The organism is Neptunomonas marina (genome assembly GCF_004005935.1).
In the GTDB taxonomy this organism is placed as follows: domain Bacteria; phylum Pseudomonadota; class Gammaproteobacteria; order Pseudomonadales; family Balneatricaceae; genus Neptunomonas; species Neptunomonas marina.
Window position 1 is genome coordinate 1 of record NZ_SACQ01000004.1, and the last position, 115,343, is coordinate 115,343.

Sequence of the window (115,343 nt, forward strand, 5' to 3'; positions counted from 1 at the left end):
AGGGTATGGACGCCGACCCTTGCCCGCTTTTGGGTAGAACGGTTCAATTTGAGCTTCAAGTTGCTGCCATGGGATCAGTTCATTCATCCGACCAAGGAAAAGCTCTTTGCGGGTTTTACGGCGTTTGCTGGTAAACTCGCTATCAGAGAAAGACAGTTGCTGGCTCATGAGATGATGGCTTCCAATGGGAATGAGGGGGTTATTGTCTCATGCTAGGGACTTAATCGCATGTTCCTTAAGCGACTTGCTCAAATCACGTGTCGATCTCCCGTTCGTGCGTGATTCGTTACCGTGCTAGTTGATTACAGCACTAATCGATTACAACAATGCTTCGTTAGAGTTGCTTGGCACTTCCAAACCAAACGATGCCACGCTGCTATCGGCGTTGTAGGTTGGCGCGCTGTCCACTTGAGCAGATAGGTGACCTTCTGTTGACGCACCCAGTTGTGTCAGTGGGCTGACTGCCGCTTCAAAACCTTGCTCTGTTGCGACGGTGTGTGTCGCTAGGTTGCTCTCAACCGAGTTAGCACCAAATTGGCTGAGGTCATTCACCGCAAACGCTGACGTTGCGAAAAGAGCGGATGTGATGATGGCTGTGTTAAGTAGTGTTTTCATGATCGTTTACCTTTTTTGATTCTGTCGGTGGCTCACCTGGTGGGTGGCCTTCATAGCTTGTTTCGATGAGTTAAATGTATATGACGAATCTGAAACGAAACTGAAAAAACCTGAAAACTTTTATTTATTTTTCGCTAAAAACACGTAGCAAAAACTGATTAAACCTCTTGTTAAAACCTTTTAAACCTAAGGTTATAAACAGAGAAAAACCGTAGCCCCCTTATCTTTTTATCACCGTAAAAAAATCGTAAATAGCAGACATAAAAAAAGGGAGCCGAAGCTCCCAACGTGTGTACTGTAAACCTGAGAATAGAGGGGGTGGAACAGTGATGAAAAAAGCGGAGTATTACAATGCTGCTTCGCTGGATACGCTCGGTACATCCAAGCCGTAAGAGGCAACCAATACCGCACCCTGTGCATTCGCATCAGCAACGCGTGTCTCAGATGCTAGATGCGCTTCTTTAGAATTACCTAGTTCAGACAAGGGGTTAGCGGTGTTAAATCCGGTTGCTGTGCTGCTGTGGCCCACGGCTAGGTTTGCTTGCACTGAGTGATCAGAGAACTGGCTGAGGTCGTTAGCAGCGAAGGCAGAAGAGCTAGCCAGTACGGCGAAAAGTGTAGAAGCGATAACTGTTTTCATGGTGATGATCCTTTTAATCGGTTGTTGGCGGTGATGCGTGATCAGCGCCTTGAATGTCGTTTTGATGGGTGTAGATTAAAAGATCAATCTGAAATGAAACTGAAAAGATAAAATAAATTTAAAAATAATCGCCAGTCTATTTAGTGAATTATTCTTTAATTTACCTAAGCCTTGCTGTTAAAAATAGAAACCCTCAAAAAAATCACGCAAAAAGACTCTGCAAAGAAAAGTCCCCCCTTGCCTCCCCTAGATAAGAAAGGTCTACCTTAAATTGCACAACGGCCATTCTCAGCTAACCTCAAAAGGATGCTTTTGATCAAAACAAGGAGCAAGCTCATGTATCTAGTTCGCCTCATTTACACTAGCCGTGTAACACGCGAGAACGACGCTTTCGGACCCGAAGAGATTAGCAGCATACTCGAAACCTCAAAACGGAATAATCAAAAGCACCATATTACCGGCCTGCTTTGCTTTAACCGTAAGTACTTTCTGCAATCTATAGAGGGCTCACGCCACGAGGTGAATAAAGCTTACGAGCGCATCATGCGCGATAGCCGACACCACGATGCCGTCATTCTCGGCTATGAAGAGATCAGTGAAAGAGCCTTTAGCAATTGGCACATGGGCTTTATTCCCGAGTCCTCGGTAACGAAAGAGTTGATCACCCAGTTTGGCCTGACCGACGAGTTTGAGCCCTATAAAATGAACGCCGAAAGCGCATTAGGTATGCTAAAAGCACTGAAAAGCCTGATTGAATAACAAGCACCGGCAGGTGGCCGCAGCATCAGCGGCCCCTGAGTAACAACTGAAACCTCCTCAAGTTTAGATGCAAATATGTCACTGTTCCCCGCGGCTATCAGCTTCTAGTATCTACCCTCAAAGACTCTGGAGCCCAATATGAACGAAGACAGAAAACTCGCTGACGCCACCCTAGTCTGCACCTGCAATGATCTCTATATCTGCGATATCGTTGAAGCGATAGATACCGGAGAGGTTGATTACCGGGAGATCTTAGCCCTGCATGGCCTGCAGCCACGCTGTGGCGAATGCCGCCCGCATGTTGAAGCACTCGTAAGCGAGCATTGAACTACCGCCGCCTCCGCTAAAAGCGCAAACATTATCAAGCGCTGCTCGCCTACTATGGTGTCGAAAGGAGACGTTATGAAGCCATCAACAAGCCATCAGTATCGCCAACGCTTACATAAAGTGCTGGACTATATCTACGCTCATCAGCAAGCGCCGTTAGATGTAAACACGCTAGCAGATGTCGCAGCGATGTCACCCTACCACTTCCACCGTATCTATCGGCAGATGAGCGGGGAAAACATCAATGCGACGATTCGCAGAGTACGCCTCCAATATGCCGCAGCGGAACTGATTCGTACCGAAAAACCTCTGCCCAAGATTGCTAACCAAGCGTGCTACACCAGCCTCGAAGCCTTTAGCCGCGCCTTTAGTAAACAATACGGTATTGCCCCCAGCGTGTACCGAGAAGGTAAGCAACGAGCAGCCGACGATATCAAATCCCTGCGTACAGAACTGCCACCAATAAAGGATGTTAGTCATATGTTTGAGGTTGAAATTAGCCAATTCCCAGGCTTAGAACTCATAGGCTATGAGCACAAAGGGGACTACATGGGTATCGGGCAATCTTTTGAAAAGCTCTTTATTTATGCCGGTAGCAAAGGACTTTTGAATCAATCTACCCGCTCTTTTGGTATTTACTATCACGACCCGGGCTCTGTTGAGAGCGATGAGTTGCGCTCCCACGCCTGTATCACCAGTAACAGCCCAACCGATACAGATAACGATGCGCCAACGCCGCTTACCTTACCGGCAGGCACCTGTGTGAATTTACTATTTAAAGGATCATATGCGGAGCTTGAAAAGCCTTATGCTTGGCTATTTGGGAACTGGTTTCCCCAAAGTGGTTATGAGCCAGGGGACTTTCCCTGCTTTGAAGAGTATTTGAACGATCCGAAAACTACGCCACCAGATGAACTGCTCACCCGCATCTACTGTTTGCTACGCTAAACAAACGCAAAAAAGGAGGCCAAGGCCTCCTTCTGCTTTAAGCGACTTGCTCAAATCACGTGTCGATCTCCCGTTCGTGCGTGATTCGTTACCGTGCTAGTTGATTACAGCACTAATCGATTACAACAGCGCTTCGTTAGAGTTGGCCGGTACTTCCAAACCAAACGATGCCACGCTGCTATCAGCGCTGTACGTTGGCGCGCTATCCACTTGAGCAGATAGGTGACCTTCTGTTGACGCACCCAGTTGTGTCAGTGGGCTGACTGCCGCTTCAAAACCTTGCTCTGTTGCGACGGTGTGTGCCGCTAGGTTGCTCTCAACGGAGTTTGCACCAAACTGGCTGAGGTCATTCACAGCAAACGCTGACGTTGCGAAAAGAGCGGATGTGATGATGGCTGTGTTAAGTAGTGTTTTCATGATCGTTTACCTTTTTTGATTCTGTCGGTGGCTCACCTTGTTGGTGGCCTTCATAGCTTGTTTCGATGGGTTAAATGTATATAACGAATCTGAAACGAAACTGAAAAAACCCGAAAAGTTTTATTTATTTTTAGCTAAAAACACGTAGAAAAAACCGATTAAACCTCTCGTTAAAACCTTTTAAACCCCAGGTTATAAACAGAGAAAAACCATAGATATATTATGTTTTTATCACTGCAAAAAATCGCAAATAGCAGCCATAAAAAAAGGGAGCCGAAGCTCCCAACGTGTGTACTGTAAACCTGAGGATAGAGGGGATGGAACAGTGATGAAAAAAGCGGGGTATTACAGTGTCGCTTCGCTGGATACGCTCGGTACATCAAGGCCGTAAGAGGCAACCAGTACCGCACCGTGTGCATTCGCATCGGCAACGCGTGTCTCAGATGCTAGATGCGCTTCTTTAGAATTACCTAGCTCAGACAATGGGTTAGCGGTGTTAAAGCCGGTTGCCGTGCTGCTGTGGCCCACGGCTAGGTTAGCTTGCACTGAGTGATCAGAGAACTGGCTGAGGTCGTTCGCAGCGAAGGCAGAAGAGCTAGCAAGTACGGCGAAAAGTGTAGAAGCGATAACTGTTTTCATGATGATGATCCTTTTAATCTGTTGTCGGCGGTGATGCGTGATCAGCGCCTTGAATGTCGTTTTGATGGGTGTAGATTAAAAGATCAATCTGAAACGAAACTGAAAAGTAAAAATAAAATCCAAAAAGATGAGTAATAACCTTATTCAATAAAATCGGTACATATTGATCACCCATTTGAAATAGAGAAACCGATAGCATAAAAGATGACCGTCCATGCTATCGATATTATCTCAGATAGTTTTACCTAAACACTTTTACGTTACTGGCTAACCGCCATATCAACAGCGTCAGCATGCAACTCTTGCAACGGGCCAAAAAATTCGTAATGAACCTGCGTTTCAGGAATTTTCAGTTCTCTCACAAAGCCACTTACCGCCTGCATGAATGGCTTAGGGCCAAGAAAATAGAGCTCCACATCGCGATTCTCTGGTAACCATTGCGCCAATAGCTCCGCGCTCAGGTAGCCTTTGGCATCGGGGGTGTCACCGCTCAGTGCTTGATCATAAATAGTAAACGATTTCAGGTTGTCATAACGCGTGCTCAGTTCTGCCACATGGTCCCTAAAGGCGTGTACTTGGCTATTGAGTGCAGCGTGAATAAATATAATCTCCCGACCACTGGTAACACAGGCATTCAGCATACTCATCGTCGGCGTAATCCCAACGCCACCACTTAAGAGTACCAACGGGCGTTGGCTATCGTCGAGCACGAAATCACCACATGGCGCTGTTACGGCAATTTCATCCCCTACAACAAAGTGTTCATGTAAGTAATTCGAGACAACTCCATCAGGCTCACGCTTCACACTAATCCGGATGCCATGCTTGTCAGGCGCGTCAGACAAACTGTAATTGCGGCGTATCTCTTCACCATGAATGTGCAACACTACACCCACATACTGACCCGGCAAGAAGCTGACCAGTGGATCACCATCGACTGGGTGTAAATAGTAGGATGTGATCAGTGTGCTCTCTTCTACTCTATCGACTAAGCGAAACGCTCGCTCACCGCGCCAACCACCCAAGCGCTGCTGATTCTGCTCATAAATTGTCTCTTCAACGCCGATCAAAATAGCGGCTAACTGCTCATATGCGGCTCCCCACGCAGACAGTACCTCCTCGGTTGCAGCATCACCCAACACGTCGGAGATCGCAGCGAGCAAACACTCCCCAACAATGGGGTAATGCTCCGGTAAAATGCCCAAAGAGCAATGTTTATGGGCGATAAGGCTAACCGCGTCTCCTAATGCTTCTAGGCGCTCAATATTTCCGGCATAAGCGATAACCGCATTGGCTAAAGCTTCACGCTGTGTTCCTTGTATTTGGTTGGTGTGGTTAAAGTACCTCTTTACTTCTGGATAACGAGCAAACATCAACGGATAGAAACAGTTAGTAATATCCCGCGCATGTGCCTTAACAGCGGGCACAGTGGCATTAATGATGGCAATCTGATCTTGATTCAGCATAAGAACTCCATAGATAACACCCCGTGGGACGTCTTAGTGGCATACCCCACACAGTGGTAAAAAATTTAGGCAATACTTATCGCACCAACCGGGTTGGCGGCGGCAAATGTTCAAGGCGAGCACTGCACCGCCCTATGACATTGCTTCCCTTCATCACATCAGCAGCTACCCATATCGAGCTGACATAGAGCACCACCAAAGCAGTGCTAATACCACGTGCAATACGCAATATATCGATGCCCTTAACGTAGATGTGAAGATGTTGTACCGTGCGATCAACACACCTAATACAAAGTACATGCCAATTTTTATCTTATTGATTTTAAATGAGATAAATAAAAAGCGGTCTTTATGACACGCATCAAAAGTTGTCAAAAAAACAACATCGATGTACTTTTGACAGCATGACCATTGAAACCTATATCGATGTAATCGAAGACATCACTCGCGACATATCCAGCACCGAGAGATACCAGCGCTTACTGACGGCAATCCAAACAGCCATTCCCTGTGATGCTATCGCACTGCTGAAAATTTCCGGCGCCTACTTAGAGCCTTTAGTGTTCAAGGGGCTCAACCCCGAGACCCAAGGTCGACGCTTTAAGCTGGGGCAACACCCAAGGCTGGATCGAATTTTGAACAGCCGCCAAGTGGTGCGCTTTGACAGCCACGCAGACATTCCCGACCCCTATGATGGATTAGTGAATACGCCCGATGGCGAGCTGCACGTGCACGATTGCATGGGAATATCCATTTATATCGACGAACAGCCCTGGGGAGTTATCACACTAGATGCGATGCGCCCCGGGCAATTTGATGATGTTGCCCCAGCCCAGCAGCATGCGGCCATTACACTGACACGTGCAGTGATCACCGCTGCACAGCGAATTGCATTACTCGAACGCCAGGTCAGCCACGGCCATGAGGTCACCGCCGAGCTCAACCGAGAGCAAGGGCCTACTGATATTGTCGGCAATAGCGCTGCATTGGGGCAGTTACTAAAGGATGTCGATACCGTGGCGGGCACGCCGCTCACCGTGCTACTGCAAGGCGAAACGGGTGTGGGAAAAGAGATGATTGCACGCCGGTTGCACTTGCAGTCAACGCGCTTTGACCAACCACTCGTACAGCTTAACTGTGCAGCACTGCCCGAGACACTCGCTGAAGCAGAGTTATTCGGACATACCCAAGGGGCGTTCACAGGCGCAACTCAAGCACGCAGCGGGCGTTTCGAGCTGGCCGATGGGGGCACGCTCTTTTTAGATGAGATTGGGGAGATCCCACTTCCGTTACAAGCCAAGCTGCTGCGCGTGCTGCAGGAGGGCGAAGTGCAGCGTATGGGTAGCGATCACACTAAGCGGGTAGATGTGCGTATCATCGCAGCCACTAACCGCAACCTAAGTGATGAGGTGAAAGCGGGTCGCTTTCGAGCGGATCTTTATCACCGGCTTAGCGTGTTTCCGATCACGATCCCTCCTCTGCGAGAACGTGGCAGCGATGTCTTGCAGCTGGCAGAGCACTTTCTGGAGCGCGACCAGTACCGCCTGAATATCCAGAAACTACTGCTTACCGCCGAAGCAAAACAGCTTCTGCTACATTATCATTGGCCCGGCAACGTGAGGGAGCTAAAGCACCTTATTAGCCGCGCTGCGCTTAAGGCTCGTAGCCAGCAACAACAGCAAAAGATGGTGCACATTACACCGGCCAATTTAGGGATCGAACCAAGCCAACCGATGTTAACCGAGACACCGCCACCCCCCACTGCTGAGGTCCCAAGCCACCTTTCATTGAAAGATGCCCTCGATAGCTTTCAACAGCAGCTCATCGCCCGCACACTCGCCGAGCACCACTACAATGTGGCGGCTACCGCCAGAGCGCTTAAGGTGGACCGCAGTAACCTATTGCGCCTCATTAAACGCCTTGAGATTCCGCGCAGACAGCAGCCATAAGCGTGCTCTTTTCAGAGCATAGAGTGGATATGCTAAGGGCTAAGAACAGCACCGCTGATCTTTCTGCAGCGTTTTTTGTGTCACTGGGCGTCTATTTGAGCGTGCGCTCTATTTAGCATTGCCCCATTAACTCAGTTGCTGATGTTTTCTTGGCAATATGATTTTAAAAAAAGCCCCTCATCAAGAGGGGCACAGAAGAGCTTCTGGTGACAGAAGGAAATACAAAAGGGCTGTTGAATCGTGCAAAAACAACGCCAGAGGAAAAGATCGCCCCGCTCACACGGGGCAAATAGAGGACTTCACAAACATGATGTATAACACTTCGGTATACGCATGCAGTGTGGGTTTAGATCCTTACTTATTGATATTGATAACCTGTGCTGAGGTGTACTCAAGCAGGCCTTCTTGACCAAACTCAACGCCAAAGCCAGACATCTTACAGCCGCCAAACGGCGCGTATGGCAGCAGCTCTGCGTGTCCGTTCACCCATGCGGTGCCGCACTCAAGGCGCTGAGCAAGTTGCGCCGCTTTAGCTGGATCAGAAGACCACACAGAGCCACCCAGCCCTACATCCGATGCATTCGCAAGGCGCAGCGCCTCTTCAACATCGCTGTAGCGAATCACCGGCAATACAGGCCCAAACTGCTCCTCATCAACGATCCGCGAACCATTGGTGACATCGGCGACAATCGTCGGAGGATAGAAGTAGCCGTTACCTTCCATCGGTTGGCCACCGCAAAGGATACGGGCACCGTTAGCACGTGCGTCTTCCACCAGCTCACTCACTAGCTCAAGCTGCTCTTTATTCTGTACAGGGCCAAATGTAACGCCCTCTTCCAAGCCGTTACCCACGCGCTGCTGAGCAGCTACATCAGCCAGCTTTTCACACATCTCTTCATAGATCGTGTCATGAACATACAAGCGTTTCAGTGCCGCACAGGTTTGGCCCATATTTAAGAAAGCGGTCTGGAACACGCCTTCTGCAATGGCACTAGGGTCTGCATCAGGCAAGACGATACCAGCATCGTTACCACCTAACTCAAGCGTGAGACGCTTCAGGTTATCTGCTGCGCCACGCATGATCGTTTGGCCTGTTGGTGTTGAGCCAGTGAACACAATCTTGCGAATTCCGGGGTGCTTAGTAATACCACTACCGATGCCGCTCTCACCCGTCACACTGTTAACAAGACCCGCTGGCGCAACATCGTTGATCAATTCAACAAGGCGTAGTGTATTGAGTGGCGTTAAACCAGAGGGCTTAGACACCACCGTGTTACCCGAACGGATCGCTGGCATGATATGCCACACGGCAATCATCAGCGGCCAGTTCCAAGGTGTAATCGAACCAACAACGCCCAGTGGCTTACGGTGAACCTCAACGCGCTTGTTCTCAGAATCTTCAAGCACATCAACGGGTAGTTCAAGCTCTGCTGTTGCACGTGTCCATGCGATTGCGCCGCCCACCTCCATTTGTGCCAGAAACATCGGCTTGCCCTGCTCTTCAACCACAATTTGCGCAAGTTCAGCGGCATTTTCTTCAATTTTATCGGCAATTTTATGCAACAGCGCTTTACGGTCTGCATCGCTAGAGTACTGCCACGTCTCATAGCACGCTTGTGCCGCCGCAACCGCTTCATCTAGCTGAGCAACGCTCGCCTGTGGGCATTGTGCAACGACCTCTTCAGTCGCTGGATTCAGCACTGCAAACGCTCCGTTGGCTCCCGCTACGCGCTTACCATCAATGAACATTGCAAACTCTTTCATCTGTGTTTCCCTCTCTGCAGAAGCGCCGAGCTGCTATTCACAGCTCGGCTTTTTTAATAATTATCGTGTTACTTAATTAGAACGGTACAATCGCTAGCAACTGGAAGTATGTGTTGTTGTCGTTGCTGTTTTGCGTTTGGTTATCACTATCAGGCGAGTAGATACCCACCAGAGGGCTGATGATCAGGTGGTCATTAACCACCCACTCCGCATAGATATCTAGCTCTTGACCATCCGAATTTGCACCAAAGGTGCTGGAGTTATTGAAGTCAAAGAAGAGCGCACCCAATGCCAGTGTCTCAGTTGGCGCAACTTTGATACCGATATGGTGGATATCTGCATCGCTACCAAATGGGCCGGCGTAGTTTGCAGCCACTTCACCTTGATACCACGTACCGTAACCACGGCTAAAGCCGAAGAATAGCGGGTCGTACCCTTCGTCATAACGAGTAAAACGGTAGTTAACTGTTGGGCTCCATGGCAGGTCACTGAATGTCCAGCCAGCCTCAGCGGTCCATGCATCAGAATCGGCGCCACTGCCATTTTCCTGCATCACGTATTCAGCATTCAGGAACAGCTGCTCAACACCCATATTGCCTTGGAAGCGTAGGCTCAACGTATCCATGCCATCGCGGTCATGGCCCATACCTAGTACGTCGTTTTGATCAAGGCCTTGCAGGTACATCGCACCGATAGTGCCCTGTGGCATCACATGCTCAACGTTGATACCTGCCATTTCAACATTTGACTGGCCATTGTTATCCGACTCAAACCAGAAAATATCTGAGCGCCATGGGCCTTCGCCGCCCACTTTTACCCATAAACTTTTATCAAACGCTTTGCGCGCAGCCAGCCAATAAGCGCCACCGCGATCGGATAGATCACCGGCAAAATCACCTAGGTTGAGTGAATCACCATTGACCAGAAAGCCATCGCCCAAAGAGATGTTTTGGCGACCAAATGAGAACTCTAAGCCGTTTTCGCCCAGCCCTGGTAGCATGTTGCCGGAGCGCCAGCCTACATAAGCATCTTCGATATCGAACTCACGCTCGTTACCCGTTGTGTTACCACCAGCATCGCCATCTCCGAAGGTGCCCGATGCCAGCACATTAAACGCGCCAAACACCGCTGCGCCCTGCTCTCCATATAGACGATGACCACTAAGGCCAGCTTTAATGTAGGCTTCCTGCCAATCTGAACCATTACCTGGCTTACCAAAGTAGTTTTCTTGGCTGCTGAATGTGCCAGCAATCGCTTCCACATCCAGATTCAGCTCTGACTGGTCATCGCTGTGCAGGTTATAGGCTGAAGCGGGTAATGCTAGCCCTGCCGTTACTGCCGCAATCGCTGCTGTGAGCAACGTGCCGGACGCTCGTCCACCTATTGTTTTCATCGTCAAATATCCTCCGCGTGTTCCGCGTCATTCTTCTTATTACTGATATGAGGGTGTGCAGCAGCAACGAGCGGTGAGCGCATCAGCGCTACTCTCGGAAGGGGGTCAAGCCACTCAAGATGCTATTTAACACCCCACAAGACTAACCAACGGGTGTAAACCAGATAGCACCGAGTTGTAGCAAGATGTGGAAAACTTGTAACAAGATGTAACAAGAACGATGTAAACCAAAACAAGCACAGCAGAGACAACAGTTGTAACTTTCGCCTATATGCTGCTAAATTTCCTATAGGAAACTTACTCACTTTCTCGTGGCGATTGCTGCCCACAACCGAGGTCGTTGCTGTATGAAAAAGACGGATATCGAAATTGCTCGCCAAGCACCTATCGAACCAATCCAGCACATTGCAGATAAGTTGAACATTCCCGCCTCAGCCATTGAGCCCTACGGTAAATACAAAGCTAAGGTTGATCTGGACTACTTGAGCACATTGGAATCCAAACCAGACGGTAAGCTCATTCTTGTCTCAGCGATCTCACCCACCCCGGCAGGTGAGGGTAAAACCACCACCAGCGTTGGCCTAACTGATGGCCTTAACCGCATCGGTAAACAGGCAACCGCATGTTTGCGTGAGCCAAGCCTTGGCCCCTGTTTTGGGATGAAAGGCGGCGCGGCGGGTGGCGGCTATGCGCAAGTGATACCGATGGAAGATATCAACCTGCACTTCACCGGTGATTTCCACGCCATTGGTGCCGCCAACAACTTGCTTGCCGCGCTCATCGATAACCATATTCATTGGGAAAACACCTTAAAACTCGACTTACGCCGCATCACATGGAAGCGCGTGGTTGATATGAATGACCGCGCCCTACGGGAAATCAACTGCTCTCTCGGCGGCCCCGGTAATGGCTTTCCTCGCGAAGATGGCTTTGATATCACCGTAGCCTCTGAGGTGATGGCGATCTTCTGTATGGCCAAAGATTTAGCGGACCTGCGCGAGCGGTTAGCCAAAATTGTCGTGGGCTATACCCGCGATAAGCAGCCTATTACCGCACAACAGCTCAGTGCTGACGGCCCGATGTCGGTGTTGCTAAAAGACGCATTGGCACCCAACTTGGTACAAACACTCGAGCACAATCCCGCCTTTATCCACGGCGGGCCGTTTGCCAATATTGCCCACGGTTGCAACTCCGTCATTGCTACTCGCGCCGCGCTCAAGCTCAGTGACTACGTGGTGACCGAAGCGGGCTTTGGAGCTGATCTAGGCGCTGAGAAGTTCTTCGATATTAAATGCCCTGATGCGGGAATCACTCCCAGCGCTGCGGTGGTGGTTGCCACCGTTAAAGCGTTGAAATTACACGGCGGTGTCGCTCAAGACCAGCTCGCAGAGTGTGATGTGGCTGCAGTAACCCGCGGATGCAGCAACCTACGCCGCCACCTAGAGAATATCGCTAAATTTGGCGTACCAGCCTTGGTAGCGATCAACCCATTTGACTCCGACAGCCCTGAAGAGATCGATGCGATTAAAGATGCAGTCGGAGATCTTGGCGTTGAAGTGGTGGTGAGTACCCATTGGGCAGAAGGCGGCAAGGGTGCGGAGTATCTCGCCAAAGAGGTCATTAAACTGATCGATACCAAACCCGCCCAGTTTACCCCACTCTACTCGCGCGACCTTAAGCTTTGGAGTAAAGCTAAAAAGATCGCGACCGAGCTATATGGCGCGGACGACATCATCGCCGATCAAAAGGTACGTGATCAAATTGCACAACTCGAGCACGATGGCTACGGGCACTTGCCCGTCTGTATTGCGAAAACACAGTACAGCTTCTCAACAGATCCTGCATTGAAAGGCGCGCCGAGCGGCCATGTCGTACCAATTCGCGAAGTGCGTTTAAGTGCAGGGGCAGGTTTTGTGGTGGTCATTTGCGGCAACATTATGACCATGCCTGGCCTACCCCGTGTTCCTGCTGCAAACCGTATCCGCATTAATGACGATGGTGTCATTGAAGGGCTGTTCTAACGCAGCTGTACTTATCTCGCTATGCGGTACGCCCACCATAGGCGCACCGCAAGCGGGTATTACAGACCGCCTTGAGTCAGCTTTTCGGGGTTGAGTAGCTGTTCTAACTCAGCACGGCTCAGCTCGGTATTTTCCTCAGCCACATCAATAATGGGCCGCTGCTCACGATAAGCCTGCTTAGCGATCTCTGCAGCTTTCAAGTAGCCAATCTTAGGGTTTAATGCTGTTACTAGGATCGGGTTCTTATGTAGCGCATCGTCAAGCCGCTCTTGGTTCACTTCAAACGTCGCAATCGCTTTATCCGCTAACAACACGGCACTGTTACTCAGCAGCTCCAAACTATCGAGTAGATTGGCAGCGATCACCGGCAGCATTACATTCAGTTCGAAGTTACCCGACTGCCCACCGATAGTGATCGTCGCATCGTTACCGATCACCTGTGCGGCGGCCATCGCAGCGGCTTCTGGAATCACGGGGTTCACCTTACCCGGCATAATGGATGAACCCGGCTGCAGCGCTTCTAGCGAAATTTCGCCCAAACCTGCCAGTGGGCCAGAGTTCATCCAGCGCAGATCGTTTGCGATCTTCATCATCGCCACCGCAACGGTTTTCAGCTGCCCAGATAGCGCCACCGCGGTGTCTTGAGAACCGATACGGGCAAAGAAGTTATCCGCAGGTGTAAAGGCCACACCAGAGAGGGTGGAGAGTTCTTGGCTAACAAGCGCGGCAAACTCGGGGTGCGCGTTGATACCCGTACCCACCGCAGTTCCCCCTTGTGCCAACGCTTGTAACTCTGGCTGCAACGCCTCGAGCTGCTGAATAGTTTGGCGAATCTGTGCCGCCCAACCCAAAAGCGGTTGATCAAAGCGCACCGGCATTGCATCCATCAAGTGGGTGCGGCCTGTTTTACAGTACTGAGCCACTGCGGCGGCTTTCTTCTCGGTCACCTCTGCAAGGTGCCTAAGTGCTGGCAGCAGCTGCTTCTCTAACGCAATCGCCGCACTCACATGAATCGCTGTGGGGATAATATCGTTACTGCTTTGGCCAAAATTGACATGATCATTCGGACTAACAGGCTCACCTAACGCTCTGCTTGCCAGTGTTGCGATCACCTCATTCGCATTCATATTCGAGCTGGTACCAGACCCCGTTTGGAAAATATCGACCGGAAAGTGCTGCATCAACGCCGGGTCTTCTTGAAGCTGAGCACATACCGTGACAATCGCGTCAGCTTGCGCTTGGTTCAGGCACTCAAGCTTCACATTGGCTTGCGCCGCGGCCGACTTAATCAGCAACAGCGCCTTGATAAATGCCTCGGGCATGGGGCGCCCACTGATCGGAAAGTTGTTGATCGCGCGCTGGGTTTGAGCGGCGTAGAGCGCCTCTGCCGGTACCTCTAGCTCTCCCATGCTGTCTTTCTCGATACGAATCGTGCTCATACTAACTCCTCTGCCACTGCTGCATTGATGCGGCGGGTTGATCGGTAGCAAATTCATGCCCCGTAGCTAAAAAATATTGGCCTAATGTGTATACCTCGCGCTTCATTCGCAAAAGTTGCTGACGCTGATGTTGGCTACAATTCAGCATCACCAGCGCATTCAAAGGCCGGTAAATGTTATCCAAACATAGCTGGCGCCACTGGTGCGCCACGCAACTATCGCAAATGGTGTCCAGCAAGGTGCGATAGCTACGCAACTGCACACAGCGCTGCTCATTACGACAACAGCACTGGGTAGATTGCTCGATAGCCGCTAGATACTGATAAAGAACACTCGGCGTATCTGGCAAAGCTCCTTGGCGCACGCACTGTTCCAGTTGGTTTAGCTCGACAATGGATAGCTGCATTAGACACCTTAAATAAAAATGATAATGATTACTATTTATATCAATTTAAACTTAGGTGATCAATAGACTCTGCTACTCAGAACCGATCAACTTAGAACTGATCAATACGGCGGCAGCATCGACCTTGCCGCAGCAGAAGCCCTACTCCAACAGGGCGGCATGACCTTAAAAGTACACCCAAAAATGTGTTCCTCGAACTAGCACGCATCAACCCAACCGGAAAAGCGATTGCCAGCTTAAATGTTACAATATAACATTACACAAACTTTCTTAGATTGACTAAAGGCTTCAATACGTTATGCGCCATACCCCGCTCTACAACCGCCAAAGCAAAGCAAAAAAGACCGCCGCTGTAAGCACTCTCAACCCTCTTGCCCTAGCGGCGGCATTGGTTGCAATACCAGCAACACAAGCGGCTGCTCAAACCGATGTTAGTTTGATTCTGGACGCCTATCACAAGTCTGATCAAACGGCATTAGGTGGGCGTAGCGAAGGCTTTGGCCTGAGCCATTCGGAGCTATCCATCACGCAAAGCATGGGCGAGCACCTACGCGGTAAGCTCACTGCTGTTGCTGATATCAACGAAGATGATTCCGAGTTTGAGCTTGAAGAGGCCTACCTGCAAACCCTAACGCTACCCGCCGGCCTTACCGTTAAAGCAGGCCGTTTTCTAGCGGATATCGGCTACCTCAATAGCCAGCACAGCCATAGCGACAGCTTCACAGAGCGCCCGCTGGCGTACCGCGGCTTCTTGGGTGGCCACTACTTTGATGATGGCTTGGGGCTAAGCATTACTCTGCCAACGCAGCTGTACTGGCAAGTCAACGCCGGTATTTTCACAGGTGATGAGTTCGCAGATCGAAACAGCGACAACTCCCTTGGAATTTGGACATTATCGAGCAAAATCGGCGGAGATATCGGCACGGAGCATAGCTGGCAGGCAGGCTTTAGCTACGTACGCAACCGCACCATCGACGACGCTCATGACGAGCATCACCACAATGATCATGACGAAGAGCATGAAGAGGATCATGACGAAGAACACGATGATCACAGTGATGAGCACGACGCCGATCACGACGACCATGGCCATGACGATCATGATGATGGCGGACACCACGGCCACAGCCATGGCGCAGAGTACACGGGCAAGAATATCTACATTGCCGACGTTGTTTGGAAATGGGCACCACAGGGTAACAACCGCCAGCAGCAACTGAAACTGGCCGGTGAGTATATTCGCGTTACCGACATCAACGAATACGCCGGCAGCAGTGACTACCACAGTGGTTACTACCTATCTGCGGTTTATCGCTTCCTGCCGGAGTGGTCGGTAGGCGTTCGCCACGGCGAGCTAGATGTAAAAAACCCACACGGTGACCACTTCCACGCTGCCGATATCAGCGAAACCAGTGTGATGGTCGCTTGGAACCCAACACACACCCAAACCGTGCGCCTGCAATACACCGAACAGGATGGCAACGGCTTTGAAGATGACGACAACGCGATCACTCTGCAATACCAGATCGGGTTTGGTAGCCATGCCGCACATGGTTTCTAAGCCAGTCTATTGGTTGCTGGGTACACTGGGGTCGCTACTAGCGACCCCGGTTTACAGCTTAACCATCTTCGCCTGCGAACCAGAATGGGCCTTGCTAGCGAAAGAGCTTGCACCGCAAGCAAAGGTGATTCAAGCCACCCATGCCTACCAAGACCCACACTACATCGAGGCTCGCCCGAGCTTGATCTCGGCGTTTCGCCGCGCTGATCTGGCGATCTGTACCGGAGCTGAGATGGAAATTGGCTGGCTACCCGCGCTACAGCAGCGTGCTGGCAATGCACGCCTGCGCGATGGGCAGCCCGCAATGATCTACGCGGCAGATGCTGTTGAAACGATCGATAAGCAAGAGACACACTTCTTGCAAACGGGCCACATCCACGCACAAGGCAACCCGCACTTCCAACTCGATCCAACACGTTTCGTGCCTGTAGCTGCGTTGATTAGCCAGCGGTTGATAGCGCTAGATCCAGACAACGCCGCTAACCATCTACGCCAACATCGCGCTTGGCATAGCCAGTGGCTGGATCACATCGCACGCTGGGAAAACAGCAGCCAAGTACTCAAGGGTAAGCGGGTCGTTGTGCAGCACAGTATCTTCGATTATCTAATACGCTTTACCGCTATGGAGAAAGTCGCCGATCTCGAACCAGAACCCGGTGTACCGCCCACCATCTCCCACTTGCAAAAAGTACAGCAACAGGTCAGTGCTGCGCCGCCAGATGGCATTTTACGCGCTTGGTATCAAGACGAAAAAAGCAGCCAATGGTTGGCCAAACGCATCGACCGCCCAGTGCTGGATCTACCGGCAAGCCCAGATCCCAATCAAGCACAGATGTCGAGCTTGGCGGGCTGGTTTGATCTAATTTTCAGCCGTTTGCACGCACTCAATTAATGATGAGTTGGGACCTTATTCTGCTACCGCTGGCAGCGGGCGTTCTGGTATTGCTGAGCCATATTCCCCTTGGCGTACAGGTGCTAGGGCGTGGCGTTGTGTTTTTAGATCTCGCGATGGCGCAGTTGGCAGCGCTCGGCGGCCAGATCACAAGCTTATACTTCCCCGATAAGCTTTGGATCGCCGCTGGGGGCGTCAGCCTCGCGCTATGCGGTGCAGCATGGGTGGCACTCATTAGCCGCCACTACGCCCACCACCGCGAAGCGATGATCGGCTGCCTCTACGTGGCGTGTGTTTGCATCGGTTTGATTTTGGATAGCCAATCCCATGGCGCATTTGCGCATAAGTCCAGCCATGGCGATATCCTTTGGGTCAATCCAGAGCAGCTTATCCCCCTCTTTGCCGTTGCGCTGTTAGTGATAGCTACCCGCTGGAGCCATACCCAACTCGCCAGCGGCCTACTCTTTTATCCGCTCTTCGCCTTAAGCGTAACCCTATCTGTAGACCTGTTGGGGGTATATCTGGTGTTTGCCAGCTTAATTGTTCCCGCTTTGCTGATACGCGTTTGCAGCTGCCCGTTATGGGTGGGCTACTTTGCGGGTATCGGCGGTTACGCCGCAGGCTGCCTACTGGCGCTATGGCAAGACTGGCCTGCAGGCGCAAGTATCGTCGTGATGTTGATGCTCACCGCTATTGTCGCCGCACTGAGCTTTAGCGGAGTTAGGCGGTTAGCGCTCTTTAGTTAAGATCCGAAGAGATTGGGCGCCACTAGAGCCTCCCACAATACGCCCGAGCCGCTGACCACCTGCTCGGGCGTATCCGGCAGGTTCCGTTACGTTTTTTTAGCACTCTCAATAGACTGGGTTAGCTGCGCTAACACTCTCTCGATATCACTTGCTTTGGTGTGTAGAGTCATTTGTGCTCCACCTACACCAATCACCTCCAGTGACGCCTTACGCGCTAGAAAGCCTAGCAACAACACTGCGGCACCTATAACGTAAAGCATAGGTATGGTTAACTGGTATCCCGCTGCACAAACAACCATACCCATACCATAAAGCCAAAAATGTTTAGTTGAAGCGACTTTGCTGAACTCTGAAATCCGAGCTGGATTGACCGAAAACTGCATATCCAAAAAGATGTTACGCCCTTGGTATGTAACAAGCGCACTTTCATCCAAAGCGGTGTGATAGCGCTGGCTCACTGCCTCCATATCCTCTTTAATCGGCGTTACATTACCCGTGCTAGCAATAACGCCTTCATCAACAGCCAAGAAACCCAATACCACTAATCCCACTACCGTAACACCAGCAGCAAACGGCCAATCCAGTCGCATCCACGCAAAAACGACCGCAACAATGACAGGCAAACCAATAACAAGCCAAACCCAATTACGTGTTTTCACTGAAGAAACGGCTGCAATTTCATTTAGCACAAAGTTCGAGCTACCCGCTTTGAATAACTCAGAGCGCTCCTCCACCTGCTTGGGTTGAGACGCTACAACTGTTTGCTCTGGCTGCATCGGATGACCACACGAGGGGCAGGAAACAGCAGCATCAGACACCTGATTATTGCACTCAGGACAGGATACTAAAGCCATAAATATTCCTTAAAAGAGAGTTAATCCGTAATTTTTATAAGACATAAATCGGCGCAGAGGCTAGCAACTTGTGCAGCGCAAAACAATATATAATTAACATTTAATATACGTTGTTGGCTCAGCTCATGAGAGTCGCAATGACTGACGACGAAAAAGCCCATATGGCGAACAGCACCAGATCATTTTGATCAGTTTTCTGTGGTTTGTGGCACTAAGCAGCTACTCGTTACCTTTATGTTGAAACCTGTAACAATCAATGCTTTTTGTTCGGTAATATAACCGGAACCCTGTATCGCACCGCCTTATGTTATAGTGCTTTTTTGCGAAGTTGTTAAAGCAACAAGGATGTTCAGCATGGACAAAAAACAACTCACTGAAACGGACATCATTACTAAGTTTGTCTTGCCCGCGATTGATAAAGCCGGCTGGAATTCGATGACTCAAGTTCGTCAGGAAGTTAAGCTGCGCGATGGTAAAGTCGTTGTGCGAGGTCAGTTAGGTGTACGTAAAACGGTAAAGTCTGCGGATATTGTCCTATACCATAAACCGAATATGCCGCTGGCTGTTATCGAAGCCAAAGCCAACAAACATGAAGTCGGCAAAGGTATTCAACAAGGTTTAGATTACGCCCGTTTACTGGATGTCCCTTTTATCTTCGCCACCAATGGCGACGGCTTTGTTTTCCACGATAAAACTAACCCTAGCGCACTAGAAACAGAGATCCGCTTAGAAGACTTCCCAACACCCGAGCAGCTTTGGGATAAATACTGTGTTTGGAAAAGCTATACAGCAGCACAGCTGCCAATTATTACCCAAGACTACTACGATGACGGGAGTGGCAAAGCGCCACGTTATTACCAGCTACAAGCCATTAACAAAACCATAGAAGCGGTTTCCTCAGGCCAAAATCGAGTTTTGTTGGTGATGGCAACAGGCACAGGTAAAACCTATACCGCGTTTCAGATCATTTGGCGTTTATGGAAAGCGCGCCAAAAAAAGCGCATCCTGTTTTTAGCTGATCGCAACATTCTGGTCGATCAAACCCGCTTAAACGACTTTCAGCCCTTTGGCCAAGCAATGACCAAAATCACAGGCCGTACAGTCGACCCCGCCTACGAGATACACTTAGCCTTATACCAAGCGCTAACAGGGCCAGAAGAGCACCAAAAAGCCTATAAACAAGTCGACAGAGACTTCTTTGATCTTATCGTCATTGACGAGTGCCACCGCGGCAGCGCCGCAGAAGACAGTGCATGGCGCGAGATACTGGAATACTTTAGCCAAGCCACTCAGATCGGCTTAACCGCGACCCCGAAAGAAACCGACACCATATCCAATACCGATTACTTTGGTGACTCGGTCTACACCTACTCGCTCAAAGAAGGGATCGAAGATGGCTTCCTTGCGCCGTACAAAGTCGTACGTGTAGATATAGACATCGACCTACAAGGCTGGCGACCCACCAAAGGGCAAGTCGATCAAAATGGCGAGCTCATTCAAGACCGCATATACAACGTGAAAGACTTTGACCGCACAATCGTCATAGACGAACGCACCCAGTTGGTAGCCGAAACCATTACCGCGTACCTGAAGCGCACCGACCCCATGGCAAAAACGATCGTCTTCTGCAATGACATCGACCACGCCGAACGGATGCGCCGCGCATTAGTGAACCTGAATCCAGAGCAAGTCGCTAAAAACGAAAAATACGTGATGAAGATCACCGGTGACGATGAATTAGGTAAAGCGCAGCTGGATAACTTTATTAACCCCAAAAAAGCCTACCCTGTGATCGCCACCACCTCGGAGTTAATGACCACCGGTGTGGATGCCAAAACCTGTAAGCTAGTGGTGCTAGATCAGAACATCCAATCCATGACCAAGTTCAAACAGATCATAGGCCGTGGTACGCGCATTGACGACCGTTACAACAAGCTCTGGTTCACGATTCTCGACTTCAAAAAAGCCACTGAACTTTTTGCAGATGAACGCTTTGATGGCACGCCCGAAAAAGTCATGGTAGTAGCGCCTGATGACATAACCGACGAAGCAAACGAAGATTTCCTCAACGAGCTCAACAACGAAACCTCCATCAGCACAACGGTCGCAGAAGAGACGCCGTTAAGCATTCAAGACGGTCAAGGCGAATACAAAGCAGACACATGGCAAGAGGGAGAGATAGATACCGGTGAACCCGCCCCTTACATTAAATATCGCGTATCCGGTGTCACGGTTAAAAAGCTCGCCGAGCGCGTTCAGTATTACGATACCGATGGCAAACTGGTAACCGAGTCTTTCAAAGACTATACCCGCAAAGCCGTGATGGGGCAGTTTGCATCACTGGACGAGTTTGTACGCAAATGGCAGGACGCCGAACGCAAACAAGCCATCATCAACGAGCTGGCCGAAGCGGGCGTTATTTGGGATGCGTTAGTAGACGAAGCTGGCAGCAATCTCGACCCATTCGATCTGATCTGCCATGTCGCCTTCGACCAACCCCCGCTCACCCGCCAAGAGCGCGCTAACAATGTTAAAAAGCGCAACTACTTTACCAAGTACTCTGAAACCGCCCAAACCGTGTTAGACGCGCTGCTCGATAAATATGCTGACGTTGGCATTCAAGAGATCGAAAGCTTAAATGTGCTCAAGGTGAAGCCACTGGACCAACTGGGGAACTCAATGCAGATCATTAAAAGCGGATTTGGAGGCAAACCCCAGTATGAGCAAGCGCTCACCGAGCTAGAAGCCGAGCTCTACCGGGAAGACAACCCCCGCTCTGCCTAACCCGCCAGCCTAAGGTACAATCCCCCCCTTATTATTACCGGGCAGCCCTAACGCTGCCCATGAGTTAAAGAGAGAGTTATGTCGATCAGTTCTGTAATCAAATCCATTCAAGATATCATGCGCAAAGATGCCGGCGTCGATGGTGATGCGCAGCGCCTTGGCCAATTATCATGGCTACTGTTTCTGAAAGTGTTTGATGCCCAAGAAGAGCTACTGGAGTTTGAGCAAGACAACTACCAAGCCCCGATTCCTGCAAAATACCTATGGCGCAACTGGGCAGCCGATGAACAAGGCATTACCGGTGATGAACTGCTCGATTTTGTGAATGATGACCTCTTCCCCGATCTTAAAAACCTAGTCGCACCGATTGATAAAAACCCGCGCGGCTTTGTGGCCAAAGAAGCCTTTAGCGATGCCTTCAACTACATGAAGAACGGCACCCTACTGCGCCAAGTGATCAACAAACTCAACGAGATCGACTTTACCGACTCGAACGAGCGCCACCTGTTTGGCGATATCTACGAACAAATACTGCGCGATCTACAAAGCGCCGGCAATGCCGGCGAGTTTTACACCCCGCGCGCCGTTACCCGTTTTATCGTACAGATGATCGACCCACAGCTAGGCGAATCTATCTTTGACCCCGCCTGCGGCACCGGTGGCTTTTTGGCCTGTTCCTTCGACCACGTAAAAGAGCACTATGTATCAACCGGCAGCGACCACCAAACCCTACAACAACAGATACGCGGTGTAGAAAAGAAGCAACTGCCGCACCTACTCTGTACCACCAATATGCTGTTACACGGGATTGAAGTACCGGTACAAATTCGCCACGCCAACACCCTGAACAAACCACTTTCAAGCTGGGAAGTGGAAGATCAGGTGGATGTGATTGTCACCAATCCACCCTTTGGCGGCACCGAAGAGGACGGGATTGAAAAGAACTTCCCATCGGAATACCAAACCCGCGAAACTGCCGACCTGTTTTTACAGCTGATTATCGAGGTACTCAAAACCAAAGGCCGCGCCGCCGTGGTGCTGCCCGATGGCACCCTGTTTGGTGAAGGTGTTAAAACCAAAATCAAAAAACTGTTATTGGATGAGTGTAACCTTCACACCATTGTGCGCTTACCCAACTCCGTGTTTGCGCCCTACACCAGCATTAAAACCAACATCCTGTTTTTTGAAAAAGGCGAACCCACCCAAGAGGTTTGGTACTACGAGCTACCGCTACCAGAAGGCGTAAAAGCCTTTAACAAAACCAAACCGATGAAGCTAGAACACCTAGATAACTGCCGCGATTGGTGGGGCGCAGGCGACACCCTAGCCGAGAAACGCCACCGCCTAAACCGCGAAGAAAACGAGCAAGCATGGAAAGTCAGCCTTGATGAGATTATCCAGCGCAACTACAACTTGGATATTAAAAACCCCCATCAGGTCGAACAGGTGGTTCACGACCCCGAGCAACTGTTAGCCGACTACCACCAGCAGCAAGCCGAGATAGGCCAGCTACGCAGCCAGATCAAAGAGATTCTAGCCGCCGCGTTTAACCGCAACGCAGGGGAATAAACGCCATGTCCCTTAATGTACAGCACCTACTGACTGACCATATCGACCTGTGGACAAGCGCTATTGAAAACAAAAGTAGCGCAGGCCGAGGCAGCAGCCGCAAGCAAACTCTATATGGCATTAAAAAACTGCGCGAGCTGATATTAGAACTGGCCGTGCGCGGCAAGCTCGTACCCCAAGACCTCAATGATGAACCCGCTTCGCAACTGCTCAAACGTATCGCAGCTGAGCGAGATCAGCTGGTAAAAGAGGGCAAGATCAAAAAACCGAAAAAACTGCCTGAGATCAGTGACGAGGAAAAGCCGTTTGAACTGCCGGAGGGATGGGAGTGGGTTAGTTTAAGTCACCTCGGATTTTTCACCGGAGGAAAAACACCAAGTAAATCGAATAGTAGATTTTGGGGTGGTGAAATTCCTTGGGTCACTCCAAAAGACATGAAAGCCGATTACATTTCTGGCGCACAAGATCATGTAACTGCCGAAGCCTTAGGCACCGGCTTATCCGAAATACCTCCTAGAGCCTTATTATTTGTTGTCCGTAGTGGAATTTTAAGACGAAAATTCCCAGTAGCCATTACTAAATGTCATTGCACAATAAACCAAGATCTCAAAGTATTGAGTCTCTATGATAGCTCTATTTGTGAGTACATATTGCTAATGATGCAAGGGTTTCAAAGTCATATTTTAAGCAATCTAACCAAAACCGGTACAACCGTAGAAAGTATTCAGTTCGAAAAATTTTCTAGTTATTACTTTATGTTCCCTCCAAAGCAAGAACAACACCGCATTGTCGCCAAAGTCGATGAACTGATGGCGCTTTGCGACCAGCTAGAGCAACAAACCGAGCAACAACTCGATGCCCACCAACAGCTGGTGGACACCCTGCTCGACACCCTCACCCAAAGCCAAAACGCCGACGAACTCGCCGATAACTGGGCGCGCTTAAGTGAACACTTCGACACCCTATTCACCACCGAAGCCAGCATCGACCAGCTAAAACAAACCATCTTGGAACTGGCCGTCATGGGCAAACTCGTCCCCCAAAACCCCAACGACGAACCCGCCAGCGAACTGCTCAAACGCATCGCCGCCGAAAAAGCCCAACTCATCAAAGACGGCAAGATCAAAAAACAGAAACCACTACCGCCGATTAGCGAAGAAGAAAAACCGTTTGAACTGCCGAAGGGATGGGAGTGGTGTCGGTTGCAGGAACTTCTACCGCAATTCCAAAATGGAGCGTCTAGTCGAGGAGATAAAACAGGCAGCGAGGTGGTCGTTTTAAGACTCGCAGATATTAAGAATTGGAAAGTGTCTCTAGCTGATACACGCAGCTTAGTTATATCAAGTGAATCTATAGCCAAATACTCATTACTCAGTGGTGATGTTTTGATCATCAGGGTAAATGGAAGCGCAGATATTGTGGGGCGTTTCATCACCTGTGGGCAGGACTTTGACGCTATCTATTGTGATCACTTCATTAGGATGCGCTTTCCTATTGAATGCTTGTCATCATCCTATTTATCACTACTTGGTTCATCTAGTCTTGTGCGTCAAAGAATTGCTGATATGTTCGTAAGTACAGCTGGGCAAAAAACCGTAAACCAGACTCACATCGGATCACTTTGTATTTCTTTACCTCCGATGAAGGAGCAGCACCGAATCGTCGCCAAAATCGACCAACTGATCACCCTCTGCGATCAACTCAAAGAGCGCCTAGCTGAAAGACAACACACCCAACTACAGCTTACCGATACACTGGTTACAGAGGCGCTTAACGGATGAGCCAACAGTCGCAAACAAATAAAGTTCCAACCGCCGAGATTCTCTCCGTTAAATCGTTGTTTAGTCGCGCTTTAACAATTCCTGAGTATCAACGCCCTTACAAATGGCAAGAACAGCACGTTAACCAACTTCTGGACGATCTGATCTATCACCAGAATAAAAACACCTACCGTTTAGGTACAGTTGTGCTCCACCAACATAGTACACATAACGATGAACGCCATGTTGTTGATGGTCAGCAGCGTCTAGTTACCTTGGCTATTATTTGCCACCTGCTCAAGGTTGAGGAGTTCGCCCCCACATTCCTCAATCAGATGTTTAGCGCTTCCATTACGCAACAAAATGTGAAACACAACGCCGCTGTTATTAACAGCAGGCTGGCGTCAAACGATACTAACAGAGCCGCTTTAAAAGAGTTCATTTGGGAGAAGTGCCAATTCGTTTGTGTTACCCTCCACGATCTAAGCGAAGCTTTTCAGTTTTTTGATTCTCAAAACTCGCGTGGCAAGGCCCTTGAACCACACGACCTCCTCAAGGCATACCACCTACGTGAGATACCCGATAGCGCAGAAGCTATCAAATTAAAATGTGTTGAGGATTGGGAAGCCGATATCAGCCCCTCTAAAGAAGGCATATTACCCCTGCACAATATCATGGCGGACTACCTCTTCCGCATTCGCCAGTGGTCAATAGGTGAGTCGGGCATTAAATTTGATAAAGAAAAAATCGACGTTTTCAAAGGCGTGAATATAGATAGTGTCACCTATCCTTGGGCCGAGTCGCTTAAAGCAACCGATTGTATGGTTGCTCATTACAACGCTGAAATCTCTCGTCGCTGGGACAGAGCACAACGTAAATACCCTTTTCAGCTGACCCAACCTATGATCAACGGGCAGCGCTTTTTCGAGTATGTTCAGCATTATATACACCTCTGGACCGACCTATTTATTACGCCACATCCTCAGTTAGAAGATATCCTTAACCAGATCACCGGCCCTAATGCCTATGCGGGACATTATCGCGTTGGGGACCATTACATAAAAAATCTGTTTTTCTGTGCCGTGATGTTTTATTACGACAAATTTGCCGATGCCGAACTCGCAAAAGCCGCCCAGCTTTGCCTACGTTGGGCCTATAAAGAACGTATTGAAAAACAGCGTATTTCATTAGCAAGCGCTGACAACTTAGCGACAGATACCAATAGCCTGTTTCGTCGTATACAACGGGCTCAGCACCCCCATGAAGTGCTGTCGGCCTATATAGAGCCACCGCACCGCTTTGACGCCTCAAAAATGGAAAAGCTAATGGCATACGACCCTTTTTTTGCGAAACCAGAAGGTAAGAACAACGATGAATAACCCTTCAAACGCTACGTTTTTATCTATTGGTGAGCTATTTGAAAACGGCGAATACATAATCCCCATTTACCAACGTAACTACGCGTGGGGCGCACCTGAAATAGAGCAGCTGCTTCAAGATATTTGGGATATGGCCAGCGAGAGCCGTGGTCAACCTTACTACTTGGGTAGCCTGGTCGTTCATAAACGAAAAGACGGTAAATTTGAAACCATTGATGGGCAACAACGCCATACCACACTAAGCATCATCTTAGCGGTGCTTAAATCTTTATCGATTCAAAAGACAATTGTTACACCCAACCTAGCATTTGAGTGCCGAGACCGATCAAAAGATACATTAGCGTATTTATTCTCAACAGAAGGTGAGCCGAAAACTAATGCCGAGCTTGAGCCCGCGATGCAAGCTGCAAAAGAGGTCACCCAAAGATTCTTAAATAGTAAAGAAATCACCAAAGCGGTACTACTGAGTCAGTACCTCTTAAAAGACGTGAAAATATTACGTGTTGTAGTGCCCGAAGATACTGACCTTAACCACTACTTTGAAATCATGAACAACCGTGGCGAGCAACTCGAAAAGCATGAAGTGCTCAAAGCTCGGATGATGGGGATACTTCAAAACCAAGAAACTGACAACAAAGGCGGCGAAATGAGTACATTCTCAAAAATCTGGGATGCTTGTGCAGAAATGGACCGTTACTTTGTTATGAGTTTTACGCCTGACGTTAGGAAAAAGCTTTTCACTGATGCGCTCTACTGTACACACCGCACCTTCGAAGACCTCTGTAACGTGCTGTCTTCTTTACAGGAAAATGCTTCCTTTAAAACGCTGGAGGAGCTGATCAAGGATGCAACCCTTGCTCCGATAGGCAAGAGCGAATCTAGTAATGAATATGAAGGGGCGTACGCAGGCATCATCAACTTCCCTAACTTCCTTTTACACGTGTTACGTATTAAAGCACCCCAAGCTTCATTAGATGATAAGAAACTGCTAACTACTTTTGAAGAATACATCAAAACGGCTGACGATGTTAAGGGCTTTGCTCGTGATCTATTTACCTGTCGCCAGCTTTTAGACCGTTATATTATCAAGCGCTACAACGATGAAAAATGGAGTTTAAGAGCTTTAAAGCTAAGTAGCGATGGCTCGTCGGTGGTTCCTGAAAACAGCTTTGAAGAGCTTAATGAGTCGTTGATCATGCTAATTTCAATGTTCCATGTCTCCTATCCAAACCAGTCGCGTAAGTACTGGCTGTCTGGCGCTCTGAGCTACCTCTATAAAGCCAGTAAGAACAGTACGCTAGTTGATAAGGGTGAATACTTAGGGTTCTTAGAACAGCTAAGTGACCGCTTTTTCTTTGGCCGCTTTTACACCAATAAAGCATTAGAGTATGACGACATACTTCTTCTTGAGAAATCTGTTCCTTACTCAGCGGAGTCCAAAAAGCTGAATGATGACTACTTACATAGAGGTACCAGCACACCTAACTTTATCTTCAACCGACTGGATTACCTATTATGGAAAAGACTAAAGGCTGACGAAAGCACTAAAAGCGGTAATCCGAACTATATCAAAGCAAGACTAGCTAATTTCAGCTTTACAACCCGAAGCTCCGTTGAACACTACTACCCCCAAGACCCAGTAGGCGATAGTGATCGCTTTGAGAGCGATAATCAGGCCGAGAGCGTTGACCGCTTCGGCAACCTATGTCTGATCAGCGCAAGCCGAAACTCAAAATTAAGCAACCATCTTCCTCATGCTAAAAAAGAGTATTACGCAAACTCAAACATAGTCGAAAGCTTAAAACAGGTATTCATGATGAGCTATGACGAATGGGGACCCAAGCATCTACACAGCTTGGATGAGCATGAGAAAATGATCATTGAAGTTCTGCTTACGCGTTGTAAATAAGCAACACTACTGTGACTCACATCAGCATGATTTGTTAAGGAAAACCAATGCATGTATTAAACAAAAAATATGAAAATCCCTGAACCATGAGTGTCTAACTGGCCTACTACTCATGGATTTGGCGTGGAAAGCATATTGCTTTTCATACACAGCGCTTCACCGCTTCAACTGTACTGAAGCTTCGTCAGGTATTAGCGCTCTGAATGGTTAAGTGGATATGCTCCATGGCAGTGACACTACTGATGTAAAATAGAGATCTATCAAACTTCAGCCACCTAGCAGCTAAATCATCTCTGTGCGGAATAGCCCTTCCTACAAACCTAACAGCATTAATGATAAATCAATCAAACGCTACTTTTGACACCTAAAGTGAGCAGTTTCCAACTGTTCAGTAACAATATAACTGCATGTAATACAAAGACTTTACAGAAATGACACTGACATTTTCACCTCAGCAAAATGTACAGACTGTTCAAAAGTGCAGAACCGTAGGTGATACAGCCTTAATTTCCCAACAAAAAAGCAATGCCATTTGCTGACATATTGCTAACACAGGAAAGCAGATACAAAAACAGCCGCTCGGCGTTACCCGTAAGCGGCTGTTTTTGTGAAGAATTCTGGTAGGACTAGGCAGATTCGAACTGCCGACCTCTACCATGTCAAGGTAGCGCTCTAACCAACTGAGCTATAGTCCTAAAGCGTGGTGCGTATTATAGAGATGCGCGGTTGCAGCGCAACCGTTTTTTCACACTTTTTTGGCAGTCTAATCAATTATTCCGTGCTCTATCGCAAACTTGGTAAGGCCTGCGGCTGTGTGGATATTGAGCTTCTGCTTAATGTTCTGGCGGTGGGTCTCTACGGTACGTACCGAGATATCTAAACTGCGGGCGATCTCTTTGTTACTGCCGCCCTCGGCTAGCAGGCGCAGCACCATCTCTTCACGCTTGGTGAGCTGATCGCGGCGGCCATTGGTTGGTTGCGTTTTGGTTTGAGTTTCATCGAGTAGCGTTTCGGTGGCTTTGGGGCAGAAGTAACTGCCGCCTTGGTAGACTAGCTCAATGGCTTTGATCAACTCATCAGAAGACACATCTTTCAGCACATACCCCGCCGCGCCTGATTGCATGAGCTGCATAATGTATTCACGGTTTTCGTGCATCGATAAGATCAGGATTTTCATAGCCGGGAAGCGTAAACGCAGCTCTTTAGAGGCCTCTAGACCGCTCATGACCGGCATAGAGACATCCATCAACACCACATCAGGTTGCTCACTTTCGGCAACGGATAGGGCTTCGAGCCCGTTAGAGGCTTGGCCAATCACGTTAATCGACGGGTGGTCACTTAAGCAGGCATTGATTCCGTCGCGTACTAACGGGTGGTCATCAACTAACAACACGTCGATCATGCTCTCTCCCCAAATACTGTTCGAGTGGCAGCCGGACTAAAATAGTCGTCCCATTGCCCTGTTCTGATTTAATAGTAAGCTCTCCGCTCAGCAGTTCAATGCGGTCGGTCATATTTAGTAGCCCAATACCGCACTCCTCTGCTACGGGCGTGATGAAACCGCACCCATTGTCAGCCACGCAGGTGTAGATATCGCCCTCTTTCTCCCAAATACGCAGGTTCACCGCTGTCGCTTCAGCGTGTTTCTCTGCATTGTGCAGCGCTTCTTGAATCGTGCGATACAAGGTAATCTCGATATCTTCGGGCAGGCGCTCATCCGGTAGCTGCATATTCGTTTTGATCACCCAGCCGGTGCGCTCTCGATACTCAAGCAGCAAGCTATTAAGCGCTGATGCTAGCCCCATATCATCCAGTAGGCTTGGCCGCAGATCGTGGGATACTCGGCGTACCTCTTGAATTGCGAGATTAAGTATCTCAAGCGCTTTGTCGATCTCTTGGTGCGCGGGGTTTGCTGCTTGGCCCAGCTTGCGCATGGCAAGCTCCATCCGAAACTTAGCCGATACCATGAGCTGGTTGATGCCATCGTGCAGTTCCCGCGCAAAGTGGCGGCGCTGATTCACCTGAAATTGTACGGACTTGTGAGCCAGTTGACGGATGCGACGGCTCGCAATCCGACTCTCGTGCAGGTTAAACGCAACCCCAACCGTGACGATAATAACAATGGATAACGCGGCCACTAGAATGACAGAGAAGAAAGCGCTGTGGATATTGTGCGTTACCTCTTCGCGCGCTTTGGTCACATCTGCGGCGATATCGTCAACATATAGCCCAGTGCCAATCATCCACCCCCAGCGCGGCAACGTGACCACAAACGCCAGTTTATCTACCGCCCCGCCATCAGTGGGTTTGTGCCACATATAACGATGATAACCGCCCTCTTTCGCCACACTGAGTAGATCGCGGATAACATAATCACCGGCGACATCACGCAGGTTATAGAGGGCTTTGCCTTCAAGCTCGGGAAGTGTCGGATGCATGAGGTTGACGCCTTGAGCGTCGTAGACAAAAAAGTAGCCGTTATCACCAAATGTAAGGCCACGCAGGATACGCAGCACCTCTTGCTGGGCTTCTAATTCGTGCATCCAGGTTGCTGAAAGCACTGGCGATAGCGATGTCATCGCCAAGTCCATATAGTTTTGCAGTTCGGAACGCTTTGATGCGAGCAGGTTCTCTTCAAAGGTTTGAATCTGCGTTGCTGCCAGCTCTCTGGCTTGCTTAAGGTTGACGTATGTTATCGTCGCTGTGACAAAGATCAGCGGGATGATAGCCATCGCTAATACTTTGATTTTTAGCGGCATTTGAGGGTCTCTCAGTTAGCTATACGATGCGATATGGCGCAGGGGTAAAGCGCAACTCACACACCGAGGATTTATCAGTGCACCCACTCTCGCCTATCGGCGTTCTAACTTCAACGTTTGATTTGATAAATCTATAACTAAAGTTGTTTGCAGTCTGCGCCGATTAAGCTTATAAGTACGCTGTGTAAAACGTAACCAATCGATTGTTCTGTAGTTCGCCACACCCGCTATACTGTGGTTAGGGTTACAGATTAGGTAACTAGGCATGAATGCGGGTCTCACCCAAGGCTATATACGGCACCCCCAGCAGATTCCAGCTGACGTATCAGCATCTGCCGCCCCAGCTATCACCTCAAAAGAAGCGCTTGCCGATAACCATGTAGGCATCAGCTTCACCACCCAACGCTTCTACGCATCGGGCAAACACCTCAAAGTGTGCATCAAGGTCAGCCAGCCCTATTTTAGCGCCGTGGGGAAAGTTGCATGGTGTATTCCAGAGCCTGATGGGAGCTTCACAACCGGCATCGTGTTTGATGGTGATGAGATCGCTTACTCGGCACGAATGGCCGAGCAGATCTGCCATATCGAGCAGTACCGACGTGATATCGAATGCAATGAGGGCCGCAAACTATCTGCAGAAGCGGCCGCTGCAGAATGGATTGTTTTGTACGCGCACGACTTTCCGGGTCTTAACTCCATTACCCACCGTTAAGCCGCACGCTTTAAAACTTGCGAGTTTATGTGGCAGCGTGCTTTAAGCGCTCTAGCTCATCACGGTACTTGGCAGCCAGTTCAAACTCTAAGTTCTTCGCTGCTTCATACATTTTGTCTTCCAGCTGGCTCATCGCCTTCATCAACTCTTTGGTCGATAGCGTTGCCGCATCCACTTGATAATCGCCCGCTTTATCCGCCGCTTTCTTAGCGGTACGTGCCGCCTTACGTCCAGGTACCGTTGTAGCCCCTTCCATAATATCGGCAATCGATTTGACGATACCTTTTGGCGTGATGCCATGCTTTTCATTGTGCGCCATCTGCTTCTCACGGCGGCGCTCGGTCTCGTCAAGGGCGCGTTGCATCGAACCCGTAACACGATCCGCGTAAAGAATCGCTCGACCATTCACGTTTCGTGCGGCGCGGCCAATGGTCTGGATCAGTGAGGTTTCAGAACGCAGGAAGCCCTCTTTGTCGGCGTCTAGGATAGCCACCAGCCCCACTTCTGGCATATCGATACCCTCACGCAGCAGGTTGATACCTACCAGCACATCGAACTCACCAATACGCAAGTCACGAATAATCTCAACGCGCTCAACGGTATCGATATCTGAGTGCAGATAGCGCACTTTAACGCCATGTTCGGCGAGGTACTCGGTTAAATCTTCAGCCATCCGTTTGGTCAACACCGTCACCACGGTGCGCAGTTTCTTGCTTACCATATCTTGGATTTCTGTGAGCAGATCATCCACTTGGGTGGAGGCAGGTTTAATATCCACCACCGGATCAAGCAAACCTGTCGGGCGTACAACCTGTTCGACCACCTGCCCAGCGTTCGCCGCTTCATACTTACTGGGCGTTGCCGAAACAAAGATCATCTGCGGTGCGAGTGCTTCCCATTCCTCAAACTTTAAAGGGCGGTTATCGAGTGCAGATGGCAGGCGGAAGCCATACTCCACTAGCGTCTCTTTACGGGAGCGGTCGCCTTTATACATGGCACCTAATTGAGGAATCGTCACATGAGATTCATCGATCACAACCAATGCATCGTCAGGCAGATAATCGAAGAGCGTTGGTGGTGCATCGCCGGAGTCGCGGCCAGAGAGATACCGCGAGTAGTTCTCGATCCCAGAGCAGTAGCCTAGCTCCATGATCATCTCCATGTCATACATGGTGCGCTGTTCAAGCCGCTGTAGCTCCACGAGTTTATTGGCTTTTTTAAGCTGTTCTAATCGCTCTGCCAGCTCAACTTTGATTTTATCAACCGCACCCACCAGTATATCCCGCGGGGTAACATAGTGCGTTTTAGGATAGATCGTGGTGCGTGGCACTTGGCGCAGCACCTCGCCGGTTAGCGGATCAAAATAGCTGAGGTTTTCCACTTCGTCATCGAACAGCTCAATACGTACTGCCTCGCGCTCAGATTCGGCCGGGAAGACATCAATCACATCGCCGCGCACACGATAGGTACCACGATGGAGTTCAATATCGTTGCGGGTGTACTGCAGCTCAGCCAGACGACGCAGAATCTGGCGCTGATCAGTCTCTTCACCACGATCAAGGTGCAACATCATCGACAGATAGGATTGCGGATCACCCAAACCATAGATCGCTGACACTGTCGCAACAATAATCGCATCATCGCGCTCTAGCAGCGCTTTGGTCGCCGAGAGTCGCATCTGCTCGATGTGGTCGTTGATGGAGGCGTCTTTCTCGATAAAGGTATCCGAAGCAGGAACATAAGCTTCCGGCTGGTAGTAATCATAGTAGGAGACAAAATACTCCACCGCGTTATCGGGAAAGAACTCCCGAAACTCGCCATAAAGCTGCGCCGCCAGCGTCTTATTGTGGGCCAGGATAATCGTTGGGCGCTGCGCTGCAGCAATCACATTCGCTATCGTAAAGGTCTTGCCCGAGCCAGTCACACCGAGCAAGGTTTGCGCGGCTAAACCCGCATCAATGCCCTCTACCAAGCCTTTTATTGCCGTGGGCTGATCACCTGCGGGGGCAAACGGCGAGTTAACCTTGAAACGCTGCTTCATATCTGCTGACTACCTCAATGATCGCGGAAGAATCGAACAGTATAACGATGATGACTCCGCGCTGACCACTTAACCTGTTGATGGCGGTGGTATGTTGATAACTAAGTCTTGGCCCGCTCCGCCAATAGTGGCAGGGCAAAATACGTCATCGCTGTGTAGAACAAAGCGAACGTAAAGCCGGTTAGTGGCTGCATTCTCTAGTAATCAAGCAGATACAACAGCTCATTCACGACGTAAAACGCGCCCAAATTACTCAAAAAACACATCAGGTTGGCTTTTATGCCGTGGCGTTTACGCAACCACGCTAAATTCTTTTCCCATGTCGAACGCGGCACGCGCGCACTTGATGCAAGTCGATTCATTAATCCATCTTATGGGTGTTGTGACGCACCCTCTACTTTTGGTTACAAGCACAGCCACACTCAGGCAGCTCAAAACATGAGAATTATAATTATTTCCAACAACATATAATAGTTGCCGCACCTCTTGCATAAAAAACAACTGCGATTCTGCGGTGCAGCAGTCATATCTTTTCTGTATAATTGGCCAGCTTAAAGAGACAACCTTTCCTGTTCGCTGTCACGGACACTCTTTGGTCTTTAAGCGCCTACGCAATCCATTCTTTTATGAGGATTTAGACTTGGACGTTCAACTTTCAGACCGTGTTAACCGTATCAAACCATCGCCAACGCTTGCTGTAACAAACCGTGCAGCAGAACTTCGTGCGGCTGGTAACGATATTATTGGCCTCGGCGCTGGCGAACCCGATTTCGACACGCCGGAACACATCAAGGACGCTGCCGTAAACGCCATTGATAATGGCATGACCAAATACACCGCAGTCGATGGCACCCCCGGTCTGAAAAAAGCGATTATTAACAAGTTCCAAACTGAAAATAATCTCTCATACGAAGCGAACCAAATTTTGGTTTCTAGCGGCGGCAAGCAGAGCTTTTTCAATCTTGCGCTGGCGCTACTCAATGAAGGCGACGAGGTCATCATCCCTGCGCCATTTTGGGTGTCTTACCCCGATATGGTACTCGTAGCCGATGGCAAGCCAGTCATTATTACCACCACCCAAGCTAGCCGCTTCAAGATCACACCTGAACAACTTGAAGAAGCGATCACACACCGTACGCGCTTAGTTGTGCTTAATAGCCCATCTAACCCAACGGGTGTGGCTTACACGCATGAAGAGCTAGCAGCGTTAGGTGAAGTACTGCAGCGCTTCCCAAATGTTTTGGTGGCCAGCGATGATATGTATGAGCATATCCGCTTTACTGACCAGCCGTTTTGTAACATTCTTAATGCGTGCCCAGAGCTCTACGACCGCACGATCGTGTTGAATGGTGTTTCTAAAGCCTACTCAATGACAGGCTGGCGTATCGGCTACGCGGCCGGGCCTGCAAAGCTGATTGGTGCGATGAAAAAAGTGCAATCTCAGAGCACATCCAACCCATCATCTATCTCGCAAGCAGCGGCACAAGCTGCGCTTGAGGGCGGTTTAGAGTGCGTGGAGAAGATGGTGGTCTCGTTCAAAGAGCGCCACGAGTTTGTCGTCAACGCACTGAATGATATTGAAGGTGTGGAGTGCATCCCCGCCGACGGTACTTTCTACGCTTTCCCAAGCTTCGCAGCGGTGATCGAGAACGATTCGCGCTTCAATGACGATATTGAACTGGCCGAGTTTCTACTCAACGAAGCAGGTGTCGCCCTTGTACCGGGTTCAGCTTTTGGTGCACCGGGCAACATGCGTCTTTCCTTTGCCACGGGCCTAAGCACCCTCGAAGATGCGATCAGCCGCATCAAGAGCGCCCTCGCGTAACGCTACCTCGCCAAACAAGCCGAGCACATGCTCGGCTTTTTATTGCTGTTTCTGCTCCGAACACCGCTGCTCTACGTAGGTTAATAACTGAACTAGGGCAACCTCTCGTTCAACTCTATTCGTGATGACACTTCTCCATCACGTAACAAATCTTTACGTAATAGCTATTGCTCAAAAAAGGCACACATTACTATAATGCTCTTTTTTAGCACGACCGGTCTAGTTAAAATGGTACAAGGCAGAAAAGCTGCACATAGCCGCGAGGATATCCTCGCAAAAGGCTTCGACTTATTTAGCCGTCAGGGTTATCACGCCACAGGCTTAGCCACCATTCTCAAAGAGTGTCAGGTATCGAAAGGCTCGTTCTACAACTTCTTCGGCAGTAAAGAGCAGTTTGCTATCGAAATCCTCGACCACTACCACCAAGCCGAGTGGGAGAAATGGGAGCAAGAGTTTAATCGCATAGAGGGTCGTATCTTTGCCAAGATGCGCATCATCTTGGAGCAAAAAGTCCAGATGCGTGAGCAAAATACTGACCACTACGGCTGCCTGCTCGCCAACCTCACAGGTGAACTGGGGGATTGCGATTCTAGCTTTAACGCAACCATTCGTACCTATATTCAACAGATACTCGATGCCATCACCGGCGACTTCGAAGAAGCACAGCGCGATGGCGATATTCGATCGGATATCGATGCCAGAACGCTGGCGTGCGCTTTTTGGGATAGCTGGCAAGGTGCACTTCTGCGCGTGAAGGTTGAAAACACCGCAACCCCAATGCGTGAGACCATCGAGCTCTATTGGAATCATATTTTACCGCCCAAACAACAGGAGACAGCGGATGAAAGCCCGTCATAATCGTTTTATCAAAGCAGGGATCGCCGCTTTGATGATCAGTTCAAGTTCCATGATGGCGGCCGCTGAAGGCAAGCCCCAAGGACTGCCAGCTGAAGTCATCAAGGTTGCGCAAAGCACATTAACCAGCGAGCTACGCGCTGTCGGCAAGCTTGAAGCGTGGGAGAGTGCAGTCATTCGTCCAGAGCAAAATGGCGTGATCGAAAAGGTGCTCTTTGAGGAGAGCCAATCAGTTAAAGCGGGCGACACCCTCTTTGAACTGGAAGCGTCAACCTATCGTGCAGCGGTGGCCGAAGCACGCGCACGCGTTAGCCTCAGCCAAAGCGAGTACAAACGCGCTGACCAACTCCTCAAAAAACGTGTTGGCTCTGCAACCGAACGTGATACCGCACTGGCTCAACTACGCGTGAATGAAGCGCAGTTGCAAGTTGCCCAAACACAGCTGGCCAAAATGCGCATCAAAGCCCCCTTTGACGGCGTCATCGCGCTGCGCAGCGTGTCCCCCGGTGATTATGTGACCGCAGGCCAAGATCTCGTTGAGTTAGCTGATATCAGCAAGATGAAGGTAGAGTTTAGTTTGCCGGAGATCGCGCTGAGCCAGATTAGCAGAGGCCAGCAGATCAATTTGCAAATACCTGCCTATCCCAATGAAACGTTTAGCGGCGAAATCTATACGATCTCACCACTGATCGACCCACGTAGCCACAGCATTAAAGTGAAGGCACGCATTGAGAACAGCAGCGGTAAATTACGCCCCGGCCTATTCAGCAAGATCAAAGTACTGCTAGGAACCGATGATCAAGCACTTCTCGTACCTGAGGAGGCGATCATTCCCAACAACAACACTTTCTTGGTGATGAAGGTAGATGAGAACAACACTGTGGGCATGGTGCCGGTGCAGCTCGGTGTCCGTAAAGACGCCAAAGTGCAAGTGATCTCAGGGTTGAATACAGATGATGTCATCGTCACAGCAGGCCATATCAAATTGCGCCCGGGTATGCCGATCACCCCTATTTTTCCACAGCCGGCTAAACAGGAAGGCTAATCGCTATGGTTTTGTCTGATATCAGTGTTAAGCGCCCTGTCCTTGCGACCGTCATGAGCCTTATGCTCTTGCTGGTCGGGATAATCGCTTATGACCGTCTCACGGTACGGGAATATCCAAAGATCGACGTTCCCGTCATCACCGTAGAGACCAACTACCCAGGCGCCAGCGCCAGTATTATAGAAACCCAAGTTACGCAGATCATCGAGGACTCCCTTTCAGGTATCGAAGGGATCGACTTTATGACCTCCATTAGTCGCTCGGAGAGCAGCCAGATCACGATCAACTTTAAGCTCGATCGCGACCCTGACTCCGCGGCCAGTGACGTGCGTGACCGTGTGGGCCGAGTACGTGGTGCTCTGCCAGATGACATCGATGAACCTATCGTCGCCAAATCTGAAGCCGACGCGCAACCGATTATCTGGCTCGCCTTCTCTTCCGATCGCCACTCCCCCATGGAAGTCTCTGCGTTTGCGGACAAGCGCGTAAAAGATCCGCTGCAAACCGTATCTGGCGTTGCTAGCGTCTTTGTTGCCGGTGAGCGCCGCTACTCGATGCGCATCTGGCTTGATCCAGACCGTCTAACCTCCTACGAGATCACGCCCAGCGATGTGGAAGCCGCACTGCGCGCGCAGAACTTGGAGGTACCCGCTGGCCGTATCGAAAGCACCCAGCGTGAGTTTAGCGTGCTGACCAACAGCGACCTTAACGATGTTGCTGAGTTCGAAAACGTGATTGTTCGCAACGATGCTAACTATCCTATTCGTATCCGCGATATTGCACGCGTGGAGATAGCTCCTGAATCCGAGCGTGTCATCGGCCGCTTCAACGGCGAAACTGCGGTGGCTTTGGGTGTTGTTAAACAATCAACAGCCAACCCTCTTGATGTCTCTAATGGCGTCAAAGAGGAGATGAAGCGCATTGAGAGCATTCTTCCAGAGGGGATGCGTGTTGCCATTGCCTACGACTCATCGATTTTTATCCAAGCATCTATCGACTCGGTATTTAAAACACTGATCGAAGCCGGGATTCTGGTGGTCGTGGTGATCTTTTTCTTCCTACGTAACCTGCGTGCAACACTGATTCCGGTGGTGACGATTCCGTTATCCTTGGTCGGTGCCTTTGCAATCATGTACGTGTTGGATTACTCCGTTAACACGCTAACACTGTTAGCGATGGTGCTCGCTATCGGATTGGTGGTCGACGACGCCATCGTTATGCTAGAGAACATCTATCGCCATGTTGAAGAGGGATTATCTCCGGTAAAAGCCGCCTTTATCGGCAGCCGCGAAGTGGGCTTTGCGATTATCGCAACAACATTAACTTTGGTTGCGGTGTATGTCCCCGTGGCACTGACACCCGGGCGCACCGGCAAGCTCTTCACCGAATTTGCTATTACACTGGCAGGCGCGGTGCTGATTTCAGGTTTTGTCGCTCTCACCTTATCGCCGATGATGAGCTCTAAGATGCTCAAGCATGAGAAGAAGCATTCCGCGATCTTCAACATGATTGAGGCGCTCCTCAACGCCATCACCAACGGCTACCGCTTCCTACTTGAGAAGGTACTGCGTAGCGCCCTGCTGGCGATTCTGATTATGGGCGCAAGCTCCTATGGTGTCTGGTTCTACTACCAGCAGCTGCCACAAGAGCTGGCGCCAACAGAAGATCGCGGCACGATTATGTCGTTCTCTATCAACCCAGACGGTTCGTCTGTTGACTATGTTGACCGCTACTCGAAAGCCGTTGAGGGCGTCGTATCGCAACTGGAGGAGAAAGACCGCTTCTTCACCGTGGTGGGCTTCCCTTCTGAGACAAACTCACTCACCTTTATTGGCCTAAAAGACTGGGCCGAACGTGAGCGCAGACAGCAAGAAATTACCGCCGGTTTAACACCACAGTTGTTTGGTGGAGTCACGGGAAATATGACGTTTGCAATGGATCTTCCATCGCTCGGCCAGAGTATTATCTCTCGCCCGGTGGAGTTCATTATCAAGTCAAATGGCACCTATGATGATCTTAAGGCCATTCAAGACAAGGTGATGGCTAAGGTTTACCAAAACCCGATGTTTGTTCAACCTGATACGGATTTAAAGCTCAACAAGCCGGAGCTACAGATCGATATTGACCGTAACAAAGCGTCCGAGGTGGGGGTACCTGTTGAGCGTATTGGCCGTACACTGGAAAGCTATATCGCAGGTCGTGATGTCACTCGCTTTAAAAAGGAGGGGGATCAGTACGATGTGATCGTGCAGGTTGATGCGCAAGAGCGGAACAACCCAAGCGATCTATCAAGCCTCTATGTGCGCAGTGATTCGGGCGACATGATCCAGCTGTCTAACCTGACCACTGTACGTGAAACCGTAGCACCGCGTGAGCTGAACCACTTTGATAAGGTGAAGGCAGTGAAGATCCAAGCGATGATTGCACCGGGCTATAGCTTGGGTGAAGCGCTGGATTTCTTAGATCAGACCCTAACCGAAGTAGCGCCAGAAGCCACTGCAGACTACGGTGGCCAGTCACGTGAGTTTAAAGATTCAACATCGAGCCTGCAGCTCACCTTCACGATGGCACTGATCTTTATCTTCCTTGTTTTGGCAGCTCAGTTCGAGAGCTTCAAAGCACCGTTTATTATCTTGCTCTCGGTACCACCGGCGGTTTTGGGCGCGCTCTTTGCACTGCAAAGTACAGGCGGCAGTATCAGTATCTACAGCCAAATTGGTATCATCACGCTCATCGGCTTGATTGCAAAACATGGTATTCTGATTGTGGAGTTTGCGAACCAGCTACAGGAGCAAGGACGTTCACACTTCGAGGCGATTACCGAAGCTGCAACACTGCGTTTACGCCCTATTCTGATGACCACAGGTGCAACGGTACTTGGCGCGCTGCCACTTGCGCTAGCAGCAGGGGCCGGTGCTGAATCACGCCAGCAGATCGGCTGGGTTATCGTCGGCGGTATGCTGTTTGGTACGCTGATTACACTGTTTGTCATCCCAACGGTGTATAGTTTCTTGGGTAAACGCCGCCCCAACACGATCGAACAAGAATACGCGGAAACACTTAAGTAAGGACTAGATTGATGAAATTGATCTCACACGCAATACGTGTTGCGCTGGTTGCAGGGCTATGCAGCTCTGCCGCTGTTCAAGCGGGCTCTCTTGAAGAGATCTACCGCAAGGCGCTCAATAATGATCCGCAATTAAAAGCGGCCCAAGCAAACTACCGCGCTGACAAGGAAGCTCTGCCGCAAGCGAAAGCTGGCCTGCTACCAAGCGTCAACGCTCAAGCACAAACCGGCCATGTCGACTCAGACACCGCCAGTGGTGATTCCTCTTACAATACAAATGGTTACACGGTCAGTTTAGTTCAGCCGGTTTTCTCGGCAGCTAAGTGGCAAACTTATCAACAGGGCAAGGTGCTGGACGAGCAGGCTCAGCTACGCCTTGATCAAGCCCAGCAAGCGTTGATTTTGCGCACCATCGAGAGTTATCTAAATGTACTTCGCGCACAAAGCAACTTGGATACCGCCCAAGCGCAAGTGCGTGCAATCAAACGCCGCCTTGACCAGGTTAACGCGCAGTTTGACGTGGGTTTAATCGCCATCACAGATGTCCATGAAGCGCAGGCATCATATGATAATGCACGCGTTTCACAGATCGAAGCAGAGGGTGCTTTAGACAACAGCTATGAAGCACTGGAACGCCTCATTGGTGAGCCGGTTGATAACCTTGATCAGCTAGCAGCGGACTATCCGATACAAGCACTGAGCCCAGCAGAGCCGCAACCATGGCTCAAGAAAGCGCTACAGGATAACCTCTCATTGCGTGTTGCCGCATCAAACGTGGAGGTTGCGCGCCGCAGCGCGAAGATCGCTAAAGCGGGGCACCTACCGACGGTTGATCTCAATGCATCTCACGGCGAAACCAACGCACTTAACGATGTTAAAACGAGCCAGATTGGTTTAACGCTTAGCGTACCTCTCTACCAAGGAGGAGCGATTAGCTCACGCTCCCGGCAGAACTACGCGCTGCTAGATGCCAGCATGCAAACTCAAGAGGATACGCTGCGTGCAGTGCGTCAAACAACACGCAGCCTGCTACGCGACCTTAAAACAAATGTTTTGAGCGTAGCTGCGCGCCAACAAAGTATCGTCTCCAGCGAAGCCGCTTTAAAAGCGACCAGTGAAGGCTTTAACGTTGGCACACGTAACGTGGTTGACGTGCTACAAGCCGAGCAAGCGCTTTATGCGGCACAACGTGATTACGCCAGCGCGCGCTTTGATTACGTGCTTAACTTGTTTACCTTCAAGCAGCAGATTGGCACCTTGAATCCAGACGACATCTACGCACTGGATGAGTGGCTTATCGCCAACTAGCGCGCATTAACTTGTACGAAAAGCCCGCCATTGAGCGGGCTTTTTTTGTGCTCAGACAAGACCGACTTAATCCCTCGTTGACCACCCTGCGTACAGATAAGAGAATACTAATATTGAGACTTATCGTTGGAGAATAACCTGTGATCACACTCGAGCAGCGTCAGCGTCAAATAGAGGAACACCACGGCGGAAACGGTGAAAAAGCAGCACAGCGTACACTTGATAACTTCGCTCGGCACCACAACGAAGACTTTTGGACTTTCTGGCAGCAAGCGGTATTACAGCGCTTACCCGCCTCTCCCAAGCGACTACTTGATCTTGGCTGCGGAACTGCGCAGTTTCTTCAAGCGATCTCGCAGCAGTTACCCCGCGTAAAGTTGACCGGTATTGAGTGCGCGCCCTACATGTTGGCTAAACAAGTTTCGTTGCCGACCGATAGCACCCTACTCGTAGACGATTTGAACGCCCCCGAACGCGAATGTATCGAACCGAGCTCCCAGCATATCATCATGGCAAATATGCTACTGCACGAACTAGAACAACCGATCTCAGCGCTACTCGCCTGCCATCACTGGCTTGCTGATGATGGGTTACTGGTCGTTATCGATATGGTGCGCCAACCGCTCGCGTCCTACCTGCCCCATGCCCTTCGCGATACCGCCGTCGCAGCGCTATCAGATACCGAGCGAGCGTTTCACTTTCGCCAGTTTCAAGAGCACAACCGTTACACAGCGGACGATCTAGCTTGGCTGTTAACCGAGTGCGGCTTTGAGATCTGCCATCGCGATGCCATTCGTAGCGGCCGAGCAGCGCGCTTCGTGGTGAGAAAAGCACCCCACTAAACTAAAAAACCCAGCACTGTTACGATGCTGGGTTTTCGTTTAATGAGATGCTTTTTGCCTTAGTGGATAACTGGGCTATCTTCATCGCCCTCTGGCATGATCATATGCCCAACCCCATCCCGAGCCAGCGCACCATGCTCTTCGGCAACCTCCAATAGCTGATCCAACAGAATATTAGTTAGGTGGCCGCTGATAATCATGCCGGCCGGCGGATCACCAGAAAACAGCTCCTCATCCACCAGACCATCTGGACGAAGCCCAAGCAATAATGGGTTTTCTTTCACAAGGGGTGCAATATCGTCCGGCGCAAAAACCGAGTAGGAGCTGGATACTTCAAGCGCTAACTGATAAGCATCGTGCGCTTCGGTTTCCAGCTTTTGTAAGAAGCTCTCTTCCGCCGCTCGAAAGCGTGCTGTCAGTAATCCCACACCGGGTTTGCTCAAATTGCTCGTTGCTTGCTGTGAGAGGCTGTAATCTGCCAGCATTGGATAGCTACGTGTGGGGTCGAGCTCTTTCTCATCGACCATCACGTTACCCTCCTCATCAAGCCGAAGCCAGTCATTCTCGACCGCCACTGCCAGCAAGTTCTCTAGCGCAACCATGACCAAATTACTGGCGATGATCGCACCCACCGATGGGTTACCACGCTCTTTAGGGTCGGCTATCAGATCGCTCGCACGGGAAGCGAGCAACGAGGGCTCCTCCTCAACAAGCTCGGCCATACGGTCGGTATCGAGGTAGAGCATTTCATGACAAAGGCGCTCAGCGGTCATAAAAGGAAGCGCGGCATCCTGCACCATCCGCTGTTTGTATTCGTCCCTTACACCTTCAAGGATACTTGAAAGAATTTGACTCATGGGTTTATCTCATCAATAGGGGCAAAAGCAACAGAATACCCAGTGAATAATCAGAAGGCGCTACGAACGTCGGCACCTTGCTACATAGTTTAGACCCATTTAATGGATTTTGATCCCTATCGGCTCCACACCATGCTTCATACCATCAAAGCAATCGCGCAGTTCACTCAGCGGTGATAAGCCGTAATCAACCGGATCAACCGGCAACTCAATCCAATCAAGCGACCAAATGCGGGTCATCAACTCATACTCACCGATGAGCGCATCAAGGAAGATCATAACGGCTTCAGTGCGCGGATCCATCTCGAGTACTTTCGGAACATCATGCATATACACGGCAAGGTGTAGCTTGTTATCAATTGTGCGCAGGGAGTACCAATAGTCATTGAGTTCACAGATCTCATCGGCCACATTGATGTGACTAGGGATCGGATCGTAACGATGGTTAAAGGCCTTAAATTGAATACCCGCAAGACTCGGCGCAGCGCCAACTAAGCTCAGTACCGAGTGGATCGACTCAGGATAGCCATCGCAGCCGAAAATCATCTCAATCGCGCCATCTTCAGCGTCTTTTTCGAAGTGGAACGTTAAATTGCGATCAATTTTTTGCAGCGTTTCACGATAACCACTTAGTAATGCATCCGCATCAAACTGGTTTTCACTACGGCTGGTTAGCAGTTGATCGATGGTGTGCTCGACATGCGTCCAGAAATCTTCGATGTTTTTACGCGACTGCATCATTACGTACGTGGTACCACTACACCCGTTTGGCCTTGATACTTGCCCTGACGATCAAGATAGGAGGTTTCACACACCTCATCCGCACCAAGGAATAGCATCTGTGCAACCCCTTCATTCGCATAGATCTTCGCAGGCAAGGGTGTCGTGTTGGAGAACTCCAGCGTCACGTGGCCTTCCCACTCTGGCTCAAGCGGTGTCACGTTGACGATAATGCCGCAACGGGCGTAGGTGCTCTTCCCTAGACAGATCGTTAGGACATCACGGGGAATATGGAAATACTCTACCGTCCGCGCGAGCGCGAAGGAGTTTGGCGGGATAATGCAAACATCCGACTGCACATCCACGAAACTGCCTTCGTCAAAATCTTTCGGATCTACAACAGAGGAGTTGATGTTCGTAAAAATTTTGAACTCATCAGCACAGCGCACATCGTAGCCATAACTAGAGGTTCCATAAGAGATCATTGCACCCCGTTCGCTTGAGCGCACTTGGTTTGGCTCAAAAGGAGAGATCATCTTATGTTCTTGCGCCATGCGGCGAATCCAGCTATCCGATTTAATGCCCATTAAATGTCCTGCAACTGACGGTTAGTAAAGCGCGCGATTATAGCCTTTTTGGCAAAAAAAATCCGCATTTAAATAGCAATAAATGCGGATCTTTTCGCGTGAAAAGCTAATAAGCGTTAGTCATCAACCACATGGATCTGTGGCATGGCAGGTGCCGCCTCAGCTGCGCTATCTAGTGCGCTAACAACTTCGCGGGCGATCGCTAAGTAATGCCCTGCTAACGCACCTTGTGGATCGGCAACCACCGTCGGCTTTCCGCTATCAGCTTGCTCACGGATGGCAAGCGATAGAGGCAACGCACCCAGCTGACGAGTGTCGTATTCACGGGCGATACGCTCGCCACCACCAGCGCCAAAAATATGCTCCTCATGGCCACAGGCGGAGCAAATATGAGTACTCATATTTTCCACCACACCAATCACAGGAATATTTACTTTACGGAACATTTCAATACCTTTCTTGGCATCAAGCAGCGCGATATCCTGCGGCGTAGTCACCACCACAGCACCCGACAGCGCGACCTTTTGCGACAAGGTTAGCTGAATATCGCCAGTACCCGGCGGCATATCGATGAGCAAGTAATCCAGCTCGCCCCAAACCGTTTGAGTGATTAGCTGCTGCAGCGCTCCGCTCGCCATTGGACCACGCCATACCATGGCGGTCTTCTCATCCACCAGCAAGCTGATCGACATGACCTTCAAGCCGTGAGCCTCCACTGGCATCATGCTGTTTTCGCTGATCTGCTCAGGACGAGTGCCCTCAGTAATACCGAGCATCATCCCCATACTCGGGCCGTAGATGTCAGCATCTAAAACCCCAACTCGATACCCTTGTGCGGCAAGAGCCAGCGCTAAGTTCGCCGTTGTCGTGGATTTGCCAACACCGCCCTTACCGGAAGCGACTGCAACAACATGTTTTACTCCGGCCAAGCCGGGCGCTGAAGATTGCATCTTTTCTCTCCTAATCAGATAAACACGCCTCTCTTAGTGAGATAGCCCGTTTACCAAATGACCAAATACCTGAGTAATTATATCAACTATTAGTTAGCTCTGGCTATCATCTAGAAACAGAAAGCCATCGGCATCTAAATAACCTGCTCGTCGCGTTCGGAACCAGCGCACTCCCTGCTCAATAAATATCGCGTCATCAGCGTTGCAGTAAGGGCTCACCTGCGCACCACCGACGATGATTTCACCCACCTCTTCAGGCAGCGCCAGTTGACCATCAGGTTTTTCGATACGCACAGCCGTGCCAGGCAGCGCCATGCCCACCGAGCCTACCAGCGTGCCGCGCTGAACGCTCCACCAGCGCGTGCTCAGATAATCGGGGATATTCACCGTTGCCACCGCAGCGACCTCTGCGCACCCAAACCCCTCTAACACGGGCTTGTGGAATCTTGCTAGAAACGCATCTTGTGCGGCGCCATCAAGCTTACCGCCGCCACAGACAACCAAACGTAGCGATGACAACATGGCAGGATGAACAGCCTCAGTGCCCAGCAAAGCTTTGGTAATATCTGGCGTCATAAAGAACAAACTAGCGCGATGACGGGCAATGGTTTTAGCTATGGCCAGACTCTCGTGCGATTTCGTTTGATAGACAACGGATAACGGTTCCAGCCAGGGCAGAAACAGATGGGTGAGCAACCCGTAAGCCGTTGAGAACGGCAACACACCGGCGAGCCGCTCATCTTCACGCCGATTAAGAAGGTCAAACAGCTGACGAACATTCGCCACGATATTTTGCTGGCTTAAACCAATAGATCGCCACTGACCGTCAGCACGTTGAGTGAGCGTAATAGCCGCAAGCGCTTGCGTATCAGTGGCGCTGCCAAACCAACGCACCAGCAGCTTAGTAGGCAACAAGGCCGCACCCAACATACCTATCGAGCGCCCCAACCAACCAGCTTGATCACGCACTGATTCTAGTGCCACAACAGGCAGAGCATTAAGCTGCACGGCATTCAGCCCAAGCAGTTTTAACGTGTAGTCCGACGTGATAACGCCCTCGGCGCCGCTAACAGTGATCTGCTTTTTCAACTCATCTAGGTCAGCTGTTGGATTTAGATTAGCAACCACTTTTCCCGCAAGCAGCGCCGCCATGTTAGCCAGCGCAGCCGAAACGCCTGCCGGCAGCACAATAGCTATGCGATCACCGTCAAGACGGCGAACATATTGCGCCAGTACCAGCGCCGCAGCGAGCTGCTGATAGGCATTCAATGGCTTTGCACCTTGATCAAAACGGGCTACCACACCTCGCCAGCGTTTCATATTCTTGATAAAAAGCTCAGGAATTGCGGGCTGCTTTTCAATATAGGCTTGCCATGCCACCACCGCTAAGTGAGCGACCGCTTGCTTAACGTCTTCAGCTTTAGCGTCAGCAGATAACGGCGCGCCAAATGCGACAATCACATCTCGCTTCCATCCCGTGCGCTGGTCCGCTTGTAACGTGTCCTCCGCACGGGACCAGCGGCTGCCCCACAGGCCGCGTAGGTAGAAAGGCACAATCGCCACCCCGGTATCCGCAACGGCGCGCTCAAAGCCGCGGCGAAACTGACCAAGCTGGCCCGTATAGCTGATCGCCCCCTCAGGAAACAAGCATACGACTTCTCCTGCTTTGAGCAGCGCCTGCACCTGCTCAAGCGATGTACGGCTGCCCTTGCCTTTGGAGATGGGGATCACGCCGAACAGATCCAAAAACCAGCGCAAGTACCAGCGCTCATAGATGGAGCGCTCCATGACAAACCGAATCGGTCGCGGACAGGCCATCTGAATCATCGCCCAATCCAACCAACTGATATGGTTACCAAGCAGCAACATCCCTTCGCCTTCCGGTTTCAGATTGTGGAACCCTTGCACGGTTAAGCGATAGCGCTGGCGCATTAGCGCAGCAACGAGAATGCGAATAAAAGCCTCCGGCAGTAGCCAAAGCGCAACCAAGAAGACCAGTGCAGCAATGCCGATCAACATGATCAGCAGCCAACTCGCGGGCATCTCCAGTAGTGAGAAAATCGCTGTAAGCACCAAGCCGGTCAACATCGCGATATTCTGTAAAAAGTTGTTTCCAGCCAGCACTTTACCCAGCTTTTGCTGCGGCGCATGGAACTGAATCAGCGCGTTAAGTGGTATGGTCATCAATGCGCCACTGAGCCCTATCAGTAAGAAATAACCACCGGCTTCTAACAACGAACCGGCTTGCGGCAACAACACTAAACCCACCAGTAAGCCCAACGCCCCTGCTGGAATGAGACCGGTGTTGATATGGTGCGCCGACAGCCGCCCTGCCAGCACCGAGCCGAGCATAATGCCCACTCCCGCCAGCGCCATCGCGCCTTGGATATGGAAGGTATTACTAGCGCCTAACGCCACCTCCGCATACGAAGGGAAAATCGCCAGCATGATCTGGCTAATAGTCCAGAAGGAGGCCAAGCCAAGCACCGAGCGCAAAATCGCCTTAGAGCTTGTTACATAACGTAAGTTTTTCTTGAGCAACTGCCCACGGCGATACGCCGCCCAGTTGAAAGGCTCTGCCGAGTTGGGCTGTTTGCGCATCGGCAAGCGCTGCGCCAGCCATGCCTCCAGTAGCGCACCGCCCACTAGCAGCCAACCGAGCGGGGCGATGGCTTGTAGGATAGCTGCTGTTTCCCAAGTACCAGTGGCGGGTAGCCAAGCCGCGAAAAGTGTTTCAAAGAGTAATGAAAAGCTCACTATCCCGAGCAAAATCGCAACCATGGTCACCGACTGCATCCAGCTGTTGCCTTCGCTGATATTGTCGGTACCTACCAAGTCACGGATGAAGCCATACTTCGCGGGAGAATACAGCGCGCTTTGCAACGCCAGCACAAATGTCATGCCGAAGGCGAGCTCAAACCAGCCTTGGTAGTAACTGAGGGTAATCAGTAATGTGATTGCCACCGCACTTCTGGCGGCCCAGCGCATCACTAACGGTTTCGCGAAGCGGTCCGATAGGTAGCCTGCAGGTGTTAACAAGCCGATAAAAGGCAATAATATCAGCGCATTAACAACCGCTGTCAGCATCACCTGCTCGGGGCCATCATGAGCTTTAAACAGGGTATTTTGGACAATAATTTTATGCCCTAGGTCGACAAATGCATTGATAAAAGCGACCGCCAAAAAAGCGATAAATCCGTTAATACGCAGCAGTGCTAGCATGACCCGACTCCTGTTGCCATCCGTTGATAAAATTCTCGATTAAGCTGGCGAGAATAGCCTGCTCGGCGGTCGTTTGCTGTAAAAACAGCTTATCTCGCAAGGTCAGCACTGCCACACCATGCACACCTCCCCAAACAGCGCGCGCAGCACAGCGTACTTGCTCGGAATCAGCACGAGGGTTGAGGCGTGCTAACAGTACTTCGATCTCCTGAAAGAGCTGCTCTATCTGCTGACTTAACGCCTCAGGCATTGAGCAACTGCTCGCCGAGCGATGTTCAAACAGCAGTGACCAGAGCGCGCGGTGCTGTTTTGCAAACGTGACGTAATCGCTGGCCAGCCCTGCCAACTGCTCTGCGGCACCGAGGCTCTGACGCGGCAAAAGAGCGCTATTAAGACGTTTCAGCGTACGTAAGTTAATTTGCCAATAAAGGTCATCGAGGTTAGCAAACACTTGATACAACGAACCTGCGGTGTAACCGATCCGGGTGGCTACTTTTCGTGCCGATACACCGGCAACGCCCTCCTCTATCAATAACGCTTCTGCTGCATCCAAAGCGAGCGCTTTAATTTCGTCTCGGGAGTGATCATTGCGCCTTGCCATACCAGTAATTCACCTCAATTAAACAGCGTTTAAAAACAACCTTAATTAAACATCGTTTAATTATCAACAGTTTTATACGTCGAGGGCAAAGATCAATTAGCGCCACTCGCGCATCACAACATGGGTTGTCACCGTCACATCACTGGGAAGCAACTGGTCAATTTGATAGCGCAGCTCGTGTAATTGTTGCATATCGGTGGTTTCAACGAATGCAAACAGATCAACTTCGCCACTGACACCGTGGCAACACGTCACCCCCTGCAAGCTCAATAACTGCGCAGCAATCTCTTCACAGCGGTAACCTTTTTGTGTGACTTCAAGGTACGCCTGCACCTTTGCCTCTCCCTCAACATAGGGAGGGCGTTCAACGCGATAGCCACGGATCTCACCCGTCTGTTCCATACGGCGAATGCGCTCCGTAACAGCTGAGCGCGATAGATTCACCCGCTCGGCGATTGCTGAAACGCTAGTGCGTGCGTTTTCGCTTAGCACCGCAAGGATCGCTTGATCAAACTTATCCACTTCTTAGTTACCCAACAAAACGACAGAAAAACCCGCAAAATGACGGCAGCAACGCGCAGTTTGCAGCGCTTAAAAGCCTTAGACTGACTCGGCGTATTTATGTGAAGACACGAGAAATAAGGGATGACTAGGCTAAAACAAACAATTACCCGCTGGCAAGGGATGGGGCTTATCGCAACAACGCTACTGGGTACTGGCGTTTTTATCTTGCCACAACTCACGTTAGCGGCCGCAGGCGATAAAGCGATACTCGCATGGGGACTGCTGCTATTGGCCATTTTGCCGTTAACACAGGTTTTCGCGCAATTGGGACGACACTTCCCCCATGCCGCAGGCCCCGCTTACTTCGTCGAGCGAGCATTCTCGGCAAAAGCTGGCCGAGTCGTCGGCTTGATGTTTCTCTTTGTGGTACCGCTCGGCGCGCCTGCAGCACTGATGATCACCTTTGAGTTTTTAACGCCCATCGCGCCCCTTAATGAGGGTGAAGAGCTATTCGGACAGCTTCTGCTACTGGGAATCATCTTCATCATCAACCGCCAAGGGATTCAACTCTCCGGCACACTGCAACTGGGCCTAACTATTGCCATCACCGGTGTGGTCATTCTGTTGTTCGTTGCGGTGGTGGCAAGCCCGCCTGCTATTCACCCAAAGCATACCGCTATACCGGGTACCTGGAGTGGCGTTATGGTTGCAGTCAGCATCGCGATTTGGAGCTTTCTAGGTATCGAGACCGCCACGCACCTGAGCGAGGAGTTTCGTGACGTACAGCGCGATTTCATGCCAGCAATGCTCATTGGTGTTGTGCTAGTTGGCCTGATCTATATGGGGTGCACCCATCTTTCCAACTTTGGCCTTGGGCAGCCGCTCGCCATTGTGGGTACCTTCGAGCAACTATTCGGCGGCGTGGGGCGTTGGGTTATCGCTTTGCTTGGATTTATCAGCGGCATCGCAACCGTAAATGTCTACTTTGCGAGCGTGGCGCGTCTTGCCTGGAGCTTCAGTTGCGAAGGCGTCCTCCCGCAGCGGCTTGCAAAGCTCAACAAACATCAAACACCCGAAATGGCACTGATGAGCTTTCTGTTGATCTCGGCGGGTGTACTGCTGCTAAGCCACCTGTTGGCCTTACCCTATACAGCGATGATGCAGTGGGTGAACGGTGTTTTTGTTCTGGTTTACATCGCGAGTATGCTGGCCGCATGGCGTTTACTGCCACAAGCTAACCGGCTGTGGATCACTCTCGGTCTGCTTGCTTGCCTGCTCTTTATCATTAGCTTAGGTGCAGCCATGATCTATGCCGCACTTCTGTTAGCCACAACTGGATTATGGGTATCGCGCCAGCCCAACAAGGCTACACAAGCGTCATAAAAAACGCGGCCATTGCCGCGTTCTTCATTAGCGTTTTGTTAGATAAACGCCACACTCGAGGTGATGGGTATAGGGGAACTGGTCGAACACCGCAAAGCGCTCGACTTTGTGGGTGCGACAGATGGTTTCCAGATTGCTATAAAGCGTGTCAGGGTTACAGCTGATGTAAACAATATTGTCGTACTCTGTCACCTGCTCGATTGTGCCGTCATCAAGGCCTGCGCGCGGTGGGTCAACCAAAACCGTCGAGAACTCACAAGAATCTAACTCAAGCCCTGCCACTTTACGCGTCTCTTTCTTGCCTTGCAGCACAAGCGTGAGGTCTTCTGAAGGCATACGCAGAATATCGAGGTTCTCAATATTATTAGACTCAATATTCTCTTGTGCAGCACGCACTGATGTTTTGGAAATCTCCGTTGCGACAACACGACGGAAATTCTGCGCTAATGGGATCGTAAAGTTGCCATTACCGCAGTAGAACTCAACCAAATCACCGCCTGCATCTTGAGTCACATCAAGCGCCCAGCGGATCATGTCACGGCACACTTCACCGTTTGGTTGGGTGAAGCTATTTTCAACCTGTTTGTAGGTATAGGTGCGCCCGTTGATCTCCATCTTTTCCATAACGAAGTCGCGCTCCAGCACCACTTTCTTTTTACGTGAGCGCCCCACCACATCGATGTTGAAGCGCGAGCGCAGCAGTTGCACTTGCTCTTCCCATGCCTCATCAATCGGACGATGATAAAGCAAACTAACCAACAGCTCGCCAGATAAGGTGCTCAAGAAGTCAATTTGAAACAGCTTAAAACGCAGATCTCTGTTGTCACGAATGACATCCAACAGCTCGAACATCACATTGCGAATCGGTAGCGCCACCATTTCACATTCGTCGAGACGCACTGGATTGCGGTTATCACCCGGCTCAAACATAACGTAGTAAAGATCATCACCATCATGCCAAACACGGAACTCTGCACGTAAGCGGTAATGCTTCTTGGGCGATGCAAACGACTCTATCTGAGGAGGTTCAAACGCTGCAAAGCGAGCTTGGATATCCGCCACTTTTTCTGACAAAAGAGCATCGTATTGATCGGGTCGAATATCGGGAAGCGCCATGGAACAACCTCAAAAGCTTGGTAAATAAGAGAGCGAGGCATTCTAGCAGTACGAAGAAGTGGGTCAACCGCTGTTGCTACGCCGGCACATATTAAACCGGCACAACAGCAGCCGTCGTGTTACTGATACTTGGCAGCCAGTACTTGCCAGTCATTGAGTTTGTGCTCTACACCTAGGCGCTCAAGATACTTGAGCGCTAGCTGGCTGGAGATTTTCGCATCGTAGGCGGAACTAACCGGAGCAAGCAGCGCGTCAGCTACATGCACAGCGGTTAATGGCTGAAACTCATCACTGGCACTGCTGGCAGGGAAATGATGGAACAGTGCCGCTTCAATCACCGCAGGTGGAAGATTCCATAGCCCTAGCAAGTACGCACCCGCTTCGGCGTGGGAAACACCAATGTTCATCTTCTCTACAACGTATAAAGGCTGCTGCATCTCACCGGATAAACCAACAACCTGTCGGTAGCCCTCAGGATCATGATTCGCCAGTAACAACATACCGAAGTCGCTTAAAAGGCCCGCAAGAAACGCTTGCGCCTGAGCATTGCGGTCAGCACCGACCGAGCGGCTGATATCCTGGGCTAGCCGCGCCACCAGCAACGAACGTTGGTGTACTTGTTCAAACGAAAAGCTATCCCAACCATAACCTGATGGCAACGCCTCAAAAAGATGGGATGACAACGCTAAATCACGAATCAAACGTAGCCCCAGAATCGTCACAGCTTCGTTCAAACGATAGATTTGCCTCTCCAAACCAAAGAACGCCGAATTGACCAGCTGAAGAACCTTCGCTGCCATCGCTGGGTCTTGCTCGAGTATCTCAGATATATCGTTCGCGTTAGCGTGGCCAGACATTAATGCCTGATTGAGCTTTTCATAAATAGCAGGCAGCGATGGAAGCCGCTTAATACCACCGATGACGCGTTTGATCTCAGGGCGCTGAATCAGACCAATCACCTTTAGCGCACGCTCAACAGCACAGGAGATCTGCACATCCGTACAATCAAAAGGTAAACACGAGTGTGCCACTTCAGCCACTCGAGCTGTTAGGGTTGGCGAGAGGTTACTCGCTACCACGATACGCACCGCATCAGGGCGCAAACGAATAATCTCGGCGAGCGCTGAGACCGTTTGCTCCGCGTCAGCAGGAATACCGATGATAAGAATGTCATAGTGATACTGCTCAATGCGTTCGAGCAGTTCTTCAGAGGAATCAACGTAATTGACGAACCAGCTATTTAGCTCGGCAACCGTACTGATAGCATCATCCCTAAGTGCAGCTGAGCGACACACCAGAATGCTCTTGTCATGCATTGCTGGTTTCACTTTCGCGTCCATATTGGGTCCACCCCACAATTGGTATCGGGTACGAATTACGAATAGATATCCCACTTTAAAAGCAAGATACCCGCTTAGTCCACTTAAATTTTGTGTTAATTCTGTTCTACATCAACTTAAAAACGTAAACTAGCGAGCCATTGTTTATTCTATTTAGCGACGCCCTGAGAACCATGACTAAAAATACCCGAAAAATCTTAGTGACCAGTGCTTTGCCGTACGCCAACGGGCCAATTCACCTCGGACACTTAGTGGAATATATCCAGACTGATATCTGGGTACGTTTCCAAAAACAACGCGGCCACCAATGCACTTACGTCTGTGCTGATGATGCGCACGGTACCCCAATCATGCTTAAAGCAGACCAGATGGGTATTTCGCCGCAGCAACTGATCGATCAAGTAAGTGCCGAGCACCAGCGTGATTTTTCTGGCTTCATGGTAGGGTTTGATAACTACTACTCGACTCACTCGGACGAAAACCGCGAGTTTGCATCGCTGATCTATACCCGCTTGCGCGACAAAGGCCACATTGCCCAAAAGACCATCACGCAAGCTTATGATCCTGAAAAAGAGATGTTCTTGCCTGACCGCTTTGTCAAAGGTGACTGCCCGAAATGTGGCGCTCAGGATCAATATGGCGACTCCTGCGAAAAATGTGGTGCAACTTACAGCCCAGTTGAACTGAAAAACGCTTACTCTGCCGTATCTGGTGCTAAACCGATTGAGAAAGAGTCTGAGCACTATTTCTTCAAACTAGGTGACTTTGAAGCGTTTTTGCGTAACTGGGTTGATAACCACGTACAAGAGCAGATGATCCACAAGCTCAACGAGTGGTTCGAAGCGGGTCTGCAAAACTGGGATATCTCTCGCGATGCGCCCTACTGGGGTTTCGAGATTCCAGATGCACCGGGTAAGTATTTCTATGTCTGGCTAGACGCGCCGATCGGTTACATGGCTAGCTTTAAGAACTGGTGTGACAACAACGGCGTAAGCTTTGATGAGTACTGGAGCGAAGCATCCGATACCGAGCTATACCACTTTATCGGTAAAGATATCGCGTACTTCCATACCCTGTTTTGGCCCGCCATGTTGGAAGGTGCCGGATTCCGTAAGCCCAATGGCGTTTTCTGCCACGGTTTCTTGACCGTTGATGGGCAGAAGATGTCTAAGTCTCGTGGCACGTTTATCATGGCCGAGACCTACCTCAAGCACTTACGCCCTGAATACTTGCGTTACTACTTTGCAGCCAAGTTAAGCTCTGGCATCGATGATATCGACCTTAACCTCGAAGACTTCCGTATGCGTGTTAACGCGGATCTCGTGAATAAGGTGATCAACATTGCTTCCCGCTGCGCCGGCTTTATCAAGAAGAAGTTTGATGGGCAGCTGAGCTCTCAACTTGTAAACGCCGAGCTCTATAATGAAGCGGTCGCCATGAGCGAGAGTATCGCCACAGCATACGAGAAGCGTGAGTACGGCCGTGCGATGCGCGAAATTATGGCTTTAGCAGATAAGGCTAACCAATATATCGACGCAGCTGAGCCGTGGGTATTGGCCAAACAGGAGGGCAAGGAGCAAGAGGTTCAAGATTGCTGCACAATGGGCATCAACCTGTTCCGCGTTATTGTCTCCTACCTTGCGCCGGTACTTCCGCATGTTGCAGCAGAAGCCGCCGAATTCTTAAACATCGATAGCTTTGCATGGGACGCTATCAACACACCGCTGCTTGATCACAAAGTAAACAAGTTCAAGCCGCTGATGCAGCGTATTGAAGAAGATAAAGTCAACGCGATGATCGAAGATAGCAAAGCGACATTAGCAGCGATGGCCGCCGCAGCACCTGCAGCACCGACAGCCGAGAAAACGCCGCTGCAAGAAACACCGATTGCTGACGAGATCACGTTCGATGATTTTGCCAAAGTCGACCTACGTGTTGCACGTATTGCGAAAGCTGAGCATGTAAAAGGCGCAGATAAGCTATTGCAGCTCACACTGGACCTTGGTGGCGAGACGCGCAACGTTTTTGCGGGTATCAAATCAGCTTATAGCCCAGAAGACCTCGAAGGTAAGCTTACGGTTATGGTGGCAAACCTCGCACCTCGCAAAATGAAATTCGGCATGTCTGAGGGCATGGTGCTAGCAGCAGGCCCTGGTGGCAAAGATCTATGGATTCTTGAACCGCACGATGGCGCTCAGCCAGGCATGCGTATTATGTAATAGCATGAGCCCTCGATACGTGAGTAAAACGTAACGAGGGCTCATTGTAATTATTTAACTTGCCACCCCTGCATTATGATGTAGTTAGTTCTATGCTTGAGGATGTCGTTTAACTTGTGCGCACTTTATGCTGAACTGGAAGTCACCCAAAGAGCAATGTCGATATTGGATTGCCTCAACCTTGTTGTGGGTGGTCGCGTTTTCTGCATCTACGGCTACGGCCTCTGTTCTTGGAGTGCTCTACCCTGATGCTCCTCCCCCCTATCGCCAAGTCTTCTCGCAACTGATTGATGGGATCCGAGATCAGTACTTAGGTATGGTCAAGCTCTACCCGCTCGATACATCAACAGACTCGACCACGTTACAAGCTCAGCTTCGCAATGATGGTGTTGATGCCATCATTACACTCGGCCGCAGCGGCTACACCCAAGCCGAACAACTCACTAGCGAAAGGCCTTTGGTTAGCGGTGCGCTACCGCTGATACCCGGACAAGGTACGGGCGTTAGCCTCATTCCAGATCCAGAAGAACTGTTTGTGCAGCTCAAGCGCTTATCCCCAAATATTCAGCAAGTTCATACCATTTTATCTGAGCAAAGCCGCTGGCTAGAGCCTATTGCTCAGGCGGCAGCTACCCGCCAACGTATCAAGCTAACGATTTATTATGCCTCTGATATTGCGAGCACCTTGGCGCTCTATAAACGCCTACTAACGCATGCTGACCGACTCCGCGATGCATTGTGGCTACCCCCCGACCGGCAAGCAACGAATGAGTCGGTGATCCTGCCAATACTTTTGCAGGAGGCATGGGAGAAACGCCTGATTATTTTTGCGAGCAAACCGTCATTTGTACGGCGTGGCGCACTGTTCTCGTTGTTTCCTGACAACGAACGCACCGGTAGACGGTTGGCTGAATTAGTCGGCAGCCTACAACAAGAGGAAGAGAACCTCGGGATTGAATTTTCTAAATCAGATAAACTCGTTATAAACCAACGCACTGCAGCGCACTTGGGCATCAAGCTAACGCCAGCTCAACTTCGCTCTGTGTATCGAACTTATCCGCAACCGTAGTACTGACGTGATAGCATGAACCAGATGATCAACAACAAGAACTATAGCTTCCGGCGCCAGCTGATGATCTTTTTGATCGCCGCTATCGCGTTACTGTCGCTTGTTAGCTCTACGGTGTCATCTTGGATTGCCCTGCATCAATCCGGCCAAGTACTTGAGAAAAACGCGTTACAAATTGCCGATCACTTCAGTAAGCAAAGCGTGCTCGCCCTGTTGACCCGCAGTGAAGACAATGCCGAATCGGCGCTATCTCAAGTGATGGGTTTTGCCGATGTTACAGGTGGTGCTATCTTCGCCGATACACAGCAAGCACTGTTTGTAAAAGGCGAGATTCAACCCGATCAGGCAAAACTTGCTGACTGGTTATCCTCACCCAAACCTATTATCGCAGTGGATGCGCGTGACTACTGGATTATCACCTCCCCCGTGATTTTGGAGGACGATAGAGAAACCTTTACTGAGTTCGCTCTTTCACAAACTCACACCCAACAGCTGCTTGGGTTCGTTATGATCCAAGTCTCGAAAAGCTCTATCGTGCAGCTGACCCAGCAGCTGTTTTCCTACACGATCGGTATCGGTATCGTATTCGCGCTACTATGTTTGTGGCTATTAAATATCGGCCTGCGCCGGATTATCGATCCAATACGTGCCCTATCAGCGACAATGAAAGCCGCTCAAGACAGCGGAGCCCACACCTATGCAGAGATTAGCGGCCCTCAAGAAGTTCACAGCATAGCTCAAAGCTATAACGCCATGATGGCAGCTCTAGAGGCACAGGAAAAGCGCTTAAAAGAGCTCAACACTAGCTTAGAATCTGAAGTAGAGATCCGTACCAAGGAGCTAACGCACGCGCGCGATACAGCGCTCGTCGCAGTGCGCACTCAGTCTGAGTTTCTAGCGAATATCAGCCATGAACTGCGCACACCGCTTCAAGCGGTCATGGGTTATATTGACCTCGTTGTTGAAGAGTTAAACGAGCAGGGAATGTATGATCAAGTGAGTGATTTAGAGGCATCTCTTAGCGCAGCGAACCGCCTGTTAACACTCATCAACTCGATTCTCGATCTTGCTAAGTGTGAGGCGGGAAAAACCGAGCTCGTCTTAACCGAAACACCTTTGAAACGCCTTATCAAAGAAACTGAAGCGATTATCCGGCCATTAGCGGTTCGCAACAGCAATACACTAACGATTCACTTACCCGATAGTGACAGCATTCTATTGATCGATAAGGAAAAAACGCAGCAGATTTTGCTGAACTTACTGTCGAATGCGTGTAAGTTCACCAAAGCGGGTACTGTTGAGTTACATATTGATTTGCAAGATGAAACGGTTAAATTTGCCGTCTCAGATACCGGTGTCGGTATCGCAGCGGATAAACTCGAGTCTATCTTTGATAAATTCAGTCAAGGTGATGGTAGTGTGAAGCGCCGCTATGGAGGCACAGGACTCGGCTTAGCGATATCCAAACATTTTGCCGAAATGATGAATGGCAGTATTCATGTCAGTAGTGCGCAGGAGCAAGGCTCTCTTTTCACACTGACACTGCCAAAGCAGGTTACCTTTAAAAACTCACTTACAATGGGGTCCTCCGAGGACCAAAAAGGTTAGATATCACCATGTTCCTTCAGAAGCGATACTCAGCTCTCTCACTGGCTCTCGTTGCTAGCGCGTCGGTATACGCCAACAACGCCTATGAAAATGACGAGCTGGGGGGCTACTACGCTGAAGACGAACTTGTCACTATCGCCACCGGAACGCAGCGCTCACTGCGCCAAGCGCCATCATCAGCCAGCGTGATATCCGCCGAGCAGATCCAAGCGATGGGCGTTACCAACCTACGTGAAGTACTTGAGCGCATTCCGGGTCTACACGTTATGCCATCAGACCTGAGCCGTATGGACTCCGTTTACTCCATACGAGGTATTGAGACCGGCTTTAACCCGCAGGTGCTGATTATGATCAATGGCACCGAGATTAAGCAAAACGCCAACGGTGGCCTACCATTCACGTTTCGGATGCCGGTGAGCAATATCAGCCGTATTGAAGTCATTCGCGGACCTGGCTCGGCGGTCTACGGTGCCGACGCATTCAGCGGCGCGATCAATATCCACACGAATACTGCGGCGGAAAACCTAACGGGCGCAGCGGGCGTCCGGCACGGTGCATTCAACAGCACCGATGTCTGGGCACGCAAAGGCTACATGGGTGAACAAATGAGTGCCTCCATCGCGTTTGAGCTACAGCGCTCGGATGGCGATGATTCTCGTATGGCAACCCGCGATACCCAGAGCGATCTAGATGCTCTGTTCGATACCGACGCATCATTAGCGCCCGGTGCATTTGCCACACGCTACGATACAGGCACGGTACAACTTGATCTTGATTGGGGCGCTTGGCAGTTCTCTAACTGGTATTGGCGCCAATCCAATGGCGGTCTTGGGCAAGGTGGCGCGCTTGCATTGGATCATGATGGTTATCAAGATGCCAGCCAGTGGTTATCTCAGCTGAACTACCAAACAGAGCTCAGCAAACACTTACATTTCGAAGCGAAAGGCTCGTTTGTTCGAACTGATAGCGATAGCTTTTTTAACCTCTTTCCTTCGGGTGCCGTTTTACCTATCGGCCCAGATGGCAACGCTTTTTCCGCACCTACTACGCAGGTTATCCGTTTTCCCCACGGCTATATCGGCAACCCTAAGTCGCGTTCAGAGACACTCAACATCGACGCGATTCTTGGCTACCAAGGTATCGAAAACCACGCTCTTCGCCTTGGTGCAGGCTGGAGTAAAGATCGGGTAAAAACCAAAGAGTATAAAAACTATGGTCCCGGCGTTATCGGCACGCCGGGGTTTGGCAGTGACCAACTGACGGATGTCAGCGACTCTGCGAATGTTTATTTAAATAACCAGGCAAGCCAGTCATTTTATCTATCTGCGCAGGATGAGTGGCAAATAAGCAATGATGTCGCTTTCACAACCGGATTACGCTGGGATCATTATGATGACTTTGGCTCCTCGCTTAATCCACGTATGGCATTAATTTGGGAAACATCTCATAACTTAACATCAAAACTTCTATACGGTACTGCGTTCCGAGCGCCAACTTTCAGTGAGCAGTACCTAATGAACAACCCCGCGCTTATCGGCAACCCCGACTTAAAACCTGAAGAGATCGAAACATTAGAGCTCGCGTTTGACTATCGGCCCAGTTTCTCGACAGATTTCAAACTAAACCTGTTCCGCTATCGAGCAACAGGCCTTATTGCTACCGTTCCTAACGGCAGCCAACGCGTTTATCAAAACAGCAGAGATCAAGATGGTTATGGCGCTGAGCTCGAGGCAACATGGCGCGTTAATAGTAAGCTCTACGCCTACGCCAACTACGCATATCAACATGCTAGCGATGCGAACGCGGATAAACGCATTGCCCGCGTACCATCACACACCACCTATCTGGACCTTCGCTATACACCTGATAACAGCTGGACAATATCAGCACAGCACTACTGGGTGGGTTCACGATATCGCGAGATGGGCGACCAACGCAGCCGCATCGATGACTACCACTGGGTAAACGCAAAACTATCGAAAACGATGATGCAGGGGCAGCTAACCGTTTCGTTAATTGCCAAGAACCTGTTTGATAGCAGTGCAGCAGAACCCGCATCGGCACAAATAGCGGATGATTATGCCCTTGAAAGCCGCAGCCTTTGGGCACAGGTCGAGATGCGCTTTTAAACAAAAAACGGAGCACAAGCGGTGATGAAGAATGTTAATGAAGCGCGCCGCGACGAGCACTTTGCGGAACAGATCTCCACTGCCATCTGGCATGAAAAGCCCAGCGATGATAATCCGTTTATCTCACGAGAGTCGCGATGCCACGGGTATGAGCACCTGGCACTGATGCAGCAGAAAAGCTTTGCCGAGGTGATCTTTCTGCTGTTTCGCGCAGAACTCCCTACTCAAGATGAGCACACGCTCTTTAACGAACTCCTGATCGCACTTATTCATCCCGGCCCCCGCCACAACGCAACCCGTGCAGCCATGAACGCAGCCGTCAGTAAAACACATAGCAGCCATATACTACCGCTCGCATTGCAAGTTCTCGGCGGTCAATGGCAAGGAAGCGAAGAGGTGTTTTTAGCGGCCAAATTTCTCTTAAAGTCACAAGGTCAAGCGCCCGAAGACTTTACGATCGATACCCCAGCAGAGCTAACCACCGACAATACCAAGCCCGAACTACAACTAGCACCGGGCTTTGGGAGCCTCTATGGGACACGTGATACCTACACGCATCAACTCGCTGATAGACTGCTAGCATTACCACAAGCTGGGAAAACGCTGCAGTGGGGACAGCAGCTCATCACTGCACAAGCGAATGAGCGTATCGGCTGGCGAATTTCTGGGCTGACCGCAGCCTGCTTGATAGACCTTGGCTTTTCACCCTATCAAGCAGAGCTGATTTTCCAGATCGCCAGCGCGCCCGGTATTGCTGCACAGGCAGCCGAGAAGGCCGACCAACCCATTACCGCAATGCCTTTTCTTAACGACAAAGACTATGCCATCAAAACCTGAACTGCACTTTGCTGAGTGGTTAGCACGCCGCACTCAAATCACCAGCCATAAAGGTGGTTGGCGCATCGGCGATGCGGTCTACAACCAAGGCTTGTCGCTTTTGGATGATGTGGTTGGCTCGTGGTCTTGGGTTGAGCTGTTACTGTTTAACTTAACCGGTAGACGCCCCGCCCCCGCGCTTTTAAAGTGGGTAGAGTGGAGCTTTATCTGTGTCAGCTGGCCTGATGCAAGAATTTGGTGTAACCAAGTGGCCGCGCTAGGAGCGAGTTCGCAAGCAAGCGGTGTAGCCAGCACATCGGCCGGTATCCTTGCTGCAGAGTCGAAGCTCTATGGGCCCGGCGTTTTGCCGAGCTGTTACACGCTGCTGAGCCAGTTGGTTGCGCAATCGCGGAGCGGCGAATCAATCGCTGACATGGTCGCGTCCAAGCAAAAGCTACCCGGGTTTACCCGCCCAATAGCACTGGGAGATGAGCGCGTTAAAGCGATGCAAGCTGCCAGCCTTGAACTGGGCTTCAAACCCGGTGAGTTTGAACGCACAGCCATAGCAATCAGTGACTACATCAGCGACAGCACCGGCGAGAGCCTTAACTTCGGCGGCTACATCGTGGCATTTCTGGCCGACCAAGGCTTCTCTTGCAGGGAGATAACTGAGCTCTACACCTATTCTATCGCGGTCGGCGCCCTAACCTGCTATACCGACGTGCGTAATGATATTCCGGGGGGATTTCTGCCGTTACGCTGCGAGGACATTCGGTATGAAGGCCCAGCAGATCGCGAACTGCCCAAATCTCAGTGACGTCACTCTACCGCCGTAAGCCCTTTGACGCGCTCCCCCATCGGCGGCATAGCGCTTGAGTCTATTTGAACATCGAGAACCGTTGGGCCCTCCTTCGACAATAGCGCTTCAATATCAAGCGTCTGTAACGCGATCACACTGCTCACGCGCATCGCTCTCACCCCCATCGCCTCAGCGAGCGCTGCGTAATTCACTCGCGGTAGCTCAAAGCCGCCGCGCTCAGCGCCCCCCATGCGCTGGCCATGCATCACCATGCCCAACACGCTATCATTCAGAATAATCATCAACAATGGCAATTGATATTGCTGCGCAACCGTAATCTCTTGTCCCGCCATCAAATAGCTTCCATCACCCGTGATACACACATGAGGTACATTCGGATTAGCGAACGCAGAGCCTATCGCGCTGCCGATGCCCCAGGTCATCGATCCAAACCCCATGGCGATTCGATAGCGATTGGAGGCCTCAGCGCGCTGAAAATAGTGCGTCGCCCAAGCCCAAGCATTGCCTGCATCCACATGAACGCGGGCCTCTTGAGGCAGACGATTAGCAAGCCATGAAAAAAGCGCCTGAGGTAGCACTGGCACATGCTGCACCGCTTTTGAGTACGGGTTTACCTGAGCCGCTTGCTCCTGCCCGGGCCCCAACCAGCGATATCCATCGGCACGCAGCGCATCCACATGCTCAATCAGCACAGGCATTAACGCCTCGTAATCCGCTAAGAGGTGTAGGCGTGCCATGGGCGATTGCACGAAGTTTCCAGAGTTCGCATCGATATGCACAACTTTATCGTTGAGAAGGTGCGGCGACCATGCATTAGTACTTAGCTCACAAAAGCGAGTGCCAAAACAGAGCAATAGGTCATAATGCCCGCCCTGAATAAACGCCCGAGCACTGGTATGGCCAGCAAAACCATAAACGCCCACAAACCGCGAAGAACACTCGTTGACCTGCCCCTTAGCAGCTGGCGCACATAACACAGCCGCGTTCAACCGCTCGGCAAGCGATTCCAGCCAAGCGCCCTCGCCGTCATAATCAGCACCCACTAAAATAGCTACACGCTGCGCACGCTTGAGCTCCGACTGCAGTTGCGCAACACCAGCGAGATCAACCCGAGAGAAACTACGCTCAAGCACATTACTCACCGACAGTGTTGGGATATGCTCGCAGGTTTGCGCCAAGATATCCGACGGAATACTGATATGCACCGGACCGCGGGGTATAGTTTGCGCCGTATTGATTGCTTGGATCAGCTTACTAACGAGCTGTGAGGGGTGTGAAACGAGGGTCGTAAACTTGGTGCAGTTGCCCATCATCGATACCACATCGACACCATTACGCGAGCTATCTTGTAGGGACTGCTTGGCAAACTTCGCTAAAGGCGTCTGAGCGGTGATAACCAGCATAGGGACGCGATCAACAAACGCACTCGCTACTCCCGTCATCAGATTCGTAATACCAGGCCCCGTCGTTGCGCAGCAAACACCAAAGTGCCCCCGCTCCCGCGCATAGCCATCAGCCATGAAGGCGGCACCTGACTCATGCCGTGATACCACAATCTGCATCTCACCACGCTTTTGTGCCCGCAGCACGGCGTTAAAGAACGGCTCTATTGAGCCTCCAGGCACACCAAACACGCGATCGATATTCAACTGGCGCAGAAAATCAATCACCACATCAGCAAAGGTGAAGCTATCACTCATTCAGTTCACTCCCTACTCGGCAATGAGGAGATAGCCAAGCGTTAGCGCTTTATAAAAAGTCGGGAAACACCGGTTCGGTCGCCATCTCAGCCAATAGATCATCTATCGCCATCGGTTTCCCTAAGAAAAAGCCCTGTGCGTAATCAACATTGATCTCTCGCAGTAGGTTTAGCGTGTCGCTATCCTCAACAAATTCCGCAACGGTGGACTTACCAAGGGCGGCAGCAACCTCTCGAATCGCTTTAACCAAGGCAAGATCAATACGGCTAGAGGTCAGCTCACGGATAAATGAGCCGTCGATCTTAACCGTATCAGCTGGCAGGTTTTTCAGGTATGCGAATGTACTAAAACCCGTGCCAAAATCATCGATCGAGAAGCCACACCCCATTTGTGACAATTGACCCACCATGGTTTGCGTGACAGACAAATTGGATAAGCTAGCGCTCTCGGTAATCTCAAAAATGATCCGCTTCGGATCCACATTGTGCTCCGTCAGCATCTGCCGTACCCATGGCACAACAGAATCATTACGAAACGCCTGCGCCGACAGGTTGATCGCGATACGCTTCAGCTCTGGGTGGTCTGCCAACATCTTGAACGCTTTAGCAATCACGTGCTGATCAAGTAACGCCACATCCTCAAAACGCTCCAACGCAGGTATGAAGTCGCCCGGATAGATAATCTGATCATCGATCATAAGACGCACCAATGCTTCATAATAGGACACTTGATTGGTGGGTATATGATAGATCGGCTGAAAGTGCAGCACTAAGTCGTCATTCGCTATCGCATTTTTGACGGTATGTAGCCACTTCATCGAGCTGCGGATGTCGCCAGCCTCTTGGTCCTCGTCGGTGTAGACATGAACACAGTTGCGGCCGTGGTTTTTGGCGATATAAAGCGCTATATCCGCCTGCTGTAGATACACTTGTGGTTTTGCAACATGGCCATTGATCGCTGTAATACCGATACTACAGCTGATCTTAAACACTTGATCTTCAAAACGATACGGGTCGTCTGATAGTAGCTTACACAAGTTGCGGGCCGTGGCGGCGGCCTCTTCCAGCGTGGTATCGATAAGCAGCGCCGTAAACTCGTCGCCGCCGATACGGCACAGCCGGTCTGTCTCACGTAGGCGTTGTTGTAGCTTCTCTGCCACCTCTTTGAGTACTAAGTCACCTTGATTGTGGCCTTGGGTATCGTTGATCGCTTTAAAGTGGTCAAGATCAATATATAAAAGGCAGTGATGCGAGCCGTAACGATACGACAAAGCCGCCAAGCGTTTCAGCTCACTATCAAAGAAGTGCCGATTGTAGAGCCCAGTCAAGGAGTCGTGCATGGCAAGGTGCTCTAAACGCTGCTCTGCGCGTTTACGCGCTGATATATCATCCATTGCAACAGAAAGCTTAAGTTTATTCTCTGGCTGATGGCTGATTTGGCTCAGGCGAGCCTCAACCCAAATTCCCTGTCCATACTGATCGCGCAGCTTAAACTCCAACGTCTCACGTGCTTGATCCGTATGATAGATACGGTGTATGGCTTCCTCGAGTGAGATGCCTTGTACGAACGAGTCGCGCATCGTGAAGGAAACTAACCGTTTCCCAAGCGATAACGCTTCACTTAAACCGGTCAAGCGCAGCCACGCTTGGTTCACAAAGGAGATACGGCCGTTTTCATCGAGCTCAAGCACCGCTGTCGATAGGTTATCCAGTATCGCTTGATGCTCCAATGTCTGCGAGGCCAACGCGTGTTCATTGAGCTTTAGCGTTTCAATCGTCTCAACAAATTGCTGATTACTCACCAGAAAGTCTTCGCGCCGCGCGGCAATCTCACACACTTTACGCAGTTGCTCGGTTCGAAACGGCTTACTGATAAAGTCACACGCCCCTTGCAACATAAGCTCTTCAGCGAGATCTGCCGAGCCATGAGCCGTCATAATGACAATGCTTTGCTCTGGCTTTTCAGCCAAAATCTCACGCATAACTTCAGGACCAGACATACCGGGTAACATGACATCTAACAAGATAATCGGGTGTTTTTTATCACGCCACAGCTCAAGCCCAGAGAGCCCATCCGGCGCGATATCCACAGAAAAGCGCGTGCGTAAGATTCGCTCAATCAGGCTGGCCGTTTCCTCGGCATCTTCTATCGCTAAGACGGCAGGTGCCTGCTTCTGCGGTAGAAGAGAAAGATCTTGTTCGAGGTAATCTTTGAGACGATGAAATTGGGCAAAGGGGATGAGCGCATCAACATCGAACTCACGAGCGGTCGTTTCTGCGATGCGCTTGCACCACGTCGACGTGACCACAAAGAATGGCGTCGCCGCAGCACAGTTAAATACACCTGAGCGCACCATGCGCACCAAACGCCAGCCGTCAATTTCGTCTAAATCAATATCACTGACAATACAGGCGATTTCCGCTTTTTTGAGCAAAGCAGCTGCCTCAGCTCCATCGCTCGCATCGACCACTTCATAGCGGTCTAAGCTCTCGATAAACTGTGCAAGCACGTCACGGCGTTCAGCGTCGCCGTGAATAAGTAAAAGCTGAGGCAAACCCTTCATCAACACAACAGCCCTTCATTCGTTACTACCACTAGCCACCTCTACAGACAGCCTCTCTATACGAACTGTGTAAGGAGCAGTGACTCTGATCCATACATCGGTAACGCTGTTAAATTACGTCTCGCCAGCGATTTGTTTTAAACAAAATCTAGCTAACGATCGGAGTATAATCCAATACTGCATTTAGTTTACATATATTTAAAACAATTGTTTAAATAAATCATACCATTACTGCAATGCAGTTAAAGTAAACACAAACAGTATCCTGAGCTGCGCAAAAAACGCAGGGGCATAAAAAATTGTCGTCAGCACATTTGCTTTCCTTCGTTTCAAAGCAGACTTCGTTACAGCAAAAATAACTCACGTAAATCAAACAAATATCACATTTTTTTAACGCTTCAGATAAAACACGTACGTACTTTCCCTTACGTATTATTCGCATTGAAAAATCGTTTCTTTTTTGAAACTCTACTTCAGTAGTAGTCCAAAGACACTGACCATTTTTTGCTCAGTCAGCGGACCACTTGGATAACAGTAGAAATCGAAATTGGAAGTACACAGCGGTGCTGGCACATATGTGAGTCAGATATCGCTCCCAGCCACTCAACGTGGCCCGACAGAACACAATAACAACAACTTCTCTGACCCTGGGGGTTTATTCCGATGATAAAAAGAAGCTTGATCACTGCTACAATCCTGTCAGCTGCCACTTCTGGCCATGTGCTTGCAGACGTTACTCTGGACGCTGTGAAAGCGCGCGGAGTTTTACAATGTGGCGTCAGTACAGGTCTACCGGGCTTTTCTAACCCGGACGACAAGGGCAACTGGAAAGGCTTAGATGTTGATATGTGCCGCGCCGTTGCTGCTGCAGTGCTTGGCGACGCAACGAAGGTGAAGTACATCCCACTCACGGCAAAAGAGCGCTTTACTGCACTTCAATCTGGCGAAATTGATCTCCTGCCACGAAACACAACCTGGACGCAAACGCGAGACACTCAACTAGGCCTAAACTTTGCCGGCGTTAACTACTACGACGGGCAAGGCTTCATGGTCTCAAAAGACTTGGGGGTAAAAAGCGCCAAAGAACTAGATGGTGCTGCGGTTTGTATTCAGGCAGGTACAACCACTGAACTTAACCTAGCTGACTACTTCCGCCTCAATGGTATGAGCTATGCACCAGTGGTATTCGATACGTCAGATCAGACGGTTAAAGGATTCGAAGCTGGCCGCTGTGACGTGTTAACGTCAGACCAATCTCAGCTATATGCATTGCGTATTAAGCTCGAGAAACCAGATTCAGCCATGGTACTTCCAGAAGTCATCTCTAAAGAGCCGCTAGGCCCTGTTGTTCGTCAAGGTGACGACCAGTGGTTCAATATTGTTAAGTGGACACATAACGCGCTCTTAAATGCAGAAGAGCTAGGTGTGACCTCTGCCAATGTAGACGAGATGAAAAAGTCGAAGAACCCGAATGTTCGACGCCTCATCGGCTTGGAAGGGCCAAAGGGTAAAGGTCTAGGCCTCAATGATGACTGGGCATACCAAGTCATTAAGCAGATTGGTAACTATGGTGAGTCTTTTGACCGTAACGTCGGTGCAGGTTCTCCGTTGAAGGTTAACCGTGGTATCAACGCACTATGGACTGATGGCGGTCTGCAATACGCTCCACCAATGCGTTAATCATCTGAACCGCTTAGCCCTCACTGTGCTAAGCGGTTCATCTTTGATTAGTGAAAGGATGCACTCTTTCTCGCGTTTCTTTTGTGGAGAACTCGTTGATGTCATCAAATCGACCATCATCCGAGAGCCCAACGAAGCCTGATAGTACGCCGCGTTTCTGGAACGACCCAGATAAACGTGCGCTTATTTTTCAAGGCCTTATCGTATTGGCGCTCGGTGCTTTTATCCTGACTGTTGTTAGCAATACGCTGCACAATCTCGAACAACGCGGTATTACAACCGGGTTCGATTTTCTCTCAGTAGAAGCTGGTTTCGGGATTTTACAGTCACTTATCCCTTACAGCGAAGCTGACTCATATGGACGCACGTTCATCGTCGGCCTTCTGAACACTGTTTTGGTCTCATTCCTCGGCATCATTGCTGCCACCTTCTTAGGGTTCCTCATCGGCGTTGGTCGTTTATCCAAGAACTGGTTACTCGCTAAGATCTGCGCCGTTTATGTTGAGATTTTCCGCAACATCCCACTGCTACTGCAGATTTTTTTCTGGTACTTCGCTGTTCTCAGAACGCTGCCAAGCCCTCGACAGAGTTTCGAGTTATTCGGCGGATACTTAAATGTCCGCGGCCTCTATCTGCCAGCTCCCATCCTCGAAGACGGTTTCGGCATTGTCTGGACTGCACTCATTGTTGGCATTGTTGCCACTTGGCTGTTCAAGCGTTGGGCGGATAAAAAACATGATGAGAGTGGCCGAGAATACCCTGTTGGCTTAATCGCATTGGGTTTGATCGTTGGCCTACCTCTACTGGTCTTCTTCTTTGCTGGTGCTCCCGTTACGATGGACTACCCAGCTCTGAAAGGCTTTAACTTCCGCGGCGGCGTGACGCTCATTCCTGAATTGATTGCACTGTGGTTAGCGTTGACTATTTATACTGCCGCGTTTATTGCTGAGATCGTGCGGGGCGGCATTTTAGCGGTACCGCACGGACAGCTTGAAGCCGCCAGCGCGTTGGGCTTACCGCGGGGTAGAACGTTGCGCTTTATTATCATTCCACAAGCGCTGCGCGTCATTATTCCACCACTGACATCGCAATATTTAAACCTGACGAAGAACTCCTCATTAGCAACAGCGATCGGTTATCCAGATCTCGTGTCAGTTTTTGCCGGCACAACACTGAACCAAACAGGCCAGGCCATTGAGGTCATCTTTATGACGATGGCAGTGTACTTAACACTCAGTGTACTGACCTCGATCTTTATGAACTGGTACAACAGCCGCAGTGCGTTGATTGAGAGGTAAGGAGGGGTTATGAAATACGATCTACAACCAACATTACCACCACCAGCCAACTCAACAGGGCTCATCGGCTGGCTAAAGCGCAACCTGTTCAGCGGCCCGCTCAACAGCCTTGCAACACTGGCGATTCTTTACTTCCTCGCGATCTCCGTTGGCCCGATGCTCAAGTGGGCGCTGATCGATGCGGACTGGATCGGTGATTCGCGTGAGGCATGCAGTAGCGGCGGCGCATGCTGGGTATTTATAACCCACCGTATTGATCAGTTCCTCTATGGCTTCTACCCAGAAACTGAGTATTGGCGTATCGATACGACGTTTTATATCTTCGCAGCCTGTATCGCTTGGCTCGTGATCGATAAGACCCCCTATAAAGGCTATGTTGCTGCGTTTACGCTGTTCGTATTCCCAGTGATCGGCTTTTATCTGATGTATGGTGGTGGGTTTGGCCTTGATGTTGTCGAGACCCACAAGTGGGGTGGCTTGAGCCTAACGCTTATTTTAGCGGTGATCGGTATCGTCGCAGCGATGCCTTTCGGTGTGATCTTGGCCCTTGGTCGGCGTTCGGATATGCCTATTGTGCGCTCCCTTTCGGTGATCTATATCGAGTTTTGGCGCGGCGTGCCACTGATCACCGTGCTGTTCATGGCATCGGTCATGCTGCCTCTCTTTGTTTCAGAGGAGGTCTCATTCGATAAGCTACTGCGCGCTTTAATTGGCATCATTATGTTCCAATCAGCCTATATGGCTGAGGTGGTGCGTGGTGGTCTTCAAGCGATTCCGAAAGGCCAATATGAGGCTGCAGATGCGCTGGGTCTTGGCTACTGGAAGTCGATGGGCTTCATCATTCTTCCGCAAGCTCTAAAGCTGATGATTCCGGGCATTGTGAATACCTTTATTGCACTGTTCAAAGATACCAGTCTGGTTCTCATTATCGGCTTGTTTGATCTACTTGCGATTGTTCAAGCAGCGCTTAACGATCCTGAGTGGCTAGGGTATTCAACCGAAGGCTATATCTTTGTCGCGCTCGTTTTCTGGGTCTTCTGTTTTGGTATGTCTCAGTACAGCCAGGGCCTAGAGAAACGTCTGCAAACCGGTCATAACACACGCTAGTTAGTGTAGAGAATAATAATATGAGCACACTTGAAAAGAGTAACCAAGCACAGTTCATGATCGAACTACGCGACATGAACAAATGGTACGGCGAGTTCCACGTTCTTAAGAACATCAACCTGCAAGTGCAGCGTGGTGAGCGTATTGTCATTTGCGGCCCATCTGGGTCGGGCAAGTCCACCATGATTCGCTGTATCAACCGACTAGAGGAGCACCAAAAAGGCGACATCATCGTTAACGGTACCGAGCTAACCAACGATCTCAAAAATATTGAGCTGATTCGTCGCGATGTCGGCATGGTGTTCCAGCACTTCAATCTATTCCCGCACCTCACGGTGCTGGAGAATTGTTGTCTGGCCCCTATTTGGGTGAAGAAAAAGCCCCGTGCCGAAGCGGAAGCGACAGCGATGGAGTACCTTGAGCGGGTAAAAATCCCAGATCAGGCGCTTAAATACCCAGGGCAGCTATCGGGAGGCCAGCAGCAGCGGGTTGCTATCGCCCGCTCGCTCTGCATGAACCCTGATGTGATGCTTTTCGATGAACCAACCTCAGCACTCGACCCAGAGATGATCAAAGAGGTGCTCGATGTCATGATCGAGCTGGCTGATGAAGGCGGCATGACAATGCTTTGCGTTACCCACGAAATGGGCTTTGCAAAAACAGTCGCAGACCGCGTTATCTTTATGGATGCCGGCCAAATCATTGAAGAGAATGAACCTCACGAGTTCTTTAACAACCCGCAACACGAGCGAACTCAACTTTTCCTCAGCCAAATTCTGCAACACTAAACCCTATCCGGGCAGCGATTTTCGCTGCCCAACTCCCCACAACTCGTATAAATATGCTAAAACAGCGCTTTTATCTGTTTATCAAAGGTAACCGCGCATGACATTAAGCGAATATAAGGCCCAACTCGCTAGCAAAGAAGGCGTTGCATTCGAAGCAACGATGCAAGTGATCGCAGAGCACTTTACTTATCAACCAACGACTTTTAGCAATGGACTGAACGAAGATACCGTTGTTAATGCCGCAGGCACCAACGAAGGCTCTTGTAAGATCTTTGCGTTCGCAAAACTAGAAGGGCTGGATAAAGAGCAGACACTCGGCTGCTTTGGCGGGTTTTATCGTGATGTCCTAGCGACACCGCAAGGCACTGATCATGGCAACATTCGCGCTTTTATGAAGCACGGCTGGGACGGTATTTCGTTTGAAGGTGAAGCACTTACTCGCAAAGGCGAGTAAGTGCCTCTACGGCCAGCTTAAGCGAGCTGGTCGTCTGCTACTTTGTATTTCGGATCTTCGATCAAGTTAACCTCAACCAAACTACCCGCTTTATCTAGCAAGCTCACACACTCAGAGCTGAGATGGCGCAAGTGCAACGTTTTACCCGCAGCAACATAACGCTCCGCAACGGCATCAATGGCCTCAATCCCTGAATGATCCATCACGCGAGAGTCTTTAAAGTCGATGATGACATCATCAGGATCGCCTTTGGCATTAAAGTTATCACGAAAGCTCTGAGCTGATGCGAAGAACAGAGGGCCATGAGCAAGATAAACCTTTGTTTTACCATCATTCTCAAGCCATGTTTCAAACTCAACATGCTTCGCATGTTTCCACGCGAACATCAACGCCGACAGAATAACACCGACAACCACAGCAATGGCCAAGTCTGTTGCCACGGTAACAACCGTCACCGTGAACACAACGAACAGATCTTGCTTAGGCACTTTACCCCACAGGCGGAAACTCGCCCATTCGAACGTTGCGATCACCACGATAAACATGACACCCACCAGCGCAGCAACAGGAATCATCTCGATCAACGAAGCGCCAACCAGAATAAAGACAAGCAAAAACAGCGCCGCTGAGATACCTGAGGCTCGACCACGCCCACCCGAGTTAATATTGATCATACTTTGACCAATCATGGCACAACCGCCCATACCACCAAAGAAGCCTGTAACGATATTCGCCACACCTTGGCCCACACACTCTTTGTTGCCTCGACCACGTGTTTCAGTCACTTCATCGATCAGCGTCAACGTCAGTAGCGACTCAATCAGACCGATTGCTGCCAAAATCACCGCATAAGGGAAGATAACACTCAACGTTTCCCAGTTAATCGGTACCATTGGAATACCGAACTCAGGCAAACCGCCCGCAATAGTGGCCGCAGGGTTGCCTGTCATGTCCGCTAAAACGTCTTGTACAGTACGCGCATCAAGGTCTAAGAAAACAACTAACAGCGTTACTGTGACTATCGCTGCCAGCGATGAAGGAATCGCGCGGGTAAATTTAGGCAAGAAGTGGATAATCGCCATCGTCAGCGCCACTAGCCCCAACATCATGGCCATTTGGCCACCCTGCAACCACTGCAGCACGCCATTGTCGTCCGCAAACTGGAACTGCTTCATCTGCGCAAGGAAAATGACGATCGCCAAACCGTTTACAAAGCCTAACATCACAGGATGGGGCACCATGCGGATAAACTTACCCAGCCGGAAAATACCCGCAAGTACCTGCAAAATCCCCATCAACACGACGGTAGCAAACAGATACTCCACACCATGCTGTGCGACCAGGCTTACCATAACAACCGCCAGCGCACCTGTGGCCCCGGAGATCATCCCCGGACGTCCGCCGATTGCTGCTGTGATTAAGCCCACCATAAATGCCGCATAGAGACCGACTAAAGGCTCCACCCCTGCAACAAAAGCAAATGCGACAGCCTCGGGCACCAACGCCAAAGCTACCGTTAAGCCAGAGAGCAGATCGTTCTTCATACTTTGCGTTTTTGAAGCAAGTAACTGAAACATCAAAATCCCCGTAGGACGAAAATTAAAAGAAGTGATTAAAAAAGCGCCAGATTCTACCAGAGCAGGCTGCTACTGTCAGGCGATTGTGGCAATTACCAAAGGGCTAATTGCTGTGGCTGGTCCTCAGTATCACCAAGACGATAGCCAATACCGAGGAGTCGAACCGCTTTACCATTTCCGCGGCTGTGGCCCTCTCGCATGAGGGCCTCGAAAAGCGCTGCGCTGACCGTTTTAGCTTGCTGCTCAACGGTAGTTTGAGAAAAATCAGCAAACTTCACTTTCACCAAAGCCCCTTGTATACGCTTAGCGCCTTTAAGTGCGTCAAAACGACGTGCCAAATCATCCAACAGAGACGGCAGTTGCGCCAAACACAGCTCTACTGCATCAAAGTCCTCAGCGTAAGTTCGCTCGACGCTAACAGACTTCCTGCGCCGCTCCACTTGCACGGGACGCTCGTCAATGCCTTGGCTTAAGCGATAGAGCCGCTCACCAAAGACACCAAACTTGTCTACTAACTCGGTTAAAGGCCGCTGCAATACATCATGACACGTCACTATCCCAGCTTGGGCAAGCTTAGCTGCCGTCTTTTTCCCAACGCCATGCAGCTTAGCCACAGGTAAAACCTCCACAAATGACGCAACGTCTTGCGGAGCGATCACGAACAAGCCATCCGGCTTATCCCAATCGCTGGCGATTTTGGCAAGAAACTTATTCGGAGCAACACCCGCAGAGATCGTAATCCCCACCTCTTCTTTGACACGACGGCGCAGGTACTCAGCAATTCGCGTTGCACTGCCGTTAAACATCTGGCTCTCGCTCACGTCTAGATACGCCTCATCTAAGGATAGCGGCTCGATTAGATCGGTGACCTCGCGATAGATCGCCATAATCTGCTGCGAGACTGTTCGGTACTTTTCCATATTACCGCGCATAACCGTCAAAGCGGGGCAGCGCTTAAGCGCCTGAGCGGTGGACATCGCTGAGTGGATGCCAAAACGCCGTGCCTCATAGTTACAGGTCGCGATGACGCCGCGCCGATCCGCCGCACCGCCAATCGCAAGCGGAATATCACGCAGCGCAGGATTGTCGCGCATCTCTACAGCGGCATAGAAACAATCGCAATCGCAGTGGATAACTTTACGCATCTCGCAACCATAAACAGCTCTGGAATAACATAAGTGGCGACTTCTCCCCTATTAACGACCTGTGACATAATATGGCACCGGAATTAATCACCCAATGGAATCTATCTCATCATGAGCAAAAACATTATTGCCTATCAAGGCTCACAAGGCGCGTACTCGCATCTCTCCTGCCGACACGTATACCCGGAGATGGAGGCATTTGCCTGTGAGAGCTTTAGTGCGGCAATGCTCATGGTTGAACGCGGTGAGGCAGAATTAGCCATGATTCCACTCGAAAACTCCACCGCGGGCCGTGTGGAAGAGATTTACCGCTTAATGCCGAAAACGCGCTTACACATTATCAATGAGCACTTCGAGCCGGTAAACCACTGCCTACTTGCGCCAAAAGGCACAAAACTTGAAGACATCAAAACGGTTTCCTCACACCCCCAAGCGCTGGCCCAATGCGATAACAACCTCAAACAGCTAGGCATCCAACCTATTGCAGCGCTTGACACTGCAGGCGCGGCGGAAGATCTCGTGAACAACCCGCAACCTCATCATGCAGCTATTGCATCTAGCCTAGCGGCGGAACTGTACGACTTAGAAGTGCTGCGCGATAATTTCCAAGACGTTGATGGCAATACCACTCGGTTTATGATTCTAGCGAAAGAAGGTGTGGTTCCCACACTGGTGCCGGGCGTCACATTTATCACCACGATTATGTTCTCAGTGCGCAATATTCCCGCTGCACTCTACAAAGCACTGGGTGGGTTCTCCACAAATGGAATCAACATGGTTAAGCTAGAGAGCTATATGGCTTCCGATACGATGCAAGTATCCAGTTTTCACCTTGACATACTAGGACACCCACACCAAAAATCGATGCAATATGCGCTTCAAGAGCTCGACTTCTTCGCTAAAGAAGTACGCATTATTGGTACGTATCCTGGGCACCCTTTCCGCTTCGAGAAAGACAAAATCAACGATATTTAATGCATTGCAGCATTTTAAAAATGCTCAATTTTAGTGCAGCCAAAAGACTATACAAAAGTATTATTGTGCACTGCACAAAAATACACGATAGTTAATCTCGATAGAAATTCATGTCGATCTTCTTCACGTGAGCTGTTTCTATCACATCCCTACTTTTCAACTCTGGCTGTTTTCCGAGTTGGTTTTTTAGCCCCTGATTCTTCAGGGGCTTTTTTATTGGGCTTCGCAACCCAGCAATACACGCCCTACAACGACTAAAAATATTTTTAATTTCGGGGTTGCGCTTTTAAAAAAGCACTATTATCATACGCCCCACTTCAACACGATGTGCCGGCATAGCTCAGTTGGTAGAGCAACTGACTTGTAATCAGTAGGTCCCGAGTTCGACTCTTGGTGCCGGCACCACTCCCCTCTCAAAAGCACTTTATATTCTTAATTGGTTTGATTTTTATATAAAGTTACGCTTCAGTAGTACTTACTTATTTAACAAGTTATTATTTGGATGTTTTATTAAGGATGATAAACCATGCATAAGATCGATGAATCAATCCCTCTGCAATTACTGAGAGCTCGTGAAGCAACCCTCTCTTTTTTTCGCCCCTTGCTGTCTGAAAATGCTGTCACTGAACAGCAATGGCGAGTTTTTCATGCCCTTTACACCAATGGCGAGATGGAATCCAAGCAACTGGCAAAAGCTTGCTGCATCCTGAGTCCTAGCCTTACCGGCATCATTCAGCGCATGGAACAGCAAGAGCTCATACAGCGCCGCAAATCAGATGAAGACCAACGCCGCAGCCTACTAACGCTAACCGACAAAGCGAGGCTCATGTATGAAGAGATTAGCCCCAAGCTTGCCGAGCAGAACGAAGAGCTAACTAAGCGCATCAGCGCCGACAAACTCAAGCAGCTCAACCGCCTATTAAACGAGTTAAGCGGCTTAACGCCATAGCTCAATACGACTTTTACGATGCTTAGCTGCTATTATCGAAGCCATATTTGAATCAGCAGGGGAGCAACAATGGAAACACCCAGCAAGATTAAGCTGCAAAAAGACAGCCCACAGCTTGATCAACTGAACTTTTCCGATGCCTTTATCGAGAGCAAAGCGAAGTATCAGAAGCAGCTCAAGAAGTGGCAGGTGCGCTTACTGCAGATACAACAAGCTTATTACCACCAAGACAGGCGGGCGATTCTCGTCTTTGAAGGGTGGGATGCCAGCGGTAAAGGCGGTGCAATACGGCGTTTAACCGAAAAGCTAGACCCGCGTGGTTATACCGTACACCCTATCGGCGCGCCAAGCCCTGAAGAGCAAAGCAAACACTACTTACATCGTTTTCAAGCACGGCTACCAAGCGCGGGAAGTATCGCCATATTTGATCGCTCTTGGTATGGCCGCGTGCTGGTTGAACGTGTTGAAGAGTTCGCGAGCGACTCGCAATGGCAGCGCGCTTATCAAGAGATTAACGAATTTGAGCGCATGCTAGCGGATGATGGAGCACGTATTGTGAAGATCTTTCTTCATATTACCCCGCAAGAACAGCTTAAACGCTTCGCAGAGCGCTTAGAGAATCCAATGAAACGCTGGAAGCTAACGGAAGAGGATATACGCAATCGCGGGCGCTGGGATGATTACGAAGCTGCCATTAACGACATGCTGCATTACACATCAACCAACAGCGCACAATGGCACGCCATTGCAGGCGATCACAAATGGTATACGCGCATTGAAGTACTCAAGCACATCGTAAAAACGCTCGAGAAGGATGTTGATGTTGCACCACCACCTATCGACCCTGATGTGCTCAAAGCAGCCCGCAAAGAGCTAGGTTTAACTTTACCTGAGGTGTCTTAGGCTTCGCTTATTTTGGCAAAACGCGGCTGCTCAACACCCTCTATCACCACGTTGCTGTAAAACATTTCAAAAGGCCTTACCCATAGATCGCCCTCTCCGTAGAGCGGGCGATAAAGCACCATCCACTCCTCCGTTTCAGAGTGACGAACCAGATCAACGACTTCGTATTCGTTGCCTTTATAGTGGCGAAACTTTCCATTTACGAAGCTCGGTTTTGGTGTGAGTGGTTTATTCATAACTTAGCCTCCATCAAGCGGGTCAGTTGTACCTTGATCTTATCCAGCGACTCATCACCACTGTCTTCACGCCAGAACGCAGTCACCTGTATCGGCGTGGACTCCAATGCCACCACGTCGCGCGGTAACTCGGATAGCACCTGCTCAAGCACAGCAAGCTGCTCAGTTTTCAGTACTCGCTCACCAAGTTTCCAACTCCAATCGCTAGGCAGGCCCTCATTGGCAATGGAAGTGACCCGAAAAACCTGCCATGCCGGAAGCTCTTCCGCTAAGCGCCGCTCGATATTAGTACGCAGCAAGCGGTAACCTGGTACCGTTCTTGTTTCCTCATCCAACTCGCCTTGCGCCCGCGGTGCAGTTAAGCGGACCAACTGTACCTGAAAGCCCTCTTGGCGCGCTTTCATACGCAGCTTTGCCTGCTCTTTCTCGCGCCGTGTTGGCATCATCCACATAGCAGAGCCAATCAGCGATAGCACCACAAATACTATGATAAAGGTTTCCATTATGACCTCTGTCGGTCTATCACGCTTTCGTCGTGATAGGTTGTTTGTAACCCAATTGAGTGTGTTAAGCTGATAACACACCATCCATCAGAGAAGGATATTTCCAATGGGCGTTTACTCTAAAATTCTGTTAGCCGTTGACCTATCTGAAGAGTCGGATCAATTAATCGAGAAGACCCGCACGATAGCAAAAAACAACCAAGCTCAGCTGACAGTGCTCCACGTAATCGAGCCGCTTAGCTTTGCCTATGGTGGCGACGTACCCATGGACCTTACCACTGTTCAAGAGCAGCTTGATGCGCACGCGCGCGAGAAGCTAGAGCTTTTTTCCCAGAAGTTAGCGTACCCAACAGAGTCTCTACAGGTCGTGACCGGCCATACTGAGTCCGAGATCCACCGCATCGCAAAAGAGAAGGAGTGTGACTTAATCGTGGTTGGTAGCCACGGGCGACACGGTCTTGCACTGCTGCTCGGATCAACCGCAAACTCTGTTCTGCACGGTGCTCCATGTGACGTGCTCGCTATTCGTGTTTACGAACCTGAAGAGTAACAAGGCAGGCAGGCCGTATTGTCATCCGCTCACGGCCTGCCGATTCGTCAGTTACATCGATTCTAATTCGACCCAGCGCTCCATCAACGCTTCTACTTTTTGCTCTTGTTCTGACAGTTGAGCTAACACCTCAGATACCACACCATGATCTTGCTCGTAAAAGCCCGGTTCCGCTGTTTTCGCCTGCAACGCTTCTAGCGCAGCTTCAGCTTCTTCAAGCTGAGCAGGTAACGCATCAAGCTCACGCTGCAGCTTATAGCTCAACTTCTTCTTCGCTTCAGCAGGCTTCTCTTCCGTCGCTGACGCCGTTTTGCCAGATAACTTTTCGGTTGGCTTTTCCGCTGCTTTCACAACTGGACGCTGGCGCAGCCAGTCTTGATAGCCACCCACATAAGCACGCACACGCCCCTCCCCTTCAAATGCGAAGGTACTGGTCACGACGTTATCCAAAAATGCACGGTCATGGCTAACGAGCAGCACGGTTCCTTCAAAGTTGAGCAGTATCTCTTCCAATAGCTCTAGCGTTTCAACATCTAGGTCGTTGGTTGGCTCATCAAGAATCAAAAGGTTAGCAGGCTGACTGAAAAGCTTAGCGAGTAACACACGGTTGCACTCACCACCAGAAAGCGCTTTAACCGGCGTACGGGCACGCTCTGGAGAGAAGAGAAAATCCTGCAGATAGCCGATAATATGGCGGCGCTGACCATTGATCTCGATGGACTCACGCCCCTCTGAGATATTATCAATAATCGTTTTTTCTTCATCCAACTGCCCTCGCAGCTGATCAAAGTAGGCCGCTTCGAGCTTAGTACCGCGTGCCACACTGCCGCTATCGGGCTCCAACTGCCCCAAGATCAGCTTGAGTAGCGTACTCTTGCCAGCACCATTTGGGCCGATGAGACCAATACGGTCCCCCCGTTGAATGCGCGCAGAGAAATTATGAATCACAGGCTGCCCAGCAAAGCTCACAGATGCGTTTTCAAGCTCAGCCACCAACTTACCTGACTTCTGCGCCTCTTCGAGGTTAAAGCTGGCTTTACCTTGGCGGCCCAAGCGCTCCGAACGCTCCTTGCGCATCGCTTTAAGCGCTCGCACACGCCCTTCATTACGGGTTCGGCGAGCTTTAATGCCTTGACGAATCCATACCTCTTCCTGCGCTAGGCGTTTATCAAAGAGTGCATTTTGGCGCTCTTCCTGCTCAAGCAGCACCTGTTTTTGCTCGGTGTAGGCTGAGTAATTGCCCGTAAACGAGGTCAGCACGCCACGGTCTAGCTCGATGATGCGGGTCGCTAGATGATCCACTAATGACCGGTCGTGGGAGATAAACAATAGGCCACCACGGAACTCTTTTAACTGAGTTTCGAGCCATTCTATAGTCTCAATGTCGAGATGGTTAGTTGGCTCATCGAGGAGCAGAAGGTCAGGCTCTTGAACCAAGGCAGCACCCAATGCGGCACGACGACGCCAGCCTCCCGATAGCGACGACATCAGCACCTCACCATCGAGCTTGAGCTTCGTCAACACACGCTCAACACGCTGCTCTAGGTGCCAGCCGTCCACCGCTTCAAGTTGCTGCTGTAGGGATTCGAGCTTCGCTAAAGATGCGCTATCTGTTTGGCTAGCCAGCTCATCGTACTCGGCGCGCATCGCCACGACTTCAGATAAACCTGCCGCGACAACATCCCAGACGCGTCGCTCATCAGCAGCGGGCAGCGCCTGCGCTAGCTCAGCAACTCGGCACCCTGGATCAATCCAGAGTTCACCGCTATCGAGGGCAACGTGGCCGTTGATCACCTTCAGCAGCGTTGATTTACCCGCGCCATTAAGGCCCACTAAACCAATACGCTCCCCCGGCTCCACCAGCAGATCAACATCAGCAAGAAGGGGTCGGGCACCAAAAGCTACAGAAGCTTTATCAAGTCGAATCAACGGCATCGCTTTATCTCAGTCGTCACAAAAGTCGCGCTATTCTAGCCCAAAGCCCTCTATGCGAACAGGCACGTTACGTGTTTGCGGCAGGCTGTAATGGCTCGATATGACGATTCACAAGATGCTTGCTCCAAATGGCGTCAGGTAAACGATTCACTACCCGCGTCAGGACCGCAACGATCAGGAGCGCCAGCAACATTCTGAACCAAAAAACCCAGAAAAAGTCCGCACCTAAAACCAACACCAGTAATGTATCCTCGATCATGCTGTGGCACAGCCCAAGCAAACTCATCGATGCGAAAATGTCTTTCTTTGGCACATGTCCAGCACGTGCTTCTTTAATAAGCAGCCCACCACCGAAAGCAAGGCCAAGGGTAACGCCTACAATTGTGATCGTCGTGGCCTCACGCCCAATACCTAAGAACTTAAGCACAGGGCGCAGCATCAGCCCCATGAGACGCTCAACCCCCACTACCTTGAGGATCTTCAAAGCGGTCAATAGCACAATAATAATCAGCTGAATCATCACCAAGCTTTCTAGCTGACCAACGAACCAAGGCCACAAGCCAGGCTCCGGCAGTGCTGGCTCCCAAACCAGCTGGTTAGGCTCTTGCAGCAGATTAAAATGCGTCATGATGAGATGGGCTATCCAACCAAACAGGAAACCACCACCAATGCGTAGTAGCAACGTCACCCGTAAACGAATCCCCGCCTGTTGCGCGATACGCGCTTCGACAGGTAAGCCATGGGCAAGCAGCAGCAGAATCGCGATAACAGTGACTTGCGCGACGGTGAGCATTTCAGTTTGCTGAGCGTAAAAGAAAACCAGCATACCTGCGTAAATATTGGTCAGGATCGTGGTTGCCCACACCAACCCCATCGATTCCGGTAGCCCGACAACACCCATTAAAGGCCCCAACAGCAGCGATATATATTCGATCGCCCCCATCTCCTCGAGCACTTTGACAATGATAATCACGGGAATCATAAGCTTAAAAAGGGTGTAGGAAACATCCCATATATCACGGCCAAGTTCGCTGAAAAACGCCTTCACAACGCTATCTCCTTTCATCATCGAGCGCTAAAACGGAGGAGATATCATAAGGAAATAGAAACTGGCTGTATTTCTTTGTTGGCTACAGTTAACTAATATTATTTCTAAACCGAGCACTTATGACGAATAAAATTAATGCCGATCGATAATGTAGATAAACGAATCCTCATGCTACTGCAGCAAAACAGCCGTATAACAAACGCTGCACTAGCGGAGGCGGTGGGACTATCCCCTCCTGCTTGCTTAAAGCGGGTTAAACGTTTACGCGATACTGGGGTCATAACTCGGGAAGTAGCCCTCCTAGATCCAAAACTCGCCGGTCAAGGTATCACCATGATTGTCGAGGTGGAGGTGGAGCGCGACCGCAGTGACCTTTTCCAACAAAGCATCCGCCGTATCCGCGCCAGCCGCGAGGTTACGCAGTGTTATCAAGTCACTGGCGAGGTCGACTTTATATTGATTGTTAACGTCGAAAGTATGGAGGCATTTCAAGCATTTACTGAACGTGTACTGTATGCTGATCCAAATTTGCGTAAATTTCGCACCTTGATATCAATGAATCGCATTAAGTTCACCACAGAGGTGCCGCTGTAACAGGTATAACATGCATATAACGGAATCATTTGCTGTTTTAACACCGCTACGCCACAGCCAAAAAATGACATTGGAGCTACCTATGCATATCGCACAATGCTCTAGCAAAACCGCGCTTGTACTCACCGCCGCGCTGTTTTCAACGCTAACCACGGCAAACCTTGCTTCAGACCGCGCGAACTACCAGCAAGCGCTTACGGCGTTTAATGCCGAGAATACGGCTCAAGCCGACAAACTTACCGCTTCTTTGCGCGGCTACCCGCTACATCCTTACCTTGAGGCCAAACAATTAAGACGCGACATAGACTCCAATAGCGATACGAAGGTCGCAGATTTTCTGGAGCGCTACCCCAACGCTCCGTTTGCCAGAGACCTACAAACGACACGTTTAAACCACCTCCACAAAACCCAACAGTGGTCTAAGTTCCATAGCGCTTGGCAACAAAAACCACTCTCAAGTGCAAAGTACCGCTGCCAAGCCGCTTTTGCCGATTTAAAGTTAGGCAAACGCAAAGCTGCCTTCACGCAAGCGGCTCAGCTTTGGAATGTCGGTTCATCTCAGCATGATGCGTGCGACCCACTCTTTAAAGTCTGGATGCAAGCGGGCAATCCAAGCGCGGAGCTTGCTAGAGAGCGCTTCTGGAAAGCTGCAGATGCCCGTAATTTGCGCCTCGCGCGCTATCTAGAGAAACTATTAAAGCGCAAAGCTGACAAGCAAGATGCCGCCCTCTTCTTCAAAGCGAGCGCCAATCCTGAGAGCGTTTTCGAAGAGAAGCAGCTCAAAAAGCGCAACGTACACCATGGCAGCATTGCAGCTTATGCAATCCGTAAGATCGCCCGAAAAGATATCTACAAAGCCGCAGACTTATGGCTGGATATGCGTCCAAAGCTCACCATTGAACCGCGCAAAGCCTATAATCTGAACCGTTATTTCGCCATGCGTTTTGCAAAGGGTTATCGCAAGAATGCAGCGCAGGTACTTGATCAACTCGATCCAGGTTTTGCTGACGATAAAATATCGGAATGGAAAATTCGCCTCGCGTTAGCTGAACAAAACTGGGATAGATCGCTTACTTTGATTGGGCAACTTCCAGCGTCGCTCCAAAACTCAAGTCGCTGGCTGTACTGGAAAGAGGTGTTAAAGCAGCGCGTTAATCCGCGCTATACGCCAAACTTTGCAGGTGTGCGCCAAGACCGCAGTTTCTATGGCTTCCTCACCTCAGAGATTACCGGAGCACCCTACCAGCTTCACTACGAAGCCGCGGGTATCACTGAGCAAGAGAAAGCCTCATTCGCACAGCGCGCTGATATCGCTCGGATGCGTGAACTGCTAGCAAACGAGCAAGTTTATGAAGCACGCCGTGAATGGAATGCTATGGCCTCAAAAGCGAGCAAACGCGATATCCAGACCGCTTCCCATGTCGTCTACGGTTGGGGTTGGTACGATCAAGCGATTCGGGGCGCGAGCAAGATCAAAGCGTGGAATGATCTTGATATCCGCTTCCCAGTCGCCCATAAACCCCTCTTTGATAAGTGGAGCCAAGATCGCAACATCGATATAACGTGGCCAATATCCATCGCTCGCCAAGAAAGCGCGTATGACCGCTATGCCAAGTCCCATGCTGGGGCTCAAGGGCTTATGCAATTGATGCCAGCCACCGCAAAAGCTACGGCGAAGAAGCACAAGGTGCCCTACAAAAAGCGGGCAGAGCTATTTGAGCCGGATACGAATATTGCGCTAGGTACGGCGTACTTGGCTGAGATGCTGAAGTTGTTTGATGGTAATCGTGTGTATGCGACTGCCGCCTATAATGCCGGTCCACACCGCGTAAAACAGTGGCTAGCGGCGCGTGGTGAGCTACCGCTTGATGCGTGGATCGAAACGATTCCGTTTGATGAAACCCGCAACTATGTGCAAAACGTGCTCTCCTTTGCCGTCATCTATGATGTGCGTAATCAACGTAAACCAAGTCTCCTCAGCACCGCGGAGGAAGCATTGCTTGCGCTGAATGGTTCTGCTCGCGTTGAAACACGTTATGACTGAGCTGATCGATATCGGTGTGAACCTAACGGATAAACGCTTCGCACAGGACCAAGCGGCTGTTGTTGCGCGCGCAAGGGATGCCGGAGTCAACCAGATGATCATCACCTGCACGGCATTAGAGATGGCGGAGCAGGTGATCTCTCTTGCCGAAGAGCATCACGTTTATGCCACTATGGGCATTCATCCTCACGATGCATCATCCTTCTCCGACAGCACCTATATAGCCCTGAAAACCTTAGCTCTACACCCACGGGTGGTTGCAATAGGTGAAACCGGCCTCGACTTTAATCGCAACTTCTCTTCACCCAAGGAGCAAATATTCGCGTTTTCTGAGCAACTCAAATTAGCGTCTGAGCTGCAGCTCCCCCTGTTTCTACACGAGCGTGATGCCACAGCTACACAGCTTGAACTGCTGGCAAATGCCGACCTGAGTAATGGAGGTGTCCTACACTGTTTTACCGGAGATCAAGCCGCGCTCGAAGCTTATTCTAGCGCTTGGGTTGCATATCGGCATCACGGGATGGGTTTGCGATGAAAGACGCGGAGAAGCACTGCAAAAGCTTGTGCCATTGATCCCTAGCGATCGCCTGCTCATCGAAACAGACGCGCCTTACCTTTTGCCAAGAGACTATCGCCCCAAACCCAAGAAAGGCCGCAACGAGCCGAGTTTGCTGCCCCACATTCTTGATACGGTGGCTTTACTGCGCGGAGATGATCCAGCAGTACTTGCCCAACAAGTCTCCCGAAATAGCCAAGCGCTATTTAAGATCGGATGAACTTTCGCCAGCAGCGCAACCTTCCAGAAACGCGATGAGTTGCGGCTGATCAAAAGGCCAGCAAATTTCCGCCCCTGAGGTCTCATGCTGCAACACTGGAATAGTGTTACCATATCGCGCCAATAAGTTATCATCGTAAGCAATATCAACGATATCAACTTGATGACACGAGGCATCCATCGTCACAACGAGTAGCTGCTCAGCGAGCTCACATAAATGACAATGAGAAGTACTAAAAAGTAGATAGCTATCCATAAATATTCGACTACACTCAAACTAAAAATCGCGACCTCATTCGCGAGCCGCGCCGCGTCGCTAGCCATGATATCAGTAAGGACTGTTGTTTTTTATCCTTTAAGCCGTCTTGGAATTTTATGAAACCAAAGATTACTCCTATAGACCACGAAGTCTCTCTCGAAGACGATGAGTTTATCGTCAGCAAAACCGATACCCGTGGTTTGATCACCTATGTAAACAGAACCTTTATGCGCATTTCAGGGTTCTCAGAGCCTGAGCTATTAGGTATCCAACACAATATTATCCGTCACCCCGATATGCCACGTGGAGCCTTTAAACTGCTCTGGGACACATTAAAAGAGGGAGACGAGTTCTTTGCTTATGTTAAAAACCTGTGCAAAGACGGCAGCTACTACTGGGTATTTGCCAATATCACACCCGACTATGACTCACGTGGCAACTTACGTGGTTACTATTCGGTGCGGCGCAAGCCGAGTAGAGAGGCGGTTGATACCATCATCCCTGTTTACGAAGAGATGCTCAGAATAGAAAAAAACAGTACGACAAAAGAGGCGATGACACATTCCATTGCGTATCTGACAGAGCAGGTGTCTCATGCCGGCGTCACCTATCAGGACTGGATGTTACAGCTAAATAGCAGCGAGGTTGAGCGATAAACATGACTATCTCTTCTGCCCAAAAAGCTGGCGTGAGCGCCGGTACCGCCTTTTTACGAGCACGCGAGCGCTACTACTGTATCGCATTTTTCCTAGTCGCGTTGATTAGCTCAATTGTTGTCATTAGCCACTATGAGTTCAACCTGCTGTGGCTCATCCCTCCCGCTATCAACTGTGTACTTGCTGTGTTGTTTTTACGCGGCTCTGGGCGCTCCTACGATGTGTTAGAGCGTATCTATGAAACTCTCTCTCAAGCCAATAAAGGCGGCTTTGATGCCCGTATCACGCGCACAGCCAAGCTAGGCGAAGTTGGCAAAGTTGCTTGGGAGGTGAACGACTTCCTCGATAAGGTTGAATCCTACTTCAAAGAGGTCGACTCCTGTTTCAGCCACGTTAGCCGCGGCCAGTTTAACCGTACAGCACAACCGCAAGGCCTGCCGGGCTTGCTTAAACAATCGCTGCAAAATATTAATTTGTCGATCAATGAGATGGGGAAAGGTGTCGGATTATTGGCCGCAAATGAGCTGCACTCAGAGCTGCACTCACTCAATACTAGCCACCTTATCAATAACTTACGCCAAACACAGCAAGACTTGATCAGTATTGGCGATGAGCTTGCCAGAGTCGAAGCCATCGCCAATGACAACGGCACAGCCGCTGAAAGCAGCCAAGGCGCCGTGCAGCAAATGGTGACGGCGCTGGCAAATATCACAGCAACCATTAACTCCGTGGCTGAAGTGGTACATAAGCTTGGGGAAGATAGCGCCAGAGTGAAAGAATCACTGTCGATCATCACCGACATTGCTGATCAGACCAACCTGCTCGCTCTGAATGCTGCGATTGAAGCCGCACGTGCGGGTGAGCAAGGCCGAGGTTTTGCTGTCGTCGCAGATGAAGTTAAAGCCCTATCTAAACGCACCAAAGAAGCAGCGATTGATGTCAGCGGCACAATCAATACTTTCAGTGACCGCGTTGAAGAGATGGTGGTTCAAGCACAAGTCTCCAATGATACAGCCAATGAAGTAAGCTCGCTGGTAAACGGTTTTAAAACGCAATTCGATACCTTCTCTGTTGGTGCCAAAGATACCGTCAATGCGGTCAGCAGCGCGAAAAACCGTGCTTTCGCCTCATTGGTCAAAGCAGACCACGTTATCTACAAACAAAACGGTTATCTTGCTTTAGATCACAGCCAAGACCGCACCGCCGAGATCGAAGCGATTACCAAATCCCATCATTCCTGCCGCCTTGGCGTTTGGTACTACGAGGGCGAAGGCTCAGAAGCATTCTCTGCCACGCCATCCTATCGCAAGCTCGAAGAGCCACATGCAGTTGTCCACCGAGAAGTTCAACGGGCCGTTTCGCTGCGCGATGCAGACTGGGCAAACAACCGTGCCATCAAGCAAGAGATCGTCTCGGCAATGACAACAGCCGAAGAGCAGAGCTACAAAATTCTGCAATATATTGACGATATGATTGAGGAAGTGAAGGAGTACAACCAAGGCTAAAGTTGAATTTGTTCAGGGATTGATTCGCTTGCAGCGCCTGATCTGCGGGGATATGCTCAAAAAACAGTCGTCTACTGGAAGAGACACCCGCGATCACTGATCTGCTTAGCCAGAACCATTGTTGTATAAAAGGGCAGGCGCTGCGCAGATGGAAGAAGAAGGCAGTTTCATGGAAAATAACAGCAATATCCTCGCTAATCAGCAAGAGCTTATTAACTACGTTAATCAAGAGACCCAAAAAATTCTCGAAAACTTCTCCCAAGCCGGTGGAGAGCACATCTACAGCCAATTCACACAGTCGTGGATGGAGATGGTTAACCGCTCAATGGAAGACCCTACCGCTTGGGTGAAAGTCATCACCGACTACCAACAAGCACAGCTAAATCTTTGGCAACGTATGCTATCAGGGCAATCCGACGCAGAGCCGCTGGTAGCGCCTAGCCCAGGGGACCGCCGTTTTAACGGCGAAGAGTGGTCAAGCAACCCGGTTTTTAGCTACATCAAGCAGTCTTACCTCCTGGGCTCAAAGCTTCTGCAAGATATGGCTCACCATGCGAACCTTTCGGAAGGTGAACAGAAGAAACTAGAGTTCTACACGCAGCAATATATCGATGCGATGTCACCCACCAACTTTGCTGCAACCAACCCTGAAGTGCTGCAAGATGCATTGGAAACAAAAGGCCAAAGCCTAATTGATGGTTTGCAGAACCTACTTGGTGATATCGAGAAAGGCCGCATCTCGATGACAGACGAAAGTGCGTTTGTGATTGGTGAAAATATCGCCACCACTGAAGGCGCGGTCGTATACGAGTGCGAGCTTTTCCAACTACTGCAATACAAGCCCACAACCGAGCAAGTATTCGAAAAGCCGACGCTGATTATCCCGCCGTGCATCAACAAGTACTACATTCTTGACCTGCAAGAACACAATTCATTTGTGAAGTACTGCGTCGATCAAGGCCAAAATACCTTCCTAATCTCTTGGTTGAACCCAACCACCGAGCAAAGCGAGATTAGTTGGGACGATTACGTTGGTGATGGGGTATTAAAGGCGATTGAAGTCGTTAAAGAGATCTCCGCCTCCAACAAATTGAACACTGTTGCTTGGTGTATTGGGGGCACGCTAACCGCTTCAGCACTCGCTGTTATGGCGCATCGCAAAGATACTAGCGTTACATCCGCCACTTTCTTGACCACTCTTACTGACTTCCAAGACCCGGGTGATCTGTGCGTGTTTATCGACGAGCAGCAGGTCAAGCAGCTTGAGAATAAGGTCAACAACCAAGGCTACCTCTCTGGCCGAGAGCTTGCGACATCGTTCAATATGCTGCGCTCAAACGACCTGATCTGGTCTTACGTTGTTAATAATTACTTAAAGGGCAAGCAACCAGCACCTTTCGATATTCTCTATTGGAACGGTGATTCAACAAACTTACCGGCCAATATGTATACCTATTACATCAACAAGATGTACTTAGAGAATAAGTTGGTCGCGAAAGATGAACTGACGATTTGCGGTGCACCGATTGATCTAAAACGTATCAAAACGCCGTGCTACTTCCTTTCAACAATCGAAGACCATATCGCCCCTTGGAAAGGCACCTACATTGGTGCTGAGCACTTTGGCGGCACGGTCGAGTTCGTGCTAGGTGCCAGCGGCCATGTGGCCGGCGTCATCAACCCAGCTGCGAAAAATCGCCGCAACTTCTGGGTGAAAGGCGAAGCAGGCCAAGGGCCTGACCACTGGCTAGAAACAGCAGAGCGCGTGGAAGGTTCGTGGTGGCCAAACTGGATTGAATGGCATAAACGCCGCGGCGGTAAAAAAGTGGCGGCGCCAACCAGCTATGGTAACAGTGACTACTCAGTCGTTGAGCCAGCACCAGGGCGCTATGTCAAAGTTAAAATCGACTAATATACGGCTCCGGTAAGATGATAAGCCCCTGTAATGCAGGGGCTTTTTCATTTAAGCTCTAACCAAAGAGTGTGACTTTTCAAGGAGTTCGTGATGAGTAAAATCGACTGGGCAAACACTCATGGGGCGGTTTGGCGAGCGTCTCGGCGCCGCTTACGTGCCATCGCTAACCTCGACCCGATCCGGCCAGAGCAACTGCTAGGTGTTGAGCGCCAAATGCAGCAGCTTATGCAAAATACCGAACGTTTTTTAGTCCAGAAACCTGCGAATAACGCGCTTCTATGGGGCTCCCGAGGTACAGGGAAATCCTCGCTTATCAAGGCCATGCTCAACCATTACGCGCTTCGCGGTTTACGCATGATAGAGATCGACAAAGCGGACCTGCAAGACCTACCCGACATCGTTGATGAGCTGCGTGCCCTGCCCTATCGTTTCGTTATCTATTGTGACGACCTCTCATTTGATGAAGGTGACACCAGTTATCGTCCGCTAAAAAGCGTGCTGGAGGGCTCATTGGAGCTACCCCCAGAGAACATCTTGATCTACGCCAGCTCTAATCGGCGCCACCTTGTTCCCGAAACCAAACAAGACAACCAGCAGGTCAAAAGCGTGGGTACGGAGTTGCATCTTGGCGATGCCATTGAAGAAAAAATCTCTCTATCTGACCGGTTTGGACTGTGGTTATCTTTCTACCCTATCGACCAACCTGCCTATCTCAACATTGTTGATAGCCTTTTTCCTACCCACCACGACCGCGCTCAGCTACACTCCGACGCGATACGGTTTGCCCACTCTAAAGGCATTCGTAGCGGTCGAACTGCTAAGCAGTTTTTCAATAGTTACAGTTAAACGAGATCATTTTGCGCGCATCAACTCTTCGCGAGTCCCAGCTACTGCTGGGGCTCGGCCTGCCTATTATTTTAACCCAAGTCGCCCAAGCATCACTTGGCTTCATCGATACACTGGTAGCTGGCCGTTATAACACACTTGACCTAGCCGCCGTGGCGCTGGGTAATAGTATCTGGATGCCGCTTTTTTTGGCGGTTAACGGCATCATTATGGCAACAACGCCTCTAGTTGCTCACGCCACGGGGGCCAAGAACGCTAGCGAAGTCCCGACGATCTTTCGACAAGGCTTGTGGATTTCCGCTTTTCTTGGTCTGTTAGGCTTGGTATTGCTGCGCAATGCTGATGGTATTTTAGCGCTGATGTCAGTTGAAGCGACTCTGGCTGATAAAACCATGGAGTACCTAAAAGCCGTTGCCTGGGGATTTCCTGCTATGGCGTTGTATCAACTGCTGCGCTGCTATTTTGAAGGACTCGGGCGTACGCGACCGGCGATGTACATTGCGTTTCTTGCGGTTGCAGCCAATGCGCCTCTGAACTATGTGCTCGTGTTCGGGAAGCTGGGCTTTCCTGAACTTGGCGCAGCTGGGTGTGGCATCGCGACCGCGTTAGTGATGTGGATGATGCTGTTCATCGGCCTGTATCTCCAGCGCCATCGCAGTACACTCCGCTTACCGCATACTGACAACTTAAAATTGATCGACCTAAGCGCTTTAATCGTATTTTTAAAACTTGGTATACCTATTGGTTTCTCAATACTGATCGAGGCATCTATGTTTTCGATTATCGCTCTTATTCTTGCGCCACTGGGAACACTCGTTGTTGCAGCCCAGCAGATCACGATTACTGTGACAGGGCTCATTTTTATGATCCCACTGAGCCTTGCGATGGCCTTTACCATCAGGATTGGGCAATTGCTGGGTGCGGGCGAGTATGCCCACGCGCGCTTTGCCAGCAAAGTGGGTTTTGGTATGACAGGGTTGATCGCTGTTGTGACCAGCGTTTTGTTGTGGTCATTCGCGCAACAGATAGCGATGGCCTTCTCAACTGAAGCGGAAGTGGTAAAGCTCGCTGCCGGGTTGCTGACTATCGCCGCCCTGTTTGAAATATCAGATGCCATGCAGGTTACGGCGGCTGGGATTTTACGTGGCTATAAAGACACTAGTATCCCATTGTTGATCGTCTTTGTTGCTTATTGGGTCGTTGGTTTACCACTAGGTTATATCTTAGGTATGACCGATTGGATTACGGCGCCAATGGGAGCAGCGGGCTTTTGGTACGCTTTAGTCATCGGCTTGACGGTTTCAGCCTTATTCCTAACCGTTCGCTTAGTGAGCGTGATTCGCCATGCTGGGCGCTAAGCCACTGATCGTGATTATCTGCGGGCTTACGTTGTTGGCCGGATGCTCCGATACCTCATCGGAGCTTGGGCAGATGCAAAGTTACGCCAATAGAGTGGCTGATATCCTAGATGAGCCAACACCTACCATCACACCAGATAAACTCCCCGCTATCCCTGCTCATCGACAGCGTGTGTTTGAGGTCCCACCGCTGCGCGAAGGTATGTTGGATGTATTAGAGTTCCGCCATTGTGGGATGCTCGACTTAATCGCGCAACGCAACAGCTCGCTCGGCAGGGTTGCTCAGGCATCTCAGGTTTTAAGCCATGAGATAAAGTTCCTAACGGCACTCGAGCGCTGCTTACAACAGCCCGAGCAGCTTGCTAAGCTCGATGAAGAGACACAACAGCACTTTCGTAATATTGCCGCTACTAAATCTGCCCAACTTCCAGCCGTCCTTTGGAATGGTTTCTACACGGGCCGCGAAGTGGAACAAACCCTAGCGCTGAGCGCACCGCTACTGTCACCGACGCAAATCGGCCAACACACCCCAGTGTTAGCTGCGTGGGAAACCTTTGCCACGATCACTGAGCAAACGCGCACGCAGGTTACGGGTTTTGACCTAAACCAGCTAGAAGGCCTCGAAGACCAGTTTGCCACCATTTACAACTCGACAACCGGCGCATCGACGCTCAAGTCATTACAGACGCTAACAGCGACGCTGAACGCAGTGGCAACGACGATCGAGGCTCGCCTTGCGAGGCGCCCACTCTGCTTTAACGGACAACCCACCAATAAAGCTCGCACCTTGCGCAGCGCTTTCGATGCGCTTTACGCAAAGGAGCTACAACCCTATATGGCCTACACCCATCGGCTCGGGCAGCGCTGGTTTGCTGCACACGCACGTATACTTAAACACCTAAACGTACCTGCCGATTCCCAAACTTATACAGATCAAGTTTTTGCGCAAACGTCCGATAAGAGTATCTGGATCAACTACCAAGCCGCACTAACGCGCCACACCAAAGCGTGGCAGTCCATTTTGGGCCAGTGTGGTTTGATGCCGGGTACAAATTAACGCGTTTACACTTGAGCTATCATAAAACCTGAACCATGCTGAGTGTCTGCCTTTCGCTATCAACGGGCCTTGTGTGTTTGCAAACCAGTCATCCGTGACCTCAAAGCATCAAAAGACGTGCCGTCCCCAACAGCTCCTGAGCCTATGGGCTGTCATGTTGCTGCTGTCTTTGTCGATGCTATCGATCAGCGATACCACCGTACGCTTGAGCGGAGCCGAGATAGAAAGGCTCGGTAAGCGTTATGGTTCAGCCGCTCAACTTCGCCTGCAAGCATGGCAGGACCTTATTTTAACGGCACAAGATTTACCGGAAAAAGAGAAGCTCGATGCTGTTAATGATTTCTTCAACCAGATCCGCTTCTTGAATGATATTGATCACTGGAAGCAGCAGGATTACTGGGCAACACCGGTGGAGTTCTTGATAACGAATGGCGGTGATTGCGAAGACTTCTCCATCGCTAAGTACTACACATTGCGAGAGGTCGGCGTCGACATCAGCAAGCTAAGCATTGCATATGTCAAAGCACTGACACTCAATCAAGCCCATATGGTCTTGACCTACTACGAGCGCCCCTCCTCGGTGCCGATGGTATTGGATAATATCGACCCAACCATCAAGCCTGCAAATAAACGCCCAGACCTGCTTCATGTATACAGCTTCAACGGCGATAATCTTTGGCTTAGCAAACGTGGACGCCGCGCAACACTGGTGGGAACATCAGATCAATTAAAGCCGTGGGTGAAGCTCAAATCGCGGCTTGAAAATAACGCTATTAACGTGACGGACTAAGAGGTTCAGGAGAGCTTATGTCATTACTCAACCAGTTGATCGCTGCAGTCTTCGCCGTGCTTATTGGGCTCGTCTCGGGAACCGTCTTTGTCATGTCCGATAGCGCCAAAAATATGCTACTGCGCCAGCTTGAATCCCATGGCCAAGATACCGCGACACACTTAGGCTTATACCTCGCACCCTACATAGCCGATGGCGACTCCGCCGCCATCGAGGCGACCGTCAATGCTATTTTCGACAGTGGTTATTATCAGCAAATTCGCGTGACCCAAATAAACGGCGACGTACTATTCACCACGCCTGCACCAACGAGCATCCAAAGCCAAGCCCCCCAGTGGTTTGACCGTTTAATCGATATAACGCCACCTAGCATGTCGCAAGAGGTTAGCTTTAATTGGCAGCGCGTTGGTAAAGTCGAGGTCAGTGGACGGCCCGACTATGCGTATCAGCAGTTATGGAAAGGCGTTGAGCAATCGCTCATCTGGTTTATCTCATTAGCACTGATGGCCGTCTTTGCACTGAGCTATCTCATTCGGCGCATATTGCGTCCATTGAAGCGGGTTGAACAACAAGCAGCCGCATTATCGAACCGGCAGTTCATTACTGTAGCGGAAGTTCCTAACACAACGGAGCTACGTCAGGTGGTTGAAGCAATGAACAAAATGGTCAGCCGTGTTCAAGCGATGTTTAACAATCAAACACACCATATTGAAGAGTTGCATCAAGCCGCTAGCGTTGATGCCGTGACAGAGCTTGCCAACTTATCTGCCACGGAATCGCTGCTGGCTGACTGGTTCGATTACCGTGGTGAGTTTGGCGATGCCGATTGCATTTTTCTCCACCTCAACAAGCTGCAAGAGGCCAACCAATCACTCGGAAATGATAAAACAGACTTGCTCTTGAAGAGCATTGGTGAACGGCTCAAGGGGTTTGCTTGCCAGCATCAGACGCATGTGACGGGGCGCCTCGCAGGTTCAGATTTCATAACGGTTGTACCCCGCTCGGAAGAACAGGAGCGCAAACGCGAAGTTGACCAGTTAGTATCTGAACTCAACCAAACGCTGGCATTCTATCAGCTCGACGGCATCGAGCATCTCAGCATTGCCGTAACACAAGTGGATGCAAGTAGTTTGGCATCACACATCATCTCTAAAGCGCGCAGCCAAGCTTATGAGCAAGCCGCTATTGATCAGCAAGTTTGCTATCCCGATACCTATGCAAATGGCGCAAAGGTATCGGCATGGCAAACTTACGTTGTCGATGCAATCAACCAGAGCCGCATTTCGTTACAGTATCAGAGTGTTATCGACACCTCTGGCGTCAATATTATTCACAATGAACTGCTCGCACGCATTCATAACCAAGCCGGCGAGATCTGCCCTGCGGCGCAATTTCTAACGATCGTAAAAGAGCATAACCTTGCCTCTGCGCTTGACTTTGCCGTACTCAAAATGGCCGTACACGCCATTCGTCACCACCGCCTAAGTGGGCCACTGGTTGTTAACCTCTCCCGAGAAACAATCCAGGGATATCAAAGCAGTGCATGGTTTGACCTACTGACCAGTAAAGAACTCGCTGGTCGGCTCTGTATCGAAGTGAACGAAACAACAATATTGAGCGATCTCGACAGCATCATTCCCTTCAGAGAGCGTCTGCAATCACTGGGCATTGACTTCGGTATCGATAACTTCGGCCAACATCCAGCAGGGTTCTCGTACTTGTACTCCGTCCACCCTGACTACATCAAGATCGATGGTTCGCTGGTACGAGGAGTGGATAAAAACGCGGCTGGACAGTTCTTTATCCGAAGCCTTATCGCCGCCGCGAAGTCACTGGAGATAACCGTGTTTGCAGAGCGCGTCGAGAGCAAGCAAGAAGCGGCTTGCCTCAACGAGATAGGGATTGATGGGACTCAAGGCTTTTTACACGGAAAGCCGCAGCCATTTAGCACAATAGATTAAAGGTTATCATCAACCCAGCGCACAAAAGATGAGAGATCTAGCGCACCGGCTTGGCGCGCTACCTCTTGGCCCCGCTCAACCATAACCAGCGTCGGAATACTCCGTATGCCGTACTGCGCTGCGATTGCCTGCTCAGTCTCGGTATTTACTTTTACGAAGTGTGCTTTTCCCACTAATTTACTGGCACCGGCGTGAAAAACCGGCGCCATCATCTGGCATGGTCCACACCAGCTCGCCCAAAAGTCGATCACGACCGGAAGCTCAGTATTTCTGATAAGGCGTGCTAGTTGCTCCTGCCCAAGCTCCAAGGGTTGCTCCGATAGAACCCGTTCTTTACAACGACCACAGCGGGGATGACTACCTAGCTTATTTTCAGGGATTCTATTCGGCGTTTGGCAGGCACTACAACCAACCAACTTTTGATGAGACATATCGACACCTGATCAGTTAATTTACTTAATAGATCAGGTGTCTATCTGTGTTTTTCAAGAGGAGGGAAGGTATTAGCGCTTGGAGCGCGACACAAGCTGCTCTAACTTGTTGCTCATACGCTCCGCTTTTTCCTGCTCGCGTTGCGCTTTCTCACGTTCACGTTGCGCCTCACGGCGGCGCTGATGAAACTCTTTGAGCTTTTCTTTCGCGTGCAGCGCTTCTTCAGCGGTCACTTTGCCAACAGCCTCACCCGACAGATCGACGCGATCAGCGTCTTCAACCATCGCTTTAAAGTATTGAGGTGCACGAACGTAGGAAGCGAGTGCTCGCTTGATTTTGTTCTTAGCAACCTTCTCATCTGCGATGAGGTCTTCTTGGATACCAATCTTAAGCGGACGCACATTGTCACGGCTAAAGACGTCCGGGTAAGTATCGATTAGTAGTTGCAGCGCAGCTTGGTTTGCCGCACGGTTTTTTGATTTGTTTTTACTCTTAGGTGTTACTTCGTCGTTCACAACTTTTCTCTCAATCAGGCGGGTATCCGCTTGCTGCGCTTTGTTTTCTAGCTCGGTCAGAAGCTTTTCGCACTCTGCCACTGCTCGCGCTGTTTGCTCGACCACCGATGCTAAATCGTCACTATCTTTCACGAGCCACCCTTGCGAATATAGTAACGATATATTTCATTTTCTTGGATGTGCTGCAATAACTCATGTCCCAAAAAGTTGCAGAACTTAGGGATATCACGTTCTGTCGATGGATCTGTTGCTCTTACTAGCAACACATCACCCACGCCAATCTCGCGCATTTTGTTGTGCAACATCATTACAGGTTCCGGGCAGTAAAGCCCGCTCGCATCAAGTTCATGATGGTGTTCTATGCCTGCCATACATCGCCTCGTTTGAAAATCGGCGCTAATTGTCTCAAATAAAGCTGCCCAGCGAAAGGCATGGTATTGGGCAAAAAGTATGGTGATTATTGGCCAAAACGCTATTCTTAAAGGGTACATCAACATAACAACAAGGCGGTGCTGACATGATAAAAGTATTAATCGAGCGCCATATCGCGCCAGACCTTAGCGAACACTATGATCTCGCAGCTATGAGAACCCTTCAGACGGCAATGCAAGCTCACGGCTTTATTTCCGGTGAAGTGCTGCATAACGCTGATGATCCGAATCATCGGCTGCTGATCGCGAACTACAGAACGATTCAAGATTGGCAACGCTGGCATCAATCTGAAGAGCGCCGAGAGATGATGTCGCAACTTGCACCGATGCTAGAAACCGAAGAGCGAATTACAGTTTTTGAGCATTGATACGTTGCGACGCGCGTCAACGGAGCTGCTCGATAACAGCGCAAACCCTCTCTGCAATTTGATCAATGTACTGTGCTTGAGTCGCTCCGCTGCGCTTTCTGGGCGCTAAGTCGTGATCGGCATCATCGAACCACGTCGTAATGACATTTTCGGATAGCTTTAGCTCAGCAAAATCTTCCTTTGATCCTAGCTTATCTCGCTCACCTTGAAAGAGATAGATCGGTTTATCGCCCCTCGTTAGCCCTTCAAGACGCACGTTTTCAGTATTTCCCGCTGGGTGTAAAGGGTAGCCAAAGACAAAACAGGCTTTAGCTCGGCTCGCTTCGAGCACTCTGACAGCAACACGCCCCCCCATAGACTTACCGCCTATAAATACCGGTAGGTCATGGTCAAAGCGCTCAACTAGCTCAAGCAACTCAATCTCTAGCTTGTTAATGCGATCAGGTGGTCGTTTACTGCCTCCGTGGCGGCGCTGAGCCATATAACTAAACTCAAAACGCACTACTTGAACGCCGCGAGCCGCCAAGGCGTCCGCCATTAGAGACATAAACTCGCTATCAGCTGGCGCACCAGCACCGTGTGCAAACAGGAACACTCCCTTTTCAGGGTCTCCATCAACGAACATTTCACCTCCAACAACAAGAAGCCTTTATTTGCCGCATTTTTTTGCTTGATCTGCATCAAACAAACTTTTTTTTAACGCCCAATTTAACTGCTTCTAAAGTATCAGACAGAATTGAAAAAATGTAATTTTTGAAAATACAAAAACTTCAAAAATAGAAAAATAGCTTTAAAAATCAGCAATATATAAAACAAACCCTTTTCTAAAAAAGGGTTCAAGGTAGGACATAAGAAGTACTTTGGGTGCGACATTACGCCACACTCACTCACCTATTTACGTTGAAAACAGGGGGATATTGCCAGATAATTGCGCGTGGAACTCTACTTTAAAACCAAGCTTTTGATGAGAGCCTGACATGAGCACTGCAACTGAACATCCAACTTATAACTACAAAGTTGTACGCCAGTTTGCCATTATGACGGTAATCTGGGGTATTGTTGGCATGACTGTGGGCGTCTTAATCGCCGCCCAGCTAGTTTGGCCAGCCCTAAACTTTGACACACCATGGCTAACTTACGGACGTATTCGTCCTCTTCACACCAATGCGGTAATTTTTGCATTTGGTGGTTCCGCGCTGTTTGCGACGTCGTACTACGTAGTACAACGTACTTGCCAAACCCGCCTCTTCTCAGATGGCCTAGCAGCCTTCACATTCTGGGGATGGCAAGTTGTTATTTTGGCAGCAGCCATCACACTTCCACTCGGTCTGACTTCTGCTAAGGAGTACGCTGAACTGGAATGGCCGATTGACATCCTGATCACGATTGTTTGGGTTGCATATGCCATTGTCTTCTTAGGAACAGTTAAAAACCGTAAAACGTCTCACATTTACGTTGGTAACTGGTTCTACATGGCTTTCATTATCACCGTTGCGGTTCTTCACATCGTAAACAGCCTAGAAATTCCTGTTACTATGTGGAAATCCTACTCTGTATACCCAGGTGCTGTAGATGCGATGGTACAGTGGTGGTACGGACATAACGCGGTAGGCTTCTTCTTGACGGCTGGCTTCTTGGGCATGATGTACTACTTCGTACCGAAGCAGGCTGAGCGTCCAATCTACTCTTACCGTCTGTCTATCGTTCACTTCTGGGCGCTAATCGCGACTTACATGTGGGCGGGTGGTCACCACCTTCACTACTCCGCACTTCCAGATTGGACTCAGTCTGTAGCGATGGTTATGTCTTTGATCCTACTAGCTCCATCTTGGGGTGGTATGATCAACGGTATGATGACGCTGTCTGGCGCATGGCACAAACTACGTACAGACCCTGTACTACGTTTCTTGGTTGTATCTTTGTCTTTCTACGGTATGTCTACGTTCGAAGGCCCAATGATGTCTATCAAGACAGTAAATGCGCTGTCTCACAATACTGACTGGACAGTCGGCCACGTTCACGCGGGTGCTCTTGGTTGGGTTGCAATGATCTCGGTAGGTGCGACTTACCACATGATCCCTCGCCTATTCGGCAAAGCACAAATGTGGAGCGTTAGCTTGATCAACACTCACTTCTGGCTAGCAACTGTAGGTACAGTACTTTACATCTGTGCGATGTGGGTAAACGGTATTCTACAAGGCCTAATGTGGCGTGCGGTTAACGAAGACGGCACATTGACTTACAGCTTCGTTGAAGCCCTAGAAGCGTCTCACCCTGGTTACTTCGTCCGCTGGTTAGGCGGTATGTTCTGGGTTCTTGGTATGGTGCTGATGGCTTATAACACGTGGCAAACTGTTCGTAAAAACAGTACAGCCCCAGCAGCAGACGTTGCTCCGCAGGTAGCATAAGCGGATAAGGAGCATAGAAAATGATCAAGCATGAAACGATTGAAAAGAATATTGGCCTAATGATCCTTTTGATCATCATCGTTATCAGCGGTGGTGGTCTGGCTGAGATCGTACCTTTGTTCTTCCAGGCTTCTACCTCCAAGCCAATTGAAGGCCTGCGTACTTATAACGCAGTTGAGCTAGAAGGTCGTGACATCTACATCCGCGAAGGCTGTCACGTATGTCACACTCAGATGATTCGTCCTTTCCGCGCTGAAACAGAGCGTTACGGACACTTCTCAACTGCAAACGAGTTCGTATACGAGCACCCATTCCTATGGGGTTCTAAGCGTACTGGTCCAGATATCGCTCGTGTAGGCGGCCGATACTCTGACGACTGGCATCGTGCTCACTTGTACAACCCACGTGATGTAGTACCTGAATCTAAGATGCCATCTTACCCTTGGCTTTTCGAAGAGAAGCTGACGGGTAAAGATACTGCAGCGAAGATGACAGCTCTGCGTAAAGTGGGTGTTCCGTACACCGATGAGCAGATTGCATCGGCGCAAGACGATGTTGCTGGCAAATACGAAATCGACGCGCTGGTCGCTTACCTTCAGGCGCTGGGTAAAACCCACCCTAACTACACAAACAAACGGTAAAAACCAGTGAGTTACGATGTTTATGGTCCCTTCATCCCTGTAATCATGCTGATTACCTTCATCGGATTGTTTATCTGGGTATTACTACCTGGCAACAAAAAACGATTCGATGAAGCGGCTCAAGCACCTTTTGCTGATGCAGAGGAAGATGATAAAGAGCTGGTTGAAGAGACCCATAGCAGGAGAGTAGAAAAATGAGTGCTTTTTGGAGCGCATGGGTAACAATTATTACCTTAGCAGTTATTTTGGGCTGCACCTGGTTGCTCTTCCAGACACGCAAGAGCGAAAACTATAAAGAGGAAACTGATCAAACAGTTGGCCACTCCTTCGACGGTATCGAAGAATACGATAACCCGTTGCCTAAGTGGTGGTTCCAAATGTTTTTGGCAACAGTTGTCTTCGGTCTTGTTTATCTTGTTCTATACCCGGGCCTTGGTAACTTTAAGGGCTTACTCGGCTGGACCTCTGCAGGCCAGTGGGAAGAAGAGATGGCACACGCTGAAGAAAACTATCGCCCAGTTTTCGCAAAATATGCCGCACTATCCGTAGAAGACCTAATTAAGCCTGAGAACGAAGCAGGTTTAAAAATGGGTCAGCGCATGTTTGCTAACAACTGTTCTTTGTGCCACGGCACAGCGGGTACGGGTGCACACGGTTTCCCTAACCTAACGGATAGTGATTGGTTGTACGGCGGTAACCCAGACACAATCATGCAAACGATCGTGCATGGTCGCCAAGGCGCTATGCCAGCTTGGGGTGCGGTACTCGGCGAAGAAGGTGTTCGTGACGTTACTAGTTACGTCCTAACACTTTCCGGCAGCGAAGCTGATAGCGAAGCTGCTGCACGTGGTAAGACTCAGTTCCAGGCTCTGTGTACCGCATGTCACGGCGTTGACGGTAAGGGTATGCAAGCGCTTGGTGCACCGAACCTGACTGACGACGTTTGGTTGTACGGCAACTCTTTCGCAGAGATTGCACACACTATTCGTGCGGGCCGTAACGGTGTAATGCCTGCTCACAAAGACTTGTTGAGCGAAGAGAAGATCAAACTGATCACTGCATACGTGTATAGCTTGTCAAATCAGTAATTGACAACTATCAACAAAAAGGGCGATATGGCTAAAACCATATCGCCCTTTTTTTGTTGGGATCGGTATAATATTAATGTTAGCTAATAGACTAGCGATTCGTATAATTTATTTCTCAGCTTGCGAGCACAGGCATGAACCAAATACCAGTAAAAGATGTAACTCCAGCATCGAAGAAAGAGAAAGAAAGTTACGACCTATATGCCAAACGAGAGCATATCTATGTCAAATTCTATAAGGGCATTTTCAAGAACTTTCGCATAATCTCTGGCGCTATGATGCTGGTGATGTTCTACACGTTTTCGTGGATCCAGTGGGACGGGCGCCAAGCCGTTTTATTCGATTTACCAAACCGCCAATTCCACGTCTTTGGGATGACCTTCTGGCCCCAGGATTTTATGTTGCTCTCGTGGCTACTAATTATTCTGGCTTTTACGCTCTTTTTTGTCACCGTATTCGCTGGCCGACTATGGTGCGGCTACGCCTGTCCGCAATTCGTTTGGACTTGGCTATTTATCTGGGCCGAACGTGTTGCAGAAGGCGATCGCAACCAACGTATGAAGCTCGACAAATCACCATGGAGCGGCACCAAAGCACGCAAGAAAGCGCTTAAACATCTACTCTGGGTGTTTATTGCTGTTACCTCGGCGATCGCTTTTGTAGGGTACTTCTCACCTATTCGTGAGCTTGTCGGCAACGTTGCCACTTGGAATCTTGGGCCTTGGGAAACTTGGTGGATTGGATTTATCGCCGTTGCAACCTATGCCAATGCTGGCTGGCTCCGTGAGCAGGTCTGTATCTATATGTGCCCGTACGCTCGTTTCCAAAGTGTTATGTTTGACCAAGACACACTGATTATCTCCTATGACGAGAGTCGCGGTGAGCGCCGTGGTAAACGTAGCAAGAAGATCGACTATAAGGCTGAAGGCCTCGGCGATTGTATTGACTGTGGCGCCTGTGTGCATGTTTGCCCAGTGGGTATCGATATTCGGGATGGACTGCAGTACGAATGCGTGGCCTGTGGGGCATGTGTTGATGCCTGTGACGATATCATGAATCGTATGGGCTACGAACCGGGCTTAGTACGCTATACAACCGAGCACCAACTAGACGGAAACAAAACGCATCTTCTGCGCCCACGACTCATTGGATACTTTGTTGTATTGATCGCCATGTGTATCGCATTCGGATACACCATCTTTACACGCGTTCCGCTAGAAGTAGACATCTTGCGTGATCGCGGTCAGCTATACAACGAAACATCCAATGGTAAGATTGAAAACGTATATCAGTTGAAACTGGCTAACAAAGAGCAGATCGATCACCGCTACAAGATTAGTATCAGCGGTATCGACGGTTTGGAACTTATCAACAACCCAGTTGTAACAATTAAGTCAGGTGAGTTGCTTGATTATCCAATCAGGGTGCATGTTGATCCAAACCAGCTAGAACGTGCCAACTACAACATTACGTTTACCGTGCAGGCATTAGACGACGAGAGCATTTTAGTGGTAGAGGAGAATCGATTTATCGGTCCTGCTCCACGCCGCTGAACACTCTTGTGATGAAATAGGTTAAAATAGCTGCCACTCCCGGCAGCTATTTTTTTGAGTGCAGTTTTTTATGAACAACGAAAAAGATCTAGACGCGATAGAAGCAGCCAAGCCTTGGTATAAACAACCTTGGTTATGGTTCATATTGACTCCACTAATCGCGGTATTTATCTACGGTACATCTTTTCTTTACCTCTCCATTGTCACTATGGATGGTGTCGTCAAAGAAGACTATTTCCGAAAAGTAAGAAGCTACGAGATAAACGACGCTCCCAACCAAAAAGCGTTAGCCTTGCAGATGCGAGCAGATTTAAAACTCGATAGCACCACAGGCGATATTCAAATGCAGCTAAAAGGGAATCTGGATACACTCCCTAAAGAGCTGACACTCGATATTGTGCACCCAACGCACCAACAGTATGACCAATCTATCACGTTACGCGCGCTTGGTAGCGCAGGTATCTACTCAGGGTCACTACAAAATACGCTCAAAGGTAAACGCTATCTCTATCTAGCCCCAGCGGCAGAAGACTGGAGCTTACGCGCGGAAGTACTCCCTCCCTATGAGCAAAAACTTGTAAAAATGGCACCTCAGGAGCAGTAAACCTGAATGAATCAGCACGTACAAATGACTGATGAAGCTTGCTTTCATTGTGGACAAGAGATCCCAGAAGGCACCCATTTCACAGCGATCATTAGCGGTAAACCGCGATCGATGTGTTGTCCTGGTTGTAAAGCGGTGGCCGAGACCATCGCAGCAGGTGGCTTAGAGCACTACTACAAGCATCGTACGGGCGATTCATTCATAGCACCGGAACTCACGGGAAAGGACTTACCCAGCAACGTGCAAGCGGAACTGCAACTGTATGATAATGAGAACATACAGAAAGAGTTCGTGATTGATGCATCAGATACAGAGAAAGAAGCAACGCTGGTTATCGAAGGGATAACCTGCGCTGCTTGCGTCTGGCTGCTTGAGCACCACCTGGTTAAACAAGACGGTGTAGCCCAAGCATCTGTGAACTTAACCAATCACAGGGCGCGGATCCGCTGGAACAACGATGAGATATCTCTCAGCAGCATCATGGGAGCGATCTACAAAATAGGCTATCAAGGACACCCCTATCACCCAGACAAAGAGGAGCAGCTTCTCGAGCAGGAGAAAAAACGCGCTATTCGCCGTCTAGGGCTTGCAGGCCTAGGCATGATGCAAGTCATGATGCTCTCTATTGCTTTGTATGCTGGCGCTTTTCAGGGTATCGAAGCGAAGTATGCGCAGTTCCTGCGCTGGGCAAGCCTAATCATTGCAACGCCAGTTGTCCTTTACTCAGCTAGACCCTTTTTTATTGCTGCATTTCGAGATCTGAAGTCACGAAGCCTCAGCATGGACGTGCCTGTTTCTATCGCGATTGGCGGTGCTTACTTGGCTAGTGTATGGGCCACTTTTACCGCCAGCGGTGAGACCTATTTCGACTCCGTTACAATGTTCACTTTCTTCCTATTGATTGGCCGATATCTTGAGATGCAGGCCCGCCACAGGACTGGCCGGGCTGGCAATGCGCTCATGAACCTTCTACCCACCAGCGCCATAAAGCTGAACAACGACACCGAAGAGCTAATCCCGGCCACAGAGCTGGTTCCGGGCGATATCGTTATCATAAAACCAGGCCACACGGTTCCATCTGATGGCTATATCCTGTCAGGGCACACCTCAATCGATGAGTCGGCATTGACCGGCGAATACCTCCCTGTTAGCCGTCAAGAGGGGGATCACATCATCGGCGGAACGATCAACGTTGAAAACCCCATAAAACTCAAAGTTAGCGAAGTGGGAGCCAACACAAAGCTATCAGCTATCGTACGTTTGTTAGACAGAGCGCATGAAGAGAAGCCCACGGTTGCCAAAGTCGCCGATAAAGTAGCAAGCTATTTTGTTGCTGCAGTGCTCGTTACCGCCACTGTTGTTAGCTACATCTGGTGGCAAATTGAGCCAAAAGACGCATTTTGGATCACACTGTCCGTACTCGTGGTCACTTGTCCTTGCGCCCTTTCGTTAGCAACACCAACAGCGCTCACCGCGGCAACCGGCACATTGCGCCAAGCAGGACTGCTTATTACACGCGGGCACGTTCTAGAAAGCTTAGCTAGCGCAACCCATGTAGTATTCGATAAAACGGGCACCCTGACCGAAGGGAACCTGACGCTGAAAAAGACGGTACCCCTAGCGGATCTCGATAGCCCCAAGGTGCTCCAAATAGCCGCGGCGCTTGAGGCGCATTCTGAGCACCCTATTGCTAAAGCATTCCATCGTTACAAAGAGACCAACGCAGCGGATGTCAACGTTACTGTTGGACAAGGCTTGGAAGGCAAGGTTGATGGAAAGATCTATCGAATTGGCAAACCGGAATACGCGTCGCAGCTGTGCCATCAGGCTCTGTCGAATACTGACGCCCCGGATAACCATGGCCAATGGCTCTTGTTATGTGATCAAAACGCCCCTGTTGCTTGGTTCTCATTAAACGACCAATTACGTAAGGATGCTAAGCTCACCATCAAGCGACTGAAGTCGATCGGTATCACCACCGAGATCTTAACCGGAGACAGCTCTGCGGCCGTACAGGAAGTGTCCTCTGCACTTGATATAGACAAAACTACAGCCAATGTATCGCCACAAGAAAAGCTCAGTTATATACAAAAGCTTCAAGAGCAAGGCGCTAAAGTAGTGATGGTGGGTGACGGCATCAACGACATCCCCGTCCTTGCTGGTGCTCAAACTTCGATCGCCATGGGCAGTGCGACGGATCTTGCAAAGACTAATGCCGACGCTGTGCTCATCAGTAGTGAGCTTGCTAAGTTAGCCGATGCCGTCTTACTCGCACGTAAAACCCGAGTGATTATTAAAGAGAATCTAGGCTGGTCGCTATTTTACAATATTACGGCCCTTCCCTTAGCTGCGACAGGGTTTATCGCCCCATATATGGCAGCCATCGGCATGTCAGCTAGCTCTTTGGTGGTGGTCGGAAATGCCCTGCGTTTGACTAAACTTATTCGTAGAAAACCCGTAAAATGAGCCTTTGGCTTATTGAGTGTGCCTAATGGAAATTATCTTCCTTCTCATCCCCATCGCTATTATCTTGGTCGCCTTTGCTATCTGGGCTTTCTCGTGGAGCGTCAAATCTGGACAGTTTGACGACTTAGAATCCCCTGCACACAGCATCCTCTTCGAGGATGATAACGAGCTGATCCCAGACGACGCCAAACCAAAAGATAAAGACCGAGACTAACGTGTCAGAACCGCTGAGCGTCGTTACGGCTTTCGTACTCGGTTTACTAGGCAGTGCCCACTGTATGGGTATGTGTGGCGGTATCGCAGCAACTATCGGGTTGCGTCAACATCAAAAGCGAATCGATCACCTATTGGGTTACAACTTTGGCCGAGTGATCAGCTACAGCATCGCAGGTGCTTTGGTTGGTTCTTTGGGCTTCCTACTCAAAGGTGAAATCTTGGGCCTTGCCTTGCGCACGTTTGCTGGGCTCCTGCTCATTGCTATGGGTCTTTACATCGCTAAGTGGTGGCAAGGGCTGCTACAAGTCGAGAAGCTCGGCGGGTATGCATGGCACTTCATTCAGCCGTTTGCCGCCCGGCTACTGCCAGTCGAGTCAGCAAAGCAAGCTATAACACTGGGCTTTTTTTGGGGCTGGTTACCCTGCGGCTTGGTCTACAGTACGCTGCTGTGGAGTGCCACCGCTCAATCAGCCAGCCAAAGTGCGCTGCTCATGCTAGCCTTTGGTGTAGGTACCCTGCCCGCTATGTTACTAACGGGTATCTTGGCACAACAAGCACAAAGCCTGCTGGCAAATCAGTATGTGCGCTCTATTTCGGGATTGATGGTCATTGTCTTTGGTATTTACACAATCCCTTTTGCAGGTCTACAGGCACTGCTATAGCTTGATAAGTGTCAACGTCGTATTCGCAAGAACTCCCTATAATTTGCGCTTTTCGCTGTTAAACAGAGGTATAAGTTTTGAGCCATAACGCCACCATCTCTTGGGATCTAGATCTTATTAAACGCTATGATCTATCTGGACCGCGTTACACATCCTACCCAACAGCGATCCAGTTCGACAGCGAGCTGACCGAACCACAGCTCATCGAGTCTTCACAAACGACAGCGGATAAAACAGCACCGCTGTCGTTGTATGTACATATACCTTTTTGTGCTCACGTTTGTTATTACTGCGCTTGCAACAAAGTAATCACTCGCAACCGTAAAAAAGCCCAGCCGTACCTAGACACACTTTTTAAAGAGATTGAACAAGCAGGTACGCTCTACAGCAACAAACGCCAAGTTAATCAGTTGCATTGGGGAGGCGGTACGCCAACGTTTATCAGTGACGACCAGATGGTTGAACTAATGAACAAATTACGCGAGAACTTTTCACTACGCGATGATGACAAGGGTGATTACTCCATCGAGATCGACCCACGCGAAGCCTCTATGGAAACGCTCGAGACGCTACGCCGCATCGGCTTTAACCGCATCAGCCTTGGCGTACAAGATGTGCACCCAGAAGTCCAAGAGGCAGTGAATCGCGTGCAGTCGACGGAAGAAACGCAAGCGATCCTTGATAAAGCTCGCGAACTTGGCTTTAAGTCGATCAATATGGACCTTATTTATGGTCTGCCCCTGCAAAGCCTAAAACGCTTCTCGGAAACGCTGGATACCGTTATTGAGATGAGCCCAGATCGCTTATCAGTATTTAACTATGCGCATATGCCGGACCGTTTCCGCTCGCAAAAGCACATTAACGCAGAGGACCTCCCCTCCCCTGAAGAGAAGCTGGCCATCTTAGAGATGACGATTAATAAGCTACTCGATGCCGGCTATGTCTATATCGGCATGGACCACTTCGCAAAACCTGATGACGAGCTTGCTGTTGCACAGCAAACCGGCCATCTACACCGGAATTTTCAAGGCTATACCACCCACTCAGACTGTGATCTTGTTGCGATGGGCGTCTCGGCAATCAGCCAAATCGGGGATGTTTACTATCAAAATCAACACGATATTGCTGCGTACTCGCAAGCCGTGGAAGAGCGCAGTACTGCGATCAAGCGCGGAGTCACACTAAATGACGACGACAAACTCCGCCGCGCTGTCATCACCCAACTTATTTGCCATTTTGAGCTTGATATCAGCACTATCGAACAGCAGTTCAATATCGCGTTTAAAAGCTACTTTGAAGAGGAGTTAGCTGAGCTGGCAAGCTTTGCAACCGATGGTCTTGTGGCTCTGGAAGACAACGCAATCACGGTTACACCCGCTGGTCGACTTTTAATTCGTCGCATATGTATGACGTTTGATGCTTATATCCCCAAACAGCAGCCAACGAAAGGATTCTCACGAATCATCTAATGTTTACTTTCAGGAAAGCCTGAAATGTTACATAATTTCCGTTGAGTAGCCGCTCGCATGTTTAAACCAACACAGGATATGGCCATGAGTGATACAAAAAAAGAAGGGATACTACACAGCTTACAGCAAGCGCATTGTAATACTTGCAGCTTGAGTTCCTTATGCCTGCCTGTTTCATTGAACTTGACGGAGATGGAACGCCTCGACGATATCATCGAGAAAAGCCGCCCACTTAAAAAAGGCGAGCACCTTTTCCATCAGGATGAGCCTTTTGAGTCTGTTTACGCGATCCGCGCAGGTAGCGTAAAAAGTTATACCATCACCAACGAAGGTGAAGAGCAGATTACGGGGTTCTACTTCCCCGGTGAGCTGGTAGGCTTAAGTGGTTTTGATAATACGATCTATCCTGTCTCCGCCAAAATTCTAGAAACAACGACCGTTTGTGAAATCCCATTCGAGAATCTCGATAACTTATGTGGACAGCTTCCAGAGCTACGCCGGCAAGTTATGCGCACGATGAGTAAAGAGATTCGTGATGATCAGCAAATGATGCTCTTGCTCTCGAAAAAGAATGCAGAAGAGCGTGTTGCTACATTTTTAGTCAAACTATCGCAACGTTTCCAAGCGCGTGGTTACTCCCCATCGAAGTTCCGCTTATCAATGTCGCGTAATGAAATTGGTAACTACTTGGGTCTTGCGGTTGAAACAGTGAGCCGTATTTTCACACGCTTCCAGAAAAGCAATTTCATCACCGTCGATGGTAAAGAGATCGAGTTGTTAGATCTGGATCACCTGTACACTTTAGCAGGCGAGTGCCTCGCGGGTGAATGCCCTGAGGAAAGCGACGTTCAGCAGTTATCGATTTAACGATTGCTGGACAAAAAAAGACGCCGTTCTAGAAGAACGGCGTTAATTTAGTTGCACAAAGAAGTAGCCATCTCTATGTGTAACCCAACGTCTTAATTAAAACCCGACTTCCCCTATTCGTACATTGAGCCACATCAATTAGACTCTATGTGGTTACACGACTTATCAGGAGTGCACTTTCCATGTCCTATGACGAGTACTACGTCAAATCGGTTGTTCGAGCTATACCCGACTGGCCAGAGCCTGGCGTGATCTTTCGTGATATCACACCGATTTTCAAAGACCCAAAAGCACTACGGATGGTGTCTGATGCATTTGTACAACGATATATGGATGCCGACATCACCCATATTGCTTGTATCGATGCACGTGGTTTTCTAATCGCTTCAATCATGGCATACCAGCTACAAATCCCGCTGGTGCTGGTACGAAAGAAGGGTAAACTGCCGGGTTAAACCGTCTCTCAATCTTACGAGCTAGAATACGGAACTTCCGAAGTTGAAATGCAGACTGACGCTGTTGCCGAAGGCGATCGCGTGCTGGTTTTTGATGATCTTATCGCCACCGGCGGCACCATTCTGGCAGCTTGCACATTGATCAAGAAATTGGGAGCTGAGGTGGTCGAAAGCGCAGCACTGATTGACCTACCCGATTTACAAGGCTCCGCACGCATCCAAGGTGCAGATATTCCTGTCTTCACCATGTTGGCCTACGAAGGTCTCTAGGCATTCGTTTGGGCCTCTGCTATTGTTTTCGATATAAGCTTATAACAATAAAAGAGGCTCACTATGTTCAAGCGATCGCTCGCAACACTGCTCCTGTCAGTACCCACGCTATCTCTGGCCGCACAGCAGGTCACGATACCTTTCAACGGTTTAAATCTTGGCGCTAACTTAGCGATCGCAGAAGGTAGTAGTTTGTCTGACAATATCGTTGTGTTGACCCACGGAACGCTCGCACACAACGAGATGGAGATCATCGCGACACTGCAGTCTTTACTGAGTGACGAGGGGATAAACTCGCTAGCGGTCAACCTAAGCTTGGGGCTGAACTCACGCCAAGGCATGTACGACTGCGCCGAGCCTCACCAACATAAGCACTCCGATGCCGTCGCCGAGCTCAATGCTTGGGCGGACTGGTTAGCCACTCAAGGGGCTACACAACCTATTTTTGCCGGCCACTCGCGCGGCGGCAACCAAACGGCGTGGTTCGCAGATACATACCCAGAAAAAGCCAAAGCGCAGGTATTGATTGCCCCTGCGACATGGTCAGAAGATGACGCGCAGGAAAGCTATCAAAAGCGCTATCGCACACCACTCGATGGCGAGCTACAACGAGCAAAAGCAAGCGACCAGAGCGCTTGGCTGGATACAGCCGGCTTTATCTACTGCGAGAATGCACGTGTAACAGCATCAAGCTTCGTTGATTATTACGCGCCTAACCCTCGCTTTGATACACCAACGCTTTTAAAAACAGCAAGCGTACCTACGTTAGTCATCAGCGGCAGTGAAGATAACACCGTCCCTGATCTGCCTGAAAAGATGCCAAATGTGGATAACTCGCATGTCACTTATTACAACATAGAAGGCGCAGATCACTTTTTTCGGGACCTCTATGCTGACGAAGTGATCGAACAGATCGTCGAATTTATGGATACATTAGAATGATCAAACAACTGATTGCTCTGTGCCTGTTAACCGTAGCGTTTAGCGCGCAAGCCAAAGATAGCTTGCTGCGCGCCACGGATTTCAGCAACACAGATTCTCACCAAAACAAGCATGTCTATGTCGTACTCGTAAGCCGCTATGATTGCAGCTACTGCGATCTGGTTCGGGAAGATTTTTTGTTGCCTCTCGAGCGGCAAGCCAACCGAGCCTACCCCGCTCAGATTCGCGAGCTCAAAGTCGACAGTGACAAGCTGCTAGTCGACTTCGATGGTGCGCAAATATCCCCCAAAAAGTTCGCAGCACGCTACAACGCAAGCTTTACTCCAACCCTGCTCTTTTTGAATCAAGATGGCGCTCAGGTCCACCAGAAATTAGTGGGGATCAGCAATAAGGAGTTTTACGGCTACTACCTCGACCAAGCGATTGAGCAATCTTACCAGGCACTCAATACTCAATAGCGGCTTTACAAAAGGCAGCGCGCTTTTTACAGTGCGCGCTCTATCTCCAAACGAGCCATAGCCAATGATGTCACTTCCTATTGATTCGGTTCTTCCGTCCATACAAAACGCATTGGCAGATAAACATGAGCTCATCCTAGAAGCACCGCCGGGCGCAGGTAAAACCACGGCTGTTCCCCTTGCACTTCTAAACCAACCTTGGCTAGGCGCGCAGAAAGTTCTGATGCTTGAACCTCGCCGTCTTGCGGCACGCAATGCGGCACAGCGCCTAGCTCACAACTTAGGTGAACCACTTGGACAAACAATTGGGTTGCGCACCAGAACAGACACGAAAGTCAGCCAAACGACCCGTATAGAAGTGATGACCGAGGGCGTGCTGGTAAGGATGCTGCAAAACGACCCGAGCCTGGATGGCTATGGCCTTGTTATCTTCGATGAGTTTCACGAGCGCAACCTAGATAGCGATCTGGGCTTAACCCTGCTGCTGGAAGCTCGCGAGCTACTGCGCGATGAAGCTCCGCTCAAAGTGCTGCTCATGTCCGCCACACTGGATCGCCTCGACCTTGAAAAGCTCCTGCCAGATGCCGCACAGGTGCGCAGCGAAGGGCGGGCATTCCCTGTCGAGGTTCACTACAGCGCTCCCTGGAGCAACTCGCAACAGTTACCAGAGCGGGTCAGTGAAGCGATTCAACAGGCGTTAGCGAACGAAACGGGATCGCTACTGGTCTTTTTACCCGGCGTCGCGGAGATCCGCAAAGTTCAAACCGCGTTGGCGGGAAAACTCGACACATGTTGCTTAGTCACGCCATTGTACGGCGACCTATCCATAGAGCAGCAACAGGAAGCGATTCAACCCGCTCCCAAAGGCCACCGTAAAGTCGTACTCACCACGGCGATTGCTGAGACGAGCTTAACCATCGACGGTGTTCGAGTCGTGATCGATGCAGGACTTAGCCGCACGGCGATCTACGACCCACGTACGGGTATGAGCCGCCTTCACACACAGCGTGTATCAAAAGCTGCCAGTATTCAGCGTGCCGGTCGTGCCGGCCGTACCGAGCCCGGCTGCTGCTATCGGCTTTGGTCTGCTGAGCAGCAAGACCAATTAGCACCCCAAGCTCCCATCGAGATTGAACACGCCGATTTAAGTGCTCTAACACTGCAACTACATCAGTGGGGCTGCCACGACCCAAGTGACTTGCAATGGTTAACGCCCCCACCAAAAGCACGGCTCGAGCAAGCAGAAGAGCTGCTCACAAAACTTAACGCACTGGCACAGGATAGCTCCGGGGCAAAGCGCTTAACCCCGTGTGGTGAGAAGATGGCTAAGCTGCCATTACACCCACGCTTAGCACATATGCTTGTTGTTGCTGAAACACTTCAATTAGCGCCAGAAGCGGCGCTGCTAGCGAGCCTTTTCTCGGAACGGGATCCCTGCTTTGGCCAAGGGTCCGAACTGGCAAAGCGTCTTCACTGGTTGCGGCAACATCGCAGCCATCCAACGGCTAAACGTATTATTCAACAAGCGAAGCGCCTTTGTCGTACCGCTGACGCACAGGACAATATCAGTGACAACGCACTTGCTCAGCTTGTCGCTGCCGCGTGGCCAGACCGTATCGCCCGAGGAGATGGCGCTGGCCAGTTTCAGCTTGCTAATGGCCGTCAGGCAACATTACCCGCAACAGATCCGCTGAGCCGCAGTACATGGCTTGTTGTTTGCGATCTGGGCGGACGTGCTGATCAAGCCCGCGATACCATCTGGGTGGCTCAAGTACTGGATCACCAGCTACTCAACTCAGAGCTTGCCCACCTAACCCGAACAGAAACCACCACTGAATGGGATGAGCAAAAGAGTCGTGTGGCTGCCTTCGAACACGTGGTCATCGACAAACTCGTGCTAGCGCGCCGCCCCATCGCGATGACGCCCGATCTGCACGCCCAAGCGCTTTGCCAGCACATTCGGAGGCAAGGCGTAGATGTGCTCCCATGGTGTGAGAAGAGCCGAGCACTGCGCCAGCGTGTACAGTTTGTCGCGCGCCAAGCCACCGATTGGCCTGATTGGTCAGATGCAGGCTTACTTGCGTCGCTCGATAGTTGGCTCATGCCCTTTCTGGGTTCAACCTCGCGTTTAAGTAGCCTCAATATGGCGCAGATACTGCTCTCTGCGCTCAGTTGGCCACAGCAGCAGGCACTCACCGAAAAAGCACCGGAGCGCTTAACCGTGCCCTCTGGCTCGAGTCTTCGCGTCGATTACAACACTCACCCACCGGTACTCGCGGTTAAACTCCAAGAGATGTTTGGTTGCACCGAGACCCCACGTATCAACGGAACAGCATTAACGTTACATCTGCTCTCACCCGCCGGCCGTCCACTGCAGGTTACCCAAGATCTGACAACTTTTTGGCAAAATGGCTATCCGGAGGTACGCAAAGAGATGCGTGGACGCTATCCTAAGCATCCTTGGCCTGAGGATCCTGTTACCGCCATAGCAACGGCCAAAACCAAGCGACACCTCAATAACTGATCGAATCAGCGACGCAGCCTTAAGACAATTCAAGGACACAGCATGTGGTTTAAAAACCTAATCTTTTACCGCTTCACCGAATCACCAGACTATCAAGTAGAGCAGCTAGAGCACGCGCTGGAGGAGCATCGCTTCTCACCCTGCAAAAGCCAAGAGCTAAGCCGCTTTGGCTGGATAGCACCACATAGCGCGATGGATCAACAACTGGTCTTTGCGGCGCAAGGCGCATACCTGCTCACTGCGCAAAAGGAGGAGAAAATTCTTCCTGCCAATGTGATCAAGAAAGCACTTCAAGAAAAGGTTGCCGTGATTGAGCGTGAGCAGGCACGTAAGGTGTACCGTAAAGAGCAGCTGCAACTTAAAGATGAGATTATACTCGATCTACTCCCAAGGGCATTTAGCCGTTACCAGCAAACCAGTGCTTTGGTCATGCCGCGCAGTGGGCTCATTGTTGTGGATAGCGCCTCGCATAAGCGCGCCGAAGAGCTGCTCAACCTGCTGCGCAACAGCTTAGGCTCACTGCCCATAGCCTTACCCGATGTGCATCATGCTCCTGCGGTTGTCATGTCTGAGTGGCTGCAGAAAAATCGCGATAGCGTGCCCTTCACCTGCTTAGACGAGTGTGAGTTAAAAGAGCCCGGCGATGAAGGCGGTGTTATCCGTATCAAAGGCCAAGAACTGTTCAGTGATGAAATTATCGCCCATATCGAAGGGGGCATGCAGGTCACAAAATTAGCCGTCGCATGGGATGAAACACTTAACTTTGTGATTCAAGATGATCTTTCTTTGAAGCGCGTAAAACCCACCGAGGAGCTATCGCAAACGCTAAATGAAGAGGCCTCAGAGGACCCACTCGTACGTTTAGATAGCGACATATCGCGCTTAGCACTGGAGTGCCAGAAACTCTATCCGCAATTCATGGATGCTTTTGGCGGCCAGATCACCCGTTAATCGCGAGTAGTCAAGGCAGCGTCAGCGCGCTGCCTTTGCAAATCGATAAGATTATTCGGCAGCCTCGCCGACAACCGTAAACCCAAGACTCGTCCACGCCTGCATACCGCCACGGTAGTACTTTATCTTCGCTGCCGGATAACCAAGCTCAAGCATCGCGCGCACCATAGCTGGGGTCTGTCCACACCAGTAGCCGTTACAGAACATAGCCAAAGTCTTA

101 protein-coding genes, 2 tRNA genes and 1 pseudogene (1 of these 104 running past the window's edge) are annotated in these 115,343 nt (G+C 50.1%); 66 read left to right on the top strand and 38 right to left on the bottom strand.

The genetic code is table 11. The annotated features are described in order from the left end of the window. From EOE65_RS18225 to EOE65_RS09340, 3 genes are all read right to left on the bottom strand, one after another. Nucleotides 1-168: transposase (locus tag EOE65_RS18225; protein ID WP_476739125.1), on the bottom strand; the 168-nt coding region annotated here is incomplete at its 3' end. A 150-nt stretch (nucleotides 169-318) separates the two neighbouring features. Further along, the gene (locus tag EOE65_RS09335; protein WP_127694054.1) at nucleotides 319-615 is read right to left on the bottom strand and encodes a hypothetical protein; all 297 of its coding nucleotides are present in this window, start codon (nucleotides 613-615) and stop codon (nucleotides 319-321) included. Between the two features lie 346 nt (nucleotides 616-961). Next, complete coding sequence (locus EOE65_RS09340) at nucleotides 962-1,255, bottom strand: hypothetical protein (RefSeq protein ID WP_127694055.1); 294 nt, start codon at nucleotides 1,253-1,255, stop codon at nucleotides 962-964. A 336-nt stretch (nucleotides 1,256-1,591) separates the two neighbouring features. Here EOE65_RS09340 and EOE65_RS09345 point away from each other — a divergent pair, with 336 nt between their 5' ends. From EOE65_RS09345 to EOE65_RS09355, 3 genes are all read left to right on the top strand, one after another. Continuing rightward, nucleotides 1,592-2,014, top strand: a complete 423-nt coding sequence (locus tag EOE65_RS09345) for a BLUF domain-containing protein (RefSeq protein WP_127694056.1) — start codon at nucleotides 1,592-1,594, stop codon at nucleotides 2,012-2,014. 138 nt (nucleotides 2,015-2,152) lie between these two features. Beyond that, a complete protein-coding gene (locus tag EOE65_RS09350) occupies nucleotides 2,153-2,341 on the top strand; it encodes a (2Fe-2S)-binding protein (RefSeq protein WP_127694057.1) in 189 nt (62 codons plus the stop codon). A gap of 75 nt (nucleotides 2,342-2,416) precedes the next feature. Beyond that, nucleotides 2,417-3,289, top strand: a complete 873-nt coding sequence (locus EOE65_RS09355) for an AraC family transcriptional regulator (RefSeq protein ID WP_127694058.1) — start codon at nucleotides 2,417-2,419, stop codon at nucleotides 3,287-3,289. Nucleotides 3,290-3,409: 120 nt separating this feature from the next. Here EOE65_RS09355 and EOE65_RS09360 read toward each other — a convergent pair whose 3' ends face one another. The 3 genes from EOE65_RS09360 to hmpA all read right to left on the bottom strand — a co-directional run bounded on the left by EOE65_RS09360 (nucleotide 3,410) and on the right by hmpA (nucleotide 5,811). Further along, the gene (locus EOE65_RS09360; protein WP_127694059.1) at nucleotides 3,410-3,706 is read right to left on the bottom strand and encodes a hypothetical protein; all 297 of its coding nucleotides are present in this window, start codon (nucleotides 3,704-3,706) and stop codon (nucleotides 3,410-3,412) included. A gap of 345 nt (nucleotides 3,707-4,051) precedes the next feature. Beyond that, entirely contained in the window at nucleotides 4,052-4,345 is a 294-nt protein-coding gene (locus EOE65_RS09365; RefSeq protein WP_127694060.1) for a hypothetical protein, read from the bottom strand. Between the two features lie 260 nt (nucleotides 4,346-4,605). Continuing rightward, the gene (gene hmpA, locus EOE65_RS09370) at nucleotides 4,606-5,811 is read right to left on the bottom strand and encodes an NO-inducible flavohemoprotein (RefSeq protein WP_127694061.1); all 1,206 of its coding nucleotides are present in this window, start codon (nucleotides 5,809-5,811) and stop codon (nucleotides 4,606-4,608) included. A gap of 404 nt (nucleotides 5,812-6,215) precedes the next feature. Between hmpA and norR the strand changes: the two genes are divergently transcribed. After that, complete coding sequence (gene norR, locus EOE65_RS09375) at nucleotides 6,216-7,760, top strand: nitric oxide reductase transcriptional regulator NorR (RefSeq protein ID WP_127694062.1); 1,545 nt, start codon at nucleotides 6,216-6,218, stop codon at nucleotides 7,758-7,760. 354 nt (nucleotides 7,761-8,114) lie between these two features. On the opposite strand, the gene EOE65_RS09380 is transcribed toward norR, so the two are convergent. Beyond that, a complete protein-coding gene (locus tag EOE65_RS09380; RefSeq protein WP_127694063.1) occupies nucleotides 8,115-9,524 on the bottom strand; it encodes an aldehyde dehydrogenase family protein in 1,410 nt (469 codons plus the stop codon). Nucleotides 9,525-9,600: 76 nt separating this feature from the next. Then, the gene (locus EOE65_RS09385; protein ID WP_127694064.1) at nucleotides 9,601-10,917 is read right to left on the bottom strand and encodes an alginate export family protein; all 1,317 of its coding nucleotides are present in this window, start codon (nucleotides 10,915-10,917) and stop codon (nucleotides 9,601-9,603) included. Between the two features lie 347 nt (nucleotides 10,918-11,264). Between EOE65_RS09385 and EOE65_RS09390 the strand changes: the two genes are divergently transcribed. Then, nucleotides 11,265-12,938: a formate--tetrahydrofolate ligase gene (locus EOE65_RS09390; protein WP_127694065.1), complete on the top strand. Its 1,674-nt coding sequence runs from the start codon at nucleotides 11,265-11,267 to the stop codon at nucleotides 12,936-12,938. 59 nt (nucleotides 12,939-12,997) lie between these two features. On the opposite strand, the gene EOE65_RS09395 is transcribed toward EOE65_RS09390, so the two are convergent. Then, nucleotides 12,998-14,377, bottom strand: a complete 1,380-nt coding sequence (locus EOE65_RS09395; RefSeq protein ID WP_127694066.1) for a class II fumarate hydratase — start codon at nucleotides 14,375-14,377, stop codon at nucleotides 12,998-13,000. Nucleotide 14,378: 1 nt separating this feature from the next. Continuing rightward, entirely contained in the window at nucleotides 14,379-14,783 is a 405-nt protein-coding gene (locus EOE65_RS09400; RefSeq protein WP_127694067.1) for a hypothetical protein, read from the bottom strand. Between the two features lie 298 nt (nucleotides 14,784-15,081). Here EOE65_RS09400 and EOE65_RS09405 point away from each other — a divergent pair, with 298 nt between their 5' ends. Genes EOE65_RS09405 through EOE65_RS09415 form a run of 3 tightly spaced genes read left to right on the top strand, consistent with a single transcriptional unit; the run spans nucleotide 15,082 to nucleotide 17,982 of the window. Next, nucleotides 15,082-16,344, top strand: coding sequence for a hypothetical protein (locus EOE65_RS09405; RefSeq protein ID WP_206052649.1), 1,263 nt, complete (start codon nucleotides 15,082-15,084; stop codon nucleotides 16,342-16,344). Then, on the top strand, nucleotides 16,325-17,236 hold the full coding sequence (locus EOE65_RS09410) for a metal ABC transporter solute-binding protein, Zn/Mn family (RefSeq protein WP_206052650.1): 912 nt from the start codon (nucleotides 16,325-16,327) through the stop codon (nucleotides 17,234-17,236). The genes EOE65_RS09405 and EOE65_RS09410 overlap by 20 nt, the downstream gene beginning before the upstream one ends. Beyond that, entirely contained in the window at nucleotides 17,236-17,982 is a 747-nt protein-coding gene (locus EOE65_RS09415; RefSeq protein ID WP_127694068.1) for a metal ABC transporter permease, read from the top strand. Before EOE65_RS09410 ends, EOE65_RS09415 begins: the two co-directional genes overlap by 1 nt. 86 nt (nucleotides 17,983-18,068) lie before the next feature. On the opposite strand, the gene EOE65_RS09420 is transcribed toward EOE65_RS09415, so the two are convergent. Beyond that, nucleotides 18,069-18,836 (bottom strand): zinc ribbon domain-containing protein, encoded by a 768-nt coding sequence (locus EOE65_RS09420; RefSeq protein ID WP_127694069.1) that lies wholly within the window; start codon nucleotides 18,834-18,836, stop codon nucleotides 18,069-18,071. A gap of 354 nt (nucleotides 18,837-19,190) precedes the next feature. Between EOE65_RS09420 and hsdR the strand changes: the two genes are divergently transcribed. The 5 genes from hsdR to EOE65_RS09450 all read left to right on the top strand — a co-directional run bounded on the left by hsdR (nucleotide 19,191) and on the right by EOE65_RS09450 (nucleotide 28,237). Further along, nucleotides 19,191-21,620, top strand: a complete 2,430-nt coding sequence (gene hsdR / locus EOE65_RS09425; protein ID WP_206052651.1) for an EcoAI/FtnUII family type I restriction enzme subunit R — start codon at nucleotides 19,191-19,193, stop codon at nucleotides 21,618-21,620. Nucleotides 21,621-21,698: 78 nt separating this feature from the next. Further along, nucleotides 21,699-23,189: an N-6 DNA methylase gene (locus EOE65_RS09430; RefSeq protein ID WP_127694071.1), complete on the top strand. Its 1,491-nt coding sequence runs from the start codon at nucleotides 21,699-21,701 to the stop codon at nucleotides 23,187-23,189. 5 nt (nucleotides 23,190-23,194) lie between these two features. Beyond that, nucleotides 23,195-24,970: a restriction endonuclease subunit S gene (locus EOE65_RS09435; protein WP_164847066.1), complete on the top strand. Its 1,776-nt coding sequence runs from the start codon at nucleotides 23,195-23,197 to the stop codon at nucleotides 24,968-24,970. Beyond that, nucleotides 24,967-26,328, top strand: a complete 1,362-nt coding sequence (locus EOE65_RS09445) for a DUF262 domain-containing protein (protein WP_127694073.1) — start codon at nucleotides 24,967-24,969, stop codon at nucleotides 26,326-26,328. The genes EOE65_RS09435 and EOE65_RS09445 overlap by 4 nt, the downstream gene beginning before the upstream one ends. Next, nucleotides 26,294-28,237, top strand: coding sequence for a DUF262 domain-containing protein (locus EOE65_RS09450; protein ID WP_127694074.1), 1,944 nt, complete (start codon nucleotides 26,294-26,296; stop codon nucleotides 28,235-28,237). Before EOE65_RS09445 ends, EOE65_RS09450 begins: the two co-directional genes overlap by 35 nt. Nucleotides 28,238-28,855: 618 nt before the next feature. On the opposite strand, the gene EOE65_RS09455 is transcribed toward EOE65_RS09450, so the two are convergent. From EOE65_RS09455 to EOE65_RS09465, 3 genes are all read right to left on the bottom strand, one after another. Then, nucleotides 28,856-28,932: transfer RNA gene (locus tag EOE65_RS09455), tRNA-Val, on the bottom strand. Nucleotides 28,933-29,000: 68 nt separating this feature from the next. Continuing rightward, nucleotides 29,001-29,639 (bottom strand): response regulator, encoded by a 639-nt coding sequence (locus EOE65_RS09460; RefSeq protein WP_127694075.1) that lies wholly within the window; start codon nucleotides 29,637-29,639, stop codon nucleotides 29,001-29,003. Then, nucleotides 29,617-30,996 (bottom strand): cache domain-containing protein, encoded by a 1,380-nt coding sequence (locus EOE65_RS09465; protein ID WP_127694076.1) that lies wholly within the window; start codon nucleotides 30,994-30,996, stop codon nucleotides 29,617-29,619. The genes EOE65_RS09460 and EOE65_RS09465 overlap by 23 nt, the downstream gene beginning before the upstream one ends. 265 nt (nucleotides 30,997-31,261) lie before the next feature. On the opposite strand from EOE65_RS09465, the gene EOE65_RS09470 reads away from it, so the two are divergent. Then, nucleotides 31,262-31,708 carry a hypothetical protein gene (locus EOE65_RS09470; RefSeq protein ID WP_127694077.1) on the top strand — a complete coding sequence of 149 codons (447 nt, stop codon included), beginning with the start codon at nucleotides 31,262-31,264 and terminating at the stop codon, nucleotides 31,706-31,708. Nucleotides 31,709-31,733: 25 nt separating this feature from the next. On the opposite strand, the gene uvrB is transcribed toward EOE65_RS09470, so the two are convergent. Next, nucleotides 31,734-33,749, bottom strand: a complete 2,016-nt coding sequence (gene uvrB / locus EOE65_RS09475; RefSeq protein ID WP_127694078.1) for an excinuclease ABC subunit UvrB — start codon at nucleotides 33,747-33,749, stop codon at nucleotides 31,734-31,736. 640 nt (nucleotides 33,750-34,389) lie between these two features. On the opposite strand from uvrB, the gene EOE65_RS09480 reads away from it, so the two are divergent. From EOE65_RS09480 to EOE65_RS09505, 6 genes are all read left to right on the top strand, one after another. After that, a complete protein-coding gene (locus tag EOE65_RS09480) occupies nucleotides 34,390-35,574 on the top strand; it encodes a pyridoxal phosphate-dependent aminotransferase (protein ID WP_127694079.1) in 1,185 nt (394 codons plus the stop codon). Nucleotides 35,575-35,802: 228 nt separating this feature from the next. Next, a complete protein-coding gene (locus EOE65_RS09485) occupies nucleotides 35,803-36,432 on the top strand; it encodes a TetR/AcrR family transcriptional regulator (protein WP_164847069.1) in 630 nt (209 codons plus the stop codon). Continuing rightward, nucleotides 36,416-37,474: an efflux RND transporter periplasmic adaptor subunit gene (locus EOE65_RS09490; protein ID WP_127694081.1), complete on the top strand. Its 1,059-nt coding sequence runs from the start codon at nucleotides 36,416-36,418 to the stop codon at nucleotides 37,472-37,474. The genes EOE65_RS09485 and EOE65_RS09490 overlap by 17 nt, the downstream gene beginning before the upstream one ends. A 5-nt stretch (nucleotides 37,475-37,479) precedes the next feature. Beyond that, the gene (locus EOE65_RS09495; protein ID WP_127694082.1) at nucleotides 37,480-40,542 is read left to right on the top strand and encodes an efflux RND transporter permease subunit; all 3,063 of its coding nucleotides are present in this window, start codon (nucleotides 37,480-37,482) and stop codon (nucleotides 40,540-40,542) included. Between the two features lie 11 nt (nucleotides 40,543-40,553). Continuing rightward, a complete protein-coding gene (locus EOE65_RS09500) occupies nucleotides 40,554-41,849 on the top strand; it encodes a TolC family outer membrane protein (RefSeq protein WP_127694083.1) in 1,296 nt (431 codons plus the stop codon). A 140-nt stretch (nucleotides 41,850-41,989) separates the two neighbouring features. Then, entirely contained in the window at nucleotides 41,990-42,691 is a 702-nt protein-coding gene (locus tag EOE65_RS09505; RefSeq protein ID WP_127694084.1) for a class I SAM-dependent methyltransferase, read from the top strand. Nucleotides 42,692-42,750: 59 nt separating this feature from the next. Here EOE65_RS09505 and EOE65_RS09510 read toward each other — a convergent pair whose 3' ends face one another. From EOE65_RS09510 to EOE65_RS09540, 7 genes are all read right to left on the bottom strand, one after another. Continuing rightward, a complete protein-coding gene (locus EOE65_RS09510; protein WP_127694085.1) occupies nucleotides 42,751-43,548 on the bottom strand; it encodes a hypothetical protein in 798 nt (265 codons plus the stop codon). 99 nt (nucleotides 43,549-43,647) lie between these two features. Then, complete coding sequence (locus tag EOE65_RS09515; RefSeq protein ID WP_127694086.1) at nucleotides 43,648-44,289, bottom strand: hypothetical protein; 642 nt, start codon at nucleotides 44,287-44,289, stop codon at nucleotides 43,648-43,650. Continuing rightward, nucleotides 44,289-44,855, bottom strand: coding sequence for a dCTP deaminase (gene dcd, locus EOE65_RS09520; RefSeq protein WP_127694087.1), 567 nt, complete (start codon nucleotides 44,853-44,855; stop codon nucleotides 44,289-44,291). Before dcd ends, EOE65_RS09515 begins: the two co-directional genes overlap by 1 nt. Before the next feature lie 116 nt (nucleotides 44,856-44,971). Beyond that, entirely contained in the window at nucleotides 44,972-45,805 is an 834-nt protein-coding gene (gene apbC / locus EOE65_RS09525; protein WP_127694088.1) for an iron-sulfur cluster carrier protein ApbC, read from the bottom strand. A 93-nt stretch (nucleotides 45,806-45,898) separates the two neighbouring features. After that, the gene (locus EOE65_RS09530) at nucleotides 45,899-49,027 is read right to left on the bottom strand and encodes an MFS transporter (RefSeq protein WP_127694089.1); all 3,129 of its coding nucleotides are present in this window, start codon (nucleotides 49,025-49,027) and stop codon (nucleotides 45,899-45,901) included. After that, a complete protein-coding gene (locus tag EOE65_RS09535; protein WP_127694090.1) occupies nucleotides 49,005-49,628 on the bottom strand; it encodes a TetR/AcrR family transcriptional regulator in 624 nt (207 codons plus the stop codon). The genes EOE65_RS09530 and EOE65_RS09535 overlap by 23 nt, the downstream gene beginning before the upstream one ends. A gap of 96 nt (nucleotides 49,629-49,724) precedes the next feature. Next, a complete protein-coding gene (locus EOE65_RS09540) occupies nucleotides 49,725-50,150 on the bottom strand; it encodes an Lrp/AsnC family transcriptional regulator (protein WP_127694091.1) in 426 nt (141 codons plus the stop codon). Nucleotides 50,151-50,273: 123 nt separating this feature from the next. Between EOE65_RS09540 and yjeH the strand changes: the two genes are divergently transcribed. Then, on the top strand, nucleotides 50,274-51,515 hold the full coding sequence (gene yjeH, locus EOE65_RS09545; protein ID WP_127694092.1) for an L-methionine/branched-chain amino acid transporter: 1,242 nt from the start codon (nucleotides 50,274-50,276) through the stop codon (nucleotides 51,513-51,515). 27 nt (nucleotides 51,516-51,542) lie between these two features. Here yjeH and trmA read toward each other — a convergent pair whose 3' ends face one another. Then, nucleotides 51,543-52,631 (bottom strand): tRNA (uridine(54)-C5)-methyltransferase TrmA, encoded by a 1,089-nt coding sequence (gene trmA, locus EOE65_RS09550; protein WP_127694093.1) that lies wholly within the window; start codon nucleotides 52,629-52,631, stop codon nucleotides 51,543-51,545. Nucleotides 52,632-52,750: 119 nt separating this feature from the next. Next, on the bottom strand, nucleotides 52,751-53,971 hold the full coding sequence (locus EOE65_RS09555; protein WP_127694094.1) for an HDOD domain-containing protein: 1,221 nt from the start codon (nucleotides 53,969-53,971) through the stop codon (nucleotides 52,751-52,753). A 173-nt stretch (nucleotides 53,972-54,144) separates the two neighbouring features. On the opposite strand from EOE65_RS09555, the gene metG reads away from it, so the two are divergent. The 6 genes from metG to EOE65_RS09585 all read left to right on the top strand — a co-directional run bounded on the left by metG (nucleotide 54,145) and on the right by EOE65_RS09585 (nucleotide 62,629). After that, nucleotides 54,145-56,190: a methionine--tRNA ligase gene (gene metG / locus EOE65_RS09560; protein WP_127694095.1), complete on the top strand. Its 2,046-nt coding sequence runs from the start codon at nucleotides 54,145-54,147 to the stop codon at nucleotides 56,188-56,190. A gap of 127 nt (nucleotides 56,191-56,317) precedes the next feature. Beyond that, on the top strand, nucleotides 56,318-57,259 hold the full coding sequence (locus EOE65_RS09565; RefSeq protein ID WP_127694096.1) for an ABC transporter substrate-binding protein: 942 nt from the start codon (nucleotides 56,318-56,320) through the stop codon (nucleotides 57,257-57,259). Between the two features lie 15 nt (nucleotides 57,260-57,274). Beyond that, complete coding sequence (locus EOE65_RS09570) at nucleotides 57,275-58,867, top strand: sensor histidine kinase (protein WP_127694097.1); 1,593 nt, start codon at nucleotides 57,275-57,277, stop codon at nucleotides 58,865-58,867. A gap of 8 nt (nucleotides 58,868-58,875) precedes the next feature. Then, nucleotides 58,876-60,996: a TonB-dependent receptor plug domain-containing protein gene (locus tag EOE65_RS09575; RefSeq protein WP_127694098.1), complete on the top strand. Its 2,121-nt coding sequence runs from the start codon at nucleotides 58,876-58,878 to the stop codon at nucleotides 60,994-60,996. A 24-nt stretch (nucleotides 60,997-61,020) separates the two neighbouring features. Further along, a complete protein-coding gene (locus tag EOE65_RS09580) occupies nucleotides 61,021-61,833 on the top strand; it encodes a citrate synthase family protein (protein WP_127694099.1) in 813 nt (270 codons plus the stop codon). Then, nucleotides 61,817-62,629 carry a citrate synthase family protein gene (locus EOE65_RS09585; RefSeq protein WP_127694100.1) on the top strand — a complete coding sequence of 271 codons (813 nt, stop codon included), beginning with the start codon at nucleotides 61,817-61,819 and terminating at the stop codon, nucleotides 62,627-62,629. Before EOE65_RS09580 ends, EOE65_RS09585 begins: the two co-directional genes overlap by 17 nt. A gap of 2 nt (nucleotides 62,630-62,631) precedes the next feature. Here EOE65_RS09585 and EOE65_RS09590 read toward each other — a convergent pair whose 3' ends face one another. Continuing rightward, nucleotides 62,632-64,332 carry a thiamine pyrophosphate-binding protein gene (locus EOE65_RS09590; RefSeq protein WP_127694101.1) on the bottom strand — a complete coding sequence of 567 codons (1,701 nt, stop codon included), beginning with the start codon at nucleotides 64,330-64,332 and terminating at the stop codon, nucleotides 62,632-62,634. Between the two features lie 49 nt (nucleotides 64,333-64,381). Next, complete coding sequence (locus tag EOE65_RS09595; protein WP_127694102.1) at nucleotides 64,382-66,895, bottom strand: EAL domain-containing protein; 2,514 nt, start codon at nucleotides 66,893-66,895, stop codon at nucleotides 64,382-64,384. A gap of 663 nt (nucleotides 66,896-67,558) precedes the next feature. Between EOE65_RS09595 and EOE65_RS09600 the strand changes: the two genes are divergently transcribed. The 5 genes from EOE65_RS09600 (at nucleotide 67,559) to EOE65_RS09620 (ending at nucleotide 72,222) form a co-directional block, all read left to right on the top strand. After that, on the top strand, nucleotides 67,559-68,575 hold the full coding sequence (locus EOE65_RS09600; RefSeq protein WP_127694103.1) for an amino acid ABC transporter substrate-binding protein: 1,017 nt from the start codon (nucleotides 67,559-67,561) through the stop codon (nucleotides 68,573-68,575). A 98-nt stretch (nucleotides 68,576-68,673) separates the two neighbouring features. Then, nucleotides 68,674-69,873 carry an amino acid ABC transporter permease gene (locus tag EOE65_RS09605; RefSeq protein ID WP_127694104.1) on the top strand — a complete coding sequence of 400 codons (1,200 nt, stop codon included), beginning with the start codon at nucleotides 68,674-68,676 and terminating at the stop codon, nucleotides 69,871-69,873. 9 nt (nucleotides 69,874-69,882) lie between these two features. Next, complete coding sequence (locus EOE65_RS09610) at nucleotides 69,883-70,980, top strand: amino acid ABC transporter permease (protein WP_127694105.1); 1,098 nt, start codon at nucleotides 69,883-69,885, stop codon at nucleotides 70,978-70,980. Between the two features lie 20 nt (nucleotides 70,981-71,000). Further along, nucleotides 71,001-71,768 (top strand): amino acid ABC transporter ATP-binding protein, encoded by a 768-nt coding sequence (locus EOE65_RS09615; protein WP_127694106.1) that lies wholly within the window; start codon nucleotides 71,001-71,003, stop codon nucleotides 71,766-71,768. 97 nt (nucleotides 71,769-71,865) lie between these two features. Continuing rightward, nucleotides 71,866-72,222 carry a HopJ type III effector protein gene (locus EOE65_RS09620; RefSeq protein WP_127694107.1) on the top strand — a complete coding sequence of 119 codons (357 nt, stop codon included), beginning with the start codon at nucleotides 71,866-71,868 and terminating at the stop codon, nucleotides 72,220-72,222. 17 nt (nucleotides 72,223-72,239) lie between these two features. On the opposite strand, the gene EOE65_RS09625 is transcribed toward EOE65_RS09620, so the two are convergent. Both EOE65_RS09625 and dinB read right to left on the bottom strand, forming a co-directional pair. Next, complete coding sequence (locus EOE65_RS09625; protein WP_127694108.1) at nucleotides 72,240-73,799, bottom strand: SulP family inorganic anion transporter; 1,560 nt, start codon at nucleotides 73,797-73,799, stop codon at nucleotides 72,240-72,242. Between the two features lie 92 nt (nucleotides 73,800-73,891). Next, a complete protein-coding gene (gene dinB / locus EOE65_RS09630; RefSeq protein WP_127694109.1) occupies nucleotides 73,892-74,944 on the bottom strand; it encodes a DNA polymerase IV in 1,053 nt (350 codons plus the stop codon). 111 nt (nucleotides 74,945-75,055) lie between these two features. Between dinB and EOE65_RS09635 the strand changes: the two genes are divergently transcribed. The 4 genes from EOE65_RS09635 to EOE65_RS09650 all read left to right on the top strand — a co-directional run bounded on the left by EOE65_RS09635 (nucleotide 75,056) and on the right by EOE65_RS09650 (nucleotide 77,771). Then, a complete protein-coding gene (locus EOE65_RS09635; protein WP_127694110.1) occupies nucleotides 75,056-75,919 on the top strand; it encodes a prephenate dehydratase in 864 nt (287 codons plus the stop codon). A gap of 329 nt (nucleotides 75,920-76,248) precedes the next feature. Further along, a tRNA-Thr gene (locus tag EOE65_RS09640) sits at nucleotides 76,249-76,324 on the top strand. A gap of 121 nt (nucleotides 76,325-76,445) precedes the next feature. Next, nucleotides 76,446-76,868, top strand: coding sequence for a homoprotocatechuate degradation operon regulator HpaR (hpaR, locus tag EOE65_RS09645; RefSeq protein ID WP_127694111.1), 423 nt, complete (start codon nucleotides 76,446-76,448; stop codon nucleotides 76,866-76,868). A gap of 69 nt (nucleotides 76,869-76,937) precedes the next feature. Beyond that, nucleotides 76,938-77,771, top strand: a complete 834-nt coding sequence (locus EOE65_RS09650; protein WP_127694112.1) for a polyphosphate kinase 2 family protein — start codon at nucleotides 76,938-76,940, stop codon at nucleotides 77,769-77,771. Here the strand turns inward: EOE65_RS09650 and EOE65_RS09655 are convergent. Continuing rightward, entirely contained in the window at nucleotides 77,768-78,007 is a 240-nt protein-coding gene (locus tag EOE65_RS09655; RefSeq protein WP_127694113.1) for a DUF1653 domain-containing protein, read from the bottom strand. The two genes, EOE65_RS09650 and EOE65_RS09655, sit on opposite strands and share 4 nt — an antisense overlap. After that, nucleotides 78,004-78,510, bottom strand: a complete 507-nt coding sequence (locus EOE65_RS09660) for a hypothetical protein (RefSeq protein WP_127694114.1) — start codon at nucleotides 78,508-78,510, stop codon at nucleotides 78,004-78,006. Before EOE65_RS09660 ends, EOE65_RS09655 begins: the two co-directional genes overlap by 4 nt. A gap of 106 nt (nucleotides 78,511-78,616) precedes the next feature. Between EOE65_RS09660 and EOE65_RS09665 the strand changes: the two genes are divergently transcribed. Then, nucleotides 78,617-79,060 (top strand): universal stress protein, encoded by a 444-nt coding sequence (locus tag EOE65_RS09665; RefSeq protein WP_127694115.1) that lies wholly within the window; start codon nucleotides 78,617-78,619, stop codon nucleotides 79,058-79,060. Between the two features lie 51 nt (nucleotides 79,061-79,111). Here EOE65_RS09665 and EOE65_RS09670 read toward each other — a convergent pair whose 3' ends face one another. Together EOE65_RS09670 and EOE65_RS09675 are read right to left on the bottom strand one after the other, a co-directional pair. Continuing rightward, nucleotides 79,112-80,995 carry an ATP-binding cassette domain-containing protein gene (locus tag EOE65_RS09670; protein ID WP_127694116.1) on the bottom strand — a complete coding sequence of 628 codons (1,884 nt, stop codon included), beginning with the start codon at nucleotides 80,993-80,995 and terminating at the stop codon, nucleotides 79,112-79,114. Nucleotides 80,996-81,062: 67 nt separating this feature from the next. Beyond that, complete coding sequence (locus tag EOE65_RS09675) at nucleotides 81,063-82,043, bottom strand: hypothetical protein (RefSeq protein ID WP_206052652.1); 981 nt, start codon at nucleotides 82,041-82,043, stop codon at nucleotides 81,063-81,065. 135 nt (nucleotides 82,044-82,178) lie between these two features. On the opposite strand from EOE65_RS09675, the gene EOE65_RS09680 reads away from it, so the two are divergent. The 4 genes from EOE65_RS09680 to EOE65_RS18325 all read left to right on the top strand — a co-directional run bounded on the left by EOE65_RS09680 (nucleotide 82,179) and on the right by EOE65_RS18325 (nucleotide 85,457). Next, the gene (locus tag EOE65_RS09680) at nucleotides 82,179-82,637 is read left to right on the top strand and encodes an Lrp/AsnC family transcriptional regulator (protein ID WP_127694118.1); all 459 of its coding nucleotides are present in this window, start codon (nucleotides 82,179-82,181) and stop codon (nucleotides 82,635-82,637) included. An 82-nt stretch (nucleotides 82,638-82,719) separates the two neighbouring features. Beyond that, entirely contained in the window at nucleotides 82,720-84,681 is a 1,962-nt protein-coding gene (locus tag EOE65_RS09685) for a transglycosylase SLT domain-containing protein (protein ID WP_164847070.1), read from the top strand. Next, the gene (locus tag EOE65_RS09690; RefSeq protein WP_276317509.1) at nucleotides 84,674-85,216 is read left to right on the top strand and encodes a TatD family hydrolase; all 543 of its coding nucleotides are present in this window, start codon (nucleotides 84,674-84,676) and stop codon (nucleotides 85,214-85,216) included. Before EOE65_RS09685 ends, EOE65_RS09690 begins: the two co-directional genes overlap by 8 nt. Beyond that, entirely contained in the window at nucleotides 85,116-85,457 is a 342-nt protein-coding gene (locus EOE65_RS18325; RefSeq protein WP_276317510.1) for a TatD family hydrolase, read from the top strand. Before EOE65_RS09690 ends, EOE65_RS18325 begins: the two co-directional genes overlap by 101 nt. On the opposite strand, the gene EOE65_RS09695 is transcribed toward EOE65_RS18325, so the two are convergent. Continuing rightward, a complete protein-coding gene (locus EOE65_RS09695) occupies nucleotides 85,440-85,712 on the bottom strand; it encodes a glutaredoxin family protein (RefSeq protein ID WP_127694120.1) in 273 nt (90 codons plus the stop codon). The two genes, EOE65_RS18325 and EOE65_RS09695, sit on opposite strands and share 18 nt — an antisense overlap. Before the next feature lie 119 nt (nucleotides 85,713-85,831). On the opposite strand from EOE65_RS09695, the gene EOE65_RS09700 reads away from it, so the two are divergent. The 8 genes from EOE65_RS09700 (at nucleotide 85,832) to EOE65_RS09735 (ending at nucleotide 95,803) form a co-directional block, all read left to right on the top strand. Further along, nucleotides 85,832-86,371, top strand: a complete 540-nt coding sequence (locus tag EOE65_RS09700) for a PAS domain-containing protein (protein ID WP_127694121.1) — start codon at nucleotides 85,832-85,834, stop codon at nucleotides 86,369-86,371. A gap of 2 nt (nucleotides 86,372-86,373) precedes the next feature. Beyond that, complete coding sequence (locus EOE65_RS09705; RefSeq protein ID WP_127694122.1) at nucleotides 86,374-87,876, top strand: methyl-accepting chemotaxis protein; 1,503 nt, start codon at nucleotides 86,374-86,376, stop codon at nucleotides 87,874-87,876. A gap of 148 nt (nucleotides 87,877-88,024) precedes the next feature. Beyond that, nucleotides 88,025-89,788, top strand: coding sequence for a PHA/PHB synthase family protein (locus tag EOE65_RS09710; RefSeq protein ID WP_127694123.1), 1,764 nt, complete (start codon nucleotides 88,025-88,027; stop codon nucleotides 89,786-89,788). Between the two features lie 93 nt (nucleotides 89,789-89,881). After that, on the top strand, nucleotides 89,882-90,637 hold the full coding sequence (locus tag EOE65_RS09715; protein WP_127694124.1) for an ATP-binding protein: 756 nt from the start codon (nucleotides 89,882-89,884) through the stop codon (nucleotides 90,635-90,637). 11 nt (nucleotides 90,638-90,648) lie between these two features. After that, on the top strand, nucleotides 90,649-91,995 hold the full coding sequence (locus EOE65_RS09720; protein ID WP_240656963.1) for an MATE family efflux transporter: 1,347 nt from the start codon (nucleotides 90,649-90,651) through the stop codon (nucleotides 91,993-91,995). Then, nucleotides 91,982-93,052, top strand: a complete 1,071-nt coding sequence (locus EOE65_RS09725) for a DUF3080 family protein (protein ID WP_127694126.1) — start codon at nucleotides 91,982-91,984, stop codon at nucleotides 93,050-93,052. The genes EOE65_RS09720 and EOE65_RS09725 overlap by 14 nt, the downstream gene beginning before the upstream one ends. A gap of 154 nt (nucleotides 93,053-93,206) precedes the next feature. After that, nucleotides 93,207-93,842, top strand: a complete 636-nt coding sequence (locus EOE65_RS09730) for a transglutaminase-like cysteine peptidase (RefSeq protein ID WP_127694127.1) — start codon at nucleotides 93,207-93,209, stop codon at nucleotides 93,840-93,842. A gap of 17 nt (nucleotides 93,843-93,859) precedes the next feature. After that, on the top strand, nucleotides 93,860-95,803 hold the full coding sequence (locus tag EOE65_RS09735) for a bifunctional diguanylate cyclase/phosphodiesterase (protein ID WP_127694128.1): 1,944 nt from the start codon (nucleotides 93,860-93,862) through the stop codon (nucleotides 95,801-95,803). Here EOE65_RS09735 and trxC read toward each other — a convergent pair. The 3 genes from trxC to tusA all read right to left on the bottom strand — a co-directional run bounded on the left by trxC (nucleotide 95,800) and on the right by tusA (nucleotide 97,121). Beyond that, nucleotides 95,800-96,234 (bottom strand): thioredoxin TrxC, encoded by a 435-nt coding sequence (gene trxC / locus EOE65_RS09740; protein WP_127694129.1) that lies wholly within the window; start codon nucleotides 96,232-96,234, stop codon nucleotides 95,800-95,802. The two genes, EOE65_RS09735 and trxC, sit on opposite strands and share 4 nt — an antisense overlap. 72 nt (nucleotides 96,235-96,306) lie before the next feature. Next, complete coding sequence (locus EOE65_RS09745) at nucleotides 96,307-96,882, bottom strand: ProQ/FINO family protein (RefSeq protein WP_240656964.1); 576 nt, start codon at nucleotides 96,880-96,882, stop codon at nucleotides 96,307-96,309. After that, the gene (tusA, locus tag EOE65_RS09750; RefSeq protein ID WP_127694130.1) at nucleotides 96,879-97,121 is read right to left on the bottom strand and encodes a sulfurtransferase TusA; all 243 of its coding nucleotides are present in this window, start codon (nucleotides 97,119-97,121) and stop codon (nucleotides 96,879-96,881) included. Before tusA ends, EOE65_RS09745 begins: the two co-directional genes overlap by 4 nt. 146 nt (nucleotides 97,122-97,267) lie before the next feature. On the opposite strand from tusA, the gene EOE65_RS09755 reads away from it, so the two are divergent. Then, nucleotides 97,268-97,549 (top strand): antibiotic biosynthesis monooxygenase family protein, encoded by a 282-nt coding sequence (locus EOE65_RS09755; RefSeq protein ID WP_127694131.1) that lies wholly within the window; start codon nucleotides 97,268-97,270, stop codon nucleotides 97,547-97,549. 16 nt (nucleotides 97,550-97,565) lie between these two features. Here EOE65_RS09755 and EOE65_RS09760 read toward each other — a convergent pair whose 3' ends face one another. Continuing rightward, nucleotides 97,566-98,174, bottom strand: a complete 609-nt coding sequence (locus tag EOE65_RS09760; protein WP_127694132.1) for an alpha/beta fold hydrolase — start codon at nucleotides 98,172-98,174, stop codon at nucleotides 97,566-97,568. 352 nt (nucleotides 98,175-98,526) lie between these two features. On the opposite strand from EOE65_RS09760, the gene ccoN reads away from it, so the two are divergent. The 16 genes and pseudogenes from ccoN to rdgC all read left to right on the top strand — a co-directional run bounded on the left by ccoN (nucleotide 98,527) and on the right by rdgC (nucleotide 115,123). Further along, the gene (ccoN, locus tag EOE65_RS09765; RefSeq protein ID WP_127694133.1) at nucleotides 98,527-99,957 is read left to right on the top strand and encodes a cytochrome-c oxidase, cbb3-type subunit I; all 1,431 of its coding nucleotides are present in this window, start codon (nucleotides 98,527-98,529) and stop codon (nucleotides 99,955-99,957) included. Between the two features lie 20 nt (nucleotides 99,958-99,977). Continuing rightward, entirely contained in the window at nucleotides 99,978-100,598 is a 621-nt protein-coding gene (gene ccoO, locus EOE65_RS09770) for a cytochrome-c oxidase, cbb3-type subunit II (protein ID WP_127694134.1), read from the top strand. A 6-nt stretch (nucleotides 100,599-100,604) separates the two neighbouring features. Beyond that, nucleotides 100,605-100,796, top strand: coding sequence for a cbb3-type cytochrome oxidase subunit 3 (locus EOE65_RS09775; RefSeq protein WP_206052653.1), 192 nt, complete (start codon nucleotides 100,605-100,607; stop codon nucleotides 100,794-100,796). Next, nucleotides 100,793-101,686: a cytochrome-c oxidase, cbb3-type subunit III gene (ccoP, locus tag EOE65_RS09780; RefSeq protein WP_127694135.1), complete on the top strand. Its 894-nt coding sequence runs from the start codon at nucleotides 100,793-100,795 to the stop codon at nucleotides 101,684-101,686. Before EOE65_RS09775 ends, ccoP begins: the two co-directional genes overlap by 4 nt. A gap of 134 nt (nucleotides 101,687-101,820) precedes the next feature. Next, a complete protein-coding gene (gene ccoG / locus EOE65_RS09785) occupies nucleotides 101,821-103,239 on the top strand; it encodes a cytochrome c oxidase accessory protein CcoG (RefSeq protein ID WP_127694136.1) in 1,419 nt (472 codons plus the stop codon). Nucleotides 103,240-103,309: 70 nt separating this feature from the next. Next, complete coding sequence (locus EOE65_RS09790; RefSeq protein ID WP_127694137.1) at nucleotides 103,310-103,843, top strand: FixH family protein; 534 nt, start codon at nucleotides 103,310-103,312, stop codon at nucleotides 103,841-103,843. Nucleotides 103,844-103,849: 6 nt separating this feature from the next. Continuing rightward, the gene (locus tag EOE65_RS09795) at nucleotides 103,850-106,309 is read left to right on the top strand and encodes a heavy metal translocating P-type ATPase (RefSeq protein WP_127694138.1); all 2,460 of its coding nucleotides are present in this window, start codon (nucleotides 103,850-103,852) and stop codon (nucleotides 106,307-106,309) included. Between the two features lie 25 nt (nucleotides 106,310-106,334). Beyond that, nucleotides 106,335-106,523 carry a cbb3-type cytochrome oxidase assembly protein CcoS gene (gene ccoS / locus EOE65_RS09800; RefSeq protein WP_127694139.1) on the top strand — a complete coding sequence of 63 codons (189 nt, stop codon included), beginning with the start codon at nucleotides 106,335-106,337 and terminating at the stop codon, nucleotides 106,521-106,523. A 1-nt stretch (nucleotide 106,524) separates the two neighbouring features. Continuing rightward, the gene (locus tag EOE65_RS09805; protein ID WP_127694140.1) at nucleotides 106,525-107,187 is read left to right on the top strand and encodes a sulfite exporter TauE/SafE family protein; all 663 of its coding nucleotides are present in this window, start codon (nucleotides 106,525-106,527) and stop codon (nucleotides 107,185-107,187) included. 77 nt (nucleotides 107,188-107,264) lie between these two features. Continuing rightward, entirely contained in the window at nucleotides 107,265-108,656 is a 1,392-nt protein-coding gene (gene hemN / locus EOE65_RS09810; RefSeq protein ID WP_127694141.1) for an oxygen-independent coproporphyrinogen III oxidase, read from the top strand. Nucleotides 108,657-108,740: 84 nt separating this feature from the next. Beyond that, on the top strand, nucleotides 108,741-109,523 hold the full coding sequence (fnr, locus tag EOE65_RS09815; protein ID WP_127694142.1) for a fumarate/nitrate reduction transcriptional regulator Fnr: 783 nt from the start codon (nucleotides 108,741-108,743) through the stop codon (nucleotides 109,521-109,523). A gap of 182 nt (nucleotides 109,524-109,705) precedes the next feature. Beyond that, nucleotides 109,706-110,248, top strand: a pseudogene (locus EOE65_RS09820) (adenine phosphoribosyltransferase). A gap of 63 nt (nucleotides 110,249-110,311) precedes the next feature. Beyond that, on the top strand, nucleotides 110,312-111,190 hold the full coding sequence (locus EOE65_RS09825) for an alpha/beta hydrolase (protein ID WP_127694143.1): 879 nt from the start codon (nucleotides 110,312-110,314) through the stop codon (nucleotides 111,188-111,190). Beyond that, on the top strand, nucleotides 111,187-111,648 hold the full coding sequence (locus tag EOE65_RS09830; RefSeq protein WP_127694144.1) for a thioredoxin fold domain-containing protein: 462 nt from the start codon (nucleotides 111,187-111,189) through the stop codon (nucleotides 111,646-111,648). The genes EOE65_RS09825 and EOE65_RS09830 overlap by 4 nt, the downstream gene beginning before the upstream one ends. Nucleotides 111,649-111,712: 64 nt before the next feature. Next, the gene (hrpB, locus tag EOE65_RS09835; RefSeq protein ID WP_127694145.1) at nucleotides 111,713-114,172 is read left to right on the top strand and encodes an ATP-dependent helicase HrpB; all 2,460 of its coding nucleotides are present in this window, start codon (nucleotides 111,713-111,715) and stop codon (nucleotides 114,170-114,172) included. A gap of 42 nt (nucleotides 114,173-114,214) precedes the next feature. Beyond that, the gene (gene rdgC / locus EOE65_RS09840) at nucleotides 114,215-115,123 is read left to right on the top strand and encodes a recombination-associated protein RdgC (RefSeq protein WP_127694146.1); all 909 of its coding nucleotides are present in this window, start codon (nucleotides 114,215-114,217) and stop codon (nucleotides 115,121-115,123) included. Between the two features lie 51 nt (nucleotides 115,124-115,174). Here rdgC and EOE65_RS09845 read toward each other — a convergent pair whose 3' ends face one another. Continuing rightward, nucleotides 115,175-115,343, bottom strand: partial view of a rhodanese-like domain-containing protein gene (locus EOE65_RS09845; RefSeq protein ID WP_127694147.1) — the 3' portion only. 473 nt of this gene lie beyond the right edge of the window; only the last 169 of its 642 coding nucleotides appear in the window; its start codon lies off the right edge, out of view; it ends in the stop codon at nucleotides 115,175-115,177.

Bases quoted from the DNA above. Each gene is read 5' to 3' on its own strand.
- EOE65_RS09495 (WP_127694082.1), top strand. From the start codon at position 37,480: ATGGTTTTGTCTGATATCAGTGTTAAGCGCCCTGTCCTTGCGACCGTC.
- EOE65_RS09735 (WP_127694128.1), top strand. From the start codon at position 93,860: ATGTCATTACTCAACCAGTTGATCGCTGCAGTCTTCGCCGTGCTTATT.
- EOE65_RS09500 (WP_127694083.1), top strand. From the start codon at position 40,554: ATGAAATTGATCTCACACGCAATACGTGTTGCGCTGGTTGCAGGGCTA.
- EOE65_RS18325 (WP_276317510.1), top strand. From the start codon at position 85,116: ATGGAGGTGTCCTACACTGTTTTACCGGAGATCAAGCCGCGCTCGAAG.
- EOE65_RS09365 (WP_127694060.1), bottom strand. From the start codon at position 4,345: ATGAAAACAGTTATCGCTTCTACACTTTTCGCCGTACTTGCTAGCTCT.
- EOE65_RS09400 (WP_127694067.1), bottom strand. From the start codon at position 14,783: ATGCAGCTATCCATTGTCGAGCTAAACCAACTGGAACAGTGCGTGCGC.
- EOE65_RS09485 (WP_164847069.1), top strand. From the start codon at position 35,803: ATGGTACAAGGCAGAAAAGCTGCACATAGCCGCGAGGATATCCTCGCA.
- EOE65_RS09390 (WP_127694065.1), top strand. From the start codon at position 11,265: ATGAAAAAGACGGATATCGAAATTGCTCGCCAAGCACCTATCGAACCA.
- rdgC (WP_127694146.1), top strand. From the start codon at position 114,215: ATGTGGTTTAAAAACCTAATCTTTTACCGCTTCACCGAATCACCAGAC.
- metG (WP_127694095.1), top strand. From the start codon at position 54,145: ATGACTAAAAATACCCGAAAAATCTTAGTGACCAGTGCTTTGCCGTAC.
- EOE65_RS09340 (WP_127694055.1), bottom strand. From the start codon at position 1,255: ATGAAAACAGTTATCGCTTCTACACTTTTCGCCGTACTGGCTAGCTCT.
- norR (WP_127694062.1), top strand. From the start codon at position 6,216: ATGACCATTGAAACCTATATCGATGTAATCGAAGACATCACTCGCGAC.
- EOE65_RS09445 (WP_127694073.1), top strand. From the start codon at position 24,967: ATGAGCCAACAGTCGCAAACAAATAAAGTTCCAACCGCCGAGATTCTC.
- EOE65_RS09610 (WP_127694105.1), top strand. From the start codon at position 69,883: ATGAAATACGATCTACAACCAACATTACCACCACCAGCCAACTCAACA.
- dcd (WP_127694087.1), bottom strand. From the start codon at position 44,855: ATGGGCATTAAATCGGATAGCTGGATTCGCCGCATGGCGCAAGAACAT.
- EOE65_RS09465 (WP_127694076.1), bottom strand. From the start codon at position 30,996: ATGCCGCTAAAAATCAAAGTATTAGCGATGGCTATCATCCCGCTGATC.
- EOE65_RS09615 (WP_127694106.1), top strand. From the start codon at position 71,001: ATGAGCACACTTGAAAAGAGTAACCAAGCACAGTTCATGATCGAACTA.
- EOE65_RS09710 (WP_127694123.1), top strand. From the start codon at position 88,025: ATGGAAGAAGAAGGCAGTTTCATGGAAAATAACAGCAATATCCTCGCT.
- EOE65_RS09460 (WP_127694075.1), bottom strand. From the start codon at position 29,639: ATGATCGACGTGTTGTTAGTTGATGACCACCCGTTAGTACGCGACGGA.
- EOE65_RS09595 (WP_127694102.1), bottom strand. From the start codon at position 66,895: ATGAAGGGTTTGCCTCAGCTTTTACTTATTCACGGCGACGCTGAACGC.
- ccoG (WP_127694136.1), top strand. From the start codon at position 101,821: ATGAACCAAATACCAGTAAAAGATGTAACTCCAGCATCGAAGAAAGAG.
- EOE65_RS09625 (WP_127694108.1), bottom strand. From the start codon at position 73,799: ATGTTTCAGTTACTTGCTTCAAAAACGCAAAGTATGAAGAACGATCTG.
- EOE65_RS09600 (WP_127694103.1), top strand. From the start codon at position 67,559: ATGATAAAAAGAAGCTTGATCACTGCTACAATCCTGTCAGCTGCCACT.
- EOE65_RS09760 (WP_127694132.1), bottom strand. From the start codon at position 98,174: ATGTTCGTTGATGGAGACCCTGAAAAGGGAGTGTTCCTGTTTGCACAC.
- apbC (WP_127694088.1), bottom strand. From the start codon at position 45,805: ATGCAATCTTCAGCGCCCGGCTTGGCCGGAGTAAAACATGTTGTTGCA.
- EOE65_RS09395 (WP_127694066.1), bottom strand. From the start codon at position 14,377: ATGAGCACGATTCGTATCGAGAAAGACAGCATGGGAGAGCTAGAGGTA.
- EOE65_RS09790 (WP_127694137.1), top strand. From the start codon at position 103,310: ATGAACAACGAAAAAGATCTAGACGCGATAGAAGCAGCCAAGCCTTGG.
- hsdR (WP_206052651.1), top strand. From the start codon at position 19,191: ATGGACAAAAAACAACTCACTGAAACGGACATCATTACTAAGTTTGTC.
- EOE65_RS09555 (WP_127694094.1), bottom strand. From the start codon at position 53,971: ATGGACGCGAAAGTGAAACCAGCAATGCATGACAAGAGCATTCTGGTG.
- ccoP (WP_127694135.1), top strand. From the start codon at position 100,793: ATGAGTGCTTTTTGGAGCGCATGGGTAACAATTATTACCTTAGCAGTT.
- EOE65_RS09605 (WP_127694104.1), top strand. From the start codon at position 68,674: ATGTCATCAAATCGACCATCATCCGAGAGCCCAACGAAGCCTGATAGT.
- EOE65_RS09350 (WP_127694057.1), top strand. From the start codon at position 2,153: ATGAACGAAGACAGAAAACTCGCTGACGCCACCCTAGTCTGCACCTGC.
- EOE65_RS09590 (WP_127694101.1), bottom strand. From the start codon at position 64,332: ATGAGTGATAGCTTCACCTTTGCTGATGTGGTGATTGATTTTCTGCGC.
- yjeH (WP_127694092.1), top strand. From the start codon at position 50,274: ATGACTAGGCTAAAACAAACAATTACCCGCTGGCAAGGGATGGGGCTT.
- EOE65_RS09580 (WP_127694099.1), top strand. From the start codon at position 61,021: ATGAAGAATGTTAATGAAGCGCGCCGCGACGAGCACTTTGCGGAACAG.
- EOE65_RS09700 (WP_127694121.1), top strand. From the start codon at position 85,832: ATGAAACCAAAGATTACTCCTATAGACCACGAAGTCTCTCTCGAAGAC.
- EOE65_RS09335 (WP_127694054.1), bottom strand. From the start codon at position 615: ATGAAAACACTACTTAACACAGCCATCATCACATCCGCTCTTTTCGCA.
- hpaR (WP_127694111.1), top strand. From the start codon at position 76,446: ATGCATAAGATCGATGAATCAATCCCTCTGCAATTACTGAGAGCTCGT.
- EOE65_RS09355 (WP_127694058.1), top strand. From the start codon at position 2,417: ATGAAGCCATCAACAAGCCATCAGTATCGCCAACGCTTACATAAAGTG.
- EOE65_RS09660 (WP_127694114.1), bottom strand. From the start codon at position 78,510: ATGGAAACCTTTATCATAGTATTTGTGGTGCTATCGCTGATTGGCTCT.
- EOE65_RS09795 (WP_127694138.1), top strand. From the start codon at position 103,850: ATGAATCAGCACGTACAAATGACTGATGAAGCTTGCTTTCATTGTGGA.
- EOE65_RS09515 (WP_127694086.1), bottom strand. From the start codon at position 44,289: ATGATGCAGTCGCGTAAAAACATCGAAGATTTCTGGACGCATGTCGAG.
- fnr (WP_127694142.1), top strand. From the start codon at position 108,741: ATGAGTGATACAAAAAAAGAAGGGATACTACACAGCTTACAGCAAGCG.
- EOE65_RS09420 (WP_127694069.1), bottom strand. From the start codon at position 18,836: ATGGCTTTAGTATCCTGTCCTGAGTGCAATAATCAGGTGTCTGATGCT.
- EOE65_RS09410 (WP_206052650.1), top strand. From the start codon at position 16,325: ATGCCGCACATGGTTTCTAAGCCAGTCTATTGGTTGCTGGGTACACTG.
- EOE65_RS09730 (WP_127694127.1), top strand. From the start codon at position 93,207: ATGTTGCTGCTGTCTTTGTCGATGCTATCGATCAGCGATACCACCGTA.
- hmpA (WP_127694061.1), bottom strand. From the start codon at position 5,811: ATGCTGAATCAAGATCAGATTGCCATCATTAATGCCACTGTGCCCGCT.
- EOE65_RS09670 (WP_127694116.1), bottom strand. From the start codon at position 80,995: ATGCCGTTGATTCGACTTGATAAAGCTTCTGTAGCTTTTGGTGCCCGA.
- EOE65_RS09685 (WP_164847070.1), top strand. From the start codon at position 82,720: ATGCATATCGCACAATGCTCTAGCAAAACCGCGCTTGTACTCACCGCC.
- EOE65_RS09345 (WP_127694056.1), top strand. From the start codon at position 1,592: ATGTATCTAGTTCGCCTCATTTACACTAGCCGTGTAACACGCGAGAAC.
- EOE65_RS09715 (WP_127694124.1), top strand. From the start codon at position 89,882: ATGAGTAAAATCGACTGGGCAAACACTCATGGGGCGGTTTGGCGAGCG.
- EOE65_RS09490 (WP_127694081.1), top strand. From the start codon at position 36,416: ATGAAAGCCCGTCATAATCGTTTTATCAAAGCAGGGATCGCCGCTTTG.
- dinB (WP_127694109.1), bottom strand. From the start codon at position 74,944: ATGCGTAAAGTTATCCACTGCGATTGCGATTGTTTCTATGCCGCTGTA.
- EOE65_RS09830 (WP_127694144.1), top strand. From the start codon at position 111,187: ATGATCAAACAACTGATTGCTCTGTGCCTGTTAACCGTAGCGTTTAGC.
- EOE65_RS09755 (WP_127694131.1), top strand. From the start codon at position 97,268: ATGATAAAAGTATTAATCGAGCGCCATATCGCGCCAGACCTTAGCGAA.
- EOE65_RS09705 (WP_127694122.1), top strand. From the start codon at position 86,374: ATGACTATCTCTTCTGCCCAAAAAGCTGGCGTGAGCGCCGGTACCGCC.
- EOE65_RS09825 (WP_127694143.1), top strand. From the start codon at position 110,312: ATGTTCAAGCGATCGCTCGCAACACTGCTCCTGTCAGTACCCACGCTA.
- EOE65_RS09585 (WP_127694100.1), top strand. From the start codon at position 61,817: ATGCCATCAAAACCTGAACTGCACTTTGCTGAGTGGTTAGCACGCCGC.
- trmA (WP_127694093.1), bottom strand. From the start codon at position 52,631: ATGGCGCTTCCCGATATTCGACCCGATCAATACGATGCTCTTTTGTCA.
- EOE65_RS09680 (WP_127694118.1), top strand. From the start codon at position 82,179: ATGCCGATCGATAATGTAGATAAACGAATCCTCATGCTACTGCAGCAA.
- ccoS (WP_127694139.1), top strand. From the start codon at position 106,335: ATGGAAATTATCTTCCTTCTCATCCCCATCGCTATTATCTTGGTCGCC.
- EOE65_RS09380 (WP_127694063.1), bottom strand. From the start codon at position 9,524: ATGAAAGAGTTTGCAATGTTCATTGATGGTAAGCGCGTAGCGGGAGCC.
- ccoO (WP_127694134.1), top strand. From the start codon at position 99,978: ATGATCAAGCATGAAACGATTGAAAAGAATATTGGCCTAATGATCCTT.
- tusA (WP_127694130.1), bottom strand. From the start codon at position 97,121: ATGGCAGGCATAGAACACCATCATGAACTTGATGCGAGCGGGCTTTAC.
- EOE65_RS09530 (WP_127694089.1), bottom strand. From the start codon at position 49,027: ATGCTAGCACTGCTGCGTATTAACGGATTTATCGCTTTTTTGGCGGTC.
- EOE65_RS09725 (WP_127694126.1), top strand. From the start codon at position 91,982: ATGCTGGGCGCTAAGCCACTGATCGTGATTATCTGCGGGCTTACGTTG.
- uvrB (WP_127694078.1), bottom strand. From the start codon at position 33,749: ATGAAGCAGCGTTTCAAGGTTAACTCGCCGTTTGCCCCCGCAGGTGAT.
- EOE65_RS09415 (WP_127694068.1), top strand. From the start codon at position 17,236: ATGATGAGTTGGGACCTTATTCTGCTACCGCTGGCAGCGGGCGTTCTG.
- EOE65_RS09470 (WP_127694077.1), top strand. From the start codon at position 31,262: ATGAATGCGGGTCTCACCCAAGGCTATATACGGCACCCCCAGCAGATT.
- EOE65_RS09535 (WP_127694090.1), bottom strand. From the start codon at position 49,628: ATGGCAAGGCGCAATGATCACTCCCGAGACGAAATTAAAGCGCTCGCT.
- EOE65_RS09570 (WP_127694097.1), top strand. From the start codon at position 57,275: ATGAACCAGATGATCAACAACAAGAACTATAGCTTCCGGCGCCAGCTG.
- EOE65_RS09650 (WP_127694112.1), top strand. From the start codon at position 76,938: ATGGAAACACCCAGCAAGATTAAGCTGCAAAAAGACAGCCCACAGCTT.
- EOE65_RS09635 (WP_127694110.1), top strand. From the start codon at position 75,056: ATGAGCAAAAACATTATTGCCTATCAAGGCTCACAAGGCGCGTACTCG.
- EOE65_RS09360 (WP_127694059.1), bottom strand. From the start codon at position 3,706: ATGAAAACACTACTTAACACAGCCATCATCACATCCGCTCTTTTCGCA.
- trxC (WP_127694129.1), bottom strand. From the start codon at position 96,234: ATGTCTCATCAAAAGTTGGTTGGTTGTAGTGCCTGCCAAACGCCGAAT.
- EOE65_RS09575 (WP_127694098.1), top strand. From the start codon at position 58,876: ATGTTCCTTCAGAAGCGATACTCAGCTCTCTCACTGGCTCTCGTTGCT.
- EOE65_RS09665 (WP_127694115.1), top strand. From the start codon at position 78,617: ATGGGCGTTTACTCTAAAATTCTGTTAGCCGTTGACCTATCTGAAGAG.
- ccoN (WP_127694133.1), top strand. From the start codon at position 98,527: ATGAGCACTGCAACTGAACATCCAACTTATAACTACAAAGTTGTACGC.
- EOE65_RS09695 (WP_127694120.1), bottom strand. From the start codon at position 85,712: ATGGATAGCTATCTACTTTTTAGTACTTCTCATTGTCATTTATGTGAG.
- EOE65_RS09430 (WP_127694071.1), top strand. From the start codon at position 21,699: ATGTCGATCAGTTCTGTAATCAAATCCATTCAAGATATCATGCGCAAA.
- EOE65_RS09510 (WP_127694085.1), bottom strand. From the start codon at position 43,548: ATGAGTCAAATTCTTTCAAGTATCCTTGAAGGTGTAAGGGACGAATAC.
- EOE65_RS09435 (WP_164847066.1), top strand. From the start codon at position 23,195: ATGTCCCTTAATGTACAGCACCTACTGACTGACCATATCGACCTGTGG.
- EOE65_RS09565 (WP_127694096.1), top strand. From the start codon at position 56,318: ATGCTGAACTGGAAGTCACCCAAAGAGCAATGTCGATATTGGATTGCC.
- EOE65_RS09620 (WP_127694107.1), top strand. From the start codon at position 71,866: ATGACATTAAGCGAATATAAGGCCCAACTCGCTAGCAAAGAAGGCGTT.
- EOE65_RS09405 (WP_206052649.1), top strand. From the start codon at position 15,082: ATGCGCCATACCCCGCTCTACAACCGCCAAAGCAAAGCAAAAAAGACC.
- EOE65_RS09385 (WP_127694064.1), bottom strand. From the start codon at position 10,917: ATGAAAACAATAGGTGGACGAGCGTCCGGCACGTTGCTCACAGCAGCG.
- hrpB (WP_127694145.1), top strand. From the start codon at position 111,713: ATGATGTCACTTCCTATTGATTCGGTTCTTCCGTCCATACAAAACGCA.
- EOE65_RS09690 (WP_276317509.1), top strand. From the start codon at position 84,674: ATGACTGAGCTGATCGATATCGGTGTGAACCTAACGGATAAACGCTTC.
- EOE65_RS09655 (WP_127694113.1), bottom strand. From the start codon at position 78,007: ATGAATAAACCACTCACACCAAAACCGAGCTTCGTAAATGGAAAGTTT.